The 111,914-nt window shown below is 71.8% G+C and carries 116 protein-coding genes (2 of these 116 running past the window's edge); 37 read left to right on the top strand and 79 right to left on the bottom strand.

What is annotated here, in order from left to right; all coding sequences use genetic code 11:
• On the bottom strand, nt 1–71 hold the start of the coding sequence (gene guaA, locus IE326_RS08190) for a glutamine-hydrolyzing GMP synthase (protein WP_150230854.1). 1,522 nt of this gene lie to the left of the window's left edge; 71 of the gene's 1,593 nt are visible here — the first part of the coding sequence; its start codon is at nt 69–71; the stop codon falls past the left edge of the window.
• A 346-nt stretch (nt 72–417) separates the two neighbouring features.
• Between guaA and IE326_RS08195 the strand changes: the two genes are divergently transcribed.
• On the top strand, nt 418–708 hold the full coding sequence (locus tag IE326_RS08195; protein ID WP_190041182.1) for a chorismate mutase: 291 nt from the start codon (nt 418–420) through the stop codon (nt 706–708).
• 768 nt (nt 709–1,476) lie between these two features.
• On the opposite strand, the gene IE326_RS08200 is transcribed toward IE326_RS08195, so the two are convergent.
• The 6 genes from IE326_RS08200 to IE326_RS08225 form a co-directional block, all read right to left on the bottom strand.
• On the bottom strand, nt 1,477–3,300 hold the full coding sequence (locus IE326_RS08200) for a GMC family oxidoreductase (RefSeq protein WP_150230851.1): 1,824 nt from the start codon (nt 3,298–3,300) through the stop codon (nt 1,477–1,479).
• Between the two features lie 67 nt (nt 3,301–3,367).
• Nucleotides 3,368–5,035 (bottom strand): succinic semialdehyde dehydrogenase, encoded by a 1,668-nt coding sequence (locus IE326_RS08205; protein ID WP_190041183.1) that lies wholly within the window; start codon nt 5,033–5,035, stop codon nt 3,368–3,370.
• Between the two features lie 278 nt (nt 5,036–5,313).
• Nucleotides 5,314–7,083, bottom strand: coding sequence for a serine/threonine-protein kinase (locus IE326_RS08210; protein WP_190041184.1), 1,770 nt, complete (start codon nt 7,081–7,083; stop codon nt 5,314–5,316).
• A gap of 157 nt (nt 7,084–7,240) precedes the next feature.
• Nucleotides 7,241–10,351 (bottom strand): serine/threonine kinase C-terminal domain-containing protein, encoded by a 3,111-nt coding sequence (locus tag IE326_RS08215; RefSeq protein WP_190041185.1) that lies wholly within the window; start codon nt 10,349–10,351, stop codon nt 7,241–7,243.
• Nucleotides 10,352–10,405: 54 nt separating this feature from the next.
• Entirely contained in the window at nt 10,406–12,745 is a 2,340-nt protein-coding gene (locus tag IE326_RS08220; protein ID WP_190041186.1) for a serine/threonine-protein kinase, read from the bottom strand.
• Nucleotides 12,746–12,941: 196 nt separating this feature from the next.
• Nucleotides 12,942–14,648, bottom strand: coding sequence for a glycerol-3-phosphate dehydrogenase/oxidase (locus tag IE326_RS08225; protein WP_150230840.1), 1,707 nt, complete (start codon nt 14,646–14,648; stop codon nt 12,942–12,944).
• Nucleotides 14,649–15,014: 366 nt separating this feature from the next.
• Here IE326_RS08225 and IE326_RS08230 point away from each other — a divergent pair, with 366 nt between their 5' ends.
• Nucleotides 15,015–16,271, top strand: coding sequence for a nucleotide sugar dehydrogenase (locus tag IE326_RS08230; RefSeq protein ID WP_150230838.1), 1,257 nt, complete (start codon nt 15,015–15,017; stop codon nt 16,269–16,271).
• A 101-nt stretch (nt 16,272–16,372) separates the two neighbouring features.
• Nucleotides 16,373–16,882 (top strand): hypothetical protein, encoded by a 510-nt coding sequence (locus IE326_RS08235; protein ID WP_150230836.1) that lies wholly within the window; start codon nt 16,373–16,375, stop codon nt 16,880–16,882.
• A 69-nt stretch (nt 16,883–16,951) separates the two neighbouring features.
• Here the strand turns inward: IE326_RS08235 and IE326_RS08240 are convergent, their stop codons facing one another.
• The 4 genes from IE326_RS08240 to IE326_RS08255 all read right to left on the bottom strand — a co-directional run bounded on the left by IE326_RS08240 (nt 16,952) and on the right by IE326_RS08255 (nt 21,284).
• A complete protein-coding gene (locus IE326_RS08240; protein ID WP_150230835.1) occupies nt 16,952–18,076 on the bottom strand; it encodes a GuaB3 family IMP dehydrogenase-related protein in 1,125 nt (374 codons plus the stop codon).
• Nucleotides 18,077–18,183: 107 nt separating this feature from the next.
• Nucleotides 18,184–19,686: an IMP dehydrogenase gene (gene guaB / locus IE326_RS08245; protein ID WP_150230833.1), complete on the bottom strand. Its 1,503-nt coding sequence runs from the start codon at nt 19,684–19,686 to the stop codon at nt 18,184–18,186.
• Between the two features lie 140 nt (nt 19,687–19,826).
• The gene (locus IE326_RS08250; RefSeq protein ID WP_030750140.1) at nt 19,827–20,429 is read right to left on the bottom strand and encodes a sigma-70 family RNA polymerase sigma factor; all 603 of its coding nucleotides are present in this window, start codon (nt 20,427–20,429) and stop codon (nt 19,827–19,829) included.
• 243 nt (nt 20,430–20,672) lie between these two features.
• Nucleotides 20,673–21,284, bottom strand: coding sequence for a response regulator transcription factor (locus tag IE326_RS08255; protein WP_003948568.1), 612 nt, complete (start codon nt 21,282–21,284; stop codon nt 20,673–20,675).
• 500 nt (nt 21,285–21,784) lie between these two features.
• Between IE326_RS08255 and IE326_RS08260 the strand changes: the two genes are divergently transcribed.
• Nucleotides 21,785–22,165, top strand: coding sequence for a WhiB family transcriptional regulator (locus tag IE326_RS08260; protein WP_150230831.1), 381 nt, complete (start codon nt 21,785–21,787; stop codon nt 22,163–22,165).
• Nucleotides 22,166–22,236: 71 nt separating this feature from the next.
• On the opposite strand, the gene IE326_RS08265 is transcribed toward IE326_RS08260, so the two are convergent.
• Nucleotides 22,237–23,136 (bottom strand): LysR family transcriptional regulator, encoded by a 900-nt coding sequence (locus IE326_RS08265; protein WP_150230829.1) that lies wholly within the window; start codon nt 23,134–23,136, stop codon nt 22,237–22,239.
• Nucleotides 23,137–23,226: 90 nt separating this feature from the next.
• Here IE326_RS08265 and IE326_RS08270 point away from each other — a divergent pair, with 90 nt between their 5' ends.
• The 3 genes from IE326_RS08270 (at nt 23,227) to IE326_RS08280 (ending at nt 25,355) form a co-directional block, all read left to right on the top strand.
• Nucleotides 23,227–23,913 (top strand): MOSC domain-containing protein, encoded by a 687-nt coding sequence (locus IE326_RS08270; RefSeq protein ID WP_150230827.1) that lies wholly within the window; start codon nt 23,227–23,229, stop codon nt 23,911–23,913.
• 53 nt (nt 23,914–23,966) lie between these two features.
• A complete protein-coding gene (locus tag IE326_RS08275; RefSeq protein WP_190041187.1) occupies nt 23,967–24,740 on the top strand; it encodes an SDR family NAD(P)-dependent oxidoreductase in 774 nt (257 codons plus the stop codon).
• Nucleotides 24,741–24,926: 186 nt separating this feature from the next.
• Complete coding sequence (locus tag IE326_RS08280) at nt 24,927–25,355, top strand: hypothetical protein (RefSeq protein WP_150230823.1); 429 nt, start codon at nt 24,927–24,929, stop codon at nt 25,353–25,355.
• 131 nt (nt 25,356–25,486) lie between these two features.
• Here the strand turns inward: IE326_RS08280 and IE326_RS08285 are convergent, their stop codons facing one another.
• The gene (locus IE326_RS08285; RefSeq protein WP_190041188.1) at nt 25,487–29,053 is read right to left on the bottom strand and encodes a hypothetical protein; all 3,567 of its coding nucleotides are present in this window, start codon (nt 29,051–29,053) and stop codon (nt 25,487–25,489) included.
• A 74-nt stretch (nt 29,054–29,127) separates the two neighbouring features.
• Between IE326_RS08285 and IE326_RS08290 the strand changes: the two genes are divergently transcribed.
• On the top strand, nt 29,128–29,826 hold the full coding sequence (locus IE326_RS08290) for an ester cyclase (RefSeq protein ID WP_150230819.1): 699 nt from the start codon (nt 29,128–29,130) through the stop codon (nt 29,824–29,826).
• Between the two features lie 102 nt (nt 29,827–29,928).
• Here IE326_RS08290 and groL read toward each other — a convergent pair whose 3' ends face one another.
• Together groL and groES are read right to left on the bottom strand one after the other, a co-directional pair.
• Nucleotides 29,929–31,557 carry a chaperonin GroEL gene (groL, locus tag IE326_RS08295; protein ID WP_150230817.1) on the bottom strand — a complete coding sequence of 543 codons (1,629 nt, stop codon included), beginning with the start codon at nt 31,555–31,557 and terminating at the stop codon, nt 29,929–29,931.
• A 109-nt stretch (nt 31,558–31,666) separates the two neighbouring features.
• On the bottom strand, nt 31,667–31,975 hold the full coding sequence (groES, locus tag IE326_RS08300; protein ID WP_004955293.1) for a co-chaperone GroES: 309 nt from the start codon (nt 31,973–31,975) through the stop codon (nt 31,667–31,669).
• A 281-nt stretch (nt 31,976–32,256) separates the two neighbouring features.
• Between groES and IE326_RS08305 the strand changes: the two genes are divergently transcribed.
• On the top strand, nt 32,257–32,781 hold the full coding sequence (locus IE326_RS08305; RefSeq protein ID WP_190041189.1) for a DUF6234 family protein: 525 nt from the start codon (nt 32,257–32,259) through the stop codon (nt 32,779–32,781).
• Here the strand turns inward: IE326_RS08305 and IE326_RS08310 are convergent.
• On the bottom strand, nt 32,772–33,695 hold the full coding sequence (locus tag IE326_RS08310) for a polysaccharide deacetylase family protein (protein ID WP_150230813.1): 924 nt from the start codon (nt 33,693–33,695) through the stop codon (nt 32,772–32,774). The two genes, IE326_RS08305 and IE326_RS08310, sit on opposite strands and share 10 nt — an antisense overlap.
• 126 nt (nt 33,696–33,821) lie before the next feature.
• Between IE326_RS08310 and IE326_RS08315 the strand changes: the two genes are divergently transcribed.
• Nucleotides 33,822–35,006: a THUMP-like domain-containing protein gene (locus IE326_RS08315; RefSeq protein ID WP_229915250.1), complete on the top strand. Its 1,185-nt coding sequence runs from the start codon at nt 33,822–33,824 to the stop codon at nt 35,004–35,006.
• Here IE326_RS08315 and IE326_RS08320 read toward each other — a convergent pair.
• From IE326_RS08320 to tsaB, 6 genes are all read right to left on the bottom strand, one after another.
• The gene (locus IE326_RS08320) at nt 34,942–35,607 is read right to left on the bottom strand and encodes a hypothetical protein (protein WP_150230809.1); all 666 of its coding nucleotides are present in this window, start codon (nt 35,605–35,607) and stop codon (nt 34,942–34,944) included. The two genes, IE326_RS08315 and IE326_RS08320, sit on opposite strands and share 65 nt — an antisense overlap.
• A gap of 81 nt (nt 35,608–35,688) precedes the next feature.
• Nucleotides 35,689–36,537 (bottom strand): polysaccharide deacetylase family protein, encoded by an 849-nt coding sequence (locus IE326_RS08325; RefSeq protein ID WP_229915251.1) that lies wholly within the window; start codon nt 36,535–36,537, stop codon nt 35,689–35,691.
• 68 nt (nt 36,538–36,605) lie between these two features.
• Complete coding sequence (locus tag IE326_RS08330) at nt 36,606–36,851, bottom strand: hypothetical protein (protein WP_190042185.1); 246 nt, start codon at nt 36,849–36,851, stop codon at nt 36,606–36,608.
• 11 nt (nt 36,852–36,862) lie between these two features.
• Nucleotides 36,863–37,972, bottom strand: coding sequence for a tRNA (adenosine(37)-N6)-threonylcarbamoyltransferase complex transferase subunit TsaD (gene tsaD / locus IE326_RS08335; RefSeq protein WP_190041191.1), 1,110 nt, complete (start codon nt 37,970–37,972; stop codon nt 36,863–36,865).
• A complete protein-coding gene (gene rimI / locus IE326_RS08340; RefSeq protein WP_030750192.1) occupies nt 37,972–38,433 on the bottom strand; it encodes a ribosomal protein S18-alanine N-acetyltransferase in 462 nt (153 codons plus the stop codon). The genes tsaD and rimI overlap by 1 nt, the downstream gene beginning before the upstream one ends.
• Before the next feature lie 38 nt (nt 38,434–38,471).
• Nucleotides 38,472–39,116: a tRNA (adenosine(37)-N6)-threonylcarbamoyltransferase complex dimerization subunit type 1 TsaB gene (gene tsaB, locus IE326_RS08345; RefSeq protein WP_150233035.1), complete on the bottom strand. Its 645-nt coding sequence runs from the start codon at nt 39,114–39,116 to the stop codon at nt 38,472–38,474.
• Nucleotides 39,117–39,276: 160 nt separating this feature from the next.
• Between tsaB and IE326_RS08350 the strand changes: the two genes are divergently transcribed.
• Nucleotides 39,277–39,831 carry a hypothetical protein gene (locus tag IE326_RS08350; protein WP_150230801.1) on the top strand — a complete coding sequence of 185 codons (555 nt, stop codon included), beginning with the start codon at nt 39,277–39,279 and terminating at the stop codon, nt 39,829–39,831.
• A 124-nt stretch (nt 39,832–39,955) separates the two neighbouring features.
• On the opposite strand, the gene IE326_RS08355 is transcribed toward IE326_RS08350, so the two are convergent.
• From IE326_RS08355 to glmS, 8 genes are all read right to left on the bottom strand, one after another.
• Nucleotides 39,956–40,126 (bottom strand): hypothetical protein, encoded by a 171-nt coding sequence (locus tag IE326_RS08355; protein ID WP_170313857.1) that lies wholly within the window; start codon nt 40,124–40,126, stop codon nt 39,956–39,958.
• A 110-nt stretch (nt 40,127–40,236) separates the two neighbouring features.
• Nucleotides 40,237–40,737, bottom strand: a complete 501-nt coding sequence (gene tsaE, locus IE326_RS08360; RefSeq protein WP_150230799.1) for a tRNA (adenosine(37)-N6)-threonylcarbamoyltransferase complex ATPase subunit type 1 TsaE — start codon at nt 40,735–40,737, stop codon at nt 40,237–40,239.
• 10 nt (nt 40,738–40,747) lie between these two features.
• Nucleotides 40,748–41,833 carry an alpha/beta fold hydrolase gene (locus tag IE326_RS08365; protein ID WP_190041192.1) on the bottom strand — a complete coding sequence of 362 codons (1,086 nt, stop codon included), beginning with the start codon at nt 41,831–41,833 and terminating at the stop codon, nt 40,748–40,750.
• Between the two features lie 6 nt (nt 41,834–41,839).
• Nucleotides 41,840–42,991 (bottom strand): alanine racemase, encoded by a 1,152-nt coding sequence (gene alr / locus IE326_RS08370; protein WP_190041193.1) that lies wholly within the window; start codon nt 42,989–42,991, stop codon nt 41,840–41,842.
• Nucleotides 42,992–43,012: 21 nt separating this feature from the next.
• Nucleotides 43,013–43,861 carry a L,D-transpeptidase family protein gene (locus IE326_RS08375; protein ID WP_308440304.1) on the bottom strand — a complete coding sequence of 283 codons (849 nt, stop codon included), beginning with the start codon at nt 43,859–43,861 and terminating at the stop codon, nt 43,013–43,015.
• A 90-nt stretch (nt 43,862–43,951) separates the two neighbouring features.
• Nucleotides 43,952–45,403: an NAD(P)H-hydrate dehydratase gene (locus IE326_RS08380; RefSeq protein WP_150230793.1), complete on the bottom strand. Its 1,452-nt coding sequence runs from the start codon at nt 45,401–45,403 to the stop codon at nt 43,952–43,954.
• A gap of 325 nt (nt 45,404–45,728) precedes the next feature.
• Complete coding sequence (locus tag IE326_RS08385) at nt 45,729–46,097, bottom strand: holo-ACP synthase (protein ID WP_150230792.1); 369 nt, start codon at nt 46,095–46,097, stop codon at nt 45,729–45,731.
• An 8-nt stretch (nt 46,098–46,105) separates the two neighbouring features.
• On the bottom strand, nt 46,106–47,953 hold the full coding sequence (gene glmS / locus IE326_RS08390; protein WP_150230790.1) for a glutamine--fructose-6-phosphate transaminase (isomerizing): 1,848 nt from the start codon (nt 47,951–47,953) through the stop codon (nt 46,106–46,108).
• Between the two features lie 130 nt (nt 47,954–48,083).
• Between glmS and coaA the strand changes: the two genes are divergently transcribed.
• Both coaA and IE326_RS08400 read left to right on the top strand, forming a co-directional pair.
• Complete coding sequence (coaA, locus tag IE326_RS08395) at nt 48,084–49,094, top strand: type I pantothenate kinase (RefSeq protein ID WP_030750217.1); 1,011 nt, start codon at nt 48,084–48,086, stop codon at nt 49,092–49,094.
• A gap of 30 nt (nt 49,095–49,124) precedes the next feature.
• A complete protein-coding gene (locus tag IE326_RS08400) occupies nt 49,125–50,075 on the top strand; it encodes a DUF389 domain-containing protein (RefSeq protein ID WP_150230788.1) in 951 nt (316 codons plus the stop codon).
• 73 nt (nt 50,076–50,148) lie between these two features.
• On the opposite strand, the gene glmM is transcribed toward IE326_RS08400, so the two are convergent.
• The 4 genes from glmM to IE326_RS08420 all read right to left on the bottom strand — a co-directional run bounded on the left by glmM (nt 50,149) and on the right by IE326_RS08420 (nt 53,266).
• Nucleotides 50,149–51,507: a phosphoglucosamine mutase gene (glmM, locus tag IE326_RS08405; protein WP_150230786.1), complete on the bottom strand. Its 1,359-nt coding sequence runs from the start codon at nt 51,505–51,507 to the stop codon at nt 50,149–50,151.
• 139 nt (nt 51,508–51,646) lie between these two features.
• A complete protein-coding gene (rpsI, locus tag IE326_RS08410; RefSeq protein WP_030750225.1) occupies nt 51,647–52,159 on the bottom strand; it encodes a 30S ribosomal protein S9 in 513 nt (170 codons plus the stop codon).
• Nucleotides 52,160–52,203: 44 nt separating this feature from the next.
• Complete coding sequence (rplM, locus tag IE326_RS08415) at nt 52,204–52,647, bottom strand: 50S ribosomal protein L13 (RefSeq protein ID WP_150230785.1); 444 nt, start codon at nt 52,645–52,647, stop codon at nt 52,204–52,206.
• 202 nt (nt 52,648–52,849) lie between these two features.
• Entirely contained in the window at nt 52,850–53,266 is a 417-nt protein-coding gene (locus tag IE326_RS08420) for a winged helix-turn-helix transcriptional regulator (RefSeq protein ID WP_150230783.1), read from the bottom strand.
• Between the two features lie 117 nt (nt 53,267–53,383).
• Here IE326_RS08420 and IE326_RS08425 point away from each other — a divergent pair, with 117 nt between their 5' ends.
• A complete protein-coding gene (locus IE326_RS08425; protein ID WP_190041194.1) occupies nt 53,384–54,322 on the top strand; it encodes an alcohol dehydrogenase catalytic domain-containing protein in 939 nt (312 codons plus the stop codon).
• A gap of 45 nt (nt 54,323–54,367) precedes the next feature.
• Here the strand turns inward: IE326_RS08425 and IE326_RS08430 are convergent, their stop codons facing one another.
• Nucleotides 54,368–55,990 (bottom strand): ABC-F family ATP-binding cassette domain-containing protein, encoded by a 1,623-nt coding sequence (locus IE326_RS08430; RefSeq protein ID WP_190041195.1) that lies wholly within the window; start codon nt 55,988–55,990, stop codon nt 54,368–54,370.
• A gap of 56 nt (nt 55,991–56,046) precedes the next feature.
• On the opposite strand from IE326_RS08430, the gene IE326_RS08435 reads away from it, so the two are divergent.
• Nucleotides 56,047–57,015 carry a hypothetical protein gene (locus tag IE326_RS08435; RefSeq protein ID WP_190041196.1) on the top strand — a complete coding sequence of 323 codons (969 nt, stop codon included), beginning with the start codon at nt 56,047–56,049 and terminating at the stop codon, nt 57,013–57,015.
• Between the two features lie 13 nt (nt 57,016–57,028).
• Here the strand turns inward: IE326_RS08435 and truA are convergent, their stop codons facing one another.
• From truA to gdhA, 34 genes are all read right to left on the bottom strand, one after another.
• The gene (truA, locus tag IE326_RS08440; protein ID WP_190041197.1) at nt 57,029–57,886 is read right to left on the bottom strand and encodes a tRNA pseudouridine(38-40) synthase TruA; all 858 of its coding nucleotides are present in this window, start codon (nt 57,884–57,886) and stop codon (nt 57,029–57,031) included.
• 83 nt (nt 57,887–57,969) lie between these two features.
• The gene (rplQ, locus tag IE326_RS08445; RefSeq protein WP_030759335.1) at nt 57,970–58,440 is read right to left on the bottom strand and encodes a 50S ribosomal protein L17; all 471 of its coding nucleotides are present in this window, start codon (nt 58,438–58,440) and stop codon (nt 57,970–57,972) included.
• Between the two features lie 169 nt (nt 58,441–58,609).
• Nucleotides 58,610–59,632: a DNA-directed RNA polymerase subunit alpha gene (locus IE326_RS08450; protein ID WP_030759338.1), complete on the bottom strand. Its 1,023-nt coding sequence runs from the start codon at nt 59,630–59,632 to the stop codon at nt 58,610–58,612.
• Nucleotides 59,633–59,752: 120 nt separating this feature from the next.
• Nucleotides 59,753–60,157, bottom strand: a complete 405-nt coding sequence (gene rpsK, locus IE326_RS08455; protein ID WP_006376016.1) for a 30S ribosomal protein S11 — start codon at nt 60,155–60,157, stop codon at nt 59,753–59,755.
• A 66-nt stretch (nt 60,158–60,223) separates the two neighbouring features.
• Nucleotides 60,224–60,604: a 30S ribosomal protein S13 gene (gene rpsM, locus IE326_RS08460; protein ID WP_030759345.1), complete on the bottom strand. Its 381-nt coding sequence runs from the start codon at nt 60,602–60,604 to the stop codon at nt 60,224–60,226.
• A gap of 191 nt (nt 60,605–60,795) precedes the next feature.
• Nucleotides 60,796–60,909: a 50S ribosomal protein L36 gene (gene rpmJ / locus IE326_RS08465; RefSeq protein ID WP_003956441.1), complete on the bottom strand. Its 114-nt coding sequence runs from the start codon at nt 60,907–60,909 to the stop codon at nt 60,796–60,798.
• Nucleotides 60,910–60,969: 60 nt separating this feature from the next.
• Nucleotides 60,970–61,191, bottom strand: a complete 222-nt coding sequence (gene infA / locus IE326_RS08470; protein ID WP_003956442.1) for a translation initiation factor IF-1 — start codon at nt 61,189–61,191, stop codon at nt 60,970–60,972.
• Between the two features lie 210 nt (nt 61,192–61,401).
• A complete protein-coding gene (map, locus tag IE326_RS08475; RefSeq protein WP_150230775.1) occupies nt 61,402–62,253 on the bottom strand; it encodes a type I methionyl aminopeptidase in 852 nt (283 codons plus the stop codon).
• 97 nt (nt 62,254–62,350) lie between these two features.
• On the bottom strand, nt 62,351–62,998 hold the full coding sequence (locus IE326_RS08480; protein ID WP_150230773.1) for an adenylate kinase: 648 nt from the start codon (nt 62,996–62,998) through the stop codon (nt 62,351–62,353).
• Nucleotides 62,998–64,317 (bottom strand): preprotein translocase subunit SecY, encoded by a 1,320-nt coding sequence (gene secY, locus IE326_RS08485; protein ID WP_030759355.1) that lies wholly within the window; start codon nt 64,315–64,317, stop codon nt 62,998–63,000. The genes IE326_RS08480 and secY overlap by 1 nt, the downstream gene beginning before the upstream one ends.
• A 216-nt stretch (nt 64,318–64,533) precedes the next feature.
• Nucleotides 64,534–64,989 (bottom strand): 50S ribosomal protein L15, encoded by a 456-nt coding sequence (gene rplO, locus IE326_RS08490; protein WP_030494264.1) that lies wholly within the window; start codon nt 64,987–64,989, stop codon nt 64,534–64,536.
• Nucleotides 64,990–64,991: 2 nt separating this feature from the next.
• A complete protein-coding gene (gene rpmD, locus IE326_RS08495) occupies nt 64,992–65,174 on the bottom strand; it encodes a 50S ribosomal protein L30 (RefSeq protein ID WP_005313525.1) in 183 nt (60 codons plus the stop codon).
• Entirely contained in the window at nt 65,174–65,779 is a 606-nt protein-coding gene (gene rpsE / locus IE326_RS08500; protein WP_030201551.1) for a 30S ribosomal protein S5, read from the bottom strand. The genes rpmD and rpsE overlap by 1 nt, the downstream gene beginning before the upstream one ends.
• A gap of 45 nt (nt 65,780–65,824) precedes the next feature.
• The gene (gene rplR / locus IE326_RS08505) at nt 65,825–66,208 is read right to left on the bottom strand and encodes a 50S ribosomal protein L18 (protein ID WP_030759358.1); all 384 of its coding nucleotides are present in this window, start codon (nt 66,206–66,208) and stop codon (nt 65,825–65,827) included.
• 3 nt (nt 66,209–66,211) lie between these two features.
• A complete protein-coding gene (gene rplF, locus IE326_RS08510) occupies nt 66,212–66,751 on the bottom strand; it encodes a 50S ribosomal protein L6 (protein ID WP_030759361.1) in 540 nt (179 codons plus the stop codon).
• Between the two features lie 20 nt (nt 66,752–66,771).
• Nucleotides 66,772–67,170: a 30S ribosomal protein S8 gene (rpsH, locus tag IE326_RS08515; protein ID WP_030759363.1), complete on the bottom strand. Its 399-nt coding sequence runs from the start codon at nt 67,168–67,170 to the stop codon at nt 66,772–66,774.
• A 223-nt stretch (nt 67,171–67,393) separates the two neighbouring features.
• Nucleotides 67,394–67,579, bottom strand: coding sequence for a type Z 30S ribosomal protein S14 (locus IE326_RS08520; protein ID WP_003956452.1), 186 nt, complete (start codon nt 67,577–67,579; stop codon nt 67,394–67,396).
• A 5-nt stretch (nt 67,580–67,584) separates the two neighbouring features.
• Entirely contained in the window at nt 67,585–68,142 is a 558-nt protein-coding gene (rplE, locus tag IE326_RS08525) for a 50S ribosomal protein L5 (protein ID WP_106979021.1), read from the bottom strand.
• Nucleotides 68,139–68,450: a 50S ribosomal protein L24 gene (rplX, locus tag IE326_RS08530; protein WP_030759367.1), complete on the bottom strand. Its 312-nt coding sequence runs from the start codon at nt 68,448–68,450 to the stop codon at nt 68,139–68,141. Before rplX ends, rplE begins: the two co-directional genes overlap by 4 nt.
• A 2-nt stretch (nt 68,451–68,452) precedes the next feature.
• Nucleotides 68,453–68,821 carry a 50S ribosomal protein L14 gene (gene rplN, locus IE326_RS08535; protein ID WP_003956455.1) on the bottom strand — a complete coding sequence of 123 codons (369 nt, stop codon included), beginning with the start codon at nt 68,819–68,821 and terminating at the stop codon, nt 68,453–68,455.
• A 133-nt stretch (nt 68,822–68,954) separates the two neighbouring features.
• The gene (gene rpsQ / locus IE326_RS08540; RefSeq protein WP_015035582.1) at nt 68,955–69,236 is read right to left on the bottom strand and encodes a 30S ribosomal protein S17; all 282 of its coding nucleotides are present in this window, start codon (nt 69,234–69,236) and stop codon (nt 68,955–68,957) included.
• The gene (gene rpmC, locus IE326_RS08545; RefSeq protein WP_030759371.1) at nt 69,236–69,460 is read right to left on the bottom strand and encodes a 50S ribosomal protein L29; all 225 of its coding nucleotides are present in this window, start codon (nt 69,458–69,460) and stop codon (nt 69,236–69,238) included. The genes rpsQ and rpmC overlap by 1 nt, the downstream gene beginning before the upstream one ends.
• Nucleotides 69,460–69,879, bottom strand: a complete 420-nt coding sequence (gene rplP, locus IE326_RS08550) for a 50S ribosomal protein L16 (protein ID WP_030494257.1) — start codon at nt 69,877–69,879, stop codon at nt 69,460–69,462. The genes rpmC and rplP overlap by 1 nt, the downstream gene beginning before the upstream one ends.
• 5 nt (nt 69,880–69,884) lie before the next feature.
• Nucleotides 69,885–70,715 (bottom strand): 30S ribosomal protein S3, encoded by an 831-nt coding sequence (rpsC, locus tag IE326_RS08555; protein WP_030759375.1) that lies wholly within the window; start codon nt 70,713–70,715, stop codon nt 69,885–69,887.
• Nucleotides 70,715–71,062: a 50S ribosomal protein L22 gene (gene rplV / locus IE326_RS08560; RefSeq protein WP_030359020.1), complete on the bottom strand. Its 348-nt coding sequence runs from the start codon at nt 71,060–71,062 to the stop codon at nt 70,715–70,717. Before rplV ends, rpsC begins: the two co-directional genes overlap by 1 nt.
• Nucleotides 71,063–71,106: 44 nt before the next feature.
• Nucleotides 71,107–71,388, bottom strand: coding sequence for a 30S ribosomal protein S19 (gene rpsS / locus IE326_RS08565; RefSeq protein ID WP_030759378.1), 282 nt, complete (start codon nt 71,386–71,388; stop codon nt 71,107–71,109).
• Nucleotides 71,389–71,400: 12 nt separating this feature from the next.
• Nucleotides 71,401–72,237, bottom strand: a complete 837-nt coding sequence (rplB, locus tag IE326_RS08570; protein WP_030494254.1) for a 50S ribosomal protein L2 — start codon at nt 72,235–72,237, stop codon at nt 71,401–71,403.
• Between the two features lie 39 nt (nt 72,238–72,276).
• Entirely contained in the window at nt 72,277–72,594 is a 318-nt protein-coding gene (gene rplW, locus IE326_RS08575; RefSeq protein ID WP_030759382.1) for a 50S ribosomal protein L23, read from the bottom strand.
• A complete protein-coding gene (gene rplD, locus IE326_RS08580; RefSeq protein WP_030759385.1) occupies nt 72,594–73,244 on the bottom strand; it encodes a 50S ribosomal protein L4 in 651 nt (216 codons plus the stop codon). Before rplD ends, rplW begins: the two co-directional genes overlap by 1 nt.
• Nucleotides 73,245–73,248: 4 nt before the next feature.
• A complete protein-coding gene (gene rplC, locus IE326_RS08585; RefSeq protein ID WP_030759388.1) occupies nt 73,249–73,893 on the bottom strand; it encodes a 50S ribosomal protein L3 in 645 nt (214 codons plus the stop codon).
• Between the two features lie 11 nt (nt 73,894–73,904).
• The gene (gene rpsJ / locus IE326_RS08590) at nt 73,905–74,213 is read right to left on the bottom strand and encodes a 30S ribosomal protein S10 (protein ID WP_003948644.1); all 309 of its coding nucleotides are present in this window, start codon (nt 74,211–74,213) and stop codon (nt 73,905–73,907) included.
• A gap of 428 nt (nt 74,214–74,641) precedes the next feature.
• The gene (locus IE326_RS08595; protein WP_190041198.1) at nt 74,642–75,883 is read right to left on the bottom strand and encodes an RNA polymerase sigma factor; all 1,242 of its coding nucleotides are present in this window, start codon (nt 75,881–75,883) and stop codon (nt 74,642–74,644) included.
• Nucleotides 75,880–76,242: a YciI family protein gene (locus IE326_RS08600; protein WP_150230770.1), complete on the bottom strand. Its 363-nt coding sequence runs from the start codon at nt 76,240–76,242 to the stop codon at nt 75,880–75,882. Before IE326_RS08600 ends, IE326_RS08595 begins: the two co-directional genes overlap by 4 nt.
• 138 nt (nt 76,243–76,380) lie before the next feature.
• Nucleotides 76,381–77,916: an NADP-specific glutamate dehydrogenase gene (gdhA, locus tag IE326_RS08605; protein ID WP_373310170.1), complete on the bottom strand. Its 1,536-nt coding sequence runs from the start codon at nt 77,914–77,916 to the stop codon at nt 76,381–76,383.
• A gap of 145 nt (nt 77,917–78,061) precedes the next feature.
• On the opposite strand from gdhA, the gene IE326_RS08610 reads away from it, so the two are divergent.
• Nucleotides 78,062–80,056 (top strand): PIG-L family deacetylase, encoded by a 1,995-nt coding sequence (locus IE326_RS08610; protein WP_229915252.1) that lies wholly within the window; start codon nt 78,062–78,064, stop codon nt 80,054–80,056.
• A gap of 142 nt (nt 80,057–80,198) precedes the next feature.
• Here IE326_RS08610 and tuf read toward each other — a convergent pair whose 3' ends face one another.
• The 5 genes from tuf to IE326_RS08635 all read right to left on the bottom strand — a co-directional run bounded on the left by tuf (nt 80,199) and on the right by IE326_RS08635 (nt 85,447).
• On the bottom strand, nt 80,199–81,392 hold the full coding sequence (gene tuf, locus IE326_RS08615; protein WP_190041200.1) for an elongation factor Tu: 1,194 nt from the start codon (nt 81,390–81,392) through the stop codon (nt 80,199–80,201).
• Nucleotides 81,393–81,550: 158 nt separating this feature from the next.
• A complete protein-coding gene (fusA, locus tag IE326_RS08620; protein WP_150230768.1) occupies nt 81,551–83,677 on the bottom strand; it encodes an elongation factor G in 2,127 nt (708 codons plus the stop codon).
• Nucleotides 83,678–83,716: 39 nt separating this feature from the next.
• A complete protein-coding gene (rpsG, locus tag IE326_RS08625; RefSeq protein ID WP_030494244.1) occupies nt 83,717–84,187 on the bottom strand; it encodes a 30S ribosomal protein S7 in 471 nt (156 codons plus the stop codon).
• A 2-nt stretch (nt 84,188–84,189) separates the two neighbouring features.
• Nucleotides 84,190–84,561: a 30S ribosomal protein S12 gene (gene rpsL / locus IE326_RS08630; RefSeq protein ID WP_003948652.1), complete on the bottom strand. Its 372-nt coding sequence runs from the start codon at nt 84,559–84,561 to the stop codon at nt 84,190–84,192.
• 436 nt (nt 84,562–84,997) lie between these two features.
• Nucleotides 84,998–85,447: a helix-turn-helix domain-containing protein gene (locus IE326_RS08635; RefSeq protein WP_150230766.1), complete on the bottom strand. Its 450-nt coding sequence runs from the start codon at nt 85,445–85,447 to the stop codon at nt 84,998–85,000.
• A gap of 245 nt (nt 85,448–85,692) precedes the next feature.
• On the opposite strand from IE326_RS08635, the gene IE326_RS08640 reads away from it, so the two are divergent.
• From IE326_RS08640 to IE326_RS08650, 3 genes are read left to right on the top strand one after another with little or no spacing between them, the layout of a single operon-like run.
• Complete coding sequence (locus IE326_RS08640; protein WP_190041201.1) at nt 85,693–86,088, top strand: WhiB family transcriptional regulator; 396 nt, start codon at nt 85,693–85,695, stop codon at nt 86,086–86,088.
• Entirely contained in the window at nt 86,081–86,815 is a 735-nt protein-coding gene (locus tag IE326_RS08645; RefSeq protein WP_150230762.1) for a hypothetical protein, read from the top strand. Before IE326_RS08640 ends, IE326_RS08645 begins: the two co-directional genes overlap by 8 nt.
• Complete coding sequence (locus tag IE326_RS08650) at nt 86,809–87,012, top strand: MerR family transcriptional regulator (protein WP_030759416.1); 204 nt, start codon at nt 86,809–86,811, stop codon at nt 87,010–87,012. Before IE326_RS08645 ends, IE326_RS08650 begins: the two co-directional genes overlap by 7 nt.
• Before the next feature lie 73 nt (nt 87,013–87,085).
• Here IE326_RS08650 and IE326_RS08655 read toward each other — a convergent pair whose 3' ends face one another.
• Nucleotides 87,086–87,919, bottom strand: coding sequence for an ATP-grasp domain-containing protein (locus tag IE326_RS08655; RefSeq protein ID WP_150230760.1), 834 nt, complete (start codon nt 87,917–87,919; stop codon nt 87,086–87,088).
• A 304-nt stretch (nt 87,920–88,223) separates the two neighbouring features.
• On the opposite strand from IE326_RS08655, the gene IE326_RS08660 reads away from it, so the two are divergent.
• The 4 genes from IE326_RS08660 (at nt 88,224) to IE326_RS08675 (ending at nt 90,234) form a co-directional block, all read left to right on the top strand.
• Complete coding sequence (locus tag IE326_RS08660; protein WP_150230758.1) at nt 88,224–88,631, top strand: hypothetical protein; 408 nt, start codon at nt 88,224–88,226, stop codon at nt 88,629–88,631.
• A 204-nt stretch (nt 88,632–88,835) separates the two neighbouring features.
• Nucleotides 88,836–89,441 carry a phage tail tube protein gene (locus IE326_RS08665; RefSeq protein WP_150230756.1) on the top strand — a complete coding sequence of 202 codons (606 nt, stop codon included), beginning with the start codon at nt 88,836–88,838 and terminating at the stop codon, nt 89,439–89,441.
• A gap of 89 nt (nt 89,442–89,530) precedes the next feature.
• Complete coding sequence (locus IE326_RS08670; RefSeq protein WP_150230755.1) at nt 89,531–89,821, top strand: hypothetical protein; 291 nt, start codon at nt 89,531–89,533, stop codon at nt 89,819–89,821.
• Nucleotides 89,822–89,970: 149 nt separating this feature from the next.
• Nucleotides 89,971–90,234: a hypothetical protein gene (locus IE326_RS08675; RefSeq protein WP_373310171.1), complete on the top strand. Its 264-nt coding sequence runs from the start codon at nt 89,971–89,973 to the stop codon at nt 90,232–90,234.
• 130 nt (nt 90,235–90,364) lie between these two features.
• On the opposite strand, the gene IE326_RS08680 is transcribed toward IE326_RS08675, so the two are convergent.
• Complete coding sequence (locus IE326_RS08680; protein ID WP_190041202.1) at nt 90,365–91,240, bottom strand: hypothetical protein; 876 nt, start codon at nt 91,238–91,240, stop codon at nt 90,365–90,367.
• Between the two features lie 297 nt (nt 91,241–91,537).
• On the opposite strand from IE326_RS08680, the gene IE326_RS08685 reads away from it, so the two are divergent.
• The 14 genes from IE326_RS08685 (at nt 91,538) to IE326_RS08750 (ending at nt 103,738) form a co-directional block, all read left to right on the top strand.
• On the top strand, nt 91,538–91,750 hold the full coding sequence (locus tag IE326_RS08685) for a hypothetical protein (RefSeq protein WP_150230751.1): 213 nt from the start codon (nt 91,538–91,540) through the stop codon (nt 91,748–91,750).
• A 92-nt stretch (nt 91,751–91,842) separates the two neighbouring features.
• A complete protein-coding gene (locus IE326_RS08690; RefSeq protein ID WP_190041203.1) occupies nt 91,843–92,853 on the top strand; it encodes a hypothetical protein in 1,011 nt (336 codons plus the stop codon).
• Between the two features lie 28 nt (nt 92,854–92,881).
• Nucleotides 92,882–94,084 (top strand): phage tail protein, encoded by a 1,203-nt coding sequence (locus IE326_RS08695; RefSeq protein ID WP_190041204.1) that lies wholly within the window; start codon nt 92,882–92,884, stop codon nt 94,082–94,084.
• Nucleotides 94,081–95,364, top strand: coding sequence for a phage tail family protein (locus IE326_RS08700; RefSeq protein WP_190041205.1), 1,284 nt, complete (start codon nt 94,081–94,083; stop codon nt 95,362–95,364). The genes IE326_RS08695 and IE326_RS08700 overlap by 4 nt, the downstream gene beginning before the upstream one ends.
• Nucleotides 95,365–95,397: 33 nt before the next feature.
• Nucleotides 95,398–96,321, top strand: coding sequence for a phage distal tail protein (locus tag IE326_RS08705; protein WP_150230743.1), 924 nt, complete (start codon nt 95,398–95,400; stop codon nt 96,319–96,321).
• Nucleotides 96,322–96,475: 154 nt separating this feature from the next.
• The gene (locus IE326_RS08710; RefSeq protein ID WP_190041206.1) at nt 96,476–97,669 is read left to right on the top strand and encodes a hypothetical protein; all 1,194 of its coding nucleotides are present in this window, start codon (nt 96,476–96,478) and stop codon (nt 97,667–97,669) included.
• Nucleotides 97,670–97,703: 34 nt separating this feature from the next.
• Entirely contained in the window at nt 97,704–98,891 is a 1,188-nt protein-coding gene (locus tag IE326_RS08715; protein ID WP_150230739.1) for a hypothetical protein, read from the top strand.
• Between the two features lie 39 nt (nt 98,892–98,930).
• Nucleotides 98,931–100,073: a hypothetical protein gene (locus IE326_RS08720; RefSeq protein ID WP_150230736.1), complete on the top strand. Its 1,143-nt coding sequence runs from the start codon at nt 98,931–98,933 to the stop codon at nt 100,071–100,073.
• A 10-nt stretch (nt 100,074–100,083) separates the two neighbouring features.
• Nucleotides 100,084–101,193 (top strand): hypothetical protein, encoded by a 1,110-nt coding sequence (locus tag IE326_RS08725; RefSeq protein WP_150230734.1) that lies wholly within the window; start codon nt 100,084–100,086, stop codon nt 101,191–101,193.
• Nucleotides 101,193–101,828, top strand: coding sequence for a hypothetical protein (locus tag IE326_RS08730; protein ID WP_150230732.1), 636 nt, complete (start codon nt 101,193–101,195; stop codon nt 101,826–101,828). Before IE326_RS08725 ends, IE326_RS08730 begins: the two co-directional genes overlap by 1 nt.
• 31 nt (nt 101,829–101,859) lie before the next feature.
• Nucleotides 101,860–102,258 (top strand): ATP-binding protein, encoded by a 399-nt coding sequence (locus IE326_RS08735; protein WP_170313856.1) that lies wholly within the window; start codon nt 101,860–101,862, stop codon nt 102,256–102,258.
• Nucleotides 102,259–102,335: 77 nt separating this feature from the next.
• Nucleotides 102,336–103,241, top strand: coding sequence for a peptidoglycan-binding protein (locus tag IE326_RS08740; RefSeq protein WP_190041207.1), 906 nt, complete (start codon nt 102,336–102,338; stop codon nt 103,239–103,241).
• Between the two features lie 13 nt (nt 103,242–103,254).
• Nucleotides 103,255–103,488, top strand: coding sequence for a hypothetical protein (locus IE326_RS08745; protein ID WP_190041208.1), 234 nt, complete (start codon nt 103,255–103,257; stop codon nt 103,486–103,488).
• Nucleotides 103,475–103,738: a hypothetical protein gene (locus IE326_RS08750; protein WP_150230724.1), complete on the top strand. Its 264-nt coding sequence runs from the start codon at nt 103,475–103,477 to the stop codon at nt 103,736–103,738. Before IE326_RS08745 ends, IE326_RS08750 begins: the two co-directional genes overlap by 14 nt.
• Before the next feature lie 62 nt (nt 103,739–103,800).
• On the opposite strand, the gene IE326_RS08755 is transcribed toward IE326_RS08750, so the two are convergent.
• The 3 genes from IE326_RS08755 to rplL form a co-directional block, all read right to left on the bottom strand.
• Nucleotides 103,801–107,700, bottom strand: a complete 3,900-nt coding sequence (locus IE326_RS08755) for a DNA-directed RNA polymerase subunit beta' (RefSeq protein WP_150230722.1) — start codon at nt 107,698–107,700, stop codon at nt 103,801–103,803.
• 98 nt (nt 107,701–107,798) lie between these two features.
• The gene (rpoB, locus tag IE326_RS08760) at nt 107,799–111,281 is read right to left on the bottom strand and encodes a DNA-directed RNA polymerase subunit beta (RefSeq protein ID WP_150230720.1); all 3,483 of its coding nucleotides are present in this window, start codon (nt 111,279–111,281) and stop codon (nt 107,799–107,801) included.
• Between the two features lie 545 nt (nt 111,282–111,826).
• Nucleotides 111,827–111,914, bottom strand: the end of a protein-coding gene (gene rplL / locus IE326_RS08765) for a 50S ribosomal protein L7/L12 (RefSeq protein WP_150230718.1). Its footprint extends 299 nt past the window's final position; the window shows 88 of its 387 coding nt (coding positions 300–387); its start codon lies beyond the right edge, outside the window — the gene reads right to left on this strand; the stop codon is at nt 111,827–111,829.

A 111,914-nucleotide genomic window follows, 5' to 3' on the forward strand; every position in this document is an offset into this window, starting at 1 on the left:
CCGAAGTCGACAACGAGGACTACGTCCGGGTTGGAGACGTCGGGCGCGGCAGCGGGAGTCGCTGATGACACTACGGCGGCCTTCCGGCGGTAGGGGGTTCCCCCGAAGGGGGGCTATTTGTCGATTCTACCGGCGTCGGCCGAACGCTTTTCGTCTCACCATCCGAACCGGGGTGGCCTTCGTCTCACCATCCGGGCCCGATTTGCCCCCGGCGGGAGCGCGGGGTCCATACTGGGCGCCATGCGCGAGCACTCGACCTTCCTCTTTACCTATGGCAACCGGCCCACCGGCTGCCATGGTCGTGCTGCTTGAGCAACTGACAAGCGACTTCCCAGGCGCCCCGGGCCGACAAGGCCCGGGGCGTCCTGCTTTCCCGGGCCGTGTCGGTCCGGGGCCTCCACACCACCAGGAGCCCCCGTGACGACCAAGACCCCCACCGAGCAGACCGGCGCCCGCACCGACGAGGCGGCCTCGCTGATCGGCGACGCCCGGACGCGGATCGACGCGCTCGACGACCGGATCATCGGCCTCATCCAGGAGCGGATGGCGGTCTCGGCGGTGATCCAGGAGGCCCGGATCTCCTCCGGCGGCCGGCGGGTGAACCTGGCCCGCGAGATGGAGGTGCTGGAGCACTACCGGAACGCGCTGGGCAAGCCGGGCACGGCCCTGGCCATGACGATGCTGGAGCTGTGCCGCGGCCGCGTCTGACCCGCCGGGCGGCGGGACCGCCGATGCGGGGGCGGACCCAGCGGGCGGCGGGACGATCACCCGGTGCGGCCCACCGACCGGCGGGGGCGGGCGCGCCCGGGTGGGTGCCCGCACCCGCGTTCGGGGCCGGTCTCACCCGTACGGCGCGTGACCGGGCCCCGCCGGGCTTCGTTGAGCGGGGTGTCCGTGCCAGCCAGGGGCGGGCCCGCAGAAAAACCACGCGTGGCTTCGCTGGAGCGTGTGACGCACTTCCGTGCGTCGTGGGACCTCGCTCCAGCGCACGTGACCGGACGGCAGGGGACAGCAGTCCGGTCACCCGGAAAGAGCGGTCGGCCCCGGGGACGCCCGGGGCCGTCCGCGATCGGCTCTCACCGGCCGCGGATCGCGCGGTCCGGCACCCCCACCCCCGTCCGCACCGTCCCCTCCGACTTCCCCTCCCCGACGCGGCGCACCCCCCGGCGCCGCTCCGCTCGGCACCGCCGCTGCCCTGACACCGGTGCCGACGCCAGGGCCCGTGCCGCGACCGGAATCGCGGCACGGGCCCTCCCCATACCCCACCGCCCCATGTGACGCGCGTCACATGAAGATCCGGGGCAACGCCTACAACCAAAGGCGGGGCCCGGCGGTCATCTATGCAGCAACACCGAAAAGCCGAAAGGGCGCTGCACTCGGAGGGGGGTGCAGCGCCCTTTCTGTGCGTCCGGATCCCCTGCGGCCGTACGCCCGGATCCCGTGGACCCGTGCGCCCGTTCCCGCGGGTCCGGTCCGCTACGGCTTCTTCTTCGGCGGGACCGCCGGGATGCCGAGGAAGGGCAGCCGGAGGGCGCCGAACGCCCCGGCCGGGACCGCCGGGGACTTCGGCTCGACCGCCGTCAGCCGCTCGTACGCCTCCCCCTGCCGGGGGCGCGGGTCCTCCTCGCCCTTGTTCGGCCAGAAGGACATCGCCCGCTCCGCCTGGGCGGTGATCGTCAGGGACGGGTTCACGCCCAGGTTGGCGGAGACCGCCGAGCCGTCCACGACCGAGATGCCGGGGTGGCCGTAGAGGCGGTGGTACGGGTCGATGACGCCGGACTCCGCGTCCGCGCCGATCGGGCAGCCGCCGAGGAAGTGCGCGGTCAGCGGGGTTCCCATCAGCTCGCCGATGTTCGACCCGGCGAAGCCGTTGATCTCCTCGGAGAGCAGGGTGGCGGCCCGGGTCGCCGCCTCGATCTGCGTCGGGTTCGGCGCCCCGTGCCCCTGGCGGGCGGTGAGCAGGCCCTTCCCGAGGCCGCCGGGCTTGCGGTAGGTGGTCAGCGAGTTGTCGAGGGACTGCATGACCAGGCCGATGATGGTCTTCTCGGACCAGCGCCGGTTGGAGAGCGAGCGGAGCGCGAGGAGCGGGTGCCGGGCCATGTTGAGGGCCCAGTTGCGCACCCGGTGGGCGCCGTAGGGCACCTGGAGGACGGTGAGGCCGCCCATCGAGTTGGAGCCCTTGCCGTAGCGGACCGGCTCGATGTGGGTGTTCTCGTCGGGGTGGACGGACGAGGTGATGGCGACGCCGCGGGTGAAGTCGGCCCTGTCCTTGCCGTGCTTGCGCCGGTAGCGGCGGTCGGTGGTCTGGGCGCCGACCAGGCCCTCGGAGTTGGTGCGGGTCAGCTCGCCGAGCCGGGCGGAGATCCGGGGCAGCAGCCCGGTGTCCTTCATCCGGTGGAGCAGGGTCTGGGTGCCGTACGTGCCGGCGGCGACGACCACCCGGCGGGCGGTGAAGGTGCGGCCCCGGCCCTTCTTCCGGTCGTCGGTGGGCAGGGTCTTGACCGCGAAGCCGCCGCGCGAGTCCTCGGTGAGGGCGACGACGGAGGTCATCGGGTGGACGACCGCGCCCGCCTTCTCCGCGAGGTAGAGGTAGTTCTCGTTGAGGGTGTTCTTGGCGCCGTGGCGGCAGCCGGTCATGCACTCGCCGCACTCGGTGCACGCCTTGCGGGAGGGGCCCGCGCCGCCGAAGAACGGGTCGGCGACCTCGCCGCCCGGCTTCGCCCTGGCCGTCCCGACCCCGTCCTCGCCGACGGCGTCCCGGCCGTCCCCGAAGAAGACGCCGACCGGCGCCATGTGGAAGGTGTCGCCGATGCCCATGGCCTGGGCGGCGGCCTTCAGGTGCACGTCGGAGGGGGTCATCGTCGGGTTCAGCCGGACGCCCAGCATCCGCTTCGCCTGGTCGTAGTACGGGGCGAGCTCGGCCCGCCAGTCGGTGATGTCCTTCCACTGCGGGTCGTCGAAGAACGGCGCCAGCGGCTCGTACAGCGTGTTCGCGTAGTTGAGGGAGCCGCCGCCGACGCCCGCGCCGGCGAGGACCATCACGTTGCCGAGCAGGTGGATGCGCTGGATGCCGTACAGGCCGAGCGTCGGGGCCCACAGGAAGTTCTTCAGGTCCCAGGAGTTCTTCGGCAGGGTCTCCCGGGTGAAGCGGCGGCCGGCCTCCAGGACGCCGACCCGGTAGCCCTTCTCGGTGAGGCGGAGGGCGGTGACCGAACCGCCGAAGCCGGAGCCGACCACGAGGACGTCGTAGTCGTACGCGTCGTCCTCGTCCTGATTTCGGGCAGGGGGTACCGCGGTCATGGCTCTCCTCGCAGAACCTCGTAAGGAAACTCGTAAGGGAACAGGGGCGGGGCGTGCGGGCGGCGCGTCAGCCCAGGCGGAGGACCTTCAGCGCCTTCAGGGACAGGCTCATCACGGCCGCGTACTTCTCGTCGTCCATCCCGAAGGACGGCGCGAGCGGCATCAGGCGCTGCTGGGCGACGGTCTGGGCCTCGGTGTACTTGAGGATGCCCTCGGAGCCGTGGCGGCGGCCGAGGCCGGAGTCCTTCATGCCGCCCATCGGGGCGCGGACGCTGCCGTACGCGGGCGCGTACCCCTCGTTGATGTTGACGGTGCCGGTGCGCAGCCGGGCGGCGACGGCGTGGCCGCGGCGCGCGTCGGTGGTCCAGACGGAGGAGTTGAGGCCGTACGGGGTGGCGTTGGCGCGGGCGACGACCTCGTCCTCGTCGGTGAAGCGGTAGACGGAGACGACCGGGCCGAAGGTCTCCTCGGCGCAGACGGTCATCGGGGCCTCGACGCCGTCGAGGATGGTCGGCTCGTAGAAGAGCGGGCCGATGTCGGGGCGGGCGACGCCGCCGGCGACCAGCCTGGCGCCCTTGGCGACGGCCTCCTCGACGTGCTTGGTGACGGTCTCCAGCTGGCGCTCGCCGACGAGGGAGCCCATGTCGGCGCCGTACGCGAGGGAGTTGCCGAGCCGCATGGCCTTGGTGCGGGCGGCGAAGCGCTCCAGGAAGGCGTCGGCGACCGACTCGTGCACGTAGAGGCGCTCGATGGAGATGCAGAGCTGTCCGGCGGAGGAGAAGCAGGCGCGGACGGCGCCGGCCGCCGCCTTCTCGATGTCGGCGTCCTCCAGGACCAGCATGGCGTTCTTGCCGCCGAGCTCCAGGCTGACGCCGACCAGACGGGCGGCGGCGCCCTGGGCGACCTCGCGGCCGGTGCGGGTGGAGCCGGTGAAGGAGACGTAGTCGGCGTGGCGGACGACCTCGGGGCCGACGACCGGGCCCTCGCCGAGCACGACCTGGAACACCTCGGCGGGCAGTCCGGCCTCGATAAGCAGGTCACGGGCCCAGAGCGCGGTGAGCGCGGTCTCGGTGTCGGGCTTCATGACGAGGGCGTTGCCCGCCACGAAGGCCGGCAGGGCGTCGCCGACGGAGAGTTCGAGGGGGTAGTTCCAGGGGGCGATCTGGCCAACGACCCCGCGCGGCTGGCGCAGCTCGGTGACCTTGGTGAGGGTCGGGACGACGCCGGTGTGCCGCTTGGGACGGAGGTACGAGGACGCCTTGCGGCCGTAGTGACGGGCGGCGACGGCGACCGCGAGGACCTCCTCGTGGGCGTGCAGCCGGGCCTTGCCGGTCTCCAGCTGGATGAGGTCGAGGACCTCGGACTGGCGGGCGAGGACCAGGTCGTGGAAGCGGAGCAGCACGGCGGCGCGGGCCCGGACGGGGGTGGCGGCCCAGGCGGCCTGGGCGGCGCGGGCGCGGTCGAAGGCCTCGGCGACGTCCTCGGGCGTGGCCTCCGGCAGGTCCGCCAGCTTCGCCCCGGTGAAGGGGGTGTGGTTGGCGGTGCGGCCCGAGCCGATGACGCCCCGGGTGAGCCGGGCGACCAGGTCGGGGGTCACGACGCCGGCGGCGGTCCGGGCGCCCACCGGGGCGGGGGCGACCGGGTTGGTCGCGCCGGCCGGGGCGGCGGGGCGGGCCGCCGGCGCGGCGTCGGCGGTGGGAACCGTGAGGGCGGCGGGGGCCTGCGAGTCCGTCATGACGCCGAGCGTAGGCGTCGTTCCGGTCTTTGGGTACCCGCCGGTAACGCGTTTTCACCCCCCGCACACATCGCGCCAGCGATCACTGGCACATAAGACCTGATCAGGGGCTTATACGTCGCGGAGGGCCGTCACGGAGATTTTTCCCGGAGCCGCCGGAGCGTATGCCGGGGCGGGTGCCGGGGCGCGCGCCTGCCCACGAGCCGGGTACGGGCGGGGGCGCGCCGGCCCACGGGCGGGGTACGGGCCGGGGCACCGCGCCGGGTCACGGGCCGGGGTCACGCGCCGGGCGCACGCCAGTGCTGGAGGACGATGTCGAACTGCTCGCGGGTCGTGTCCCAGCTCTCCTCCGGCGAGGCCATGTAGATCGCGTACTCGGTGCCGTTCGCGTCGAAGTACATCTGGTCGATGGCGTGCCGGGGGCCCGGGAAGTTCTGCTTCTCGGTCCAGGTGAACTCCCAGAGCCCGGCCTTGACCTGGTCGCGGTAGCTGTTCTGGTTCAGCCACACCCGTCGGTAGTCCATCCGCTTCTGGAGCGTCTTCTCCAGGTCCAGCAGGTGCAGGTACGGGTTCTCGAAGTCGGGGCTCTTGTCGATGCTGATGCGGAGGCGGTGGCGGCCGCCGTCCGGGGTGTAGTCGATGCTGGTGTCGCCGTCCGTCTGGCGCTTCCAGCCCTCCGGGACGATCAGGCTGAATCCCGCCGGGTCCTCGACGCGCCGCCAGCCCGCCGGGACGTCCTGCGCCACGCCCTTCTCCTTGCCGTCGGGGCCGGCGGTGCCGGCTTCGGTACCGGTACCGGTGACGGAGGTGGTGGGGGCCGGGCCGGGGCCGGACCCGCCGGGGCCCGCGTACTGCATCACCGCGAAGACGGCGCCGCCCGCGACGACCGCCCCGAGCACGGCGGTGAGCACGGCGGTCCGCCAGCGGCCCTTCCCGCCGGAGGAACCGTTCCCGGGGCCGCCGGGGGATCCGGAGCCGGGGACGAGCGTGGGCGGGGAGGAGGCCGGTCCCCCGGAGGGGTGGGAGGAACCGGAGGGGTACGGGGCGGCGGGCGTCCTTCCCGCCTCGGGCCACTGGGCCGTGGGCGGGTTCCCCGGGGCCGTCCGGGGCGGCGTCACGGCCTCCGGGACGCCCGCGCGGCCCCGCTCCAGCGCCTCCGTCGCCTCCCGGTCCATCCGCTGCGTCGGCACGTACGCCTGTGCCGTCTCCGGGCTGCGGCCCTCCATGGCGTCGAGCAGCATCCGCCCGACCTCGTCCGCGCGCGGACGCTGCCTCGGGTCCTTGCGGAGCAGCGCCACGATCACGGGGGCGAGCGGGCCCGCCTTCTCCGGGTAGGGGGGCTCCTCGCCGACGACGGCCTGCATGGTGCTGATCGGGGAGGTGCGGCGGAACGGCGAGGTGCCCTCGACCGCCGTGTACAGGGTGGCGCCGAGCGACCACAGGTCGGAGGCCGGGCCGGGGTCGCTCCCCTGCACCCGCTCGGGCGCCAGGTAGTCGATGGAGCCGACGAGTTCGCCGGTGCGGGTGATGGTCGAGTCGCCCTCGATCGCCGCGATGCCGAAGTCGGTGATGAGGACCCGTCCGTCGCGGGCGAGCAGAACGTTCCCCGGCTTCACGTCCCGGTGCAGCACCCCGGCGCTGTGGGCGGCCCGCAGCGCGCCGACGACGTGCAGGCCGACGCGGGCCGCCTCGTGCGGGGTGATCGTGCCGGACTCCTTGACGGCGTCCGCGAGCGAGGGACCGTCGACGAACTGCATGACGATCCAGGGCCGGTCGTCGTGTTCGAGGACGTCGTGGACGGTCACCACACCGGGGTGGGTGATCCGGGCGGCGGCCCGCGCCTCCTTCTGGGTGCGCGCGTGCAGCACCAGGCGGTCGGCCTCGGCGACGAACCGACCCGCCGTCAGCTCCTTCACCGCCACCACGCGGTGCAGGACCTCGTCGTGGGCCTTCCAGACCTTGCCCATGCCGCCGCGCCCGATGGACTCGCCGAGCCGGTACCGACCGGCGAGCAGCAGCCCCGATCCTGTGCTCTGAGAGTGTTCCACTTGCCCCCGCCCCGTTGCTTCCGGTGCCAGGTTACGGAGGAGGGGACGGCGGACGGAACCTCGGGGCCCGCAAAGGAACCGCACCGTGACCGCAAGGCCCCCCGGACGGCGTAGGGCGGACGGCCCGGAGGGGTCCCGCGCGGAGGAGGGAGGAGGATCAGCGGCCCGGGCGGAACCCCTTCACCGCCTCGCCGTAGACCTCCGAGACCTTGTCCCGGTCGCTCTCCGGTCCGATGACCTGGACGACGTAGTAGCGGCCGTCGTCGATCAGGGCGAGGTTGTGGACGAAGACCTCGCGGCCCGTGCTGTCGATCCAGGTGTACTGGCCCTCGGCGGTGGGCGTGCGCCCGATGTCCACCCGGCGCGCCTTCACCAACTGCGCCCAGCTGGACTGCCGGTAGGGCTCCAGCTCGCGCTCCTTCGAGCTCTGGTACTCCAGCGGGTCGGAGCCGTGGTCCCGGACGCTGTCCCGGCCGGGCACGACGATCAGCGTGAAGTCGCCGTCCGTGTAGCGGACTTGCCCCGCGTCGTTGACGGAGCTGCGGCGCCAGTCGCGCGGGACGCCGATCCGGAAGCCCTCCGGGTCCTCGCGCAGCGCGTAACCGGCGGCCAGGGCGGGGCCGGTGGCCGGCGGCGGCGGTGGGGTCGTGGTGCGCGGCGGCGGGGTGGTGGCGGGCTTCCCGGTGGTCGGCGCGGGGGCGGACGGGGTCCCGGCCGGGGGCGTGCCCGTGGCCGTGTCCCGGGCCCCGCCCGGGGTGGGCTCCGTGGCCGCCGGGGGCTTCTCCTCGCCCCGGGGCAGGGCGACGGCGGTGTACGCGAGGGCCCCGCCGAGCAGCAGGAGGACGACGAGCAGCGCCCGCCGGGCGCGGGAGCGCGGGGCGGCCGGGGCGCGCGGGGCCCGGCGCGGCGGCTCCGGCTCGGCGTCCTCGTGGCCGTACGGGTAACCCTCGTCCTGAGGCTCCTGCTCGTACCGGGGCCCGTACGCGTGCCGCTCCGGCTCGGGCCCGTACGCGTGGCCGTACGCGGGGCCGTCCTCGTGACCGTCCTCGTACAGGGCGAACGGCGGCGGGTCCTCGTGGACGGGCGGCGGTACGGGGGCGGGGGCGGCGGTACGGCCCCGGCGGGGCTCCTTGCCGCGCCGCTGCCGGTGCCGGCCCGCGGCGGCCGCGGCGCGGCGGCGGCGCACCAGCTCGCCCCGGCGGCGCAGGATCGGCAGCCGCTTCGCGTCGAACCTCGGCGGGGGCGCGGCCTCCAGGTCCATGTCCGGTTCCGGCGCGGACCGGACGAGCGACCGCAGCCAGCCGCGCAGCTCCTCGAAGTCCGGTCGCTCGGTGGGGTCCTGGCGCAGCAGGGACTCCACCACCGGGCGCAGCGGGCCGCACTCCTCGGCGAAGGCGGGCGGTTCGGCGCAGACCAGCTGCACCAGTTCGGCCGCGCTGTCCTCGGGGTAGGGGGCGTGGCCCTGGACGGCCCGGTAGAGCAGGGCGCCGAGCGCCCACAGGTCGGTGGCGGGACCGATGGGCGGGGCGAGCCGCCAGTTCTCGTGCACGGGCCCGGCCTGTTCGGGCGCCCAGCGCTCGGTGACGGCGCCGACGACCGCGATCCGGGTCTGCCGGGCCCGCTCGGCGGCGAGCCGGGTCTCCGGGCCCCGGTAGCGCTCCCCCTGCGGCCCCGGCTGCTCGGGGACGGCCGCTCCGGCGGACCGCTCCGGGACGGCGGCGGTGTACCCGGCGGGCAGCGCGGGGCGGCCGGAGCCGGGCAGCACGGGGCCTCCGCCGGCCGGGACCGGCGGCGAGGCGTCCCGGGAGGCGTGCGGGCCGTCGCTCCAGGTGCCCTTGAGCATCAGGCGTGGCGGGCCCGGGACGCCGTACGGCCCCTCGCCGCCGTCCTCGTCGTCGTCCCCGTCGTCCTCGTCGTCCGCCGTCCGCGCCCACCACTGCGGGGCGGGACCGGGCCGGGTGGCCTCCGGCAGCGCGGGGACGGGAGCGGGCTCCGGGCCCGGGTCGGGGGTGGGTCCGGGCAGGGACCCGGATCCGGGGAGGGGTTCGGGTTCGGGTGCGGGCTCCGCGGGGCGCTGGGCCGGGAGCGGGCCGGTGTCGCCGCGGCGCGCGGCGGCGGCGCGGGTGGCCGCGCGATAGGCGGCGATGGCGCCCGCCCGGGCCGCCCGCAGGTCCGCGCCGGGCGGCACCGCCGGGGCCTCCGGCGGGCTCGCGGGGCGCGGGACGGGCGTCGCGGTCCCGTAGGGGTCGACGCCGTACGGGACGGGCTCCGGCGGCTCGGGGGCGGCGGGAAGCGCGACGGTGCCCTCCGGGGCGGCGTCCTCCGGGGCGACGTGCACACCGGTGTCGTACACCTCCGGCTCGTACGCGGGAGGTTCGTACGCCGGCGTCTCGTACGCCGGCGTCTCGTACACCGGAGGCTCGTACACCGGAGGCTCGTAGGTCTCGGCGTCGTACGCCTCCACCTCCTCGTACGCCTCGTACTCCTCGTGCTCCTCGTGCTCCTCGTGCTCCCGGCGCTCCTCGTACTCCTCGTGCGCCTGGTGCTGCCGGTGCTCCTCGTGCTCGGCCTCGGCGTACCCGGTCCGCTCGTCCTCGGAGTCGTACTCCGCCCCGTACGGGTCCCCCGGCCCGTACCGCTCCTCCGGCTCGTGGTGCGGGGGCTGGGCGTCCGGGTCGGGGACGGGGGCGTATCCGCAGAGGGCCTCCTCGGCGGCGCCGGCGGCGAGGCCGGTGAGGAGGACGCGGCCGTCGTCGCAGACCAGGACCGTGTGGGCGGTGATGTTGCGGTGGACCCAGCCGTGGGCGTGGAGGACGCGCAGGGCGGTGAGGACGTCCGCGGCGATCTCGGCTGCGCGGAACGGGTTGAGCGGGCCCTCGGCGAGGAACGCGGAGAGCGGGCGGGCCGCCACGTGCTCGCTGACTATCCACAGCGAGCCGGCCTCCGCGAAGACGTCGAAGACCTGGTCGAGCAAGGGGTGGTCGGGTATCTGCGCGGCGGCCTGGGCCGCCTCCATCGCCCGGCGGACGACCGGCTCGGCCGGTCTGCGGGTGGCGCCGTCCCCGTACGCCCCGGCGGGCGCGGGGCCCTCGCCGAGGACCTCGGCGTCGACGACCTCGGGGAGCGGGACCTGACGGACCCGCACCTCCTGCCCGCTGTACGTGTCGAAGGCCCGGGTCTCGACGAGTTCGACGAGGTCGCCGCCGCCGGCGGGTGGCAGCGGAAGGCGGTAGCGCTCAGCGAGCACCCTTCCCGCGTACTCGTCCACCGCGCCTCCCCCCGCGCTCCGGTCGTCCCCCGCCCCTCACGATACGGGGGTCGGTCAGTCCTTGGGGCTGAACGTGGCGAACGCCGTCTCGCGCAGCGTCCTGCACTCGGCCCCGTTCCACTCCTCGGCCTTGCAGCTGACCATGATCGAGTAGCCGTGCTTCGCGTCCACCTTGAAGCCCCGGTTGAGGACGTGGACGCGCATGCCCTTCTGGTCCCGCTCGAACTCCCAGTCCGCGACGGTCGGGTAGCCCTTGTACGAGACGGCGTCGATGCCGATGTGCCTGTAGCCGCTGCTGCTCAGGCGGACACCGCCCATGGCGGCGAGCCAGGCGGCCTTGGCGTCGTCCTTGGGGCTTGCGTTGAAGTCGACCTGGACGCGCGGGAAGCCGCCGCTCTCGCTCCATATGGCGCCACCGCTGTAGCCGTCTATGGGCCGCATGGTGAAGCCGGTGGGCATGGCCATGGAGAAGTGGAAGCGGTCGTCGGTGACGAGGGAGTAGCCGGCGGGCAGCACGGGGCCGGTGCCGCCGCTCGGCGTGGTGCCGGGCGTGCCGCCGGTCTGGCCGGTGGAGGTGCCGGGGGTGCCGGTCGTCCCCCCGGTGCCGTTCGTACCGTTCGCGCCGGTCGAACCGTCGTCGCCCGTCGCGCCGTTGTCGCCGGGCTGGGTGCCGCCCTGCTCGGTGGGGTCGCCCGAGGAGCCGCCGGTGCCGCCGCCCGTGCCGGAGCCGCCGGTGCCGCCGGCGGTGGTCCCGGCCGAGGCGTTGGTGTCCCCGCCCTTGCCCTCGTCGCCCTTGTCGCCGCCGCTGAGGGAGACGGCGAGGATGGTGCCGAGCACGGCGAGGACGGCCACCGCGGCGATGATCACCAGGGTGCGCCGGGGGACGACGTCGGTGAGCGGGGCGCGGGCCGGGGCCTGCCGGGCGCCGCCCTGCGGGGGCACCGGCCGGGACGGCTCCTTGGCCTTCTCCTTGGCGCGGTCCTTGGGCCTCGCCTCGGCCTTGGCCGCCGCGGCGGCGTTCCGCACGGAGGCGAGGGCGCCCCGCATCCGCTCGGCGGCGGGCTCGGGGGCCTTCTCCTGGGCGGCGGCCGGGGCCGCCGGGTCCCGCTCGGGGCGGGTCGGCAGCGGGACGACCCTGGTCACCTCGGGGGACGGCTCCGGCGCGGCCTCGGGCGCGTCGAGCACCGCGCGCAGCAGCACCCGGGCGCGGGCGTCGTCGAGCCGCTGCGCCGGGTCCTTGGCGAGCAGCCCGTAGATCACCTGCTCCAGCTCCGGGCCCGCGTTCCTCGGCGGGTCGACGGGCTCGGTCATGACGGCGGTGAGGGTCGCGATGGCGGAGCCCTTGTCGTACGGCGGGCTGCCCTCGACCGCCGCGTACAGCAGGCCGCCGAGCGACCACAGGTCGGCGGCGGGGCCGGGCTTGTGGCCGCGGGCGCGCTCGGGCGAGATGTACGAGGGGGCGCCGACGAGCATGCCGGTGGAGGTGATGGACGGGTCGCCCTCCACCTGGGCGATGCCGAAGTCGGTGAGGACGACGCGGCCGTCGTCGGAGATGAGGACGTTCGACGGCTTCACGTCGCGGTGCAGGATGCCCTCGCGGTGCGCGGAGCGCAGCACGTCGAGGATGGCGAGGCCGACCTCGGCGGCGCGGCGCGGGGTGAGGACGCCGTCCTCGCGCACGGCGTCGGCGAGCGACTTGCCCTCGATGAGCTCCATGACGATCCAGGGGCGGTCGTCCTCGTCGACGACGTCGTAGACGGTCACGGCGCCGTTGTTGCGGATCTTGGCGATGGCCTTGGCCTCGCGCAGGGTCCGGGTGATCAGGCGGCGCTTCTCGTCCTCGTCGATGCTGCTGGGGAAGCGGAGCTCCTTGACGGCGACGGTGCGGCCCAGGGTCTCGTCGACGGCGCGCCAGACGGTGCCCATGCCGCCGCGGCCGAGGAGGGCGCCGAGCCGGTAGCGGCCGGCGAGGAGGCGGCCCTCGGTCTCGGCGGTGCGGGAGAAGTCGCCCTTGCGGAGCCGGTCGGCCGCGGGCCGCTGCCCGTCGCCGTCCCCGGCGCCGAAACCGGCCCGCCCGGTCGACGGCTCCGTCCCGGGCACCCGCCCGCCGGCGGCCTTCCGGTCCTGGGGCGCGGCGTCCCGGGGCGCTTCGTCCACGGGCTTCCGGTCCTGGGGCACGGCGTCCTGCGGCACGGCGTCCTGAACCGCCGTGACCTCGGGCTTCGCGTCCTGGGGCGCGCCGCCGTCCGTGGTCTCCGGGGCCGTGCCGGCCTCGTCCCGTGCCGCCTCGCGCGCGGGCGGCACCTTCCCCCGTCCGCCGTCGGTGGCGGCCCCCGCGGCGACGTCCCGCCGGGGGTCCTTCGCCGTGTCCCGCGACTGCTCCGACTCCGACATGCGTCCCCTCTGCGTTCCCTGATCTCCGCCGCGTCCCCGCACTCCGCACGCCGCGACAACCCGCCCTGGAAGAGACGCCATTGTCCCTCACCTCGCGGCGGGCGGCGTCCCCGGGTCCGTACTCCGGAATGACGACGCGCCACCGCGGCCCCCGGGTTCCCTCCCGCCCCGGACGTACCGTCAGACGGAACGCCCGTCAGATCGGGACGATGTCGGGCGCACCGAGCCTGGCCGCGTCCGCCGTCAGGTCGTCGGGCTGCCGCTGGGACTCGCGCTCCGCCTCGACCCGCTTCTCGTAGTGCTCGACCTCCTTCGCGATCTGCTCCTCGTCCCAGCCGAGGACCGGCGCCATCAGTTCGGCGCACTCGCGCGCGCTGCGGGTGCCGCGGTCGAAGGTCTCGATGGAGACTCTGGTGCGGCGGGTGAGGACGTCGTCGAGGTGGCGGGCGCCCTCGTGGGAGGCGGCGTAGACGATCTCGGCGCGGAGGTGGTCGTCGGCCGCGGCGAGCGGCTCGCCGAGCGAGGGGTCCTCGGCGATCAGCGCGAGCAGTTCCTCGGCGAGGGAGCCGTACCGGTCGAGCAGGTGCTCGACGCGGACGACGTGGAGGCCGGCGCGGGCGGCGATCCCCGCCCGCGCGTTCCACAGCGCCCGGTAGCCCTCGGCGCCGATCAGGGGGGTGTCCTCCGTGACGCAGGGGGCGACCCTCCGGTCGAGGCCGTGCACGGCCTCGTCGACGGCGTCCTTCGCCATCACCCGGTAGGTCGTGTACTTGCCGCCGGCGACGACGACCAGGCCGGGCACCGGGTGGGCGACGGTGTGCTCGCGGGACAGCTTGCTGGTGGCGTCGGACTCGCCGGCGAGCAGGGGGCGCAGGCCCGCGTAGACGCCTTCGACGTCGTCACGGGAAAGGGGGGTGGCGAGCACCGTGTTGACGTGCTCCAGCAGGTAGTCGATGTCGGCGCTGGAGGCGGCGGGGTGGGCCTTGTCGAGGTCCCAGTCGGTGTCGGTGGTGCCGATGATCCAGTGCCGTCCCCAGGGGATGACGAAGAGGACGGACTTCTCGGTGCGCAGGATGAGGCCGGTGGAGGAGTGGATCCGGTCCTTGGGGACGACGAGGTGGATGCCCTTGGAGGCGCGGACGTGGAACTGGCCGCGCTCGCCGATGAGGGCCTGGGTGTCGTCGGTCCACACCCCGGTGGCGTTGACGACCTGCCGGGCCCGGATGACGTGCTCGCCGCCGGTCTCGACGTCCTGGACGCGGACGCCGACGACCCGCTCGCCCTCGCGGAGGAAGCCGACGACCCGGGCGCGGTTGGCGGCCCTGGCGCCGTAGGAGACGGCGGTGCGGACGAGGGTGAGGACGAAGCGGGCGTCGTCCATCTGGGCGTCGTAGTACTGGAGGGCGCCGGTGAGGGCGTCCTTGCGCAGACAGGGGGCGACGCGGAGGGCGCCCTTGCGGCTGAGGTGGCGGTGGACGGGGAGGCCGCGGCCGTGGCCGGAGGAGACGGACATGGCGTCGTACAGGGCGACGCCGGAGCCCGCGTACACCCGCTCCCAGCCCCGGTGCCGGAGCGGGTAGAGGAAGGGCACGGGCTTGACCAGGTGGGGGGCGAGCCGCTCCAGGAGGAGTCCGCGCTCCTTGAGGGCCTCGCGGACCAGGGCGAAGTCGAGCATCTCCAGATAGCGCAGGCCGCCGTGGATGAGCTTGCTGGAGCGGCTGGAGGTGCCGGAGGCCCAGTCGCGGGCCTCCACGATGCCGGTGGAGAGCCCGCGCGTGACCGCGTCGAGGGCGGTGCCCGCGCCGACCACCCCGCCGCCGACGACGAGCACGTCCAGCTCGGTGGCGGCCATGGCGGCGAGCGCGTCGGCGCGCCCCGCGGGTCCCAGTGTCGCTGTCCTCACGGCTGTCGCCTCCCGTCGTCCGGTGTGCGTCCTTGCGTCCCTGCGTCCGTCCCTGCGTCCTCTTGTGCCCGTGCCCGTGCGAATCGTGCGGGTGCTCGCGTCCGTGCGGGTCGTACCCGTACCCGTGCCCCGTACGGCTCGTGCCCGTGCGGGCGAGGGCCGGGCCGCTTCGCGGTCCGGCTCGCCGTTTCGATTCTGGACCGGCCCGGCCGCTTCGGCCACCGCCCCCGCGCGGACCTGTGGATAACACTCGGCGACCTTCGATCATGCAATGCCGCATAACGGTCATATTTACTCCTAGTCTGACATTGCACTCTGTTGCGTCGGCAACGGACCACGGCTACCGGGAAGGACGGCCCACTCCTCATGCCCGCAGACCTCGCCGTCATCGGCCTCGGCCACCACGGCCTCCCCCTCGCCCAGGCCGCGACCGCCGCGGGCATCGCCACCGTCGGCTTCGACACCGACCCCCGCCCGGTCGCCGAACTCGCCGCCGGCCGCCCCCCGGTCGACGGCTCCCTCACCGCCTCCGAGATCCGCCGCATGCTCTCCGCCGGCTTCCGGGCCACCACCAGCCCCGTCGAACTGGGCCGCGTCCGCACCGCCGTCCTCTGCGCCCCCACCCCGCTCTCCCCCGACGGCACCCTCGACCTCACCGCCGTCACCGACGCCGCCCGCGCGCTGGCCGCCCGGCTGCGCCCGCACACCACCGTGCTCCTGGAGTCCCCCGTCCCGCCGGGGACCACCGAGGGCGTCCTCCGGGAGCTCCTGGAGGCCGGTTCGGGGCTGCGGGCCGGCCGCGACTTCCACCTCGCGTACTCCCCCGACCGCCTCGACCCCGGCCGGTTCGACCCCCACAGCCGGCTGTCCGGCCTCGCCGGCACCCCGAAGGTCATCGGCGGCCTCACGTCCGCGTGCACCGAGTCCGCCGCCGCCTTCTACGGCCGCTTCACCGACAAGGTGGTCCGCGCGCGGGGCCCCCGCGAGGCCGAGACGGTCAAGCTCCTGGAGACCAACTTCCGGCACGTCAACATCGCCCTGGTCAACGAGATGGCGGTGCTCTGCCACGAGCTCGGCGTCGACCTCTGGGACGTCATCCGCTGCGCCGAGACCAAGCCCTTCGGCTTCCACGCCTTCCGCCCCGGTCCCGGCGTCGGCGGCCACGGCTTCCCCGTCGAGCGCCTGGGCGCCCACCGCCCGCTCCGCCTGGTCGAGCTCGCGGGCCAGGTCAACCAGCGGATGCCGCAGTACGTCGTGCAGCGCGCCGCCACCCTCCTCAACGAGCACGGCAAGTCCGCGCGCGGCGCCCGGATCCTGCTGCTCGGCATCACGTACAAGCCCGACCTCGCCGACCGCGAGGGCGCCCCCGCCGACGAGATCGCCCACCGGCTCATGGACCTCGGCGCGGCCGTCAGCTTCCACGACCCGCACGTCCCCGACTGGCGGGTGCGGGACCTGCCCGTCCCCCGGGCGGACTCCCTCTACGAGGCCGCCGCCCACGCCGACCTGACGATCCTGCTCCAGCACCACCGCGTCTACGACCTCCAGGGCCTCGCGGTGAAGGCCCAGCTCCTCCTCGACACCCGGGGCGCCACCCCCGCGGGGACCGCGCACCGCCTGTAGGCCGCCCCCGCATAACGGGTGGGTCACTGTCGGAGCGGACTGCTACTCTCCGGCCCTCTCGACCGCACACCCGTGCGGCCACACCGTGGGGGGACCACACCATGAGCCAGCCCGTACCGCCGCCCGGCAACCCCTTCGCCCAGGGCGCGCCCCAGCAGCCCGACGGCCAGAACCCGTTCGGCGCCTACCCGCCGGCGCCCGCGCCCCGCCAGAACAACCTGGTCCTCGGCATCGTCGCGGCCGTCGTCGCCGCGCTGGTCACGGCCGGCGTCTACGGCGCGATCATGGGCGGCGTCGAGGTCGAGATCGGCTGGGCCGCCGTCGGCGTCGGCTTCGCGGTCGGCTTCGCCGCGGGCAAGGTCGGCGGCAGCAACCCGGTGCTGCCGGTCATCAGCGCGGTCCTCGCCCTCGGCGCCGTCTACCTCGGCCAGCTCGTCGGCATCGCGGTCTTCTTCACCAAGGAGTTCGACGCCTCCTTCGCCGACGTCTTCTTCAAGCAGTTCGGCATGCTGGTGGACCTGTGGAGCGAGACCAAGGAGCCGATGACGTTCCTCTTCCTCGCGCTCGGCCCCGTCGCGGCCTTCTCCGGCGCCAAGAAGGCCGGCCAGTAGTCGGTACGCGTACGCGTGGGGCCCCGCACCGGTCGGTGCGGGGCCCCACGCGTCCGTACGGGAGGCGCGTCAGCGGCGGTGCTGCGAGTCCGCGACGGTGACCTCGACGCGCTGGAACTCCTTGAGCTCGCTGTAGCCCGTGGTGGCCATCGCGCGGCGCAGGGCGCCGAAGAAGTTCATCGAGCCGTCCGGGGTGTGCGACGGACCGGTGAGGATCTCCTCGGTGGTGCCGACGATGCCCAGGTCGACCAGCTTGCCGCGCGGCACGTCCTCGTGGACGGCCTCCATGCCCCAGTGGTGGCCCTTGCCGGGCGCGTCGGTGCCGCGCGCCAGCGGGGAGCCGATCATCACGGCGTCCGCGCCGCAGGCGATGGCCTTCGGCAGGTCGCCGGACCAGCCCACGCCGCCGTCGGCGATGACGTGCACGTACCGGCCGCCGGACTCGTCCATGTAGTCGCGGCGGGCCGCGGCGACGTCGGCGACGGCGGTCGCCATCGGGACCTGGATGCCCAGGACGTTGCGGGTGGTGTGCGCGGCGCCGCCGCCGAAGCCGACCAGGACGCCCGCGGCGCCGGTCCGCATCAGGTGCAGGGCGGCGGTGTACGTGGCGCAGCCGCCGACGATGACCGGGACGTCCAGCTCGTAGATGAACTGCTTCAGGTTCAGCGGCTCGGCGGCGCCGGAGACGTGCTCGGCGGAGACCGTGGTGCCGCGGATGACGAAGATGTCCACGCCCGCGTCGACGACGGCCTTGGAGAACTGCGCGGTGCGCTGCGGGGAGAGCGCGGCGGCGGTGACGACGCCGGAGTCGCGCACCTCCTTGATGCGCTGCCCGATCAGCTCCTCCTTGATCGGGGCCGCGTAGATCTCCTGGAGGCGGCGGGTCGCGGTGGCCTCGTCCAGCTCGGCGATCTCGTCGAGCAGCGGCTGCGGGTCCTCGTAGCGGGTCCACAGTCCTTCGAGGTTGAGGACGCCGAGGCCGCCGAGCTCGCCGATGCGGATGGCGGTCTGCGGGGAGACGACCGAGTCCATGGGGGCGGCCAGGAAGGGCAGCTCGAAGCGGTAGGCGTCAATCTGCCAGGCGATCGAGACCTCCTTCGGGTCCCGGGTGCGCCGGCTCGGTACGACGGCGATGTCGTCGAACGCGTACGCCCTGCGGCCGCGCTTGCCGCGCCCGATCTCGATCTCAGTCACGATGTGTGGCCTTTCCCTCTATGTCTGCGCCTACCAGTATCCCCGACACACGCGCGGGGGGCGGCTCCGGCCACATGCCGGAACCGCCCCCTCACGCGCGCGGCGGACTACTTCCTGCTGTAGTTCGGCGCCTCGACCGTCATCTGGATGTCGTGCGGGTGGCTCTCCTTGAGGCCCGCCGAGGTGATCCGGACGAAGCGGCCCTTGGACTCCATCTCCTCGATGGTGGCGGCGCCCACGTAGCCCATGGTCTGGCGGAGGCCGCCGACGAGCTGGTGGACGACGGAGGAGAGCGGACCGCGGTACGGCACCTGGCCCTCGATGCCCTCGGGCACGAGCTTGTCGTCGGAGGTGACGTCGGCCTGGAAGTAACGGTCCTTCGAGTAGGACCGGCCCTGGCCGCGGGACTGCATGGCGCCGAGCGAGCCCATGCCGCGGTACGACTTGAACTGCTTGCCGTTGATGAAGAGCAGCTCGCCGGGGGACTCCTCGCAGCCCGCGAGGAGGCTGCCGAGCATCACCGTGTCGGCGCCGGCGGCGAGCGCCTTGCCGATGTCGCCGGAGTACTGGAGGCCGCCGTCGCCGATCAGCGGGACGCCCGCGGCGCGGGCGGCGAGGCCCGCCTCGTAGATGGCGGTGACCTGCGGGACGCCGATGCCGGCGACGACGCGGGTGGTGCAGATGGAGCCGGGGCCGACGCCGACCTTGATGCCGTCGACACCGGCGTCGATCATCGCCTGCGCGCCGTCGCGGGTGGCGACGTTGCCGCCGATCACGTCGACGTTCACGCTGGACTTGATCTTCGCCATCCAGCTCAGGGCGTTGCTGTTGTGGCCGTGCGAGGTGTCGACGATGAGGAAGTCGACGCCGACGGCGGCGAGCGCCTGGGCCCGCTCCAGGGCCTCGGGGCTGGCGCCGACGGCGGCACCGACGAGCAGGCGGCCCTCGGAGTCCTTGGCGGCGTTCGGGTACTTCTCCGCCTTGACGAAGTCCTTGACGGTGATGAGGCCCTTGAGCACGCCCTCGTCGTCGACGAGCGGCAGCTTCTCGATCTTGTGGCGGCGCAGCAGCTCCATGGCGTCGACGCCGGAGATGCCGACCTTGCCGGTGACCAGCGGCATCGGCGTCATGACCTCGCGGACCTGACGGCTGCGGTCGGTCTCGAAGGCCATGTCGCGGTTGGTCACGATGCCGAGGAGCTTGCCGTCGGGGGCGGTGACCGGGACGCCGCTGATGCGGAACTTGGCACAGAGGGCGTCGGCCTCGGCGAGGGTCGCCTCCGGGTGGACCGTGATCGGGTCGGTCACCATGCCGGACTCGGAACGCTTGACGAGGTCCACCTGGTTGACCTGGTCCTCGACGGACAGGTTCCGGTGGAGCACGCCGACGCCGCCCAGGCGGGCCATGGCGATCGCCATGCGGGACTCGGTCACCTTGTCCATCGCCGCGGAGAGCAGCGGGATGTTGACCCGGACGTTACGAGAGATGCGGGACGAGGTGTCGACCGCGTTGGGGAGTACCTCGGAGGCTCCCGGCAGCAGCAGCACGTCGTCGTAGGTCAGCCCGAGTGTCGCGAATTTTTCGGGCACTCCGTCGACGTTGGCAGTCATGACACCTTCCCAAATGGCCTTGATCGGTGCGGGATGTCCATGCTAACGGCCTGAAGCGGTGTCTCATTCCACGATCAAGATCAGCGGCGAGCTTTGGACCTTCGTACGTATACGAAAGGGCCGCACGAGTGGTGCGGCTCTTACTGCTCGGCCAGGGCCCGCAGCCGGCTGAGGGCGCGGTGCTGGGCGACCCGGACGGCGCCCGGGGACATGCCGAGCATCTGGCCGGTCTCCTCGGCGGTCAGCCCGACGGCCACCCTGAGGACGAGGAGTTCGCGCTGGTTCTCAGGGAGGTTGGCGAGGAGCTTCTTGGCCCATTCGGCGTCGTCGCTGAGGAGGGCGCGCTCCTCGGGGCCGAGGGAGTCGTCGGGCCGCTCGGGCATCTCGTCGGAGGGGACGGCGGTGGAACCGGGGTGGCGCATGGCGGCCCGCTGGAGGTCGGCGACCTTGTGTCCGGCGATGGCGAAGACGAAGGCCTCGAAGGGGCGGCCGGTGTCCTTGTAGCGCGGCAGGGCCATGAGGACGGCGACGCAGACCTCCTGCGCGAGGTCCTCGACGAAGTGGCGGGCGTCGCCGGGCAGCCGGTTCAGCCGGGTGCGGCAGTAGCGCAGCGCGAGGGGGTGGACGCGCGCCAGCAGGTCGTGGGTGGCCTGCGCGTCCCCTTCGACGGCGCGGTGGACGAGCGCACCGATCTCCCCCTGCCCGGCAGGCATGGGTGAGCCCATGGTCTCGTCGTCGCGCATCGCTCCATGGTGCCTTGACGCCTTTCCGTCCGTGGCACCGTGTCCGTAGTTGTGCACCGAAGCGTTATGAGCAGGTGCGCCGGGATTCATCTCTGGCGCCCTCCCCTTCCGCTCGATCGACTCGTCCCCGAGGAACTCCACACCTCAAGGATGCGGCATCGGGCGGGGAAGTGACACAGGCCCGCCCCGTCCGCCCCTCGGCGGACGGGGGTGCGGACGGGGAGACGACCGGGGTCCGGCAGGTCAGCGGACCAGTCCCCAGCGGAATCCGAGCGCGACGGCGTGCGCCCGGTCCGAGGCACCGAGCTTCTTGAAGAGGCGGCGGGCGTGGGTCTTGACGGTGTCCTCGGAAAGGAAGAGCTCCCGGCCGATCTCCGCGTTGGACCGGCCGTGGCTCATGCCTTCGAGCACCTGGATCTCGCGCGCGGTGAGGGTGGGCGCGGCGCCCATCTCGGCCGAACGGAGCCGGCGCGGGGCGAGCCGCCAGGTCGGGTCGGCGAGGGCCTGGGTGACCGTGGCCCGCAGCTCGGCGCGCGAGGCATCCTTGTGCAGGTAGCCGCGGGCGCCCGCGGCGACGGCGAGCGCGACGCCGTCGAGGTCCTCGGCGACCGTGAGCATGATGATCCGGGCGCCGGGGTCCGCGGAAAGGAGCCGGCGGACGGTTTCCACACCGCCGAGGCCGGGCATGCGCACGTCCATCAGGATGAGGTCCGAGCGGTCCGCGCCCCAGCGGCGGAGGACTTCCTCGCCGTTGGCCGCGGTGGTCACGCGCTCGACGCCGGGCACGGTCGCCACCGCACGGCGCAGCGCCTCTCGGGCGAGCGGGGAGTCGTCGCAGACGAGGACGGACGTCATGACTGACCTCCGCGGCTCTCGCAGCTGTAGCGCGTCACCTTGAGCCTCCAGGGCTGTACGTATCGTCACCTGTGCGGTTGACGCTCCCGGACACCTGCCCGATCGCTTGTTCATTCAACCGCCTCGCACTCTCAACGATGGTCACTCGAAAGAGTTACGGGTCGGACGAGGCCTTCGGCACTCCTTGTGAGGGGCCGTGCACGGAGAAGAGCGTCGCAGGTCACTTGTCCACCGTCAGAACCTATGCCCCATTTAGCGGGTTTTCTTCCCTTTTCGTGGTGTCTGTGGCTAGATTCGCAATGAGTCATATTTACATCTACATCGACAGCAGCCGGACACACCGGACCTTTTCCGAACCCGTCCAGGACCCGACCAGGACCCGCTCGGGAACCACCCACGACGCACCCAGGAGCCACCGGGATCCGAGGAGTCCCGGCCAGAGAGCCGACACCCGTCCACCCACCAACCCGTCTCGACACGGTTTCAAGGGGACTAGCGCAATGGCAGATTTCTCCCGCCTTCCCGGACCCAACGCCGATCTGTGGGACTGGCAACTGCTCGCGGCCTGCCGCGGCGTCGACAGCTCCCTGTTCTTCCACCCCGAGGGAGAGCGCGGCGCGGCACGGAGTGCGCGCGAGAACTCGGCGAAAGAGGTCTGCATGCGGTGCCCGGTCCGCGCGGAGTGCGCGGCCCACGCACTCGCCGTACGGGAGCCCTACGGCGTGTGGGGCGGCCTCACCGAGGACGAACGCGAAGAACTCATGGGACGCGCGCGCAACCGCCTGATCGCGGCGGCGCCGGCGACGGCGGTCGCCGGGCGCGCGGCACCGTCGGCGGCCACGGCCGCGACGGCCGGTCGACCGATCATGGGACGTGCATGAAGGAACGTTTCCTCCTGGACTGACGCCCCGAACCGACAGCCGCGCCGCGCGCGTGGCGGCCCGAGGACGCCCTACGCGCGCGCGGCCGCGCGGGTCAGTTCGTCGAGGGTGGCCGCGACGGCGGGGACCTGGGCCAGGTCCGGCAGGGTCAGGGCCACGATCTCGCGCTCCACGGCCGGTTCCACGGTGACGGTCCGCGCGCCCTTGGGGCGTACGGACTCGATGGCCAGTTCCGGGAGGACGGCCACGCCCAGACCCGCGCCGACCAGGCCCACCACCGCGGGGTAGTCGTCGGTGGCGAAGTCGATGCGGGGGGCGAAGCCGGCCTCCTCGCAGACGTCGACCAGCTGGCGGCGGCAGCGGGGGCAGCCCGCGATCCAGGAGTCCTCCGCCAGTTCGGCGATGCCCACCGAGCCCGCGCCGGCCAGCGGATGGCCCTCGGGGACCAGGCCCACCAGCCGGTCGGTGAGGAGCGGGCGGACCACCAGGTCGTCCCATTCGCCGGGCGTCTGGCCCCTCCCGTACCGGAAGGCGAGGGCGATGTCGCAGTCGCCCTCGCGGAGCATCTCGACGGAGCGCGGCGGTTCGGCCTCGACGAGGGAGACCCGGGTGCCGGGGTGGGCGGCGCGCAGGGCGGCGAGCGCGGTGGGGACGAGGGTGGAGCTGCCGCTGGGGAAGGAGACGAGGCGGACACGGCCCGCCCGCAGCCCGGCGATGGCGGCGACCTCCTCCTCGGCGGCGGTGAGCCCGGCGAGGATGCCGGCGGCGTGCCGGACGAGGACCTCGCCGGCCTGGGTGAGGCGCATCTCGCGGCCGGTGCGGATGAGCAGCGGGGTGCCCGCGGAGCCCTCCAGGGCCTTCATCTGCTGGCTGACGGCGGGCTGGGTGCAGCCGAGTTCGCGGGCCGCGGCGGAGAAGGAGCCGGTGGCGGCGACGGCGCGCAGGACGCGGAGGTGGCGGGCCTCGATCATGGTTCGAGCATAAGCGACTCTTGGATCCGTAAGCGAATATTCGATCAAATCTTTGAGGCTGGGAGGGAGTGTCCCCTTTACGCTGCCCCCATGACCTTGCTGAGTGTGAACGCGGGCCGGGCGAAGAGCGTCGGCTACACCGACTCCGCCTCGGGGAAGACGGGCATCGACAAGCGCCCCGTCGACGGGCCCGTCCGGATCGGGGTCCCGGGGCCGCCCGGCGTCGGGGCGAGCGGCGTCGCCGGGGACGAGGTGTGCGACCTCCGCTTCCACGGGGGCGCCGACCGCGCGGTGTACGCCTTCGCGCGCGAGGACCTGGACCGCTGGGAGGAGGAGCTGGGCCGCCCGCTGCCGAACGGCTCCTTCGGGGAGAACCTGACGCTGAGCGGCCTGGACGTGAACGGCGCGCTGATCGGCGAGCGCTGGCGGATCGGCGGGGACGTGGTCCTGGAGGTCACCGGCGGCCGGATCCCCTGCCGCACCTTCCAGGGCCACCTGGAGGAGCAGGGGTTCGACGCCAGGGGCTGGGTGCGGCGGTTCACGCGGACCGAGGCCGGTCCCGGCGCGCTGCTGCGGGTGATCGAGCCGGGCGAGGTGCGGGCCGGGGACCCGGTCGAGGTGGTGCACCGGCCGGACCACGGCGTCACCGTCGCCTTCCTGCACCGGGCCGCGACCACCGAGCGCGGGCGGCTGGCGGAGACGCTGGTGGCCGCCGAGTGGATGGAGTCCGGACTGCTGGCGCTCGCTCGTCAGTACGCGGACAAGTACAGCGGCTGAACCCCGGCCGTACGGGGGCCCGGGGGCGCGCTCCCGGGCACTACGGTTCCGGTATGACCACTGCACTGATCACGGGAGCCACCGCCGGCATCGGGGCCGCCTTCGCGCGCAGGCTGGCGGCCGACGGCCACGACGTCGTCCTCGTGGCGCGGGACCTGAAGCGCCTGCGGGAGCAGGCCACCGAGCTGCACGACCGGCACGGGGTGGAGGCCGAGGTGCTCGCCGCGGACCTCTCCGCCGAGGAGGGGATCGCGGCGGTCGAGGCCCGGCTGTCCGACCCCCGGCGCCCGGTCGACCTGCTGGTGAACAACGCGGGCTTCGGCAACAAGGGCCGGTTCCTCGACGTGTCGATGGCCGACGAGCTGAAGATGCTGACGGTGCACTGCGAGGCGGTGCTCCGGCTGACCTCGGCCGCGGCCGCCGCGATGCGGGAGCGCGGCCGGGGCGGGGTGGTGAACGTCGCCTCGGTGGCCGCCTTCGTGCCGCGCGGCACCTACGGCGCCTCGAAGGCGTGGGTCGTGCAGTTCACCCAGGGCGCGGCCCGGGACCTCGCGGGCAGCGGGGTGCGGCTCATGGCGCTCTGCCCGGGCTTCGTCCGCACCGAGTTCCACGAGCGGGCCGGGATGGGCACGGACAACATCCCGGGCTGGATGTGGCTCGACGCGGACAAGCTGGTGACGGCGGCCCTGGCCGACCTGGCGCGCGGCAGGACCCTGTCGGTCCCGGACCCCCGCTACAAGGCCCTGATGGGCGTGGTGAAGCTGGCGCCGCGCGCCCTGCTGGGCGGGGTGTCGTCGAAGGCGGGCCGGAAGTACGGCCCCCAGTAGGCCCGGGAGCACAGCCCCCGGTGGGTCCGGAAGTACGGCCCCGGCAGGCCCGGGAGCACGCCCCCGGCAGGTGCCCGTGGGGGCGTGCCCGGAGGGGCGTACCCAGGGCCGGACGGGGCGGTACTCAGGGAGGGTTGAGTACGCCGCGCCCTGTCCGGGCGCGGCCGGATGCCCGATTCTCGGGGCATGGACCGCATCTTCCGCCGCAAGGCCTCCCTCTCCGCCGCCGGCCTGCTGACGGCCCTGGTCGCGATCGCCGCCTGGGCCGCCTGGATGGGCTGGGACCAGGAGCGCGACGTGCACCCCGACGGCTCGGAGACGGGCCCGTACGAGACCTGGCAGGGCGTCGGGCTCGTGCTGACCCTGCTGCTGCCGGTGGCGTGGACGGCGGTGCGGGGGCACGGCCGGGCCGGTGCGGTCGGCACCTCGGCGGGGCTCACGATCGCCGCGTTCTACGACTGGTCGGACGACGCCAGCGGCCTCTACGCGGTCGGCACCTTCATGCTCGCGGCCGGTTCCCTCGCCGCGACCATGGCCGTCCAGGCGCTGGTCACCGCGTGGTCGGACCGCCGGGCGCTGCGTCGACGCGCGCGGAGGCACCGTCCCACCAGCTGACGTGCGAAAACGGGGTCCGGACGAGGCGGACGCGGAGTTCGGCATGGCCAGTCCCGCCGCCGGCGTTCTGGAAGAAGCCGACTACGAGTCCGAGGAGTCGCCCAGGGATTCCTCACCGATGCGAACCGGGTTCACGCCCGGTTCGTGGCCTTGGCCGTGCACCACTCGAAGACGAAGGGAGCAGCGGCGGGTTCGAGGTACAGGACATCGTCGAGAAGATCCTCAAGGCTGTGCCTGCGCAAAAGCCGCGCGAGAAGCACTCGCCCGTCAGAGGGACTGACGACCCGGACCAGCCTGCCGAGCCCGAACGGCATCCTGTCGGCGTCTTCCGCATCGGCGAGCAGCCCCTTCGCCTGTATCTCGGCAGTCGCCCGGTCGCGTTCCCCGGCCTCCGCGAGGGCAAGAACCATCGTGATCCTCACAAGGAGGGTGCCGGCATCGTCCGGGAGGGACCGGAGGAAAGCACGTGCACGGTCGTACTCGTCCTCTGCCACAAGGGCGCGGACTGTCTCTGTAAGGAGTACGGAGGCGGCCCAGTCGGACGTGTTCTTCGTCCTGGAGACGACGTCCGCGAGCAAGGCATCTCCCGCGTCCCACTCGCCGAGTGCGAAAAAAGCGCGGAGCACCCCCGGGATGCTCATGAAGGCGTAGGGCGTCTGTTCGTAGTGGGACAGTCCTTCGTCCAGACAGACACGGGCCAGCTCCTCCTCACCTGCCTTCGTGTGGGCTACCGCGATTGCGGTCCAGGCATCGACGCGGCCATGCGCCGTGGTGACCCGGCGCGCGTACGGCTCCGCTGATGCTGCATCCCCGTGCTCAGCCACGCCCTTGGCCAGTATTTCCCACAGGCCCTCCCCCGCCTGAGCTTCCAGGGCTGCCGCGAGTGCCTCCGCCTGCGTGAACAACCCTTCGCCGCAGAGGTGCTGCATCGACTGCAGCACCGCCCTGTAAGTCGCTGGACCGCCTCCGAGTCGGCGTATCAGCGTGTGGGCGCGGTCGAACTCCCCCAGCCGAACCAGGGTTTCGATCGTCGAAGCCGCATGGATCTGCCAGCCAATCGAATCGTTTTCGCCCTCGTCGGAAGCCCTCGCGAGCCCACCCCGGCCCTCGAAACCGCGCAGCAGATCACGGGCCAGGTCGTCGAACCCTCCCTTCGCCAGGGAAAGAGCGGTATGGAAGAAGTCAAGGTGTCCGGCACAGGATTCAGACCTGGCCTGACGTTCCGCATCTGCCACGACTTCCGCCGCGACAGCGGCGGCCTCAGGTGATCCAGCGCCGTCAGAGCATGCCGTCACCACACCTCGTACCAGGGCGAACCTGCCATTGCCCAAAGGGACGTCAGGCGCGATCCCACGCGCTCGGCTCAGATCACCGGAGCGTGCCAGTGCTTCGACGACGACACCCAGTGGCTCCCGCGACAGCGTCGGATACGGGGCCTGCGCACGCGCGAGGGCCTCCGCCCGATCGAAGTCGCCGGCTTCTGCCAATGCCTCCACCACGGCGCGAAGGGCCCGGTCCCTTCCCGCCGGTTCATCGAGGGAGCGGGCCAGCTCCACGGCGGTGCTTAGGCCGTCCGCTTCATCGGCCGCAGAGCGCACGGCACGACCGGCCACGACCTCACACAGGGCGGACGCCCGGGCCCCCGGGTCCTGGATCGACTCCGCGAGCGCCTGAGCCCGGTCCACCTGCCCCGCCGCCATCAGGGCCGCGACCACGTCGCACACGGCCCAGTCACGTGATTCGGGCTCGTCGAACCGCTCGGCGGCCGTCATGGCCCGCCCGTGTTCGCCTGCCTTCGCCAGCGCCTCGACCACACCGGGGAGAACGGGCGACGCGCAGAGCGCCGCCTCCATCCGGTCCAGGATCCCAGCCGCCCTTTTGTCACCGGCCCGCAGGAGAGCCGATGCGATGTGGGCCAACGGCAGCGCCTCTTCCCCGGGCCCCGCCTCTCCCGCAAGCCGAAGGGCCTCGTCGACGTCGCCCCGCTCGGCATGTCCCACGGCTGCTGTGGCCAGCAGGAGCACCCGGGCCACTATGTCCTCTTCGGTGCGGTAGAGGGCATGATCGCGCTCTCCGGACGCTCTCCACGCCCGGGACACCTCGCACAGCAGTTCCGCCCGCAGCCACGGGGCCTCCACCAGTCGAGCGCACTCGACTGCCTTGTCGTGAAAGCCGACATGGATCCACCCACGACTGACAGCTTGCAGGGCCCAATCCCGCTCGGATCCGAACGTGTCGTCAGCCTGCTCCGCAGCTTCCTGCGCGGCGCTCAACAACGCACCGGCGTCGGACCGGCGGCCGACGCGATGGAGTTCCTTCGCGACATCTACAAGCGCCAGCGCCCGCCATTCGTCAAGGACGATGCTGCGGGCGAGTCCTTCCGCCCGGTCGTACCGGCCCAGCTTCGCCCATGCCCATGGCAATGTCGGCGGAATGTTGTCACTCGTATTCACGAGCTCCTCGCGAGCGACCACGAGTCGCAGGAAGTCGAGGAAGTCCGGCACGCCCCCGTCGATAAGGGCGGCCTCCGTCGCCTCGATCTCCGTCAGGGCCGCCCGGTCCCCACCCGTCACGGCGAGGAGCCGGTCATGCCGCGCGGCGTCGAGCGCGCAGCGCCGCATCCGCCCCAGGTCTCCCGTGTCCCTCAGCAGGGAGAACCAGCCGCGCAGAAGGTACGCGGGAGTCTCCTCCGGCCAGTGCCGGGAGCCCCATCGCTCCGCCCACACATGCACAACGTCCCGGTATCGGGCCACGCCCCGCGGCCCGATCATCTCCACCGCCAGGCTCTGGAGCTCCTCGTGCGCGAGAAGGTACACCTCACCGACCCGCACGAACGTTCTACCAGTACGCGTACGCAGAAGGTCCCTGACTTGGTACTGCCCCTCCCCTGTCAGCTCCGCCAGGTCGTCCGCCGTGAGGCCACCACCCGCCGCCGTGAGCAGGCCGAGCAGGTCGCGCGGGAGGCCCCCCGCCATCAGGAGGCCCTTGAGTTCGCGCTCGGCTTCGGAGCGGATCGCACGAGCGGCCGAGGACGGAGCGAGGACCCGTACGATTCCAGGGTCCTGGAGCGGGTGATCCTCGGGGACGTCCGGCGGAAGGGGCGGGTTGAGGCGGCCGGAGACCACGACGGGGATGTCGTATGGGAGAAGTGCCGCGATCGAGTGGGCTTCAGATCCTGTCGTCACCCCCCGGTCCTCGTCGAGGCCATCGACGAGAAGGACGAGCCGTTCGCCGCGTTCGGAACAAACCTGAGCGGCCAGGGAGTACAAGTCCAGCAGGTGGGCTTCCCTGGTCGCAGGGGTGAGCATCGCCGGCAGTGCCTGGCCGGCCAGTTCCGCGAGCTGTTCGAGGACGACGTCGACGTAGGCTTCGGCGTCGCTCTGGAAGGACCAGCGGGCGGTGACGAAGAAGGGGACGACGCGCACGCCCTGGGGCGGGTGGAGGGCGAACCACGCCATCAGTGCCGTCTTTCCGGCCCATGCGTCGGCCCGCCACCACGCGTAACCTCGCCCTGCGAGACAGAAGGCGGCGAGTTCCGCCAACTCTTTCTCTCTGTCGACAAGTTGGGATGGCGCATTGATGAGGACCCGCTTGCGGTAGGCCGAGCGGACCGGTGGCCACGCGGCGGCTCCCACCACGTTGTTGTCGCCGATCACCACGTTCCCGGCACTGTTGTCGACGCTGATTCCCCGTTCCACGCCCCCATGCTGCCAGGACACCCCGATCGGCCGGACCTAAAATGGAAGGGCCCGAACCGGGCCAGGAGGCGGCCATGACCTTCGTACAGATCATCGATTGCAGGACGAGTCGGGTCGAGGAGCTGAACCGGCTCATGGACCGGTGGGTCGAGGAGACCCGGGGGAAACGGACCGCGACCCACAGCATCGTCGGGACCGACCGGTCCGACGCCTCGCACGTCGTGGAGATCGTCGAGTTCCCCTCGTACGACGTGGCCATGCGGAACTCGCAGCTGCCGGAGACCGACCGGATCTTCCGGGAGATGGTCGCCCTCTGCGACGAGATGCCGACCTTCACCGACCTGGACGTGGTCCGGGACGAGGCGCTGTACAAGGCGAACGCGCGCCAGTTGTTCGAGCGCTTCGCGGACGGTTCGGACCTGGCGCTGCTCGACGCGCTGCTCGCCGAGGGCTACCACGACCACGATCCGACGAACCCGCAGGACGCCATCGGACTGGACGCGGTCCGGCGCGAGGTGGAGGAGTGGCGCAGGGGCTTCGACTTCGGCTTCGCCGTCGACGACCAGCTCGCGGACGGCGACCGCGTGTGCACCCGGTGGACCTGGCGGGGCTCCCACGTCGGGGACTTCATGGGGCTCCAGCCGACGGGGATGGAGGTCACCATGACGGGGACCACCGTTCACCGCTTCCGCGACGACGGGAAGATCGTCGAGGGCTGGTGGCAGTACGACCTGCTCGGACTGATGAACCAGCTCGGCGCGGTCGAGCCCTGACGGCCCCGACGGCCCTGGCCGTCGGGGCCGTCTCGGGAGAGAACACCGAGGCCCGGTGTCCCCGCGCGGGGACACCGGGCCTCGGTGGTTCGGTCGGTGGCCTCAGTGGGAGTGGCCGTGACCGTGGCCGTGACCGTGGTCCGCCGGCTCCTCCTCCTTCTTCTCCACCACGAGGGTCTCGGTGGTGAGGAGCAGGGAGGCGATGGAGGCGGCGTTCTCCAGGGCGGAGCGGGTGACCTTCACCGGGTCGATGACGCCGGCCTTGACCAGGTCGCCGTACTCGCCGGTGGCGGCGTTGAAGCCCTGGCCCTTGTCGAGCTCGGCGACCTTGGAGGTGATGACGTAACCCTCCAGGCCGGCGTTCTCGGCGATCCAGCGGAGCGGCTCGACGGCGGCGCGGCGGACGACCGCCACACCGGTGGCCTCGTCGCCGGTCTTGTCGAGGTTGCCCTCCAGGACCTTGACGGCGTGGACGAGCGCGGAGCCACCACCGGAGACGATGCCCTCCTCGACCGCGGCGCGGGTCGCGGAGATGGCGTCCTCCAGACGGTGCTTCTTCTCCTTCAGCTCCACCTCGGTGGCGGCGCCGACCTTGATCACGCACACGCCGCCGGCGAGCTTCGCGAGGCGCTCCTGGAGCTTCTCGCGGTCCCAGTCGGAGTCCGTGGTCTCGATCTCGGCCTTGATCTGGGCGACGCGGCCCGCGACGTCGGCGGAGTCGCCGCCGCCGTCGACGATGGTCGTGTCGTCCTTGGTGACGGTCACGCGGCGGGCGGTGCCCAGCACGTCCAGACCGGCCTGGTCGAGCTTGAGGCCGACCTCCTCGGCGATGACGGTGGCACCGGTGAGGGTGGCCATGTCCTGGAGCATCGCCTTGCGGCGGTCACCGAAGCCGGGCGCCTTGACGGCGACGGCGTTGAAGGTGCCGCGGATCTTGTTGACGACGAGGGTGGAGAGCGCCTCGCCCTCGACGTCCTCGGCGATGATCAGCAGCGGCTTGGAGCCACCGGCCTGGATGACCTTCTCCAGGAGGGGCAGGAGGTCCTGGATGGAGGAGATCTTGCCCTGGTTGATCAGGATGTACGGGTCGTCGAGGACGGCCTCCATGCGCTCCTGGTCGGAGACCATGTACGGCGAGAGGTAGCCCTTGTCGAAGGCCATGCCCTCGGTGAACTCCAGCTCCAGGCCGAAGGTGTTGGACTCCTCGACGGTGATGACGCCGTCCTTGCCGACCTTGTCCATCGCCTCGGCGATGAGCTCGCCGACCTGCTGGTCCTGCGCGGAGAGCGCGGCGACGGCGGCGATGTCGGACTTGTCGTCGATCGGGCGCGCGGTGGCGAGGAGCTCCTCGGAGACGGCCTTGACGGCGGCGTCGATGCCCTTCTTCAGGGCGGCCGGGGAGGCACCGGCGGCGACGTTGCGCAGACCCTCGCGGACGAGCGCCTGGGCGAGGACGGTGGCGGTGGTGGTGCCGTCACCCGCGATGTCGTTGGTCTTGGTCGCCACCTCCTTCACGAGCTGGGCGCCGAGGTTCTCGTACGGGTCCTCGATCTCGACCTCGCGGGCGATCGTGACACCGTCGTTGGTGATGGTGGGGGCGCCGAACTTCTTGTCGATGACGACGTTGCGACCCTTGGGGCCGATCGTCACCTTCACCGTGTCGGCCAGCTTGTTGACGCCGCGCTCAAGGGCGCGACGGGCGTCCTCGTCGAACTTCAGGATCTTCGCCATGGGAGCGATTCAGCCCTCTCGGAAATCGTGTGGGAAAACAAACCGCGCCCCGGACGCCCGTGGAATCAGGGGGTCAGGGGCGCGGTTCAAAGCAGGTACTGCTCGTCTCTTACTTCTCGATGATCGCGAGCACGTCGCGGGCCGAGAGGACGAGGTACTCGTCGCCGTTGTACTTCACCTCGGTGCCGCCGTACTTGCTGTAGAGCACGACGTCGCCGACCTTGACGTCGAGCGGCAGGCGCTCGCCGTTCTCGAAGCGGCCCGGGCCCACGGCGAGGACGGCACCCTCCTGGGGCTTCTCCTTCGCGGTGTCCGGGATGACCAGGCCGGAGGCCGTGGTCTGCTCGGCGTCGAGCGGCTGGACCACGATGCGGTCCTCAAGCGGCTTGATGGCAACCTTGGAGCTGGCGGTCGTCACGATCCGACCTCCCCCTTCGGAGATCTCGCGGGGTTAACTGTCTGGGGTCGCGACCAGCGGGATCCGTCGTCGCGGGTGCCGGACCTGCCCGTCGCTGTGTTGGCACTCTCCAGTGGGGAGTGCCAGGGCCGAGACTATGACCGCGATTAGCACTCGGTCAAGCGGAGTGCCAATTCCTCACCCCGTGGCGGCTTCCGGAGGGCACGCCGGCGCCCCGTTTCGGTCTCGATCCGGGGAACGCGCGAGCGGATCCAGGGGTTCCGTACGAAGGTGCGGGGGTGATGTCCTCCAGGCCCCGCCGGGTGCGCCCGGCCCTCGACGTCTCCTTCGCCGTGGTGGTGCTGGTGGCGGACGCCCTCTGCACGCTGATGACCATGGTCCTGGCGGCCCTGCGGAACATGGGGGCCGCCGACCCCCGGCACCCCCGGCCCGCGCCGGTCGACTGGGTGCCGGTCTGGTGGTTCGCGGGGCTCGCCGCGGTCGTGGCGGTGACCGGCTGGGCCCTGCGGAGCCACGGCTGGCGCGCGGCGGGCGGGACCCAGCTGTGCGCGGCGGGGCTGCTCGCCGCGCTGGTGGCGTTCCTCGTCCTCCGCCAGGGGACGCACCTGGGGGACGCGCCGGGGACGGTCCTAGGGAACGCGTCCCTCCGCCCTCACCGGTCCGCCGTCGGCGTCGTGGTCGCCGACGCGTTCGACGGCCTTGCGGCCGAGGCGTTCCAGCGGGTCGACGGCGGAGGCGCAGCCGGTGAGGCCGAGGAGCAGGGCGGCGGCGAGGAGCACGCCCCCCACGGACCGGCTCATACGTAGTCCTCCAGCCTGGCGACCGCGTAGCCCTTGGCCGTGATGACGTTCATCGCCCGGCGGATCATGTCGGGCATGCTGCCCTTCCAGTCCTCCTCGCCGCGGAAGTGGGTCAGGACGATGTCGCCGGGGTGCAGGTCCCGGTCCCACTCGCGCCACTCCATGTGGTCGGGGAAGGCCTCGGACGCCCAGAGCGGGACGGCTTTGACGCCGCAGGACTTGGCGGCGCGCAGGGTGTCCTCGTTGTAGTTGCCGTACGGCGGCCGGAAGAGCTCGGGGCGCTTGCCGTACTTCTTCTCGATGACGTCCTGCATGCCGCAGATCTCGCGCTTCTGCTGCGCGTAGGAGAGGCCGGGCAAGTACTTGTGGTGGAGGGTGTGGTTGTGGAGGGAGACCCCCTCCGGCCGCGACCTCTGCATCTTCGCGAAGTAGCCGTAGTCGTCGCCGATCACGTAGTCGCTGAGGAAGGCGCTGTAGGGGATGTCCAGTTCGGACATCATCCGGAGCAGCGCGGGGTCCTTCTCGGCGCCGTCGTCGATCGTCAGGAAGACGACCTTCTCCTTGGTGGGGACGGTGGTGAAGACGGGCGGGAGGCCCTCGCCGTCGGTCTCGAAGCCCTTCCGGGTGGTGATCCTCGGCTTGGTCCTCGGCGGGGCGGGGGCTTCGAGGGGGGTGAGCCTGAGGCCCCACTTCTTCGCGGCGGCGGCCCGGACGGCCCGCCGCTTCGCCAGCGCGGCCTTCTTCTCGCGGGCGAGCTGGGCGGCGGTCTTCGCGGGGGCCTGCCCGCCGGCGGCGGGGGCGGGGGCGCCCGGGGAACCGGCGGAGCCGGAGCCGGAGTCGCCCGAGCAGGCCGCGGTGGAGGCGAGCGCGGCGACGAGGAGCGCGGCACCCAGGACACGACGGGAGCGGCCTTTTGCCATCGTTTCTTCCTTTTGTCGTACGACCGGTATGGCGCCGCATCCTGTCAGCGCGACCCGCCCGCCCGGCCGCGACACCGCCGTACCGGCCCCACCGTCCCCCGCCCGGCCCACAGGGACAATGGAACGGTGACCGACCTCGCCTCCTTCGCCGCCCTGCTCTCCCCCGAGGGCCAGACGCTCCTCGCCGCCCTGCGCGACCACGACCCCGCCCAGGAGCTGGCGATCGCCTCCCGGCTGCGCCGCGACCACCCCGCCGAGCTGGTCTCGGCGGCCCTCGGGCAGGCCCGGCTGCGGCAGCGCGCGGTGGCGAAGTTCGGCGCCGAGGACGCGTACCGCATGTACTTCACGCCGAACGGCGTCGAGCAGTCCACCCGCGCCTCCGTCGGCGCCCACCGCGCGGCCCGGTTCAAGGCCCTCGGCGTCGGCAGCGTCGCCGACCTGTGCTCGGGCGTCGGCGGCGACGCGCTCGCGCTCGCCCGCGCCGGGATCTCCGTCCTGGCCGTCGACCGCGACCCGCTCACCGCCGAGGTCGCCCGCGCCAACGCCGCCGCGCTGGGCCTCTCGGACCTGGTCGAGGTCCGCTGCGCCGACGTCACCGAGATCGACACCAGCCCGTACGACGCCGTCTTCGTGGACCCGGCGCGGCGCGGCGGCCGGGGCAGGATCTTCGACCCGGAGGCGTACTCCCCGCCGCTCTCCTGGGCGGTGGAGACCGCGCGCGGGGCGCCGCGCGCGGCCCTGAAGATCGCCCCAGGCATCCCGCACGAGACCGTGCCCGAGGAGGCCGAGGCCGAGTGGATCTCGGACGGCGGGGACGTGAAGGAGGCGGTCCTCTGGTTCGGCACGGAGCCGGGCGCGCGCCGCGCGACGCTGCTGCCGTCCGGGGCGGCCCTCACCGGCCGGGGCCTGCCCGACCCGGCGGTCCGCCCGGTGGGCCGCTACCTGTACGAGCCGGACGGCGCCGTCATCCGCGCCCATCTGGTCGCCGAGGTCGCCGAGGAGCTGGACGGCGGCCTGGTCGACGCGACGATCGCCTACGTCACCTCCGACGTCCTGACCCACGTCCCGTACGCCTCGGCCTACGAGATCACCGACGAACTCCCCTTCAACCTGAAGAAGTTGAAGGCCCTGCTGCGCGAGCGGGAGGTCGGCGTGCTGACCGTGAAGAAGCGCGGCTCGGCCGTCGAACCCGAGGAGATCCGGCGGAAGGTGAAGCCCAAGGGCCCCCACTCGGCGACGGTGCTGCTCACCCGTGTCGCGGGGGCCCCGACGATGCTGATCGGCCGGCCCGTCCGGCCGGAGCCGTCCTGATCGCCCTCCGGTAATGCCCGACGGCCTTGGACAGCCCGATCAGGCCGTTGATCCAGAAGATCAGGGCGACGCCCATGCCGTACGCGACGGGGCCGCGGCCGTCCGCCGGGTCCGCCCCGGCGGGCACGGCGAAGCCCAGCCACAGCCCGAGCCCGCACAGGACGGCGGAGACCACCATCCACAGGGCGCTCGGGACGGGCCGGCGCAGCCGCGCGTCCGCCGCCCGGTCCCGGTCCAACGCCGCCCAGGCGGCGAGCCGTTCGCGCGCCAGCCGGTCCTGTCGCACCCCGCGTACGGCCAGCCAGAGGCCCGGCACCATCACCCCGGCGCCGAGGACCGAGACGACCAGCCCGACGAAGAAGGTGATCGGGTCGAGGATCGCGCCGGTGCCGAGGCCGACGAGCGTCACGCCCACCATGCCCCAGCCGAGCTGGAGCAGCAGCACCGTGCCGGCGAACAGCGCGAACCGGCCGCCGCCGAGCAGCCGTCGCCCCAGTGCGTCGAGCGCCCGCGCCCGGTCGGCGAGCAGCGCCTCCCGGTCGGGCCAGCTCCGGATCTCGGCGGGCGGGGGCGGCGGGGGCAGGGGTGCGCGCGGGGACATGGCCAGAACCCTAGGCCGTGGCCTCCCGGCCCCCCGCGCGGGCCCTCGGAGCCGTACCGGACCCCTCTGGGCACGGCCCCGTCAGACGTAGTCCTCCAGACGGGCCACCGTGAAGCCCTGTTCCTGGATCTTCCGGAGCATCGTCGCCGTCATCTCGGTCATCGTGCGGCCCTTGAGCTCGCCGGGGCCGCGGAAGTGGGCGAGGACGATGTCGCCGGGGTGGAGCTTCCGGTCGCCGCGCTGGTACTGCATGTTCTTGATCTGCATGGACTCGCGCCAGAGCACGATCGCGTCGACGCCGCACGTGCCGGCCGCCGCGCGGGTGGCCTCGTTCCAGTTGCCGAAGGGCGGCCGGAAGAGGCGGGGGGCGGTGCCGTAACGCTTCTTCAGACGCTCCTGCTGGCCGCAGATCTCGCGGCGCTGGGCCTCCTGCGGGAGGGTGCGCAGGTTCGGGTGGGTGAGGGTGTGGTTGGCGACGCCGTGGCCCTGGGCGACGAGCGGGTCGAAGTAGCCGTAGTTCCCGCTGATCACCGAGTCGGTGAGGAACATCGTGAAGGGGACGCCGAGTTCGTCCATCATCCGCACGAACCCGGGGTCCTTCTCGGCCCCGTCGTCGATCGTGAGGAAGACGACCTTCTCCCGGGTGGGGATGTCGCTGATCACCGGCACGGGCCCGCCCGGCGCCCGCTTCACCGGCTTGACGGCGGGCGGGGCGGGCGGCGCGGCCAGGGGCTCCAGCCCCCACTTGCGGTACGCGGCGGTCCGGGCCGCCCCGGGGGCGGGGGCCGGTTCCGGCGGGGCGGCCCGCCGCTCCGTGGCGGGGGCCGCCGGGGGCGTCGCCGGGGCCGGCGGCGGGGTCGCGGCCGTGCAGCCCGTCATCAGGAGCGTCACCGCGGTCAGCGCCGCCCACATCACGATCTGCTTCTTCACGGGCTGTGGGATGCCCGATCAGATCGAAAGGTTGCCCGATCGGCGAACTCTTTCGCCTGTTCGACCGATCACTCGACCGCTTCGAAGCGCCAGCGGTGCACCGGACGGGTGATCAGTCCGGCGTCCGGCTCCGGCAGCTCGGGCAGCTCGGCGCCGAGCTCCTCCGCGTCCCACCAGGTGAGGACGAGGACCCGGTCCTGGGGTGCGCGGAAGACCTCCCGGCGCAGCGGCTCGCGGGCCAGCTCCCGGGCCCTGGCCCGGGCCCACTCCAGGAGCTCGGGGCCCCGGTCCTGCACGGCCCGGGCCTCCCACATCAGCGTGACCCTCACGAGTACAGGTTCTCCTTGCTGACCTCGTGCACGTGGTCGTGGTCGTGGGAGTGCCCGTGGGCGCCGGGGACGTGCGGGTCGGTCACCGGCAGCGAGGAGTCCGCCGACAGCTCCAGGTCGGAGGGGGTGCGGTTGCGGGCGACCATCTCGGCGCCGAGCGCGGCGACCATGGCGCCGTTGTCGGTGCACAGGCCCGGCCGGGGCACCCGGAGCCGGATCCCGGCCCGCTCGCAGCGCTCCTGGGCGAGCGCCCGCAGCCGCGAGTTCGCGGCGACGCCGCCGCCGATCATCAGGTGGTCGACGCCCTCGTCCTTGCAGGCCCGGACGGCCTTGCGGGTGAGGACGTCGACGACGGCCTCCTGGAAGGAGGCGGCCACGTCCCGGACCGGCACCTCCTCGCCGGCCGCCCGCTTGGCCTCGATCCAGCGGGCCACGGCGGTCTTGAGGCCGGAGAAGGAGAAGTCGTACGCGGGGTCCTTGGCGCCGCTCAGGCCGCGCGGGAACGCGATGGCGGCCGGGTCGCCCTCCCTGGCGAGCCGGTCGATGACCGGCCCGCCGGGGAAGCCCAGGTCGAGGACGCGGGCGATCTTGTCGAAGGCCTCGCCGGCCGCGTCGTCGATGGTCGCGCCCATGGGGCGGACGTCGGAGGTGATGTCGGAGGACAGCAGCAGCGAGGAGTGCCCGCCGGAGACCAGGAGCGCCATCGTCGGCTCGGGCAGCCGGCCATGCTCCAGCTGGTCCACGCAGATGTGCGAGGCCAGGTGGTTGACGCCGTACAGCGGCTTGCCGAGGGCGTAGGCGTACGCCTTGGCGGCCGAGACACCGACGAGGAGCGCGCCCGCGAGGCCGGGGCCCGCGGTGACCGCGATGCCGTCGAGGTCCTTCGGGGAGATCCCCGCGGTCCTCAGGGCCCGCTCGATCGTCGGGACCATCGCCTCCAGGTGGGCCCGGGAGGCGATCTCGGGCACGACGCCGCCGAAGCGGGCGTGGGTGTCGACGCTGGAGGCCACGGCGTCGGCGAGGAGGGTGGTCCCGTGGACGATGCCGACGCCGGTCTCGTCGCAGGAGGTCTCGATGCCGAGCACCAGCGGTTCGTCAGCAGCCATCAGATCTCAGTCCCAGTTCCTTGAACGATAAGTCGCATCACGAGCGCGTCGACGTTGCCCGGCTGGTAGTAGCCGCGCCGGAAGCCGATGGGCTCGAAGCCGAAGCGCTCGTACAGCTTCTGCGCCCGGGTGTTGTCCACGCGCACTTCGAGCAGGACCTCGTCGCACTCGAAGGCGGTGGCGTGCTGGAGCAGGTCGGTGAGGAGCCGGGCGCCGAGCCCGGTGCCCCACTGCGCGCGGGAGACGGCGATGGTCTGCACGTCGCCGAGCCCGCCGGCGGCCGCCAGGCCCGCGTAGCCGGCCAGCTCCCCGGAGGGGGCCTCGGCGACGACGTACCGGCGGGTGGCGCGGGGGCCGCGCGCGTGCGCCAGCTCCGACCAGAACATCCCCTCGGACCAGGCGTCCTCGGGGAAGAGGTCCGCCTCCAGGGCGAGCACCTCCGGCAGGTCCCACCAGCGCATCTCGCGCAGGACGGCCTCGCCGGTCACGGCCTGGCCGCTCACTTGGGGGTGACCACCTTGTAGTTCTTCGGCACCTGCGCGTCGGGCCGCCGCAGGTACATCGGGGCGGGGTCGAGGAAGCCGTCCCCGCCGGCCGCCAGCCGCTCGGCGGCGAGCGCGGCGAGCGCCCCGGCCGACTGGTGCTCGGGGCCGCGGGCGTCGGGGAAGGAGTCCGGGTAGAGCAGGGCGCCCGCGCCGACCACCGGCAGTCCGGCGAGCCGCTCGGCGACGTCGGCGGGCCGGTCGACGGAGGCGTCCGTCACCCGGGTCCTGGCGTCGTCGTAGCGCGCCCAGTAGACCTCCTTGCGGCGCGCGTCGGTGGCGACGGCGAAGGGCCCGTCGATCCCGGCGGCGTACGCGAGGCCGTCGAGGGTGCACAGGCCGTGCACCGGCACCCCGCCGAGGGCGGAGGAGAAGGCGGCGGCGGTGACGAGGCCGACCCGCAGGCCGGTGTAGGGCCCCGGGCCGACGCCGACCACGATCCCGGTCACCGCGTCGAGCGCGGTGCCGGCCTCCTTGAGGACCCGGTCGACGGCGGGGAGCAGGAGCTCCCCGTGGCGGCGGGCGTCGACGCGGGTCGACTCGGCGACGACGGCCGTGCCGTCGTGGAGGGCGACGGTGACGGCGGGGGTGGCGGTATCCATGGCGAGCAACAGCACGCGAACAGCCTACGGCGCCACGGGAGGGCGATGCGGCGCGCGGCCGTTCGGGAGCCCGGCTGCTACCGTCAGGCGCGATGGCTCGTCAGGCACGGCACGTACGTACGAAGAGGTGGAGACGGTGGCAAGGAGCAGCTCGGGATTCGTGGCCGGGCTCACGGCGGCGGCCGTAGCCGCGGTCGCCTTCCTCGCCTACCAGGCGTCGGCGAGCGTGCCGGCGGACCTCGCGGAGCGGCCCGCGGCGACCGGGACGGCCGCGCCCTCGGCGTCGGCGTCGGCGGGCACCGGGACGGGCGCGAAGAAGCCCGCGAAGGACCCGCTGGCGGTGCCGGCGGCGTCGGGCACGGGCGAGCGCGTGGTGTACGGGCTGAAGGACCGCCGGGTGTGGCTGGTGGACGGGAGGAACAAGGCCGTCCGCACCTTCACGGTGATGCCGAGCTCGGTGAGCCCGGAGCCGGGGGCGTACGCGGTGACGTCCCGGTCGAACTCGGTGCGCGGCTCCGACGGCGTGCAGATCGAGCACGTGGTCCGCTTCGCGACGGTGGAGGACGTGACGGTCGGCTTCAGCGCGGCGGTGGACGGCTCGATGCCGTCGCCCGACCCGGCGCGGCGGACCGGCGGCATCCGGATGAAGCGGGCGGACGGCGACGCGATGTGGACCTTCGCGTCGATCGGCGCGAAGATCGTCGTCGTCTCCTGAGCCCGTCCGGGCCGGGGATTCCCCCGCGCCCGGTCCTGCCCGCGCCCGTGCCCGAGTGCCGCGCGGGCCTGCCCGTGCCCGGGGCCCGCCGTTTCGGAAGGCCCCGGCGCTTCCCCCGTACGGGCTACGCCGCTTCGTCCCTGAGGTCCTCCTCCGGCTCCTCCCCGGCGGGCGCGAGGTCGCGCCGCGGCGGGGTGGAGACGGCACTGGCCGCGGCGCAGGAGGCCAGCAGCTCGCTCATCGAGACGTGCTCCTCGGTGCGGTCGCCGTCACGCTCCGGCATCTGCGTCGCCATCCATGCCTCCCGTGGGTTAGGTACACCTAACCAGCTCGTGCCTCCATGTCACCACGCGGCGGAGCGGCGGCGCAACATTTTCCCGACATGCTGTCGGAACGTACGGGGGTTCACAGCAGTTCCAGGTCCTCCCCGGCCCAGCGGTCCCCGACGCCGCGCAGCACGACGGTGCGGCGGTCGTCGTCCGTGTCGCCGGTGACGCGGTGGATGAGCAGGTGGAGCCGGTCGTCGGTCAGTTCCTCGACCTTGCCGTCGCCCCACTCCACGACCACCACGGACTCGGGCAGCGAGACGTCGAGGTCGAGGTCCTCCATCTCGTCGAGGCCGCCGCCGAGCCGGTAGGCGTCGACGTGCACCAGGGCCGGGCCGCCGGTGAGGGAGGGGTGGACGCGGGCGATGACGAAGGTCGGCGAGGTGACCGCGCCGCGCACGCCCAGGCCCTCGCCGAGGCCGCGGGTCAGCGTGGTCTTCCCGGCGCCGAGCTCGCCGGTGAGCATGACGAGGTCGCCGGGGCGGAGGATCTTCGCGAGCCGGCGGCCGAGCTCCTGCATCTGTTCGGGGGAGTCGACGGAGAGGGTGGCGCCGGAGACGGGCGGGTGCGCTGCTTCCATGCCCGCCAACCTATCCGTTGTCCGGACCCTCCCCGGCCCTGGCCAGCAGGGCGGTGAGGGCCCCGGTGACGGCGTCGGGGCGTTCGAGCATCACCAGGTGGCCGGTGCCGGGCACGAGGAGCAGTTCGGCGCCGGGCAGTTCGGCGGCGATGGCCTCGGTGTGCGAGGCGGGGGTGACGAGGTCCAGGTCGCCGGCGAGGGCCAGCGTGGGCAGGCCGCGGAGGGCGCCGAGGGCGGGCAGCCCGTCGTGGGCGGCGAAGGCCGGGTAGAAGGCGGCGACCACGTCGACCGGGACGGACTCGATCATCCGCTCGGCGAAGCGGACGACGGCCGGGTCCACGTCCGGCGACGCGAAGGAGTACTTCTTCACCAGCCCGGCGAAGAGGTCGGCGGTGGCACGGCGGCCCCTCTCGACCAGCGCGGCCTGGGAGCCGAGGGCCCGCAGCACGCCGGGCAGGACCCTGCGGACGGCCTGGACGCCGGCGGGCGGCAGCCCGTACGAGACCTCCTCCAGGCGGCCCGCGGAGGTGCCGACGAAGGCGACGGCGGCGACCCGGTCCCGGACGAGCTCCGGGTACCGCCCGGCGAGCGCCATGACCGTCATCCCGCCCATGGAGTGCCCGACGAGGACGAGCGGCCCCTCGGGCGCGGCGGCGTCGACGACGGCCTTCAGGTCGCGGCCGAGGCGGTCGATGGTGACCGGCTCCTCCGGGCCCCGCTCGGACCGGCCGTGGCCTCGCTGGTCCCAGAAGACCGTCCTGACCCGGCCGCGCAGGGCGGCCCGCTGGTAGTGCCAGGAGTCCTGGCTCAGGCAGAAGCCGTGGGAGAAGACGACGGTGACCGGCGAGCCGGGCACCTCGTCGGTCTCGTACGCGAGGACCGTGCCGTCGTCGGCGAGCGCGCGGCCCGGGGTGCCGCGCAGGGTGCCGTACGGGCCGGTGGAGTCCAGGGCGAGCCGGGCCTTCTGGCGGACCGAGCGGCCCACCGTGAGCCGTTCGAGCGCCACGCCCGCCGCGGCGCCCGCGGCGAGCACGCCTATCGCGGCGCCCGCGATCCCCGCGCGCCTCAGGGCCCCGCCCCCGCCCGTCTCCCCCACGGCCGGCTACTCCCCCACGTACACGCGCGGCACGCGCGCGCCGATCCGGGTGACGATCTCGTACGCGATGGTGTCGGCGGCCACCGCCCAGTCCTCGGCCGTGGGCTCGCCGCGCTCGCCCGAGCCGAAGAGGACGGCCTCGGTGCCGGGCTCGGGCCGGTCGCCGCCGAGGTCGACCACGAACTGGTCCATGGCGACCCGGCCGGCGACCGTGCGGACCTTGCCGTCGACGAGGACCGGGCCGCGGCCGGAGGCGTGCCGGGGGACGCCGTCGGCGTAGCCCACCGGGATCAAGCCGAGGGTGGTCTCGCCGCGGGTGACGTAGTGGTGGCCGTAGGAGACGCCGTGGCCGGGCGGGACCTCCTTGACCAGGGCGACGCTCGCCTTCAGCGACATGACGGGGCGCAGGCCCAGTTCGGCCGAGGTGCCGAGTTCGGGGGCGGGCGAGACGCCGTACATCGCGATGCCCGGGCGGACCAGGTCGAAGTGGCTCTCGGGCAGGGTGAGGGTGGCCGGCGAGTTGGCGATGTGCCGGACCTCGGGCTCGATCCCGGCCTTCTCGGCGTGGTCGAGCATCGCGCGGAAGACGTCGAGCTGGGCGGCGATCGAGGGGTGTCCCGGTTCGTCCGCGCAGGCGAAGTGGGACCAGAGGCCGGTGACCTTGACCAGGCCCTCCTTCTCGGCCTCCAGGGCGGCGGCGACCAGGGCCGGCCAGTCGGCGGGCTGGCAGCCGTTGCGGCCGAGGCCGGTGTCGGCCTTGAGCTGGATGCGGGCCGTGCCTCCGGTGCGGCGGGCGGCGGCGGTGACCTCGTCGAGGGCCCAGCGGCCGCTCACCGCCATGTCGAGCCCGGCCTCGATGCCGGCGTCCCACGGGTCGCCGGGGGTCCACAGCCAGCACATGACGGGGACGTCGGTGATCCCGGCGGCGCGCAGGGCCAGCGCCTCGTGCGGGGTGGCGGTGCCGAGCCAGTCGGCGCCCGCGTCGAGGGCGGCGCGGGCGCAGCGCTCGGCGCCGTGGCCGTACGCGTCGGCCTTGACCACGGCCATGATGCGGACGTGGGGGGCGACCCGGGCGCGCAGCGCGCGGACGTTGGCGCGCAGCGCTCCGAGGTCGATCTCGGCGCGGGCTCGGCGGGGCGGCGGCGGTGTCTCAGTCATCGCGCCCAGTCTCTCAGGTGGTCACAGCCCCGGCCGCTTGCCCCAGATGTAGACCCGGTCACCCTTGCGGAGGACGGACCAGAGCTTCTCGGCGTTCTTGTAGGTGAGGTTCACGCAGCCGCGGCTGCCGGTGGGGGTGGCGATGGCCCCGTAGACGGCGTGGAAGGCCTGGCCGCCGTCGAAGAACTGGGAGAACGGCATGGGCGTGTCGTAGATGGTGGACCAGTGGTCCTTGTGGCGCCAGTAGACGGTGTGCCAGCCGGTGCGGGTGCGGTAGCCGGCGCGGCCGCTGCGGATGTTGACCACGGGGTACGTGAGCTTCCGGCCCTTCTGCACCCACATCAGCTCGCGGTTCAGGTCGACGCAGGCGACCGGGTGGGAGCGGACGGGGCACTTCCCCGCGGCGTCGGGGTTCTTCCGCGCGGCGAGGAGTTCGAGGCGGCCCCAGGTGACGGGTCCGGCGTAGCCGTTGGCGGGCTTGATCTTCTGCCGGACCTGGAAGGCGCGGATGGCCTTGCAGTCGGAGGCGGACTGCTTCCCGTCGACCGCGAGCTTCAGGAGCCGCTCGACCTGCCGCTGGTAGAGGCCCTTCTGGGCGGTGCAGGCGGCCTTGGCGGCGTTGCGCGGGAGGTACTCGACGAGTTCGTCGACCTCCTCCTCCGGTTCGGGGACGGGCACCTCCCCGTCGGGCTGCGTCGGGGGCAGCACCTGGTCGGGGGTGTCCATGGGGTACTCGGGGTGCCCGGCGCCGGCGATGCCGGGGACGAGGACGTCGGGCGCGGGCTCCTCGGCGGGGGCGGGGGCGGCGCCCGCCGCCAGGAAGGCCGCGGCGAGCAGGGGCGGCAGGATGCGGTCTCTCCATCTGGTCACCGGTCCATCCGAACCCGCCCCCGCGGGGCCCGGCGCGCGCTGGCCCCCGCCCGGAGCAACGGCGTTGCGCCGACCGGGGGCGTGGGGGGTTCAGGGCTCGCGGACGTCCTGCCAGGCGGCGCGCAGCGCGTCGGCGACCTCGGTGGCGGTGATCGGCCCGCTGCCCGCGGCGGCCCGGCGGGCGGCGAGGCCGTGCAGGTACGCGGCGCAGGAGGCGGCGTCGAGGGGGGCGAGCCCGGCGGCGAGGAGGGAGCCGGCCAGTCCGGAGAGGACGTCGCCGGAGCCCGCGGTGGCGAGCCAGGGGGTGCCGGTCGGGTTGACCCGCACCGGGCCGGTGCCCCCGGGGCCGCAGACGAGGGTGGTGGAGCCCTTGAGGAGGACGGTGGCGCCGTAGCGGCCGGCGAGTTCGCGGACGGCGGCGAGCCGCCGGGCCTCCACGTCCTCCCGGGCGGTGCCGAGGAGGGCCGCCGCCTCGCCGGCGTGCGGGGTGAGCAGGGTGGGCGCGGACCGGCCGCGCACGGCCTCCGGGGTGACGTGGCGCAGGCCGTCGGCGTCGACGAGGACGGGCACGTCGGCGGCGAGGACCTCGGTGACCGCGACCCGTGCGCCGGGGCCGTCGCCGAGGCCGGGGCCGACCGCCCACGCCTGGACGCGGCCGGCCTTCTCCGGGGGTCCGGGGTGCACCAGGGTCTCCGGGTGGGCCGCGATGACCGCCTCGCGGGCGGGGCCCGTGTACCGGACGGCTCCGGCGCCTCCGCGCAGGGCGCCCGCGACGGCGAGGACGGCGGCGCCGGGGTAGCGCTCGGAGCCGGCGACGATGCCGAGGACCCCCCGCCGGTACTTGTCGCTCTCCGCGCCCGGCGCGGGCAGCAGCCGGGCCACGTCCTGGTGCTGGAGGGCTTCGAGTCCGGGCACCGGGGGCAGCTGCGGGCCGATGCCGATGTCGACGAGCCGCAGGGCGCCCGCGTACTCCCTGGCGGGGTCGACGAGCAGGCCGGGCTTGTACGTGCCGAAGGTGACGGTGACGTCGGCGCGCAGTGCCTCGCCGGTGACTTCGCCGGTGTCGGCGTCGACGCCGCTGGGCAGGTCGACGGCGACCACGACCGCGTCGGAGCCGCGCGCGGCGCGGGCGACGGGGACGGCCTCGGGGCGCAGTCCGCCGCGTCCGCCGATGCCGGTGATCCCGTCGAGGACGAGGTCGGCGGCGGCCAGCGCCTCGTACGGGTCCTCGGTGACGTGTCCGCCGGCCGCCCGGAGGGCGGCGAGCCCGGCGCCGTGGGCGCGGGCGCCGAGCAGCACGGCGGTGACCCCGGCGCCGCGCCGGGCGAGCCGGGCCCCGGCGTGGAGGGCGTCGCCGCCGTTGTCGCCGCTGCCGACGAGGAGGACGACCCGGGAGCCGTACACCCGCCCCTTGCCGAGCAGCGAGCAGCAGACGGCGGCGAGCCCGGCGGCGGCCCGCAGCATCAGCGCGCCTTCGGGCAGCCGGGCCATCAGCGCGGCCTCGGCGGCCCGGACGGTCTCCACGGAGTGAGCGGTACGCATGGGGAGCAGTCTGCCCCAGGAAGGGGTGGCCCGCCCGGAGGAACGGAGGAGGAGCGGACGCGTGCGCGGCTCACCCTTCCCCCATCAATAAACTTAGGATAGGCTTACCTAAGAAACTCGCGCGGCACACGTCTCACGCCGGCCCTGGCGGCCGCGCGGTCACGAGGACGGGGCCCGGTACCGCCTCCCCGCGGCCGGGCCCCGTCCTCGTCCCCGTACGACGTCCCCGGACGCCGGACGCCGTTCCCGCGCGCCGGACCCCGTACCCCTACGACGTGCCCACGGCCGGGCCCCGTACCCGCACGGCGTCCCCGTTCCCCGGCCCTCACCCCTCCGCGATCACCACCGCCGAGGCCACCCCCGCGTCGTGGCTCAGCGACAGGTGCCAGCTCCTCACGCCCAGCTCGGCCGCGCGCGCCGCCACCGTGCCGCGCACCCGCAGCCGGGGCTGCCCGGTGGACTCCGCGTACACCTCGGCGTCCGTCCAGTGCAGGTTCCCCGGCGCGCCCAGCGCCTTCGCCAGGGCCTCCTTGGCGGCGAAGCGCGCCGCCAGGGAGGCCGCGCCCCGGCGCTCCCCGCTCGGCAGCAACAGCTCCTCCCGCACGAAGAGCCGCTCCAGGAGCGCGGGCGTCCGCTCCAGCGACGCGGCGAACCGGTCGATCTCCGCCACGTCGATCCCCACCCCGATGATCATCTGCTTCCTCACTCCACCGTCACGGACTTGGCCAGGTTGCGCGGCTGGTCCACCTCGTTGCCCCGCGCGGTGGCCAGCTCGCAGGCGAAGACCTGGAGCGGCACCGTCGCCACCAGCGGCTGGAGCAGCGTGGGCGTGGCCGGGACGCGGACCAGGTGGTCGGCGAAGGGCACGACGGCCTCGTCGCCCTCCTCCGCGATCACGATCGTGCGGGCGCCGCGGGCCCGGATCTCCTGGATGTTGGAGACGATCTTGTCGTGGAGGACCGAGCGCCCCTTGGGCGAGGGCACCACGACGACGACCGGCAGGTCCTCCTCGATCAGCGCGATCGGCCCGTGCTTCAGCTCGCCCGCCGCGAAGCCCTCGGCGTGCATGTAGGCGAGCTCCTTCAGCTTGAGGGCGCCTTCGAGGGCGACCGGGTAGCCGACGTGACGCCCCAGGAAGAGGATCGTGTCCTTGTGCGCGAGGGACCGGGCCAGCGCCCTGACCGGCTCCATCGTCTCCAGGACCCGCTCCACCTCCTCCCCGATCCGGGCCAGCTCGCGGACCACCGCGCGGATCTCGTCGCCCCACTTGGTGCCCCGCACCTGCCCCAGGTAGAGGGCGAGGAGGTAGCAGGCGACGAGCTGGGTGAGGAACGCCTTCGTGGAGGCCACCGCGACCTCCGGACCGGCGTGCGTGTACAGCACGGCGTCGGACTCGCGCGGGATCGTCGACCCGTTGGTGTTGCAGACCGCGAGGACCTTGGCGCCCTGCTCGCGGGCGTGCCGCAGCGCCATCAGGGTGTCCATGGTCTCGCCGGACTGCGAGATCGCGATCACCAGCGTCCGCTGCCCCAGGATCGGGTCCCGGTAGCGGAACTCGCTGGCCAGCTCGACCTCGCACGGGATCCGGGTCCAGTGCTCGATGGCGTACTTGGCGATCATCCCGGCGTGGAAGGCGGTGCCGCAGGCCACGATGACGACCTTGTCGGCCTCGCGGAGCACCGCGTCCGGGATCCGCACCTCGTCCAGGGTGAGCCGCCCCGAGCCGTCGATCCGGCCGAGGAGCGTGTCGGCGACCGCCTTCGGCTGCTCGGCGATCTCCTTCAGCATGAAGTGGTCGTAACCGCCCTTCTCGGCGGCGGAGGCGTCCCAGTCGACGTGGAAGGCCCGGACGTCGGCGGGCGCGCCCTCGAAGTCGGTCACGGCGACGCCGTCCCGGCTCAGCTCGACCACCTGGTCCTGGCCCAGCTCGATCGCGGACCGGGTGTGGGCGATGAAGGCGGAGACGTCGGAGGCGAGGAAGTTCTCGCCCTCGCCGACGCCGACGACGAGCGGCGAGTTCCGGCGGGCGCCGACGACCACGTCCGGCTGGTCGGCGTGCACGGCGACCAGGGTGAACGCCCCGTCGAGCCGCCGGCACACCAGCCGCATCGCCTCCGCGAGGTCGCCCGCGGAGGAGAACTCCTCCGCCAGCAGATGGGCGACGACCTCGGTGTCGGTCTCCGACAGCAGGTCGTGGCCGCGCTCGGCCAGCTCCTCGCGGAGGGCGGCGAAGTTCTCGATGATCCCGTTGTGCACCACCGCGACACGCCCGGCGTTGTCGAGGTGCGGATGGGCGTTGGCGTCGGTGGGACCGCCGTGGGTGGCCCACCGGGTGTGCCCGATGCCGACGGAGCCGCCGGGCAGCGGCCGGTCGACGAGTTCCTTCTCCAGGTTGACGAGCTTGCCCGCCCTCTTCGCGGCGGCGAGCCCGCCGTCCGCGAGCACGGCGACCCCGGCCGAGTCGTACCCGCGGTACTCCAGCCGCTTCAGCCCCGCGACCACCACATCAAGCGCCGACTGCCCGCCGACGTACCCCACGATTCCGCACATGACGGCAGCCTACGGCCGGACACCGCCCCCGTCCCGGACCCCGCACGGGAGTCGGGCAGACGCCGTCAACCGTGCGGCACGTGACCCACCCCACGACCCACGGCACCCGGCGACCCGGGACAATGTCCCTGTGATCACCTCGCCGCCACGAAGCGCCCACGGCAACGGAGCCGGGAACGGAGGGGCCTCCCGCAGGTCCTCCGAGCCGACCCCGTACGTCGACCTCACCCGCGCGGAGTGGAGCGCCCTGCGCGACAAGACCCCGCTCCCGCTCACCGCCGACGAGGTCGAGCGCCTCCAGGGCCTCGGAGACGTCATCGACCTCGAAGAGGTCCGGGACATCTACCTGCCGCTCTCCCGGCTGCTCAACCTGTACGTGCAGGCCACCAGCGGTCTGCGCGGCGCCCTCAACACCTTCCTCGGCGAGAGCGGCGAGCAGCGCGGCACCCCCTTCGTCATAGGGGTCGCCGGCTCCGTCGCGGTCGGCAAGTCGACCGTGGCCCGCCTCCTCCAGGCGCTCCTCGCCCGCTGGCCCGAGCACCCGCGCGTCGAGCGGATCACCACCGACGGCTTCCTCTACCCGATGGAGGAGCTGAAGGCGCGCGGCCTGATGTCCCGGAAGGGCTTCCCCGAGTCGTACGACCGGCGGGCCCTCACCCGCTTCGTCGCCGACGTCAAGGCGGGCAAGGAGGAGGTCACCGCCCCGGTCTACTCGCACCTCATCTACGACCGGGTGCCCGGCGAGCAGCTCGTCGTGCGCCGCCCCGACATCCTCATCGTCGAGGGGCTGAACGTCCTCCAGCCGGCACTGCCCGGCAAGGACGGCAGGACCCGGGTGGGCCTCGCCGACTACTTCGACTTCTCGGTGTACGTCGACGCCCGCCCCGAGGACATCGAGGGCTGGTACCTCAACCGCTTCCGGAAGCTGCGCGAGACCGCCTTCCAGGACCCGTCCTCGTACTTCCGGCGCTGGACGCAGGTCTCCGAGGAGGAGGCCCTGGACTACGCCCGCACGATGTGGCGGACCGTCAACAAGGTCAACCTGCTGGAGAACGTGGCGCCGACCCGCGGCCGGGCCACCCTCGTCGTCCGCAAGGGCCCCGACCACAAGGTGCAGCGCCTGAGCCTCCGCAAGCTCTGAATCCGGCGCCCGCCTCCGTAAGCTCGGGGCATGCTGCATCTTCGGATGATCGTGCCCCCGGACCGCACGGAGGCGGTGACCGGCCTCATCGGCTCGACGGTCGGCACCACCCACGTGGTGGTGCTGCCCGGCGCGGCCCTGGACCCGGCCGGCGACGTCGTGATGTGCGACGTCGCCCGCGAGGCCGGGGACGAACTCCTCCACGGGCTGCGGGCCCTGAAACTCGATCAGGACGGCTCGATCGCCGTCGAGAACATCGACCTGTCGATGTCGGAGCGGGCCGACGCCGCCGAGGAGGACGCTCCCGGCGAGGGCGCCGACGCGGTGCTCTGGGAGCAGCTGGCGACCGCCACGCACGAGGAGTCGACGCTCTCCTTCACCTACCTCGCCTTCATGCTCCTGGCGACGATGATCGCGGCCTGCGGCGTGGTCCTCGACAACGCGATCCTGATCGTGGGCGCGATGGCGGTCGGCCCCGAGTTCGGCCCGCTCGCCGGGGTGTGCACGGCGATCGTGAAGCGGGCGCCGCGGCTCGCGGTCCGCTCGCTGCTCGCGCTGCTCGTCGGCTTCCTGGCGGCGATCCTGGCCACCACCCTGTTCAGCCTGCTCATGGACCGGATGGGGCTGTTCAGCGTGGAGATGCTGGACGGGGAACGCCCCCAGACCTCCTTCATCTGGCAGCCGGACCCCTTCTCCTTCGTGGTGGCGGTCCTCGCCGGCGCGGCCGGCACCCTGTCGCTGACCTCCTCGAAGGCGGGCGCCCTGGTGGGCGTGGCGATCTCGGTGACGACGGTCCCGGCGGCGGCCAACGCCGCGGTGGCCCTCGGCTACGGCGAGGTCGGCCAGACCCTCGGCTCGGTCCAGCAGCTCCTGCTGAACCTCCTCGGCATCATCCTGTCCGGCACCCTGACGCTCCTCGTCCAGAAGTGGCTGTGGCGGACCCAGCGCGGGAAGCTGAAGCGCCGGCTGCGCAGGGGCTGACCCGGGCCCCGGTACGGGAAGGGCCCCGCCGCACCGGAGTGCGCGGGGCCCTTCCCGTACCGCTCGAAGGGCTCTAGCCCAGCGCGGACTTCACCACGTCGGCGAGGCGCTGCGCGACCGAGCGGGCCTGCTCGATGTCGGCGGCCTCGACCATGACGCGGACCAGCGGCTCGGTGCCGGAGGAGCGGAGCAGCACGCGGCCGGTGGTGCCCAGCTCGCGCTCGGCGTCGACGACGGCGGCGGCCAGCTCGGCGGAGGTGGTCACGCGGGACTTGTCGACGTCCTTCACGTTGATGAGGATCTGCGGCAGCCGCTCCATGACGGCGGCCAGCTCCGCGAGGGACTTGCCGGTGGCGGCGACCCGGGCGGCCAGCATGAGGCCGGTGAGGGTGCCGTCGCCGGTGGTGGCGTGGTCGAGCACGATGACGTGCCCGGACTGCTCGCCGCCGAGGGCGTAGCCGTGCTCCTTCATGGACTCCAGGACGTAGCGGTCGCCGACCGCCGTCTGGACGAGGGTGAGGCCCTCGCGCTCCATGGCGAGCTTGAAGCCCAGGTTCGACATGACGGTGGCGACGACGGTGTCGCCGCGCAGGGTGCCGGCCTCGCGCATGGCGAGGGAGAGCACGGCGAGGATCTGGTCGCCGTCCACCTCCGCGCCGGTGTGGTCGACGGCGAGGCAGCGGTCGGCGTCGCCGTCGTGGGCGATGCCGAGGTCGGCGCCGTGCTCGACGACGGCGGCCTTCAGGAGCTCCAGGTGGGTGGAGCCGCAGCCGTCGTTGATGTTGAGGCCGTCGGGAGCGGCGCCGATGGTGACGACCTGGGCGCCGGCGCGGGTGAACGCCTCCGGGGAGACGCGGGCGGCGGCGCCGTGGGCCTCGTCGAGGACGATCTTCAGGCCGTCGAGGCGGTTGGGGAGCACGCCGAGGAGGTGGGAGACGTACGTCTCGAAGCCCTCGGTGTAGTCGCGGACGCGGCCGACGCCGGCGCCGGTCGGGCGGTCCCAGGGAGCGCCGGTGCGGTGCTCCTCGTAGACGCCCTCGATCTTGTCCTCCAGGTCGTCGGCCAGCTTGTGGCCGCCGCGGGCGAAGAACTTGATGCCGTTGTCGGGCATGGCGTTGTGGCTGGCGGAGAGCATCACGCCGAGGTCGGCGCCGAGGACGCCGGTGAGGTGGGCGACGGCCGGGGTGGGCAGCACGCCGACCCGCAGGACGTCGACGCCTGCGCTGGCGAGGCCGGCGACGACGGCCGCCTCCAGGAACTCTCCCGACGCCCGCGGGTCCCGCCCGACCACGGCGGTCGGCCGATGGCCCTCGAAGGTCCCCGCCTCGGCGAGCACGTGCGCCGCCGCGACCGACAGGCCGAGCGCGAGCTCCGCCGTCAGGTCCGCGTTGGCAACGCCGCGTACGCCGTCGGTGCCGAAGAGTCGTCCCACAGCTGTCCTCCGAAAATGCGTGCCCAAGGATGAAAGAAGCCCGGTGAAAGGGGCCGGGTGAAAAAGGTTAAGAAAAAACGTACGCCCCGACGGCACGCGCAGTGCGCCGGGGCGTACGTACAAGCAGTGCGGCAGGCGATTAACGCTTGCTGTACTGCGGAGCCTTGCGGGCCTTCTTGAGACCGGCCTTCTTCCGCTCGACCGCGCGGTCGTCACGGGAGAGGAAGCCGGCCTTCTTCAGCGCCGGGCGGTTGTTCTCGACGTCGGCCTCGTTCAGGGCACGGGCCACGCCGAGGCGGAGGGCGCCGGCCTGGCCGGAGACACCGCCACCCGCGATGCGGGCGATGACGTCGTAGCGGTTGTCGAGCTCGAGCACCTTGAAGGGCTCGTTGACTTCCTGCTGGTGGACCTTGTTCGGGAAGTAGTCCTCGAGCGTACGCCCGTTGATCTTCCACTTGCCGGTGCCCGGGACGATCCGGACGCGGGCGATGGCGTTCTTGCGACGGCCCAGGCCGGCGGCCGGCTGCGGGTCGCCGAAGCGGGACGCGAGGGACTCGGAGGTGTAGTCACCCTCGACGATCTCGGTCTCGGTGGTGTACTCCTCGACGCCCTCGAACTCGTCGACGGGGGTCTCGGGGGTGGTCTCGGCCACGATGCTCCTCAGATTTCTTTCGTTCTTAGGGGGTGTGGCCGGAACTACTGCGCGACCTGGGTGATCTCGAACGGGACCGGCTGCTGGGCAGCGTGCGGGTGGTTCTCGCCCGCGTAGACCTTCAGCTTCGAGAGCATCTGACGGCCCAGGGTGTTCTTGGGGATCATGCCCTTGATGGCCTTCTCGACGGCCTTCTCGGGGTTCTTGTCCAGCAGCTCGTCGTAACGGACGGAGCGCAGACCACCCGGGAAGCCGGAGTGACGGTAGGCCAGCTTCTGGGACTTCTTGTTGCCGGACAGGTGGACCTTGTCGGCGTTGATGATGATGACGAAGTCGCCCATGTCCATGTGGGGGGCGTAGACCGGCTTGTGCTTGCCTCGGAGGAGGTTCGCGGCCGTGGTCGCCAGACGGCCCAGGACGATGTCCTGCGCGTCGATGATGTGCCACTGGCGAGTGACATCGCCGGGCTTGGGGCTGTACGTACGCACTTCGTAGCCTTCGCTTCTTCAGTGGATGGAGTCCAGACACACCTGAAGCGATCATGCAGCTGGGGCCTGCACTGCCGGGACCTGCCCGTATGCGAGCCACTGGTAACTGCTCCAGGGAACCTGCGTAGCGGCCCTTCGCGTGAGAACGACGAAGCCAATACGCATAACAAAGCAGAAGCGTACCCGCGCGCCCCTCGGCGGGTCAAAACGCCTCCCGGCTCCCTGCCTGCCCGTCGTACGCCTCCCGTGCCGCCGCCACCTCCCCCATGTGATCGTCCGCCCACGCCTTCACCGCCGCCACCACCGGCAGCAGGGACTCCCCCAGCGGCGTCAGCGCGTAGTCGACGCGGACCGGGACCGACGGGGTCACCGCGCGGGAGACCAGACCGTCCCGCTCCAGGGAACGGAGGGTCCGGGTGAGCATCTTCTGGCTGACGCCGGCGACCTTGCGGCTCAGTTCGCCGTAGCGGCGGGGGCCGTCCGCGAGGGCGTTCAGGACGAGGGTGACCCACTTGTCGGAGATGCGGTCGAGGAGCCGGCGCGCGGGGCACTCGGCGAGGTACGCGTCGTAGGCGCGGCGGGCCTCCTCGCGGCGCTCGGCGGCGGTGCGGGTGGGCACGGGGCACGCTCCTTCCGGTGCGGTACGCACTCGTGGGTACCTACTTCCCGACGGAGAGTAGTCCTCCCTAGCGTCGTGGGAGAACCGTCCCGTACGCCCCTCACGGAAGGCCCGCCCATGCGCGCGCTCGTCTTCGACTCCTTCGGCGGCCCCGAGGTCCTGCGGATCGCCGAGGTCCCCGTCCCCGCCGCCGGACCCGGGCAGGTCCGCGTCCGGGTCGAGGCCGCCACCGTCCACCCGGTGGACCTCGCCACCCGCTCCGGCGCGCTCGCCGCGGCCGGGGTGATGGCCGGCGGGGCCCGCACCGGGCTGGGCTGGGACGTCGCCGGGGTGGTCGAGGAGACCGGGCCCGGCGTCACCTCGGTCCGTCCCGGCGACCGGGTCATCGGCATGAACGACCGGCTCGACGTGCCCCTCGGCACCCACGCCGAGCAGGTCGTCCTGGACGCCCACGCGGTGGTGCCGGCCCCCGCCGGGCTCGCCCCGGCCGCCGCCGCGACCCTCCCGCTGGCCGGGCTCACCGCCCTCCAGGCCCTGGACGCGCTGGCCCTCCCCGGCGGGGAGACGCTGCTGGTCACGGGCGCGGCGGGCGCGGTCGGCGGGTACGCGGTGCAGCTCGCCGCCGCGCGCGGCCTGCGGGTGGTGGCGACGGCCCGCGCCGCCGACGAGCCGCTGGTACGGGAGCTGGGCGCCGCCCACGTCGTCCCCGCGGGCCCCGGCCGGCTCGGCGGGGCGGTCCGCTCCCTGGTCCCCGGCGGCGTGGCGGGCGCGCTCGACGCCGCCGTCCTGGGCGCGGCGGCCCTGGACGCGGTCCGCACGGGCGGCGCCTTCGCCGCGCTCGTCGCGGGCGGAGCCCCGTACCCCCTGCGCGGCATCCGCGTCGCCCAGGTCTGGGTCCGCGCGGACCCGGCCGGCCTGACCCGCCTGGCGCGGCTCGCCGAGACGGGCGTCCTCACCCCCCGCGTCGCGGACGCCCTCCCCCTGGCGGACGCCGCGAAGGCCCACCACCGCCTGTCCGAAGGCGGCCTCAGGGGCCGTCTGGTCCTGCTCCCGTGACGGACGAGCCCTGCCGGACCCGTCCGCCCCGCCGGCAGCCCGGGGTCAGCGCGCCCGCTCGACCCGCCGCTCGTCCCACACCGGCTCCGTCGACTCGCGGACGACGCCGTCCGAGCCGAAGACCAGGTAGCGGTCGAAGCTCTTGGCGAACCAGCGGTCGTGGGTGACGGCGAGGACCGTGCCCTCGTAGGCCTCCAGGCCGTCCTGGAGGGCCTCGGCGGACTCCAGGTCCAGGTTGTCGGTGGGCTCGTCCAGGAGCAGGGCCGTGGTGCCGGCCAGCTCCATGAGGAGGATCTGGAAGCGGGCCTGCTGGCCGCCGGAGAGCTTGTCGAAGGGCTGGTCGCCCTGCCGCTCCAGCTCGTAGCGGCGCAGCATCGACATCGCCCCGCCCCGGTCCTTGGCGTGCTCGGTCCACAGGATGTCGACGAGCGGGCGCCCGGTGAGCTCGGGGTGGGCGTGGGTCTGGGCGAAGTGCCCGGGGACGACCCGCGCACCCAGCTTCCACGTGCCCGTGTGCGCCACCGACGGGTCACCCGCGAGGAGGCGCAGGAAGTGCGACTTGCCGGAGCCGTTCGAGCCGAGGACGCCGACCCGCTCCCCGTAGAAGATCTCCAGGGAGAAGGGCTTCATCAGGCCGGTCAGTTCGAGGTTCTCGCAGGTCACGGCACGCACACCGGTGCGGCCGCCGCGCAGCCGCATCCGGATGTCCTGCTCGCGCGGCGGCTCCGGCGGCGGGCCGGCCTCCTCGAACTTCCGCAGCCGGGTCTGCGCGGCGGCGTACCGGGACGCCATCTCGTGGCTGACCGCGGCCGCCTGGCGCAGGTTGACGACGAGCTTCTTCAGCTGCGCGTGCTTCTCCTCCCAGCGCCGCTTCAGCTCCTCGAAGCGGGCGAACCGCTCCCGCCGCGCCTCGTGGAAGGTGTCGAAGCCGCTGCCGTGCACCCACACGTCGGAGCCGGCCGCGCCGGGCTCCACCGCGATGATCTTCTGCGCGGACCGGGAGAGCAGCTCCCGGTCGTGGGAGATGAAGAGCACGGTCTTGCGGGTCTCCCGCAGCCGCTCCTCCAGCCACCGCTTGCCGGGCACGTCCAGGTAGTTGTCCGGCTCGTCGAGGAGCAGCACCTCGTCGGTGCCGCGCAGCAGCGACTCCAGGACGAGCCGCTTCTGCTCGCCGCCGGAGAGCGTCCGCACCTGGCGGAACTGCGCCTTGTCGTACGGCATGCCGAGCGCGGCCGTGGTGCAGATGTCCCACAGCGTCTCCGCCTCGTAGCCCTGCACCTCCGCCCAGTCGGCGAGGGCCTGCGCGTACTTCATCTGCGCGGCCTCGTCGTCGACGGTCATGATCAGGTGCTCGGCCTCGTCGACGGCCTTCGCGGCGTCCCGGATCCGCGGGTGCGCCACGGAGACCAGCAGGTCGCGGACGGTCGACTCGTCCCGTACGGAGCCGATGAACTGCGGCATCACGCCGAGCCCGCCGCTGACGGTGACGGAGCCGCCGTGCGGCTGGAGGTCTCCCGCGATGATCCGCAGGAGGGTGGTCTTGCCGGCGCCGTTGGCCCCGACGAGCGCGACGACGGCGCCCTCTCCCACCCGGAAGGAGGCGTCCCCGAGGAGGACCCTCCCGTCGGGAAGGTAGTACTCCAGATGCGCGGCCTCGACGTGTCCCATGGGATGCATTGTCACCGCCCGCGTCCCCTTCTCCCAAGCGGTTTAGGATGCGCGGCATGAGCTTTGGGGGACCGCAGTGGCCGCAGGAGCCGCAGCAGCAGGGGCAGCAGGGGTACGGATATCCGCCGCAGCCGGGGCCGTACGGGCAGCAGCCGGGTCCGGGGGCGTACGGGCAGCAGCATCCGGGCCACGGGCAGCAGCAGTGGCCGCAGCCCCGGGGCGGCGACGGCACCCCTGACTGGGGCGCCCTCGCGGACGCCTCCGCCGCGGGCGACCGCCGCAGGCGCAGGCTGCTCGTCGTGGGCGGGATCGTCGCCACGGTCCTCGTGGGCGCGCTCGTCGCGACCGCCGTCGTGGCGACGAACAAGAAGAACGACGAGGCGAAGACCGGCGGCCCGACCCCGACCGGCGCCGTCACCACCACGTCCTCGCCCACCCCGGCGCCGACCTTCTCCTCCGTGGCCCCGCCGCCCCCGCCGGACCCGAAGGACTACATCACCGATCCGAAGAAGGACAAGGCGCCGCTGACCGCCGAGGGCCTCTTCCCGGGCAGGAAGCTCACCATGTACGGCCGCCCGTACAAGAAGGGCGCGACCTCCTCCACCACGAACTGCGCCTCGGTCACCCAGGGCGGGCTCGGGTCGGTGCTCCAGAAGAACGGCTGCCAGAAGCTGGTGCGCGCCACCTACGTCAGGGACGGCGTGGCGGTCACCGTCGGCGTCGCCGTCTTCCCCTCGGAGAAGGCCGCCCTGGCCGCGAAGAAGCAGGCCAGCGGCGGCGTCGCGCCCCTCGCGGGCGCGGGCGTGGGGAACTTCTGCCACGCGACGGTCTGCCTGCGCCGCTCCAACTCGGTCGGCCGCTACGCCTACTTCACCCAGGCCGGCTTCACGAACGGCACCAAGGTCACCCAGAAGGACACCCCGGTCTTCCGGGCCAGCGACGACCTCGGCACCTTCGCCTTCAACCAGATCTACGCCCGCGGCAAGAGCCAGGCGAAGGCCGCCGCCTCGGCCCCGCCGCAGTGAGCCGGGGCGGGGCTCAGCAGCAGCCGGCCGCGCCCGGCAGGGTGCGCTTGTTGCGGGCCTCGCGGCTGCGGGCGGCCAGCTGGTCGTCGGCCGGGTAGCCGACCTCTTCGAGGGTGAGGCCGTGCGGGCGCACGACGTGCACGGCGGAGTCCCGGACCCCGGCGGCCAGCACCTTCCCCGGCCAGTCGACCGGGCGGTGCCCGTCACCGACGAAGAGGAGGGCGCCGACCAGCGAGCGGACCATGTTGTGGCAGAAGGCGTCGGCCTTGACCGTGGCCTCCATGATCCCGTCGGGCCGCCGCTCCCAGCGCAGCTCCTGGAGAGTGCGGATGGTGGTCGCGCCCTCCCGCTTCTTGCAGTACGCGGCGAAGTCGTGCTCGCCGACCAGCGCGGCGGCGGCCTCGTTCATGGCGTCCACGTCGAGGGTCCAGTCGTGCCACAGCACGTGTCCGCGCAGCAGCGGGTCGACACCGCCGGGGTGGTCGGTGACCCGGTACGCGTACCGCCGCCAGACCGCCGAGAAACGGGCGTTGAAGCCCGCGGGGGCCTCGGTGAGGCTCCACACCCGCACGTCGTGCGGGAGGCGTCCGGCGAGCCGCCGCAGCAGCTTCTCGCGGTGCTCCTCCCACAGCTCCCCGGGCAGGTCCACGTGGGCGACCTGCCCGCGCGCGTGCACGCCGGCGTCGGTCCGGCCGGCGACGGTCAGCTCGAACGTCTCCGGGGACCGCGTCACGGTCTTCAGGGCGTCCTCGATCTCGCCCTGCACGGTCCGCTGCCCGCGGGCCTGCTTGGCCCAGCCGGAGAAGTCCCGGCCGTCGTAGGAAAGGTCCAGCCGTACCCGTACGAACCCGGGCTGCACGTCGTCGCTCACGCGGAAATCCTCTCAGACGCACGGGAACGGGCCCGCACCCCAGGGGGTACGGGCCCGTTCCGTGAGAAACGTCGGAAGAACGCTTACGCGTCCTTCGCCTCGTCCTCGGTCGCCTCGGCGGCGGGGGCCTCGTCGGCCTCCTTGACGGCGCGCTTGGTGGCGGCCTCGGCCTCGGCGACGGTCGCCTTCTTGGCGATCTCGCCCTCGACCAGCTCGATCACGGCCATCGGGGCGTTGTCGCCACGACGGTTGCCGATCTTGGTGATGCGGGTGTAGCCACCCGGACGCTCCGAGTAGCGCGGGGCGATCTCGGTGAAGAGGGTGTGGACGATGCCCTTGTCGGTGATCGTCTGCAGCACCAGGCGACGGTTGTGGATGTCGCCCTTCTTCGCCTTGGTGATCAGGCGCTCGGCGACGGGACGCAGACGACGGGCCTTGGCCTCGGTCGTCGTGATGCGGCCGTGCTCGAACAGCGACTTCGCCAGGTTGGCGAGCAGCAGCTTCTCGTGAGCGGCGGAACCGCCGAGGCGGGCACCCTTCGCGGGACGCGGCATGGTGTTTCTCCTTGTGATCTGCACCGGCCGTGTGAGGTACCGGTGTCAGTATCCGAGCAGGCGGTTACCTGTCGGAGACCGGGGCTTGCGCTCCGGGAAGGGGCGCGGGGAACTGCGCGGTCAGGCACAGCGCTCCCGCGCCCGGGTACGGACCGTGAGGCCCGAGTTCTCAGTACTGCTCGGTCTCGACGAAGCCCGCGTCCGCGTCGTCGTCGGCGCCGAAGGCGTCGGCCGCGGCGGTCGGGTCGAATCCGGGCGGGCTGTCCTTGAGCGCCAGGCCCATGCCGGCCAGCTTCGCCTTGACCTCGTCGATCGACTTCGCACCGAAGTTGCGGATGTCGAGCAGGTCGGCCTCGGAGCGGGCGACGAGCTCACCCACGGAGTGGATGCCCTCGCGCTTGAGGCAGTTGTACGACCGAACGGTGAGCTCCAGCTCCTCGATCGGCAGCGCCAGGTCGGCGGCCAGGGCGGCGTCCGTCGGGGACGGGCCCATGTCGATGCCCTCGGCGTCGATGTTCAGCTCGCGGGCGAGACCGAACAGCTCGACCAGGGTCTTGCCGGCGGACGCCATGGCGTCGCGCGGGCGCATGGCCTGCTTGGTCTCGACGTCGACGATGAGCTTGTCGAAGTCGGTGCGCTGCTCGACTCGGGTCGCCTCGACCTTGTAGGTGACCTTCAGCACGGGGCTGTAGATGGAGTCGACCGGGATGCGGCCGATCTCCTGGCCCACCTGCTTGTTCTGGACGGCGGAGACGTAGCCGCGACCGCGCTCGACGGTCAGCTCCATCTCCAGCTTGCCCTTGGCGTTCAGGGTCGCCAGGACGAGGTCGGGGTTGTGCACCTCGACGCCGGCCGGGGGCGCGATGTCGGCGGCGGTGACCAGACCCGGGCCCTGCTTGCGCAGGTACATCACGACGGGCTCGTCGTGCTCCGAGGAGACGACCAGCTGCTTGATGTTGAGGATGAGGTCGGTGACGTCCTCCTTGACGCCCGGCACGGTGGTGAACTCGTGCAGGACGCCGTCGACGCGGATGCTCGTGACGGCGGCACCCGGGATCGAGGAGAGGAGGGTACGGCGGAGGCTGTTGCCGAGGGTGTAACCGAAGCCCGGCTCCAGCGGCTCGATCACGAACCGGGAGCGGAACTCGTCGACGACCTCTTCGGTCAGCGACGGACGCTGAGCGATAAGCATGTGTGTTCCTTCAGTCGTGGACGCCCACTATTTGACGTCCTCGGTGTACTGCAAGGGTACGGGCGGCGCGCCTCGAAAGAGGCACACCGCCCGAAAAGCCCAGGTCAAGCAGGCGACGCGTCAGACGCGGCGGCGCTTGGGGGGACGGCAGCCGTTGTGCGGCGTGGGGGTGACGTCCTGGATCGAGCCGACCTCGAGGCCGGTGGCCTGGAGGGAGCGGATCGCGGTCTCACGGCCGGAGCCGGGACCCTTGACGAAGACGTCGACCTTGCGCATGCCGTGCTCCTGCGCGCGGCGGGCGGCCGACTCGGCGGCCATCTGCGCGGCGAAGGGGGTGGACTTGCGCGAGCCCTTGAAGCCGACGTGGCCGGCGGAGGCCCAGGAGATCACGTTGCCCGCGGGGTCCGTGATCGAGACGATCGTGTTGTTGAACGTGCTCTTGATGTGCGCGTGGCCGTGAGCGACGTTCTTCTTTTCCTTGCGGCGCACCTTCTTGGCAGCGCCCTGACGACCCTTGGGGGGCATCTCTTACTCCTACGGGAGGTGGTCGGTCCTACAGCGAAGACCGCTTGGTCAAGCGTCCGCTGAGGACTACTTCTTGCCCGGCTTCTTCTTGCCGGCGATGGCGCGACGCGGGCCCTTGCGGGTACGGGCGTTCGTGCTGGTGCGCTGGCCGCGGACGGGCAGGCCACGACGGTGGCGCAGACCCTGGTAGCAACCGATCTCGACCTTGCGGCGGATGTCGGCGGCGATCTCGCGGCGGAGGTCACCCTCGGTCTGGAGGTTGGCGTCCACGTACTCGCGGATCTTGACGAGGTCTTCCTCGGCAAGGTCGCGGACACGGGTGGACGGGTCCACGCCGGTCGCGGCGAGGATCTCCTCGGACCGGGTGCGCCCGATGCCGAAGACGTAGGTGAGTGCGACCACCACGCGCTTCTCGCGCGGGATGTCAACACCGGAAACGCGTGCCATTCAATGGCTCCTGTGTTCTCGGGGGTCTGCTGCAGAACCGTTCCCGGCTGCCGTATGAGGTACAGGTCGGGTCCCCGGCCCCCGCCGGAGGTGCCGTCAACCGCGCGAGGGCGGTCGGACGGGCTCTGCGTATGTACGTGTTGCTATGCGTCGCGCGAAGAACTGCGAAGTTGCAGGTCGGTCGGCGTGCGTCAGCCCTGGCGCTGCTTGTGGCGCAGGTTGTCGCAGATGACCATGACCCGGCCGTGACGGCGGATCACCTTGCACTTGTCGCAGATCTTCTTGACGCTCGGCTTGACCTTCATGGGATGTGAGGTTCTCCGGGTCAGTGCCACCACCCGCGGGAAGGCGGGTGCGGGCAAGATCTACTTGTAGCGGTAGACGATCCGGCCACGCGTCAGGTCGTACGGAGAGAGCTCCACGACGACCCGGTCGTCCGGGAGGATACGGATGTAGTGCATCCGCATCTTGCCGGAGATGTGCGCGAGGACCTTGTGACCGTTCTGGAGCTCCACCTTGAACATGGCGTTCGGGAGGGACTCGATCACGGTGCCCTCGATCTCGATGGCACCTTGCTTCTTGGCCACGCTTCGCCTTTCGAATCGGCTACCTTGATCGACTCTCACTCCCCGGTGCAGACACACGGGTACACGAGAGCCGACGCATCAGTCTACGTCAGGCCCCTGGAAAAGACGAATCCGGGGAATCTGCCCCACGAAGAAGATCCTTACGCCAGGGAGGCCGATCCCGCGGGCGCGTGCCCCCGCGCCGGCGGGGCCGGCCCCCGGACACGTGCCCTACGCCAGCGGGTCCGGGGCCGCCGTCACGCCCAGTTCGGCCAGCTTCGCCCTGCCGCCGTCGACGGCGGTGAGGACGAGGGGACCCTCCTCGGTGAGGGCGACGCTGTGCTCCCAGTGGGAGGACCAGGTGCCGTCGGTGGAGACGACCGTCCAGTCGTCCTCCAGGACCTCCGTGTGCGGGGTGCCGAGGGAGACCATGGGCTCGATGGCGAGGCAGAAGCCCGGGACGAGCTTGGGGCCCTTGCCGCGCTTGCGGGAGACGTAGTTCAGCAGGTGCGGGTCCATGTGCATCTCGGTGCCGATGCCGTGGCCGCCGTAGTCCTCGACGATGCCGTACTTGCCGAGGCTGTGCTCGCCGACGGCCGGCCGCGGCTGGCGCTTGATGTACGTCTCGATCGCCTTCGAGATGTCGACCAGGCGCGCGCCCACCCGCATCGCGGCGATGCCGGCCCACATCGACCCCTCGGTCACCCGGGAGAGCTCCAGCAGCTCCGGGGCGTGACCGGTGCCGACGAAGGCGGTGTACGCGGCGTCGCCGTGCCAGCCGTCGACGATCGCGCCGCAGTCGATGGAGATGATGTCGCCGTCCTTGAGGACGGTCTTGTCGTCGGGGATGCCGTGGACGACGACCTCGTTGACGGAGGTGCAGATCGTCGCGGGGAACCCGCCGTACCCGAGGAAGTTCGACTTCGCCCCGTGGTCGGCGATCACCTTGCGGGCGACCTCGTCGAGGTCCCGGGTGGTGGCGCCGGGCACGGCGGCCTCGCGGGTCGCCGCGTGGATGGCGGCGACGACCAGCCCCGCCTCGCGCATCTTCGCGATCTGCTCGGGGGTCTTGATCTGCACCATCGTGACGGGGGCCTTTCCTTGCGCGTACGGGGACGGAACAACGATACGGCCGCGGCGCCCCCGGGGGGCACCGCGGCCGTACCGCGTGAGCGTGTGGTTACTTCTTCAGCGCGTCCATCGCACGCGCCGTGACCTCGTCCACCTTGCCGAGCGCGGAGATCGTCACGACCAGGTTCTGCGCCCGGTAGTAGTCGATGATCGGCTCGGTCTGCGTGTGGTAGACCTCCAGGCGGGTGCGGACGGTCTCCTCGGAGTCGTCCGCGCGCTGGTAGAGCTCGCCGCCGCAGACGTCGCAGACGCCCTCGGTCTTGGGGGCGTTGTACTCCACGTGGAAGACGTGCGCGGAGTCGTTGCGGCAGATGCGGCGGCCCGCGATCCGCTTCACGACCTCGTCCTCGGGGACCTCCAGGTCCAGGACCGCGTCCAGCTGCATGTCGTCCTTCTTCAGGACGGCATCCAGGGCCTCGGCCTGGGCCACGTTGCGCGGGAACCCGTCGAGCAGGAAGCCGTTGGCGGCGTCGTCCTGCTTCATGCGGTCCTGGGCCATCCCGATGGTCACCTCGTCCGGGACGAGCTCGCCCCGGTCCATGTAACCCTTGGCTTCCACGCCCAGCGCCGTGCCCTGCGAGATGTTGGCACGGAACAGGTCACCCGTGGAGATGTGCGGGATGTCCAGGTTCTTGGCAAGGAACGCGGCCTGCGTTCCCTTGCCGGCCCCGGGCGGTCCGACGAGGACGATTCGCATCAGCGGAGGAACCCTTCGTAATTGCGCTGCTGGAGCTGGCTCTCGATCTGCTTCACGGTCTCCAGCCCGACACCCACGATGATGAGGATGCTCGTCCCACCGAAGGGGAAGTTGGCATTGGCACCGCCGAAGCCTGCCAACGCCATCGTCGGCACAAGAGCGATCAGACCCAAGTACAGCGAGCCCGGCCAAGTGATCCGGTTGAGCACGTAGCTCAGGTACTCGGCAGTAGGTCGACCAGCCCGGATACCCGGGATGAAGCCACCATACTTCTTCATGTTGTCGGCGACTTCCTCGGGGTTGAACGAGATCGCCACGTAGAAGAAGGCGAAGAACACGATCAGGAGGAAGTAGGCGGCGATGTAGTACGGGTGGTCACCCTTGACGAAGTGGGCTTCGATCCAGGTCTTCCAGCCGGCCGTCGAGTTCGAGAACTGCGCGATGAGGGCCGGGATGTAGAGCAGCGACGAGGCGAAGATGACGGGAATCACACCCGCCTGGTTCACCTTGAGCGGGATGTACGTGGACGTTCCGCCGTAGGAACGGCGGCCGATCATCCGCTTCGCGTACTGCACCGGGATGCGGCGCTGGGCCTGCTCGACGAAGACGACGAGGGCGACCATCACGAAGCCGATGAGGATGACGGTGCCGAACTCGATCCAGCCCTGGGCGAGCTTGCCGCTCTCCTTAATGGCCCACAGGGCGCCCGGGAAGCCGGCGGCGATCGAGATGAACATCAGGATCGACATGCCGTTGCCGATGCCGCGGTCGGTGATGAGCTCACCGAGCCACATGACGATGGCGGTGCCCGCGGTCATGGTGATGACCATGGTGGCGATGGTGAAGATCGAGGGGTCGGGGACGACCTGGTTCGCGACGGAGCAGCCGCTGAAGAGCGCGCCGCTCTTGGCGGTGGCCACCAGGCCCGTGCCCTGGAGGATCGCCAGCGCGATCGTCAGGTACCGGGTGTACTGCGTGATCTTCGCGGTGCCGGCCTGCCCCTCCTTCTTGAGGGCTTCCAGACGCGGGATCACGACGGTGAGCAGCTGCAGGATGATGCTCGCCGTGATGTACGGCATGATGCCGAGCGCGAAGATGGTGATCTGCAGCAGTGCGCCGCCACTGAACATGTTCACCAGGCCGAACAGGCTGTTGTTGCCCTCGCTCGCCTGGTCCACACACATCTGGACGGCCTCGTAGCTGACGCCGGGGACGGGGATGTGGGCCCCGAGGCGGTACAGCACGACGATCGCCAGCGTGAAGAGCAGCTTCTTGCGCAGGTCGGGCGTCTTGAACGCCCGGGCGAAGCCGGTGAGCACGGTGCCTCCTGCGACCCCCGCGCTATGCGTCAGAGGTGACGGTCTTGAGATTCGATAAGGACTGATTGGATCGGTCCCGGCCCGCGCGGTCTATACCGCATGAGCATGGACGGTGCACGCCACCTTACCGGCGACCATGCCCCCCTAGGAACGACCAACCGGGGATGCCCCTTTTGGGAGGCATCCCCGGTCGGATGTTCAGGCCATCGAGTCGTCTCAGACGAGCTCGGTGACGGTGCCGCCGGCGGCGGCGATCTTCTCCTTGGCGGAGCCGGAGACGGCGTCGACCGTCACCTGCAGCGCCACGGAGACCTCGCCGGTGCCGAGCACCTTGACGAGCTGGTTCTTACGAACCGCACCCTTGGCGACCAGGTCGGCCACCGTGACCTCGCCACCCTGCGGGTAGAGCGCGGCCAGCTTGTCCAGGTTCACGACCTGGTACTCGGTGCGGAACGGGTTCTTGAAGCCCTTGAGCTTCGGGAGGCGCATGTGGAGGGGCATCTGGCCACCCTCGAAGCGCTCCGGAACCTGGTAGCGGGCCTTGGTGCCCTTGGTACCACGACCGGCCGTCTTACCCTTCGACGCCTCACCGCGACCCACACGGGTCTTCGCGGTCTTGGCGCCCGGGGCGGGACGGAGGTTGTGGATCTTGAGCGGGTTGTTCTCCGCCATGATCAGTCGACCTCCTCAACCGTCACGAGGTGGCGGACGGTGTGCACCATGCCGCGGAACTCGGGGCGGTCCTCCTTGACGACCACGTCGTTCAGGCGCTTGAGCCCGAGCGAACGCAGCGTGTCGCGGTGGTTCTGCTTGCTGCCGATGTACGACTTCGTCTGCGTGATCTTGAGGCGAGCCATTACGCACCCGCTCCCGCACGCGCACGAAGCAGAGCCGCGGGGGCGACGTCCTCGAGCGGCAGACCACGGCGAGCCGCGATCTCCTCGGGACGCTGCAGGCCCTTCAGGGCCTCCACGGTCGCGTGCACGATGTTGATCGCGTTGTCGGAGCCGAGCGACTTCGACAGGATGTCGTGAACGCCGGCGCACTCGAGAACGGCGCGCACCGGGCCACCGGCGATGACACCGGTACCGGGGGAAGCCGGCTTGAGCAGGACGACGCCCGCAGCCTTCTCGCCCTGGATCGGGTGGGGGATGGTGCCCTGGATGCGGGGGACCTTGAAGAAGTGCTTCTTGGCCTCCTCAACACCCTTGGCGATGGCGGCCGGCACCTCCTTGGCCTTGCCGTAACCGACACCCACGGTGCCGTCACCGTCACCCACCACGACGAGCGCGGTGAAGCTGAAGCGACGACCACCCTTGACAACCTTGGCGACGCGGTTGATCGCGACTACGCGCTCAACGTACGCGGTCTTCTCGGCGGCGGCAGCGCCACCGTCGCGGCCCTTCCGGTCCCGCCGCTCGCCGCCACCGGCACCGCTGCCGCGGCGCTGGGGTCCAGCCATTGGATTACCTCTCTCTGTTACGTCCGTTAGTCCCGGAACCGGGGCTTAGAACTTCAGCCCGGCTTCGCGGGCGGCGTCAGCCAGAGCGGCAATGCGCCCGGCGTACCTGTTGCCACCACGGTCGAACACGACGGCCTCGACACCGGCGGCCTTGGCGCGCTCGGCGACCAGGGCGCCGACCTGCTGGGCCTGCGAGGACTTGGAGCCCTCGCCACCGCGGATCGAAGCGTCCAGGTGGGACGCCGACGCGACGGTGTGACCCTTGAGGTCGTCGATGACCTGCGCGGTGATACCGCGGTTCGAGCGCGTCACGACGAGGCGCGGACGCTCCGCCGTACCCGACACGTTCTTGCGGATGCGCAGGTGACGACGCGCCTTAGCAGCGCGCTTGTAAGCGTCGCCCTTGGCGATCTTGACACCGTATGCCATGGCTTACTTACCAGCCTTTCCGACCTTGCGGCGGATGACCTCGCCGGCGTACTTGACGCCCTTGGCCTTGTACGGGTCGGGCTTCCGCAGCTTGCGGATGTTCGCCGCGACCTCGCCGACCTTCTGCTTGTCGATGCCCTCGACCGAGAACTTGGTCGGGGACTCGACCTTGAACGAGATGCCCTCGGGGGCCTCGATCAGGATCGGGTGGCTGTAGCCGAGCTGGAACTCCAGACCGGAGCCCTTCGCGGCCACGCGGTAACCGACACCGCTGATCTCGAGCGCCTTGACGTACCCCTGGGTCACACCGGTGATCATGTTGGCCACCAGCGTGCGGGACAGGCCGTGGAGGGCCTTGTTCTGACGCTCGTCGTTCGGACGGGTGACGTTCAGAACGCCGTCCTCGCCCTTAACGATCTCGATCGGCGCGGCGACGGTGTGCGTCAGCGAGCCCTTCGAGCCCTTGACGGTGACCGTGCGGCCCTCGATGGTGACGTCCACGCCGGCGGGAACCGTGATGGGGAGCTTGCCGATTCGCGACATTGCTATTCCTCCGTTCCCGACTACCAGACGTAGGCGAGGACTTCCCCACCCACGCCCTTCTTCTGCGCCTGCTGGCCGGTCAGGAGACCGTGGGACGTGGAGATGATCGCCACGCCCAGGCCGCCGAGGACCTTCGGCAGGTTGGTGGACTTCGCGTAAACCCGGAGGCCCGGCTTCGAGATCCGCTTGATGCCCGCGATGGAGCGCTCACGGTTCGGACCGAACTTGAGGTCGACGACGAGGTTCTTGCCGACCTCGGCGTCCTCGACCTTCCAGCCGGTGATGAAGCCCTCCTGCTGGAGGATTTCCGCGATGTGCGACTTGATCTTGCTGTGCGGCATCGTCACGGTGTCGTGGTACGCCGAGTTCGCGTTACGCAGACGCGTGAGCATGTCTGCGATCGGATCAGTCATGGTCATGAATTGGCCTTCGGCCTCTCTCGCCGGGGTTTCCTGGTGCACCATCCCTCTCCCCGATCCGAGACGGGGCGGGTGCGGTGCGGTGGACCTACGGCGTAGTAAGTCGTAAGGGCGGCGGACGCCCAACCCCACTAGCCTAAGCCATGCGGGGAGGGGAGTCCGCCATCCCAATGCTTACCGAGAGACTCCGGTCATTCACCAACGCCCAAGGGGCGAAGGGGAATTACCAGGAGCTCTTGGTCACGCCCGGCAGCTCGCCACGGTGAGCCATCTCACGAAGGCACACGCGGCAGAGGCCGAACTTGCGGTACACGGAGTGGGGGCGGCCGCAGCGCTGGCAGCGCGTGTACGCACGCACACCGAACTTGGGCTTGCGGGCAGCCTTCGCGATGAGAGCCTTCTTCGCCATCTCGCTTACGCCTCCTTGAACGGGAAGCCGAGGTGACGGAGAAGCGCACGGCCCTCGTCGTCGTTGGTCGCCGTGGTGACCACGGTGATGTCCATACCCCGGGTGCGGTCGATCTTGTCCTGGTCGATCTCGTGGAACATGACCTGCTCCGTGAGACCGAAGGTGTAGTTGCCGCGGCCGTCGAACTGCTTCGGGGACAGGCCGCGGAAGTCGCGGATGCGCGGCAGCGCGAGCGACAGGGTGCGGTCCAGGAACTCCCACATGCGGTCGCCACGGAGCGTGACGTGGGCACCGATCGGCTGGCCCTCGCGCAGCTTGAACTGCGCGATGGACTTGCGGGCCTTGGTGACGGCCGGCTTCTGACCGGTGATCGTGGTGAGGTCGCGGATCGCGCCCTCGATCAGCTTCGAGTCACGGGCGGCGTCGCCGACACCCATGTTGACCACGATCTTCACGAGGCCGGGGATCTGCATGACGTTCTCGTACTTGAACTCGTCACGCAGCTTGCCCGCGATCTCCTCGCGGTACTTCGTCTTGAGACGCGGAGTGGTGGTAGCCATCAGATGTCCTCACCCGTCCGCTTGGCAACGCGGATCTTGTTGCCCTCGTCGTCGAAGCGGAAACCGACACGCGTGACGACCTTCTTGCCGTCCTTCTCCACGACCAGCTGGACGTTGGAGACGTGGACCGGAGCCTCGGTGGTCACGATGCCGCCGGCCTGGTTCGGGCCGGCCTTCGTGTGCTTCTTGACCCGGTTGACACCCTCGACGAGGACGCGGGACTCGGCGGGGTAGGCCGCGATGACCTTGCCCTGCTTGCCCTTGTCCTTGCCGGTGATGACCTGGACCAGGTCGCCCTTCTTGATCTTCATGCTTACAGCACCTCCGGCGCGAGCGAGATGATCTTCATGAACTTCTTCTCGCGCAGCTCACGGCCGACCGGGCCGAAGATACGGGTGCCACGAGGGTCGCCGTCGTTCTTGAGAATGACAGCGGCGTTCTCGTCGAAGCGGATGTACGAGCCGTCCTGGCGGCGGCGCTCCTTGACGGTGCGAACGATGACCGCCTTGACGACGTCACCCTTCTTCACGTTGCCACCGGGGATCGCGTCCTTGACGGTGGCGACGATGACGTCACCGATGCCCGCGTAGCGGCGACCCGAGCCACCGAGAACACGGATGCAAAGGATCTCCTTGGCACCAGTGTTGTCGGCGACGCGAAGTCGCGACTCCTGCTGGATCACGTCTATCTCCTGATTGTCTGCCGGTTCCCGGCGGGGACCGCTGGTCGATCAACGGCCCCCGCCGAGCCTGGCGGAACTGACCTGAGGGATACCCCTCAGGCTGAACTTATGGATTTCCCGTGAGGGAAATTCCTTACTTGGCCTTCTCGAGGATCTCGATGACGCGCCAGTGCTTCGTCGCCGACAGCTTCCGGGTCTCCATCAGGAGGACGCGGTCGCCGATGCCGGCGGCGTTCTGCTCGTCGTGAGCCTTGAGCTTGTTCGTACGGCGGATGACCTTGCCGTACAGCGCGTGCTTGACGCGGTCCTCGACGGCGACGACGACGGTCTTGTCCATCTTGTCGCTGACGACCAGGCCCTCGCGGACCTTGCGAGCGTTGCGCTCGGTCTTCTCAGTCACGTTGCTCTCGCTCATCAGGCGTTCTCCACCGTCTCAATACCGAGCTCACGCTCGCGCATGAGGGTGTAGATCCGGGCGATGTCCTTACGGACCGCCTTCAGACGGCCGTGGTTCTCGAGCTGGCCCGTCGCCGCCTGGAAGCGGAGGTTGAACAGCTCTTCCTTGGCCTCGCGGAGCTTGGCGACAAGCTCCTCGTTGCCCAGCTCGCGCAGCTCGGACGCCTTGGTACCGGCCGACATCACAGCTCACCTGCCTCGCGCTTAACGATCTTGCACTTCATCGGCAGCTTGTGAGCCGCACGAGTCAGAGCCTCACGCGCGATCTTCTCGTTCGGGTAGGACAGCTCGAACATCACCCGACCGGGCTTGACGTTCGCGATCCACCACTCCGGCGAACCCTTACCGGAACCCATGCGGGTCTCGGCAGGCTTCTTCGTGAGCGGGCGGTCCGGGTAGATGTTGATCCAGACCTTGCCGCCACGCTTGATGTGGCGGGTCATCGCGATACGCGCGGCCTCGATCTGGCGGTTGGTCACGTAGGCCGGGGTGAGGGCCTGAATGCCGTACTCGCCGAACGCAACCTGCGTGCCACCCTTGGACATGCCATTGCGCTTCGGGTGGTGCTGCTTGCGGTGCTTGACCCTACGGGGGATCAGCATTTCGGTCAGGCCTCCGTTCCGGTGCTCTCAGCAGCCGGAGCGGCGGCGGCCTCGGCCTTGGGGGCCTCGGCAGCGGGAGCCTGCTGCGGCTTGCGACCGCGACCGCCACGCTCGCCACCGCGGCCACCGCGGCCGGCCGGGCGGTCAGCACCGCCACGGGCCGGGCGGTTGCCGGCGCGGGCGGCGGCGTTCTCGGCGCGGACCTCGGCGATGTTCTTGACGTCGCCCTTGTAGATCCAGACCTTCACGCCGATGCGGCCGAAGGTCGTCTTGGCCTCGAAGAAGCCGTACTCGACGTTCGCGCGGAGCGTGTGCAGCGGCACACGGCCCTCGCGGTAGAACTCCGAGCGGGACATCTCGGCGCCGCCGAGACGGCCACCACACTGGATCTTGATGCCCTTGGCGCCGGCCTTCATGGCGGACTGCATGCTCTTGCGCATGGCCCGACGGAAGGAGACGCGGGAGGAGAGCTGCTCGGCGACGGCCTGGGCCACGAGCTGAGCGTCGACCTCGGGGTTCTTGACCTCGAGGATGTTCAGCTGGACCTGCTTGCCGGTCAGCTTCTCCAGCTGGCCGCGGATCTTGTCGGCCTCGGCGCCACGGCGACCGATGACAATGCCCGGACGAGCGGTGTGGATGTCCACGCGGACGCGGTCGCGGGTGCGCTCGATCTCGACCTTCGAGATGCCGGCGCGCTCCATGCCGGACGTCAGCATCCGACGGATGGCGACGTCTTCCTTGACGTAGTCCTTGTACAGCTTGTCGGCGTACCAGCGGGACTTGAAGTCCGTGGTGATGCCGAGCCGGAACCCATGCGGGTTAACCTTCTGGCCCATTACCGGGTTCCTTCCTTGCTGCTGACGACCACGGTGATGTGGCTGGTCCGCTTGCGGATCCGGTAGGCACGGCCCTGGGCACGCGGACGGAACCGCTTCAGGGTCGGACCCTCGTCGACGAACGCCTCGCTGATGAACAGCGAAGAGGCGTCCGTGTGGTCGTAGTTGTGCGCGGCGTTGGCGATGGCGCTGTCGAGCACCTTGCCGACCGGCACGGAGGCTGCCTGCGGGGCGAATCGCAGAACAGCCTGAGCCTCCGTGGCATCCATGCCACGGATCAGGTCCACCACGCGGCGGGCCTTCATGGGCGTGACGCGGATGTACCGCGCCTGGGCCCTGGCTTCCATGGTTGTCCCTCTCAGTTACTTACGTGTCTGAATGCGATCCGCTGCTAGCGGCGCTTCGACTTCCGGTCTTCCTTGACGTGACCCCGGAAGGTGCGCGTCGGCGAGAACTCGCCGAGCTTGTGCCCGACCATCGACTCGGTCACGAACACCGGGACGTGGGTCTTGCCGTTGTGCACCGCGATCGTGTGCCCGAGCATCGCCGGGATGATCATGGAGCGACGGGACCAGGTCTTGATGACGTTCTTGGTACCGGCCTCGTTCTGAGCGTCCACCTTCTTGATGAGGTGGCCGTCGACGAAGGGTCCCTTCTTGAGACTGCGCGGCATCTAAACCCGCTCCTAGCGCTTCTTGTTCGTCTTGCGGCGGCGGACGATGTACTTGTTCGAAGCCTTCTTCGGCGAACGAGTACGACCCTCCTTCTGACCCCACGGGGAGACCGGGTGGCGACCACCGGAGGTCTTGCCCTCACCACCACCGTGCGGGTGGTCAACCGGGTTCATCGCCACACCGCGAACGGTCGGGCGGACGCCCAGCCAGCGCTTGCGGCCGGCCTTGCCCCAGTTGATGTTCGACTGCTCGGCGTTGCCGACCTCGCCGATGGTGGCGCGGCAGCGGGCGTCGACCAGACGGATCTCGCCGGACGGCATGCGGAGGTGGGCCATCGTGCCCTCCTTCGCCAGCAGCTGCACGGAGGCACCCGCGGAGCGGGCGAACTTGGCGCCACCGCCGGGACGGAGCTCGATCGCGTGGATCGTGGTACCGACCGGGATGTTGCGGAGGGCCAGGTTGTTGCCGGGCTTGATGTCCGCGCCCGGGCCGTTCTCGACGCGGTCACCCTGCGTCAGACCCTTGGGAGCGATGATGTAGCGCTTCTCGCCGTCCGCGTAGTGGAGCAGCGCGATGCGCGCGGTGCGGTTGGGGTCGTACTCGATGTGAGCGACCTTGGCCGGCACGCCGTCCTTGTCGTGGCGACGGAAGTCGATCACGCGGTAGGCACGCTTGTGGCCACCGCCCTGGTGACGGACGGTCACACGACCGGTGTTGTTACGGCCGCCCTTGCTGTGCAGGGGGCGGACCAGCGACTTCTCCGGCGTGGACCGCGTGATCTCGACGAAGTCGGCTACGGAGGAGCCACGACGGCCCGGCGTAGTCGGCTTGTACTTGCGGATACCCATTTCTCAGTCCTCGTCCGATATCGGACGACTCGACCGCCGTCAGGCGGTCGGGCCGCCGAAGATGTCGATTCGGTTGCCCTCAGCAAGGGTCACGATGGCGCGCTTGGTGTTGGCGCGCTTGCCGAAACCGGTGCGGGTGCGCTTGCGCTTGCCCTGGCGGTTGATCGTGTTGACCCCGGTGACCTTGACCGAGAAGACCGCCTCGACGGCCTGCTTGATCTGGGTCTTGTTGGAGCCGGGCGCGACGATGAACGTGTACTTGTTCTCGTCGAGCAGGGCGTAGCTCTTCTCGGAGACGACCGGCTTGACGAGGACGTCGCGCGGGTCCGTGAAGGTCTTGCTGGTGATCTCGGCCATCAGGCTTCGTTCCCCTCGTTGTCGTCGGCCTTGGGGCCAGACACGAAGGACTCGAGGGCGGCCTGGGTGAAGACCACGTCGTCGGATCGCATCACGTCGTACGTGTTCAGCTGGCCCGGCTCCAGGATGTGCACCTGGGGCAGGTTGCGGGCGGACAGCCACGCGGCCTCGTCGGCGCGCTCGACGACCAGGAGCAGGTTCTTGCGCTCCGAGATCTTGCCGAACAGCGTCTTGGCGGCCTTGGTGGAGATGCCACCCTCGACCACGCCGGAGACGACGTGGATGCGGGAGTGGTTGGCCCGGTCGGAGAGGGCACCACGCAGGGCGGCGACCTTCATCTTCTTGGGGGTCCGCTGCGAGTAGTCACGCGGCACGGGACCGTGCACGACGCCACCACCGGCGAACTGCGGGGCGCGGGTCGAACCCTGACGGGCGCGGCCGGTGCCCTTCTGGCGGTAAGGCTTCTTGCCACCACCACGGACCTCGCCACGCGTCTTGGTCTTGTGCGTGCCCTGGCGGGCAGCGGCCAGCTGCGCGACGACGACCTGGTGGATCAGCGGGACGCTGATCTTGGCTTCGAAGATCTCGGCCGGGAGCTCGACGGTCCCGGTCTTGTCGCCGGAGGGCGACAGAATGTCAATGGTGCTCATATCCTCAGGCCCCCTTGGCCGCGGTGCGGACCAGGACGAGGCCGCCGTTCGGACCAGGAACCGCGCCCTTGATGAGCAGCAGGCCCTTCTCCGCGTCAACGGCGTGAACGGTCAGGTTCTGGGTGGTCACGCGCTCGTTGCCCATGCGGCCGGCCATGCGCATGCCCTTGAAGACGCGGCCCGGGGTGGCGCAGCCACCGATCGAACCGGGCTTGCGGTGCACGCGGTGGGCACCGTGGGACGCCTTGCCACCACGGAAGTTGTGGCGCTTCATGACACCGGCGAAGCCCTTGCCCTTGCTCTTGCCGGTCACGTCGACCTTGATGCCCGCCTCGAAGACCTCGGCGGTGATCTCCTGGCCGAGGGTGTACTCGCTGGCGTCAGCGGTACGGATCTCGACGAGGTGGCGGCGCGGGGTGACGTCGGCCTTGGCGAAGTGGCCCTTGAGGGGCTTGTTCACCTTGCGCGGGTCGATCTCGCCGAAGGCGATCTGGACCGACTCGTAACCGTCGATGTCGTTCGTACGCACCTGGGTGACGACATTCGGGCCGGCCTTGACGACGGTCACCGGGACGACCCGGTTGTTCTCGTCCCAGACCTGCGTCATGCCGAGCTTCTCGCCCAGGATGCCCTTGATGTTCTTAGCCATCTCGCGCGCCCTCAGAGCTTGATCTCGATGTCGACACCGGCCGGCAGGTCGAGACGCATGAGCGAGTCGACGGTCTTCGGCGTGGGGTCGAGGATGTCGATGAGGCGCTTGTGCGTGCGCATCTCGAAGTGCTCGCGCGAGTCCTTGTACTTGTGCGGCGACTTGATGACGCAGTACACGTTCTTCTCAGTGGGCAGCGGCACCGGGCCCGCGACCGACGCACCAGTGCGGGTCACCGTCTCGACGATCTTCTTCGCCGAGGAGTCGATGACCTCGTGGTCGTAGGCCTTGAGCCGGATGCGGATCTTCTGTCCCGCCATGGCTACTCCGTAGTCCTGTCTTGTCGTTAAACGCTCTGGAGCTCGGCGGATCCACGTCCTCCTCCGACCCACGCGGTCGGGCGTGTCGCACTCCCTCTACGAAGAACTCCCGAAGGATTTCCCAACCAAGGGGGTGCGGGCCGAGGACCGCGGGACGGGGGTGAACACCCACCGGGCGCCTGGTCGGCACCCCGCTGGCACTTCCCGGAAGATTCCCGTACGTCCGCTCCTGAGAAGGGGCGACGAGTACTGTGGGACTCGCTTCCGGTCCTCCCGACGGGAGGCGTGCAGCATCGGTACTCAACCGAGCAACCCCGTTAGTCTGCCATACCGCCCCTCCGGGCCGCCAATCGGGGTCGAAGACTGTACCCCACGTCACGTACGGGCACACGCAGGGGGCGCACGGGCGCCCCGGCGCGCCCGCCCGCTCAGGACAGCCGGCGGGCCCGTTCCGTCAGGTGGCGCCGCTCCGGGGCACTGGTCGCCCGGCGGGCCGCCTCCCGGTAGGCGTCGGCGGCCGCGGCGAGGTCGCCGGCCAGCTCCAGCAGGTGGGCCCGGGTCGCCGGGAGCCGGTGGTGGCGGGCCAGGTGCCTGTCCGCCGCCAGGGTGTCGAGCAGCGCGAGCCCCGCCTCCGGGCCGTGCGTCATCGCGACGGCGACCGCCCGGTTCAGGGTGACCATCGGGTTCGGCGCCGCGTGCTCCAGGAGTTCGTACAGGGCGAGGATCTGCGGCCAGTCGGTCGCCTCCGCCGACTCCGCCTCGTCGTGGACGGCCGCGATCGCCGCCTGGAGCTGGTACGGGCCGACCCTGCCGCGCGGCAGGGTGCGGCTGATCAGCTCGACGCCCTCCGCGACCAGCGCGGCGTCCCAGCGGCTCCGGTCCTGCTCGGCGAGCGGGACGAGCTCCCCGTGCGGGCCCGTGCGGGCCGGGCGGCGGGCGTCGGTGAGCAGCATCAGGGCGAGCAGCCCGGCCGTCTCGGTGTCGTCGGGGACCAGCCGGCGCAGCATCCGGGCGAGCCGGATCGCCTCCCCGGACAGTTCGGGGGCGGTGAGGTCCTCGCCGGCGCTGGCCGTGTAGCCCTCGTTGAAGACCAGGTAGAGCACGTGCCGGACCTCGGCGAGGCGGGGCGCCCGGTCCTCGTCCCCGGGCAGCGCCGCCGAGAGCCCGCGGTCCCGGATCGTCTGCTTGGCGCGGCTGATCCGCTGCGCCATGGTCGGCTCGGGCACCAGGAACGCGGCGGCGATCTGCGCGGTGGTGAGGCCGCCGACGGCGCGCAGGGTGAGCGCGATCCGGCTGGGCGGCGACAGGTCGGGGTGGCAGCAGAGGAAGAGCAGGGCCAGCGAGTCGTCCCGGTCGGCGTCCGGGGGCGCGTCGGCGGGGTGCGCGAGGAGCGCGGAGTCCGGGGTGGCGAGCAGGAGGGCGTCCTCGCGGCGGCGGCGCGCGGCCTCGCCGCGCACCTGGTCGACGTACCGCCGCCGGGCGACGGTGAGCAGCCAGCCGTGGGGATTGTCCGGGACCCCCTGCTCGGGCCACTGCCGGGCGGCGGCGATCAGCGCCTCCTGGACGGCGTCCTCGGCGAGGTCGAAGTCGCCGTGGCGGCGGACCAGCGCGCCGAGGACCCGCGGCGCGTGCTCGCGCAGCAGGTCCTCGACTCCGTGCGAGCCGGTCACACGTCCGCCGCGGACTCGTGCAGGACCGGCCACAGCTCCACCGGGTCCACGTCCGCGAAGGGCATGTCCGCGGCGATGGCCTGGGCCCGCTCCGGGGACTCGCAGTCCAGCAGGTAGAAGCTGGCCAGGTACTCCTTGGTCTCCAGGTAGGGCCCGTCGGTGACGGCCGGGGCGCCGCCCTCGCGGCGCACCAGCTGGGCGGCGGCGGCGTCGGCGAGCCCGTAGGCGCCGAGCAGTTCGCCGGTCTCGCGGTACTTCCGGTTGAACGCCTCCTGGCGGGCGATCGCCTCGGGCCAGGCGTCGGCCGGGAAGGAGTCCCACTTGGCCTGGTTGCCGTAGATCATCGCGACGTACTTCATCTCGGGTGTCCTCCCCTGTGCCGCGCGCCCCTCCGGCGCGCTGTCACCCTACGGTCGGAGCCGCCGCGGCGATCTCTACACGGCCCGGAAAGATCTTCGGAAAAAAATCTTTCCGGGCCGTGCCGGGGGCGTGCGGGGTCAGATCACGCCCTGCGCGAGCATCGCGTCGGCGACCCGCTCGAAGCCCGCGATGTTGGCGCCGGTGACGTAGTCGCCGGGGGCGCCGTACCGCTCGGCGGTCTCGTGGCAGGTGCGGTGGATGTCGGCCATGATCCCGGCCAGCTCCTCCTCGACCCGGGCCGGGGTCCAGGAGGTGCGGGAGTGGTTCTGGGCCATCTCCAGGGCGCTGACGGCGACGCCGCCCGCGTTGGCGGCCTTGCCGGGGCCGAAGGCGACGCCGGCCCGCTGGAGGAGGTGGACGGCCTCGGCGGTGGTGGGCATGTTGGCGCCCTCGGCGACGGCCTTCACGCCGTTGCGGATCAGCGCGGCGGCGTCCTGTTCGCCCAGCTCGTTCTGGGTCGCGGACGGCAGGGCGACGTCGGCGGGGACCTCCCAGACCCGGCCGCCGGGCACGAAGCGGGCGGAGGCGCCGCGCCGCTCGGCGTAGTCGGCGACCCGGCCGCGCTCGACCTCCTTGATCTGCTTGAGCAGGTCGAGGTCGATGCCCTTGTCGTCGTAGACGTAGCCGCTGGAGTCGGAGCAGGTCAGCGGGTTGGCGCCGAGGGCGAGGAGCTTCTCGATCGTATACAGGGCGACGTTGCCGGAGCCGGAGACGACGGCGCTCTGGCCCTCCAGGTCCTCGCCGCGCTCGCGGAGCATCGCGGCGGCGAAGAGGACGCTGCCGTAGCCGGTGGCCTCCGGGCGGATGGCGGAGCCGCCCCAGCCCCGGCCCTTGCCGGTGAGGACGCCGGCCTCCCAGCGGTTGGTGATGCGGCGGTACTGGCCGAAGAGGTAGCCGATCTCCCGGCCGCCGACGCCGATGTCGCCCGCGGGGACGTCGGTGTGCTCGCCGAGGTGGCGGTACAGCTCGGTCATGAACGACTGGCAGAAGCGCATGACTTCGGCGTCGGAGCGGCCGTGCGGGTCGAAGTCGCTGCCGCCCTTGCCGCCGCCGATGCCGAGGCCGGTGAGGGCGTTCTTGAAGATCTGCTCGAAGCCGAGGAACTTGACGATGCCGAGGTTCACCGAGGGGTGGAAGCGCAGGCCGCCCTTGTAGGGGCCCAGGGCGCTGTTGAACTCGACGCGGTAGCCGCGGTTGACGTGCGTGCGGCCCCGGTCGTCCTGCCACGGGACGCGGAAGATGATCTGCCGCTCGGGCTCGACGAGCCGCTCCAGGAGGCCGGGCTCGGCGTACTCGGGGCGGGCGGCGAGGACGGGCGCGAGGGTGTCGAGGACCTCGTGGACGGCCTGGTGGAACTCGGGCTGGGCCGGGTTGCGGTGCTCGATCTCGACGCGCAGGGCGTCGAGGGCGGACCGGGCGGCGGTGGTCTCGGCGATGGGCTGGGACGGCACGGAGTACCCCCTTCTGGCGCGGCTGCGCGCACCAGGGAAGCGGTGCGGAGCTCGGCGCCGTTGCCGAGCGTTGACGGGCGGCGTCCTCGCGCGCCCCCGCACCTGTGGGACCGCCGCAGACCCCACTGTTACATCCAGGTGAATGCACGCACCAGTAAGCATTCGGCTCCGTCCGGCATGCGAGACGGCACGGATCCCCGTGGCGGCCTCCGCCGCGGGCCTCCGGTGGCGTTCCCCGCCCGGGGCAACCCCGGCCCCCCGGCGCCCGTCTAGCCAGGGACCGACCCCGGGGGAAGGGCCACCAGCCGTGCACCGACCGCGCACACCGTCCCGCCGCACGCTCCTGGCCGCCGCCCTGGCGGCCCTGGCGGCCGCGGGCTCCGCCGGCTGCTCCGTGCCGGACGTCCGCCGCGCCTCCCCCGCCGCCGATCCGGCGCCGGGCAAGCCGCTCGCCGCCGGGGAGCCGGGCCGGGCGCTGCTGCTCCAGGTCGTCGCCCACCCCGACGACGACCTGTACTTCATGAACCCGGACGCGCAGCGGCTGCTCGCCGCCGGGGTGCCGCTGGTCTGCGTCTACGTCACGGCCGGCGAGCACACCGGCGTCAACCGGGTCGCCGGCATGCCCGCGGCCCCGCCGGACCGGGCCGCCTACTCCGCCGCCCGCCGCCAGGGCCTGCGGCAGAGCTACGCGGAGGCGCTCGGCCTGCCGCTCTTCACCCCGTGGCGGCGCTCCGCCCTGGCCGTGGGCGGCGGACGGAGCGCCGAGCTGGCGGTCCTGGCGCACGGCGGGCGCCGGGTCGAGCTGGTCTTCCTCGACGTGCCGATGCACACCCCGCGCCACTACATGGCGCTGCCCGCGCTGTGGGAGGACCGGGGGCTGGAGCTGCCCGCGCACCGCTCGGCGGGGTCGCCGGCGGACCGCTCGGGACCGTACGACCACGAGGGCCTGGTCGAGGCCCTGACCGGGCTGCTGCGCCGCTACCGGCCGACGGTGGTGCACACCCTGGACCCGGACCCGGACGTGCAGCCGGGCGACGACGCGACCCGCCGCCGGGACTCCGAGCAACCGGGCCTCTCGGACCACGGGGACCACACGGCGGCGGCCTGTTTCGCCTGGGCGGCGCTGGTCCGCTGGGTGGCCGAGGAGGTGCGGGGCGGGGCGCCGGTGCCGCTCTTCGCGGCGACCGCCTTCCGCGGCTACTACAACCGGCACTGGCCGAAGAACCTGCCGCCCGGGGTGCTGGCGGAGAAGGCGGCCCGGCTCGTCCCGTACGGCGGCGACCCGTCCTGGGCGTGCGGGAACCCCTCGGGCTGCGGCGACTACGGCGTGGGCGGGGGGCGGCCGCTGGCCAGCCGCAAGGGCTGGGTCCGCTCCACCCACCGGCGCTGGCCGGGCGCGGGCCCGCGGCTCGCCGAGGAGCCGGACGGGCGGCTCGCGGCGTACGGGGTGGCGGGGCTGCGCGCGGTGCGGTGGCGAGAGACGGCCCCGGGCGCGTGGGGGCCGCCGGAGGACCTGGGCGGCGGCCCGCTGTCGCCCGCGCTGGGCTCGGCGGTGCTGCCGGACGGCCGGGTGCTGCTCGTGGGGGTGCGTCTCGCGGCCCTGGAGGGGCGCGGGGGCCCCAACCGGCGGGAGGTGGTCCTCCTGGAGCAGCGCTCCCCCGGCGGGCCGTTCCTGGCCTGGCGGGGGCTCGGGACCCCGGAGCCGGGGGCGGACCGCAGCCGGCGGCTGGGCTCGCCGGTGGCGCTCGCGCTGCCGGACGGCCGGGTCCGGGTGCTGGTGCGCGGCGCCGGGCGGGTGCCGGCCGAGCGGGTGCGGGCGGCGGACGGCACCTGGGGGCCGTGGCGGATGCTGCCGGGGGACGCGGTGGTGCAGGACGGTCTCGCCGTCTCGCTGGACGCGGCGGGCCGGACCCACGTGTACGCGGCGGGACGGGAGTCCGTACGGCACTGGGTGGACGGCCGGGAGGCGCCGGGGCCGCTGCCGCTGTCGGGTTCGGCGGTGGCGAGCGCGGCCGGGGAGCTGTACTTCCGGCCGCCGGCCTCGGCGCGGCTGCTCGGCCCGGGGGGCGCCGACGCGGGCCTGGACGGCTCCGGGGAGGTGCTGGCGGCACACTCGGCGGCGCTGGGCACGGTGCTGCTGGGGACGGACGAGCGGGGCCGGGCGGTGGTCCGGGCCGGCGGGAGGACGCGCACCCGCGCGGCGGGACCGCCGGCGGTGGCCGCCGGGCTGCACCTGGGCGGGCGCGGGGTGACGGTGGTGGGCCTCGGCCCGGACGGCCGGCCCTGGTCCTGGCGGCCCTGAGCCCGTCCCGTACCCGGGGCCCGTCCCGTACGGCCCCGGGAGGCGGGGGCCGCCCGGGGAACGCGAGAAGGCCCCGCACCTTCCGGTGCGGGGCCTTCCCTCACTGCTAGCAGCTCGTACGAGCTACCAGGTCAGTCCAAGATCAGGCAGTGATCTTGACGACCTGGCCGGCGCCGACGGTCCGGCCACCCTCACGGATGGCGAACTTGAGGCCCTCCTCCATGGCGACGGGCTGGATCAGCTCGACGGACATGGAGGTGTTGTCGCCCGGCATGACCATCTCGGTGCCCTCGGGGAGGGTCACGACGCCGGTCACGTCCGTGGTACGGAAGTAGAACTGCGGGCGGTAGTTGTTGAAGAACGGGGTGTGACGGCCACCCTCGTCCTTCGACAGGATGTAGGCCTGGGCCTCGAACTTGGTGTGCGGCGTGACCGAACCCGGCTTGATGATGACCTGGCCGCGCTCGACGTCCTCGCGCTTGATGCCACGGAGGAGCAGACCGACGTTCTCACCGGCCTGGCCCTCGTCGAGCAGCTTGCGGAACATCTCGATGCCGGTGACCGTGGTGGTGGTCTTCTCGGTCTTGATGCCGATGATGTCGACGGTCTCGTTGACCTTGAGGACACCACGCTCGATGCGACCGGTGACGACGGTGCCACGACCGGTGATCGTGAAGACGTCCTCGATCGGCATCAGGAACGGCTTGTCGACGTCGCGCTCGGGCTGCGGGATGGACTCGTCCACGGCCTTCATCAGGTCGAGGAGCTTGGCACCCCACTCGGCGTCGCCCTCGAGGGCCTTGAGCGCGGAGACGCGGACGACCGGAAGGTCGTCGCCCGGGAACTCGTACTCGGAGAGGAGCTCACGGACCTCGAGCTCGACGAGCTCCAGGATCTCCTCGTCGTCCACCATGTCGGCCTTGTTCAGGGCGACGACGATGTACGGAACGCCGACCTGGCGGGCCAGGAGCACGTGCTCCTTGGTCTGCGGCATCGGGCCGTCGGTGGCGGCGACCACGAGGATGGCGCCGTCCATCTGCGCGGCACCCGTGATCATGTTCTTGATGTAGTCCGCGTGACCGGGGCAGTCGACGTGGGCGTAGTGACGCGACTCGGTCTGGTACTCGACGTGCGCGATCGAGATCGTGATACCGCGCTGGCGCTCCTCGGGAGCCTTGTCGATCTGGTCGAAGGCCGAGGCCTCGTTCAGGTCCGGGTACGCGTCGTGCAGCACCTTGGTAATGGCGGCCGTGAGGGTCGTCTTACCGTGGTCGATGTGACCGATGGTGCCGATGTTGACGTGCGGCTTAGTCCGCTCGAACTTCGCCTTCGCCACTGGGGTCCTCCTGGAGTGGTTCTGAACGCCTTGCTTCATCGGCGCCAGGTGATCTTTGCTGGGGTGCCGTCCGGCGGGGGGTGTCCTCGCGGGACGGCCCCCCACCGGTCGGTGTCAAGCCTAAAGCGTGTACACGCGGTGCGTTGAACGCGGTGGTGTTACTCGCCCTTGGCCTTCGCGATGATCTCCTCGGCGACGTTCCGCGGAACCTCGGCGTAGGAGTCGAACTGCATCGAGTAGCTTGCGCGACCCGAGGTCTTGCTGCGGAGGTCGCCGACGTAGCCGAACATCTCCGACAGGGGCACGAGGCCCTTCACGATGCGGGCACCGTGACGCTCCTCCATGGCCTGGATCTGGCCACGGCGGGAGTTGATGTCGCCGATGACCTCGCCCATGTAGTCCTCGGGCGTGGTGACCTCGACGGCCATCATCGGCTCGAGGAGCACGGGGGAGGCCTTGCGCGCGGCCTCCTTGAAGGCCTGCGAACCGGCGATCTTGAACGCGAGCTCGGAGGAGTCGACCTCGTGGTAGGCACCGTCGAGAAGAATGACGCGGACGCCCGTCATCTCGTAGCCGGCCAGGATGCCGAACTGCATGGCCTCCTGCGCACCGGCGTCGACCGAAGGGATGTACTCCTTCGGGATGCGGCCACCGGTGACCTTGTTCACGAACTCGTACGACGCCTCGCCGCCCTCGATGGGCTCGATCGCGATCTGCACCTTGGCGAACTGACCGGTACCACCGGTCTGCTTCTTGTGGGTGTAGTCCACGCGCTCGACGGCCTTGCGGATCGTCTCGCGGTACGCGACCTGCGGCTTGCCGACGTTCGCCTCAACCTTGAACTCGCGACGCATGCGGTCGACGAGGATGTCGAGGTGGAGCTCGCCCATGCCACCGATGATGGTCTGGCCGGTCTCCTCGTCCGAGTGGACCTGGAAGGAGGGGTCCTCCTCCGCGAGACGCTGGATGGCGACACCCAGCTTCTCCTGGTCACCCTTGGACTTGGGCTCGATCGCGACCTGGATGACCGGCGCCGGGAAGTCCATGGACTCCAGGATGACCGGGTTCTTCTCGTCGCACAGCGTCTCACCGGTGGTGGTCTGCTTCAGGCCCATGACGGCGACGATGTCGCCGGCGCCCACCGAGTCGATCTCCTCACGCTTGTTCGCGTGCATGCGGTAGATCTTGCCGATGCGCTCCTTCTTGCCCTTGACGGAGTTCAGCACCGCGGTGCCGGCCTCCAGGCGACCGGAGTAGATCCGGACGAAGGTGAGCTTGCCGAGGTGCGGGTCGCTCGCGATCTTGAACGCGAGGGCCGACAGCGGCTCGTCGTCGGACGGCTTGCGCTTGACGACCAGCTCGGCGTCCTTGACGTCGTGGCCCTCGATGGCCTCGACGTCGAGGGGCGACGGCAGGTAGCGGACGACGGCGTCGAGCAGGGGCTGGACGCCCTTGTTCTTGAACGCGGTGCCACAGAACACCGGGGTGACCGTGGTGTCGCCGCCCTTGCCGGACGCGATGGTGATGCGACGGATCGCGGTGTAGAGCTGCTCCTCGGTGGGCTCGTTGCCCTCGAGGAAGAGCTCCATGAGCTCCTCGTCGTTCTCGGCGACGGCCTCGACGAGCTTGGCGCGGTACTCCTCCGCCAGCTCCTGCTTGTCGGCCGGGATGTCGACGACGTCGTACATCTCGCCCTTGGTGGCCTCGGCGGACCAGACGAGGGCCTTCATCTTCACGAGGTCGATGACGCCCTCGAAGTCGGCCTCGGCACCGATCGGGAGCTGCATGACGATCGGGGTCGCACCGAGGCGGCTCACGATCATGTCGACGCAGCGGAAGAAGTCGGCACCCGTGCGGTCGAGCTTGTTGACGAAGCAGATGCGCGGAACGCCGTAGCGGTCCGCCTGACGCCAGACGGTCTCGGACTGGGGCTCGACGCCGGCCACACCGTCGAACACGGTCACGGCACCGTCGAGCACGCGCAGGGAACGCTCCACCTCGACGGTGAAGTCGACGTGACCCGGCGTGTCGATGATGTTGATCGTGTGGTCGACGTTCTCGAGCGGCCAGTGGCAGGTGGTGGCAGCGGACGTGATCGTGATGCCACGCTCCTGCTCCTGCTCCATCCAGTCCATCGTGGCAGCGCCGTCGTGGACCTCACCGATCTTGTACGAAACGCCGGTGTAGAACAGGATCCGCTCGGTGGTGGTCGTCTTGCCCGCGTCGATGTGGGCCATGATGCCGATGTTGCGCACCTTGGCCAGGTCAAGCGAAGTGGTAGCCATAAGGCTTCAGTCTTCTCTCGGTCTCGATGGGGGTTGCGACTACCAGCGGTAGTGCGCGAAGGCCTTGTTGGACTCGGCCATCTTGTGCGTGTCCTCACGCTTCTTGACCGAAGCGCCCAGGCCGTTCGAGGCGTCCAGGAGCTCGTTCATGAGGCGCTCGGTCATGGTCTTCTCACGGCGGGCGCGGGAGTAACCGACGAGCCAGCGCAGCGCGAGGGTGGAGGCACGACCGGGCTTGACCTCGATCGGCACCTGGTAGGTGGCGCCACCGACACGGCGGGACTTGACCTCGAGAGCCGGCTTGACGTTCTCGAGGGCGCGCTTCAGCGTGACGACCGGGTCAGCACCGGTCTTCTCGCGCAGGCCCTCCATGGCGCCGTAGACGATGCGCTCAGCGGTGGAGCGCTTGCCGTCGAGCAGGATCTTGTTGATCAGCGACGTGACAAGAGGAGAACCGTAGACCGGGTCGATGATGACCGGGCGCTTCGGGGCGGGGCCCTTACGAGGCATTCTTACTTCTCCTTCTTGGCGCCGTAGCGGCTGCGGGCCTGCTTGCGGTTCTTGACACCCTGGGTGTCGAGGGAGCCGCGGATGATCTTGTAACGAACACCAGGCAGGTCCTTCACACGGCCACCGCGCACGAGCACGATGGAGTGCTCCTGCAGGTTGTGTCCCTCACCCGGGATGTAGGCCGTGACCTCGATGCCGCTGGTCAGACGCACACGCGCGACCTTACGGAGGGCCGAGTTCGGCTTCTTCGGGGTGGTCGTGAACACACGCGTGCAGACGCCACGGCGCTGGGGCGAACCCTCGAGAGCGGGCGTCTTGTTCTTCTCGACCTTGTCCTGCCGGCCCTTCCGGACCAGCTGCTGGATCGTAGGCACTACTTCTCCGGTTTCTGTGTGCCGTAAGTACTACTAACCTGGAACATTCACCGACCCACGCGGTCGGGAGTGTCGGATCCGGTGGACCTCCCGCAGAGCGCGGAAGGGGCTCGGATCACGGTGGCCGGTCTCGGACTCACCGTGCGGTTGTGGACACGCACAGGAGCCCAGGCACACCCCAGGCACAAGGCATGAGCGTACCTATCGCACGGACTGCGGTCAAAAGAAATGGAACCCGCCCCCCTTACCGTGAAGATCGTCCGGGCTCCGCTCCCCCGGACTCCGCGCCGGGACGCGGCCCCGCGCACGCCCCCGTCCCGGCGGGCGCCGGGGCGGGGGCCGCGCCGGGGACGCCGCGCGACCGCCGGTGCGGCGAGGGCGACTCGGGCGGATCCGGCCCGTGCGGCGGCCCCGGGCGGGGCCGCGGCCGGGCCGGTCAGTCGCGGGCGCTGCGGCGGGGCTCCGGGCGGGAGTCACCGGCCTCGGGGGCGGCGTCGGGCTCCAGGAACTGGCTGACGACCTTGACGAAGACGCCCATGCGCTCGTCGGGGACGCCCAGCCAGCGGGCGAAGTCCTCCATGGTCGGCTGCCAGTCGGACGGCGGGAGGAGGTCGGCCGCGAGGGGCAGCTCCTCCGGGGTGACCCGGCCGGAGCGGATCAGCATGTCCCGGACGGAGACCCCGAGGAGCGGGGCGATGCGGCGCATGGTCTCCAGGTCGGGCATGCTCTGCCGCTGGAGCAGGCGGGTCACCGCGGCCCGGTGGACCCCGGCCTCGTCGGCGATCCGGGACTTGCCGCCGCCGCGCGGGCTGTCGATGTCGTACCCGCGCCGTCTCATCAGGTTTTCGACCCAGCCGGCGAACTCGTCGAGCCCTTGAGTGTTCATGCGCTACCGCTCCCTCATCTCCCCCACCCTCCGGGCCCCTCACTCTAGCGTGCTTGCGCGCACGGAATTACGTGCTTTCGGGCGCGCAATCGTGTCGAATCGGTAAAGGGTCCTCCACGATGTTAGTTGCGAGCTCGCACGCAACATGTAAGGCTGCTGGCGCCGCACTCGCCGGCCTCCCGCACGCCGGGTCCCTTCGGGGTCCCCGGGCGTTCCGGCGGCCCCGGACCGTGGAGAGAACCGTCTTGTCCCAGCCCGACCCCACCCCCTGGCAGGCCGCCGCCGCGTGCGCCGGCCTCTCCCCGTCCGTCGTCTTCGCCCGCCGCGAGCGGCAGGCCGCCCCCGCCCTGCGGGCCTGCGCCTCCTGCCCCGTCCGCCGCGAGTGCGCGGAGGCCGTCGCCCCCGCCGAGAGCTGGTTCGACGGCGTCTGCGCGGGGCTCCTCTGGCGCAACGGACGCCCCGTACGGCCCCGTTCGTCCGACGCGTCCCGGGCATCCCGTACGTCCGCCGGGCCCCGCACGCCCCGTGTGCCCGACGCTCCCCGCCCCTCCCCCGCCGACCCCTTCGACGCGCGGGCCGTCGCCGCGCAGCTCGACGCCGTGCTCGCCGGGGCCGGGACCCGTGGGGGCGGCCGTGACTGAGCCGTCGTCCGCCGCCGAGGCCGTCCTGCGGGACGTCGCACTCTGGGCCGCCGCCCTCGCCCGCCAGTTCCCCGAGCTCGCCGAGGAGCTGGCGCCCGCCCGCCGCTCCCCCTCGGGCGCCGCGCCCGCCGTCCCGCACCCGGCCGCCGGCGAACTCCTCCGCCAGGAGCGGCGCGAGGCGCTCCTCCTGGAGCAGCGGCACGGACTCGCCGTCCCCGGGCACGGCGCCGCCCCGATCCGCCTGCACGTCTCGGACTGCATCCGGGACGTCACGGACGGCGTGGTCGAGCTGGAGGAGGCCGTCCGGGCCCGGCTCGGCCTGTCCCGGCCGCCCCGCGCCGGGGTCGTCGAGCGGCTCCGCCGGATCGTCGGGCTGCTCGGCGCCGTCGCGGCGCACCCGGACCTCGCCCGGCACGTGCGGGACGAGGTCCGGCGGATGGCCCGGCGGTGCGCCCGCACGCTGGGCGCGGCGGAGTCCGTGGTGCGGGTGGCCGGGCGCTGCCCCTGGTGCGACTCGGTCTCCCTGCGGGCCTTCCCGGACCGCCGGGCGGTGCTGTGCGTCAACCCGGCCTGCGTGTGCGTGGATCCGCTGTGCGGCTGCCAGGACGACCCGGCCTACCGGCACCTGTGGCGGGAGGCGGAGTGGCAGGAGCTGGCCGACGCCTCCGGGGCCCGTACGGAGGAGATCGCGGCGGCGATGGACGAGACGGAGGAGACCGCGTGCTGAGCTCGCCCCACCTGCCGGCCCTGATCCCGGGGCCGCTGGCAGCCGAGGAGGCGGGCGTGGCGCCCGCGACCATCCGCAAGTGGGTCCAGCTGGGCCACCTGCGGGCCGCGGGCAGGGCGGGCCGGGCGCAGCTCTTCCGCCTGGAGGACGTCTTCGCGGCGGAGCGGGCGGCCCGCCGACGGCCGCGCACCGCCTGACCCGCACCGCCTGACCCGCACCACCCCGTTCCGCGCAGCGCCCCCGTGTCCCGATGGACGCGGGGGCGCTTCGTCATGCCTTCAGGAAGTCGTGCAGCGAGCGGGTCAGCTCCCCGGCGAAGCGGGCGCGGCCCGGCTCGTCGAGGCGGTCGAGGGAGAGGTACGGGTTGAGGTCCTCCAGTTCGACGAGGAGGAGGCCGCCGTCGGGGGCCCGGCAGGCGTCGACGCGCTGGACGCCGTGGCGCAGGGTGTTCCAGGCGACGAAGCCGCGCGCGAAGTCGAGGTCGCCGGCGGTGGGTTCGTACGGCACCAGTTCCCAGCGGCGCGCGGGGTCGGGGGCGTACAGCGCGTACTGGAAGCGGTCGTCGACGAAGTAGAAGGAGACCTCGTACCGGAAGTCGATGCGGGGCTGGACGAGGATCTCCCCGTCCTCGTACGGGAGTCCGGCGAGCTCCCCGTACGGGACGAAGCGCAGACCTATGGAGTCGGCGCCGGCCTTGGGCTTGACCGCGTACGCGTCGGCGGCGGGGAGCCTGCCGAGGTCCTCGGCGCGGTCGGCGGTGGGGATGACGGGGTGGCCGGCGGCGGTGAGGTCGAGGAGGTACTGCTTGCCGGCCATGTCGCCGCGGCCGTGGAGCGGGTTGTAGACGCGGGTGCCGAGGGCGGCGGCGCGCTCGCGGAAGCGGTCGTGCGCCTCCCGGTGGTGGAGGACCGGGCCGCTGTTGCGGACGACGACGGCGTCGAAGGCGTCCATGAGGGCGGCGGCGTCGCCGGGGTGGCAGAGGGCGAGGTCGAAGGAGGCGCGGAGGCGGGCGGTGAGGTCGATGTCCTCGTCGCAGTAGCGGCGTCCGCGGGCCGGGTAGGCGAGGTCGGTGACGTAGAGCAGGCGGGGGCGGTCGGCGGACACGGGCGGCTCCTCGGGGTCGGGGGAGGGCCAACCTATCGGCCGGTGCCGGTGGGGCGATAGGCATCACCGCAGGTCAGGGGCGTACCGATGGCGCCGGGGGAGGGGCGGGGCGGATCGGCCGCCGTTTTAGTTGCGTGCGCGCACGCTCTCTGTCACAGTTGGTGCAGCGGCGGAGCTGTGCCCGCGAGACGGGCCGCGGCTCCGCCGTTCGCCGTCCGGGCGCGGCTCCGCGCCCCTCCCCCTCCCGCCGGAGCCCCCGGACGGCGCCCCTCCCTCCCACCGCCCCTCCCCGAGGAGAACCGTCATGACCACTCCCCCGAGTGCGTTCCCGGACGTCGAGAAGCTGGTCGTCGACGTCCTCAAGGCCGACCCGGCGCTGGCCGGGGCGGTGATCGCCGTCCAGGCGCCCGCCGGGTTCGACGGCACGCAGAACGCGGTCCTGGTCAACCGCCGCGGCGGCGCCTGGATCGGCGACCTGCACGTCGACATGCCGCTGATCGAGTTCGAGGTGTACGGGCCGACGAAGAACGCGGCCCACGTCCTCGCCAACGGCGCCCGGCGGGCCCTGCTCGCCACCCTCGGCAAGCAGCTCGGCGCGCACACCGTCCACGACGTGGAGGAGCAGGACGGGCCGCGCTGGCTGCCCGACTACCTCTACCGGGGCGCCAACCGCTACCTCTGCGTGCTGCGCCTCTCCCTGACCGTCTTCTGACGGCCCCGGCCGCCCCCGGCGGCCCCCCGCCGCGCGAGGACGGCTCCGGCCGTCCACCAGCGGCCCCCGCCGTCGCGAGAACGGCCCCGGCCGCCCCCGGCGGCCCCCACAGACCAGGCCCCGTCGTCCGGCGGGGCCTTTGCCGTGCCCGGACCTTCCCTTCGCCGGGCGCGGCGCCCTCACCCACCCAAGGAGAAACCCACCATGGCAGGAAACAACTCCGCCGAGATCCGCGTCGCCGGCTCCGGCAAGCTCTTCGTCGCCGACGCCGGCGCCACCCTCCCGGCCTTCGGCACCGACCCGGCCACCGACTGGGCCGCCGCGACCTGGACGAACCTCGGCTACACGACCGGCGACGGCGTCACCTTCTCCAAGAAGGACAAGCTGGAGCCGATCGACACCTGGCAGTCGGTCTCCCCGGTGCACTTCATCTACTCCAGCCGCGACCTCTCGCTGAAGTTCTCCCTGCTCCAGTTCAACGAGGACACGCTGCCGTTCTTCATGGGCGGCGGCGAGGTCAAGGCGGAGGCGACCCCGGCCACCGACACGTACAAGTACGAGATCGCCGAGCGCCCGTACGCGGACGCCCGCGCCCTCGGCCTGGAGTTCACCGACGTCAAGGTCGGCGGCACCGCGGTCACGTACCGCTTCATCATCCCGCGCGGTCAGGTCACCGCCTCCGACGACATCAAGCTGGCCCGCAAGGCGGCGTCCACCCTGGGCATCACCTTCACCGCGATGTCGAACGGCGACGGCAAGCCGCTGGCGACCTTCCTCATGAAGGACAGCCAGTACGGCGCCACCGCCTGATCCGGCCCCACCCGGGGCGGGACGGCGCACCGCCGTCCCGCCCCGCCCCCTCCCCTCCTCACCCCTCCCGACAAGGAGTACGCATCACCATGGCCCGTTTCGACGTCAACGCCGCCCGCGCCCAGCGCCAGGAGGCCCACGGCCGCAAGTGGTCCTTCGAGCTGGACGGCGAGACCTACACCCTTCCGACCGAGCTGAGCCGCGCCACCGCGAAGGGGCTGCGCGGGCTCGACGACAACGACGTGGACGGTCTGCTCGAACTCCTGATGGGCGAGGAGCAGTTCACCCGCTTCGAGGAGCACGACGTCACCATGCAGGACATCGCCGCCATCCTGGAGGCCTACGGCAAGGAGACCGGGCTCGGCCTGGGGGAAGACTGAGCCTCGTCGAGTTCGTCGACGAACACGCCGAGGCCCTCGAAGCGGACTTCATCCGCTACTACGGGGTCGACCTCCTCGACTGGCACCGCGGCGAGCTCTCCAGCCGGCGGGTCCTCGCGCTGCTGAAGCACCTGCCGCGGGACAGCGCCGTGCAGCGCGAGCTGCACGGCGAGACGGCCGAGTGGTCGATCACCGACCATCTGCTGGCGGCGACGGTGGACCACCTGGCCGTCGCCAACTGGATGTTCCAGTGCGTGAACGCCGGCGAGGACGGCGACCAGCCCGACTTCCCGAAGCCCGTGCCCCGGCCGGGCGTGACGGACGAGGAGGAGAAGGGCGAGGGGGACGCGGCCGCCCCCGCCGGGGAGACCCCCGCGATCTCCCCCGGACAGCTCGCCCAGTTCTTCGGCTGACCGGCCGGACCGGCCGGACAGGTCGGGCAGGTCGGTCCGGTCGGGCAGGTCGGGCAGGTCGGCCCGGTCCGGCCGTCGGGCGCTCCCGTGCCGCGGCGTCCCTCCCCGAGCCTCCCCGGGTCCGTTCCCGTCAGGGAGCGGACTCCGGAGGTGCTTCCTGCGGGCGCTCGGCGGCCAGGTCCTCCTCCAGGGCCTTCGCCCGCTCGGAGAGGCGCCGGCCCCGGCCCGGCCGCCGCTCCTCGCCGGGCGCGTCCGGGTCCCGGCGCTCGCCGGGCGGGGACTGCTGGCCGGGCACGTGGGCGAGCGGCGGGACGATCGGACGGCCGCCCTTGCCGCGGACGACCTTCCGCACCGGGCGCGGGTTCCGCCGGCCGCGGCTCTCCTGGGCCGTGACCGGGAAGTCGGGCTCGGTCTCCGGCGCGGGCTCCTTGCCGTGCTCGGGCTCGGGCTCGGAGCCGTACGGACCCGGCTCCGTCCCGTACGGGCCGGGCTCGGAGCCGTACGGGACGGAGCCGGGTCCGTACCTCCCCGGGTCCGGTTCCGGATCCCGCTCCGGCTCGCGCGCGGGACGCTGTTCGAACAGTTCGCGCTCCCGGCGGACCCGCTCCTCCGCCTCGACCACGGAGGCCGGCGGTTCGAGGAGACGGGCGAAGGGGAGCGCGATGACGCGGGCGCCGTCCTGCGGGCCGCCGTCCGTCCGGCGCGGCGGGCGGCGGACGCCCCGCGCGTCGTTCTGCCCCTGGGCGTACGCGTCGGCGACGCGGCGCTCGTACTCCCTCCGGATGCGCGGGAGTTCGTCGGCGACGGCCTCGGCCCAGCCGGAGGTGAAGGCGCTGGTCTCCCGGCGGTCGACCTCGGCCCGGGGGACGAGCAGGAGCTCCTCGGGGGCGTAGCCGTGGACGTGGACGAGCTCGGAGAGCCGAGCGAAGAGGTGGGGCAGGTCGGGGTGGACGGCGAGCCAGTCGACCCCCCGCTCCCGCCGGTTCGCTCCCGGCTCCGTGTCCATGCGTCAGTGCTGCCTTCCAGCCCCCTGGGGTCCCCGCGCGCCCCTCGCGCCCCGTGCCTCCCGGAGCGGTCAGGTCCGGAGAGCGTCCTCCAGGTTACCCGGTTCGTTTTTCCTTCCGACCACCGCCAACTCGTTCGGCTACCTGACGAGAAGACGCGCCGTCAGACCTTTCACGCTCGACAAACCGAGAACAGATGTTCCACACTCTGTTCGCACAACAGTTCGAAAATGTGGTGCCCCCGCTCCCCCGCGGCGCCGCCACGCACGCACGGGCAAGCAACCGGAAGGCAGGCGTCCATGACCGAGAAGGCCGAGGCACCCCTCTCGTACACCCCGCTCCAGGACCGCCTCCGCCAGCTCCTCGACGGACCCGCCGCCCTCGACAAGAGAGCGCTGCTCGGCACCCTGTGCGCCGAGGTCTCCCGCCGCGAGACCCGCGCGTACGCGGCCGGCTGGAACGACGCCCTCGCGGCGCTGTCGCACGGCCCCCGCCGGGAGAACGGCGCCTAGCCACGGCGTGCCGCCCCACGAACGAGCCCCTGCCGGGACACGGCAGGGGCTTTTCGGCGCTTGGCCCCCGACGGGCCGGAAGCGGAGCAGACATGACGACGAAGGACAAGGAACAGGAGATCCTCGACAAGATCTCCGAACTGAAGGCCGCGCTCATCGAGAGCCGGCCCGACCCGAAGAGCACGAAGAAGGACCCGAAGCCCGACCTGCCCTCCCTCCTCAAGCACCACCTCATCAACGTGGACCAGAAGGTCGCCACGCAGGACTTCATCACGAAGCACTTCGCCGAGGCCCTCAAACAGATCAAGGACATCCACACCGAGGCCACCAAGAACCAGTGGACGGAGTTCGCGGAGGCCACCCCCATCGCCGGCGGCTTCGTCGCGGCGCTGGAGAAGTTCTTCGAGAACAGGGAAGACCCGGCCGTGAAGTGGGAGCGGTGGCTCTACGCGGCCCTCGCGGGCGCCGCCATCGTCGTCCTGCTGCCCTTCTTCAAGGGCCTGGCCGTCAACCTGTCGCGAACCGCGCAGACCTTCCGTCCCGGCGGCGACAACAGCCCCGAGGCGCGCGCCGGACGACGGATCATGACCAGGAACCCCGACGGCGGCTGGATGCGCGAGACGCTCGGCGCCGTCAACCAGCGCGAGGCCCGGGTCTGGGCCGGCGGCACCAGCCTCGCCGACCTCGTGGGCAACCCGGCGAACGCCCAGAACGCCGAAACGCTGACCAGGGCACTCGAAGGCCTCAACCCCCAGGTGGAGATCTTCAACCGGCACGCCCCCTCGTTCCTGGACTCGTTCAAGCGGCTCCCGCGCGAGAGCAAGGCCACGAAGGCGGCGAACGCCGTCGGCACGATGCGCGAGGCCGTCAAGCAGGTCAACGTCCGGAAGCTGGTGAAGCTCGCCGAGGGCCTCGAAAGGCTCAACACCGCCCTGGGCGAGTTCCACCCCACGAAGCTGCCCAAGGAGGGCGACATCGCGGGCACGGCCACGGCGATGAACAACCTCGCCAGTGAGACCGGGACCCTGCGGACGAAGTTCCAGGAGCTCCAGGGCACCATCCGCTCCCTCGACCAGCAGATCGGCACGGCCACCGGCGGCTGATCCCCCCACCCACGAAAGGAGGCAAACCATGTCCCTCGTCAGTTCCCTCAAGAAGTCGTCCGACTCCCTGCGCGCCCTCAAGACCCAGGCGTCCGGTGCCGGCGGCGCGGTCAGGAAGGTCGGCAGCGCCGGGCAGTCCGCGTCCGGGCAGCTCAGGACGCTGCGTACGAACGCCCAGGGCGCCGGCACCCAGCTGAAGAACCTCAAGACCGCGTCCGACCAGGCCGAACGCGCCATGAAGAAGGCCGGCGACACCGCCCAGTCCGCCGGCGGCAAGCTCGGCAGGTACGAATCGGGCGCGGGCAAGGCCGCCAAGGGCCAGGACCGGCTCAACAAGTCCATGAAGGGCAACTTCCTGGTCCGGCTGCTCGAACTCTTCATGCCGCTCATCGAGGCCGTCGTCGACATGGCGCTGCGGTCGAAGACGATGCAGACGGTCCTGAAGAAGGCGTTCGGCGCGGTCAAGAGCGTCATCAGCTCCGTCATGAAGGCCGTCGGGCCGATCATGAAGAAGGCCGGCTCGCTGATCAAGACGGTCTGGAACGGCATCAAGAAGGCGATCTCCACCGTCGTCAAGGCCGTCGCCACCGTCATCAAGACCTACGTGAAGATCTGGAAGACGGTCATCACCACGGTCATGAAGGCGATCAAGACCGTCATCAGCACGGTCTGGAACGGCATCAAGCGGGTCATCACCCCGGTCGTCAACTGGATCAAGAGCGCGATCCCCAGGGCGTTCAGCGCGGTCAAGGACAAGATGTCCTCGATCTGGAACGGCCTCAAGTCCATCGCGTCCCGCGCCTTCGACGGCATCAAGAACGGCGTGAAGGGCCCGATCAACTCCGTCATCGGACTGATCAACCGGATGATCGGCGCCCTCAACCGGGTCAAGGTCTCCGTGCCCGGCTGGGTCCCCGTCGTCGGCGGCAAGACCTTCGGCGTCTCCATCCCCACCATCCCGATGCTCGCCACCGGCGGTGTCGTGATGCCCCGCAGCGGCGGCGTCCCCGCCATCCTCGCCGAGGCCGGCGAGGCCGAGGCCGTCCTGCCGCTCTCCAAGCTCGACCGGCTCCTCGCCCTCACCGCCCGCCGCGCCCGCCAGGCCCAGGGCCAGGCCGCCGGCGGCGGCGGACTCCACATCGAGCACTACCACGCGGCCCGCGGCAGCGACCCGCAGACCACCGCCGACGCGCTCATGTACCTGGTGAAGGCGCGGGGAGCCCGCGCATGAGCGCCGCGGTCGTCGCGATGCCCCGCTTCCGCCCGCTCGCCTCCCCCCTGCGCGGCCTGCGCACGGCCGCCACCGGGGCGGACGGCCCGCTCCGGAAGCTCACCCAGGACGTCCGCCGCGCGGCGGGCGACCTCACCGGCCTCGCCGCGTCCCTCCGCACCGCCGGCACCTCCGTCCGCGCCCTCGGACAGCAGGCCGCCGCCCCCCGCGCCGCCCTCGACAAGCTCCGCCGCTCCCCCGCCGCCACCCGCCTCAAGCGGGTCGCCGACGCCTCCCGCAGGGCCCGCACCGCCGCCGGCCGGATCGGCACCGGCGCCGGCGCGGTCCTGGGCCTCCTGCTGCCGCTGCTCCCCGTCGCCGACGTCATCACCGGCCTGATGGGCACCTTCGGCACCGTCATGACCGTCGCCTCGGTCGCCATGACCGGCGTCAACGTCGCCATGCGGGCCAACCCGCTCGGCTTCCTCGTCGGCCTGATCGTCCCCGTCGCCGCGTACCTCGTCGAACTGGCCGTCAGCTCCGAGACCGGGCAGCGGATCATCCGGCAGGCCCTCCAGCAGGCCCTCAAGGGCTTCCAGGCCGTCTGGAACTTCCTCAGCCCCTTCATGAAGGCGCTCGGCAAGGCCCTCGGGACCTACGCCAAGGCGTACCTGACCGTCTTCAGGACCGCCCTCAAGGTCGTGGGCGCGGCCATCGGCGGGATCTCCCGGATCGGCTCCGCCGTCCGCTCCGCGAGCAACGCCCTGCGGTCCGTCGCCTCCCGCACCATCGGCGGGATCAAGAGCGCGGTCCAGCCCGTGGTCCGCTGGATCACCGACAAGGTCCCCGGCTTCTTCCGCACCGCGAAGGACGCCGTCTCCAAGGCCCTGCGCGGCATCGGGGAGCTGGTCGAGGGCGGCCTCAGCGCCGTCCTCGGCGTGGTCAAGGGGCCCGTCAACGGCCTCATCGCCTTCGCCAACTGGATCATCGACGGCCTCAACGAGCTGAGCTTCGAGATCCCGCTCACCGGCAAGAAGTTCGGCGTCTCGCTCGACAAGATCCCGATGCTCGCCGAGGGCGGCATCGTCGCGCCCCCCGAGGCCGGCGAGTACCGCATCGACGCGCTCGGCGAGCTGGAGCACCGGCGCGTCCCCGCCCTCACCGAGGCGCCCCGGCCGCCCCACCGGATCCGCGACTTCCACGAGGAGCCCGGCGCCGGCCCCCGGTCGACCGCCGAGGACCTGCTCTTCCTGCTGGCCGCCCACGCCGACGGCGGCGCCGGACAGCCGGTCCTGACCTGACGAACCACCCACCCGAAGTGAGGTGACGGCCGCATGGCCGAGACCACGATCCCGTACGCCGGAAACTCCTCCACCGCCGACCTCGCGCCCGGCTCCCTCATCACCCAGGACGGGCAGATGCAGTGGGCCGGGCTCCTCATCGGCCCCGGCACCCCCTTCGCCGTCGACAAGTCCGGCCTGACCGGCTGGGAGGACCTGCCCGAGTACGACTCCTCCGACGCCGACCGCCCGACCTCGCACGGCGCCTGGCCCGGCTCCCGCTACGCCAAGCCCCGCAAGACCGGCGGCACCATCGTCCTGATGCCCGAGCACGGCGGCGCCCCCGCCGCGCTCCGGGCGCTGCGGCAGGCCCTGGCCCTCCTCGACGAGGAGCGCTGGCTCGCCGTCCGGCTGCACGGCGAGACCCTCGCCGTGCGCGCCCGGATCGCCCAGCGGGTCGTCCCCGCCGACCAGGGCTTCGCCACCCAGGGCAGCTCCCGCATGTCCGTGCAGTGGCTCGCCGCCGACCCGCGCCGGTACGCGGTCAACGAGCAGCTCGTCGCCACCACCCCGCCGCAGCCGGAGTCGGGCCTCACCTGGCCGCTGAACTGGCCGCTGAACTGGGGCGAGGCCAAGTCCACCGGCGACGCCACCGCCGAGAACACCGGCTCCGCCGCCACCCATCCGGTGATCGTCTTCCGCGGCCCCTGCTCGATGCCGTGCGTCACCGAGCGGGTCAGCCGGCGGCGGCTGCGGTACGCGATCGACCTGGCCGCCGGCGACGAGCTCACCGTCGACACCCGCGCGGGCACGGTGATGCTCAACAAGTCCGCCTCCCGGCTGCACACGGCGATGGCCGACTCCACCCCGGAGGAGCTGTTCGTGCTGGAGCCCGGCCGCAGCGACCTGTCCTTCCGGCCCGAGAACGGCACCGAGCAGGCCCTCATGACCGTCCGCTGGCGCAGCGCCGAGTGGTGACGGCCCGCTGACCCCCGCCGGGCGGCACCCGCGCGGGTGCCGCCCGCCGCGCCGTGCGGCCCCGCCCCGCGGTCGCACGGCGCGGCCCCGCGGCCGTACCGCGCGGCCCCCACGGCCGTTCCGCGCCGCCCCTCCCCTACCCCGAGGTGATCCCATGACCGTACGAGCCGCCTGGCTCCAGTCCTCCGGGCAGACCCGCGAGGAAACCCGACTCACCCTCGCCGCCCTCCTCACCCCCAGCGGCCAGAGCGCCGGGGAGACCCCGCTCCGCTCCCGGCCCGGCGTCCTGCCCGGCGGTCTCGTCCTCACCGGCAGCGCCCCCATGCAGGCCACCGTCGGCACCGGCCGCGCGATCGTCCAGGGCAAGGACACCGCCCAGGGGGCGTACCTCGTCGCCGTCACCGCGCCGGAGATCCTGCCCATCGAGGACGGCGACCCGCAGTACGACCGGATCGACCTGATCGAACTGGCCGTCGTCGACGACGCCTACGACCGCACCGGCACCACCGAGGCCGTCGTCCGCGTGGTCAAGGGCCTGGCGGACGCCTCCCCCGCGGTCCCGGCGAGCGGCCCCGGCAGCGTCCTCCCGCTGTACACGGTCAAGGTCCCCAAGGGGACCTCGGCCGGCACCGGCGGCATCGCCTGGGACAAGGGCGCCGTCACCACCCAGCACTGGCCGGTGGTCGCCCTCGGCGGGATCATGCCGGCCAGCGGCTACAAGGGCGCCTACCCGGGCCAGTACCGGGACACCTCCGGGCTGCTCCAGCGCTGGGACGGCACCACCTGGGTCTCGTACCCGAAGGCGATCGGCGGGATCGCGCCGGGCAGCACGGCGGACGGCGCCTACACCGGCCAGTACCGGGACGCCGGCGGCGGCCTCCAGCGCTGGGACGGCACCGCCTGGCAGTACGTCGAGGGCGCCTCCACCGTGCTGTTCGGGGCCACCCAGTGGACGACCGCCCAGCAGCAGACGCTCGCGGCCAACACCTGGACCCCGATCAGCCTGCCCACCGTCGAGGCCGACGACGCCAAGGCGTGGAACGGCCTCACCTACACCGTCCCGCGCACCGGCTGGTGGCGGCTCAACGGCCACGTCACCTACGCCAACGACGGCCAGACCGGCATGCGCGGCGCCCGGATCACCGTCAACGGCACCAACCAGCCCCGGATGACCTGGCTCGCGCCCGCGGGCAACGGCGCCGTCTGCGTCGGCGGCAGCGCCCTCATCCGGCTGGTCACCGGCGACATGCTCCAGCTCTCCGGCTACCACACCCACACCGCCGCCGTCCGCACCCTCGGCGGCTCCGGCTACGGCTGCACGCTCGCGGCCCAGTGGATCCGTTCCTGACCCCCACCGCCCCGACCCCCGACAGGAGAACCCCGTGAACCTGCGCAGCAGCTGGACCGCAGAGACCGGCCAGACCCGCGAGGACACCCGCCTCACCCAGACCGGCGTCACCACCCTCGCCAACCCCGTCCAGGTCCGCTCCGGCATCCTGCCCGGCTCCTACGACGGCCGGTACCGGCGCGCCGCCTTCTGGACCTTCGGCTCCGCCCCGATGACGGCGACCGTCTCCGAGGGCCGGGCCGTCATCCAGGGCGACATCTCCCAGGGCGCCTACCCGGTCACCCTGCCGAACTCCGAGACCCTCACCTTCGCCCCCGGCAACGCCCAGTACGGCCGCGTCGACCTGATCGTCCTGCGGATCCACGACGGCCTGTACGACGACAGCCAGCGGTACGAGGCCAGGCTGGAGATCCTCCAGGGCACCCCCGACCCCGCCCCGCAGGCCCCGCCCGTCCCGGAGCGCTGCCTCCCGCTCTACGAGGTGCTCGTCCCCGCCGGGGCCGGCGCCGGCAACGGCGGCATCCCGTGGGCCACCTCGCTCACCGACCTGCGCACCCCGGTCGTCAGCCTCGGCGGCATCCTCCCGGTCGAGGGCCAGGTCCACCCGGGCGCCTACCCGGGCCAGTACCAGGACGCCGGCGACGCCCTCCAGCGCTGGGACGGCGGGGCCTGGGTGGCGTACCCCTCGGCGACCGGCGGCATCGTCCCGGCCTCCGCGGGCAACCTGCCCGCCAGCTACACCGGCCAGTACCGGGACTCCCCCACCGGCGTGCTCCAGCGGTGGAACGGCACCGCCTGGGTCCCGGCCGTGCCCGGCCCGTACTTCGTCGACAACGGCGACCAGGGCGAGACGACCTCCAGCAGCTACGTCTCGACGCTCGTCGGTCGCACCACCAACCCGCTCCGGGTCTCCTTCGTCGCCCCGCCGTCGAAGGCGGTCGCCGTCGGCTTCGGCAGCCGCATGCGGTCCCGCGACGACGCCTACGCGTACATGGCGCTCGAACTCGCCCAGGGCACCACCGTCATCAGCGGCCCCGACGACGAGTACGGGCTCTACACCGCCAGCACCACCACGACCTCGGTCTCCGCCATGCGCCGCTTCTCCAACCTGACGCCGGGCGCGACCTACACGCTGACCGCCTACTTCCGGGTCGTCCCCACCAACCCGGTCGTCAAGGCCGTCTTCGACAACACCTACATCAAGGTCGACCCGCTGCCCTAGCCCCGCCCGCGCCACCCGCCCACCGAGAGGAGAACCCCCATGGCCATCCGCCCCGGCTGGCTGCTCCCCAGCGGCCAGACCCGACAGACGACCCGCCTCACCGCCCTCGGGGCCGGCATCCCGGTCGACCCGCTCGTCACCCGCTCCGGCATCCTGCCCGGCTCCGCCGAGGGCAAGCACCGGGTCGGCGGCCTGTCCCTGACCGGCAGCGGCCCGATGACGGCGACCGTCCACGCCGGACGGGCCCTCGTCCAGGGACGGCCCGAACAGGGCGCGTACCCCGTCGTCCTCGACGGCGACACCGTCCTCACCTTCGGCGACGGAGACCCGCTGAACCCGCGGATCGACCTCGTCGTCCTGCGCGTGTACGACGACGACTTCGACGGCCTCACCCGCCACGAGGCCGTCCTGGAGGTCCTCGCCGGCCGGCCCGAGGCAGCCCCGGCCGCCCCGGCCGTCCCGCCCGCCTCGCTCCCGCTCTTCACCGTCCGGGTCAAGGCCGGCACCTCGGCCGGCAGCGGCGGCATCGCCTGGACCGGCGGCGACCTCACCGACCTGCGCACCACGGTCACCAACGTCGGCGGCATCCTGCCCGTCTACAACAACGCCGGGGTGCCCGGCTCCTACCCCGGCCAGTACCAGGACAACGACGTCGCCCACCACCTCCAGCGCTGGAGCGGCACCGGCTGGGTCGCGTACCCCAAGGAGATCGGCGGCGTCGCCCCCCAGGGCGCGCTCACCGTCGGCGGCTACACCGGCCAGTACCGCGAGCACAACGGCGTGCTCCAGCGGTGGAACGGCACCGCCTGGACGGCCTACCAGCCGCCCGTCGAGACCGAGTCCCTCACCGCGGGCGCGGTCGCCCTCACCGGCTGGAGCGTCGTCTCCTACGACGCCCGCCGCACCCGCGGCGGCCTGTGCACCACGCAGGTCACCGTCACCCGCACCGGCGCCCAGATCGACGCCAACAGCGCCGGGAACATCAACGACGAGCCGCTGTGCACCCTGCCCAGCGGCTGGCGCCCCTCGATGTCCGTGGACGCGGTCGCCTCCGACGGCTACGCCGACGGCTCCGCGTGGCTCTCCACCAGCGGCCAGGTCACCCTGCGCACCTGGGCCTCCAACGGCGCGCTCGTCGCGGGCCGCAACATCCGCGTCAGCGCCACCTACATCCTTCCGTGAGGTCCGCCCCATGAGTCTCGACACCCCTTACCGGGCCGTCTTCTGCGACCTGGTGACCGACCAGACCCTCGACATCCTGCCGCTGCGGGACGTCTCCTTCGAGGACTACATCGGACGGGCCGGCTCGCTCTCCGGCACCGTGCCCGTCCCCGACCGCGCCATGGCCGAGCGCGCCCACAAGATCAAGCCCGGCCGGACCACCGTCTACCTGGAGCGCGGCGGCTTCCTGTGGTGGGGCGGCATCGTCTGGACCACCAACCTCCAGGGCAGCGACCGGGGCGTGGTGACCCTCGGCATCCAGGCGTCCACCTTCGACTCGTACGCCGCCCGGCGCCGCATCCGCACCGACGCGCTCAAGTTCAGCGAGGTCGAGCAGTTCCAGATCGTCCGCCGCATCTGGGAGGAGCTCGGCCCCGGCCTCGGCGCCAGCGCGATCGACCCCGGCGACGACGTGCCCTCGGCGCCGGTGCCGCGGACCGTCTCCTGGCGGATGGGCGACGAGACCGTCTACCAGGAGGCGCTCGACCAGCTGAGCGCGTACGAGGACGGGGTCGAGTACCAGGTCCTCGTCTACCACGACTCCGGCGACGGGCGCCGCGTGCGCCGCCGCCGGCTCCGCCTCGGCTCGCCCCGGATCCGCACCGGCGCCACGGACATGGTCTTCGACCGCCCCGGCAGCATCCTCAGCTACTCCCTCCCGGACGACGCCACCCGCGGCGGCACCACCTCGCTCGCCCGCGGCGCCTCCACCAACGCCAACGCCGCCGCCGAGTCCCGGCCGACCCTGTCGGAGGAGATCCCCGCCAGGGACCTGCCCGACCGCTGGCCGCAGCTGGACCTGTCCACGGACTACAACGACGTCAGCGACAAGCGCACGCTCGACACGCTCGCCGCGGCCGTCCTGAAGGAGGCGCAGGGCTCGGTGCTGATCCCCGAGATCAGCGTCCGGCTCTCCGAGGTCGTCCCCTCGGCGCTCCTCGGCCGCACCGCCCGCATCCGGATCACCGACGAATGGCATCCGACGGGCCTCGACGCCCGCTACCGGATCGTCGGCGTGAAGGTCCGGCCGGCCGAGCGGGGCCGCCCCGACACCGCCGAACTCGCCCTGGAGGAAGCCTGATGGCCCTGCTGCCCGAGAACATCGTCGACCGGCTGCTCCAGATGGAACGCCGGCTGAACGCGCTGTCCACGGCGGTCAACACCCGTCCGCCGCTGACCGAGATCACCAACGGCTCGCTCGCCCTGAAGCGGCAGGCCCGGCCGGAGGACCCGGTCACCCTCGTCGCCCAGTTCTCCACCACCGGCCCGGGCGGCTCCAAGCCCGTGCTGCGGGTCAACGACGCGTACGGCCACGAGATCGTCTCCGACGACGTCATCACCGGCGGCCTCGCCCGGCCCTGGCTGCCGATGCTGCCGCCGCAGAACATGGCCACCGCGAGCTGGCCGGCGACCACCTCCACCGCCTGGACGACCGTCGCCCAGTCGCAGAACCCGCTCTGGCAGCCCAAGCTGCGGCTGCGGCTGCTGACCCGGGTCTCCTCCGGGGCCGCCGGCCAGGTCCGGGTCCTGGTCGGCGGCGTGCCGTTCGGCCCGGCCGTCGCAGCGGGCGGGGTCTTCGACCACACCGCCGCCGTCACCACCGACATGCAGACCGACTTCGGCAAGGACCTCACCGTGGAGGTCCAGGCCCTCGTCACCAGCGCCTCCGGCACGGTCTACGCCCAGACCGTGCTGATGCACGGCCGCCAGACCTGACCCCCGCCCTCCCCCGGAAGAGGAGCCCCGCATGACCCCCGACCCCACCCAGCCCTGGGGCGTCGCCATCGACTACGCCGGCCGCGCCGCCCTCACCGAGGACGGCCACACCGTCGAACTGCGGCTGTACGACAGCACCCTCGGCGGCCCCCTGGTGCCCGACCCGATGACCGGCGAGTACCCGGCGGTGTACGTGAGCGCCCAGGTCGCCGAGAGCGGCGAGGGCGGCGCCCAGCTCCGCGGCCACGGCCTCGCCCTGGTCCAGCCCGCGGGCGGCCGCCCCGCCGTGCCCGACCCGGCGGCCGTCGTCCGGGCCGTCACCGCCGCGCTCGCCGACTTCGAGACCCGCCGGGCCTCCTTCGCCGCGCTCTGCGCCGCCTGGGCCCCCGCCCCGCCCGCCCCCGAGCCGGAGCCGGAGCCCGCCCCTTAGGCCCGCCCCGTCCCGTGTCCCGTCCCGCCCCGCGCCGCCGACGGCCGGGGTCTTCGCATGTCTGGAGGAGAACAGAGTTGGCCACTCCCCTGTCCGCGGACCGGTTCCTCGCCGCGCTCCGCGCCGAAGGCGTCACCGTCGTCGAGCACCCCGGCTGGCGCGGCCACCACCGCAACCACGCCGGTGCCTGGGGCCCCGTCGCCGGCGTCATGATCCACCACACCGTCTCCAGCGGCACCGCGTCCTCCGTCGCCCTGTGCTTCGACGGCTACGACGGCCTGCCAGGCCCGCTCTGCCACGGCGTGATCGCCAAGGACGGCACCGTCCACCTCGTCTCCGACGGCCGCGCCAACCACGCCGACGGCGGCGACCCGTCCGTCCTGCGGGCCGTCGTCACCGAGGCGTACGGCGACCGGCCGCCGGCCCCGCGCGAGCACCAGGGCAGCCCCGGCGCCGTCGACGGCAACTCCCGCTTCTACGGCTTCGAGTGCGTCAACCTCGGCGACGGCGCCGACCCCTGGCCGGCCGCCCAGCTCGACGCGATCGAACGGGTCTCCGCCGCCCTCTGCCGCGCCCACGGGTGGGGCGCCCGGTCCGTCATCGGCCACCGGGAGTGGTCCGACTGGAAGAGCGACCCGCGGGGCTTCGGCATGCCCGGGATGCGCGACCGGGTGCAGAAGCGGCTCGGCGCCGCCCCCGCCGGGAAGCCCCCGGCCGCCCGGCCCGCCCCGAAGCTCCACCCCTTCCCCGGCACCTCGTTCTTCCGGGGCGCCCCCAGCTCACCGGTGATCACCGCGATGGGCCGCCGGCTGACGGCCGAGGGCTGCGGCCGCTACCAGGTGGGCCCGGGGCCCCGCTGGTCCGAGGCCGACCGCCGGTCGTACGCCGCCTGGCAGCAGAAGCTCGGCTTCCGCGGCGCCGACGCCGACGGCTGGCCCGGCGCCGCCTCCTGGAACGCGCTGAAGGTCCCGTACACCCCGTAAGGAGTCATGACCCATGTCCGAAGCCGCGAAGCGCACGGCCCGCACCGTGCTGCAGACCGCCGTCGCCCTCGCCCTGGTCCTGCCGGCGCTCGTCGACGCCTCCGGCATCCCCGCCACCCTGCCCCGGGTCGCCGGCGCGCTCGCCGTCGCGGGCGCCCTCACCCGGGCCATGGCGGTCCCCGCCGTACAGCTCCTGCTGCCCTCGTGGCTGCGGACGGACCCGGGCGGCGCCGATGACCGAGGCTGACCCGAACGACCCGGTGGCGGTGGCGCTCGAACTGGAACGGCTCCGCGGCACCCTCGAAGCCGGCTTCGCCCGCGTCGACGGCTCGCTCGCCCTGCTCGTCCAGCGCAGCGACCAGACCGACAAGCAGCTCGCCGACCACGAGGCCCGCCTCGACGACCTGGAACGGTCCCGCTGGCCGCTCGCCTCGATCGCGGCGATGACCGCGGGCGCGGGCGTGCTCGTCGCGCTCTGGGAGCTCGCCTCCCGGTGAAACCCCGAAGGGCGGCCACCCCGTGCGCAACGGGGTGACCGCCCTTCGGTCGAGCGACTCGCCTACTGGTTGTACGGACCGTAGTCGTAGTCCTCCAGCGGAACGGCCTGGCCGGAGCCGGTGCCGAACGGCGAGTAGTCGAGGTCGTCGTAGCCGACGGACGAGTACATCGCCGCCTTGGCCTCCTCGGTCGGCTCCACCCGGATGTTGCGGTAGCGGGACAGACCCGTACCGGCCGGGATGAGCTTACCGATGATGACGTTCTCCTTGAGGCCGATGAGGCTGTCGGACTTGGCGTTGATCGCCGCGTCCGTCAGGACTCGGGTCGTCTCCTGGAAGGAGGCGGCCGACAGCCAGGACTCCGTCGCGAGCGAGGCCTTGGTGATACCCATCAGCTGCGGACGGCCGGAGGCGGGGTGACCGCCCTCGGTGACCACGCGACGGTTCTCCTGCTCGAACTTCGAGCGCTCGACCAGCTCGCCCGGGAGGAGCTCCGCGTCGCCGGACTCGATGATCGTCACGCGGCGCAGCATCTGCCGGATGATGATCTCGATGTGCTTGTCGTGGATCGACACGCCCTGCGAGTTGTAGACCTTCTGGACTTCGCCGACCAGGTGGACCTGGACCGCGCGCTGACCGAGGATCCGGAGCACGTCGTGCGGGTTGGTGGCACCCACGGTGAGCTTCTGGCCCACCTCGACGTGGTCGCCCTCGCCCACGAGCAGACGGGCACGCTTCGAGATCGGGAAGGCCGTCTCGTCGGTGCCGTCGTCCGGGGTGACGACGATCTTCTTGGTCTTCTCGGTCTCCTCGATGCGGACGCGACCGGCCGCCTCGGAGATCGGGGCGACACCCTTGGGCTGACGCGCCTCGAAGAGCTCGACGACACGCGGCAGACCCTGGGTGATGTCGTCACCGGCCACACCACCGGTGTGGAAGGTACGCATCGTCAGCTGGGTACCGGGCTCACCGATGGACTGGGCGGCGATGATGCCGACCGCCTCACCGATGTCGACCAGCTTGCCGGTGGCCAGCGAGCGGCCGTAGCAGAAGGCACAGGTGCCGACGGCGGACTCACAGGTCAGGACCGAGCGGGTCTTGACCTCCTCGACGCCCGCGTTGACCAGGGCGTCGATGAGCACGTCGCCCAGGTCGACGTTGGCCGGCGCGATGACCTTGCCGTCGACGACGACGTCCTCGGCGAGCATCCGCGCGTACACGGAGGTCTCGACGTCGTCCGTCTTCCGCAGGACACCGGACTCGTCCTTGGCCGCGATCCGCAGCTTCAGACCGCGCTCGGTGCCGCAGTCCTCCTCGCGGATGATGACGTCCTGCGAGACGTCCACCAGACGACGGGTCAGGTAACCCGAGTCGGCGGTACGCAGGGCGGTGTCGGCGAGACCCTTACGGGCACCGTGCGTCGAGATGAAGTACTCGAGGACGGTGAGGCCCTCGCGGAACGACGCCTTGATGGGACGCGGGATCGTCTCGTTCTTGGCGTTGGACACCAGACCACGCATACCGGCGATCTGACGCATCTGCATCATGTTTCCTCGGGCGCCCGAGTCCACCATCATGAAGATCGGGTTCGTCCGCGGGAAGTTCGCGTTCATCGCCTCGGCGACCTCGTTGGTCGCCTTGGTCCAGATCGCGATGAGCTCCTGAGTGCGCTCTTCCTTCGTGATGAGACCGCGCTCGTACTGCTTCTGGACCTTCTCGTCCTGCTCCTCGTAGCCCTTGACGATGGCCTTCTTGGCCTCGGGCACGACGACGTCGGAGATGGCCACGGTGACGCCCGAACGGGTCGCCCAGTGGAAGCCGGCCGCCTTCAGGTTGTCGAGCGTCGCCGCCACGATGACCTTGGGGTAGCGCTCCGCCAGGTCGTTGACGATCTCGGAGAGCTGCTTCTTGCCCACCGAGTAGTCGACGAACGGGTAGTCCTCGGGCAGCAGCTCGTTGAAGAGCGCACGGCCCAGCGTCGTCTTCAGACGGAAGCTGTCACCCTGCTGCCACTCCGGCTCGCCCTCCTCGGCGACCGGGGGGACCCAGCCGCGCGGCGGGACGGTGCCGATCGGGAAGCGGATGTCGATCTCCGACTGGAGCGCGAGCTCCCCGGCGTCGAACGCCATGATCGCCTCGGCCGTGGAGCCGAACGCGCGGCCCTCGCCCTTGGTGTCACGCAGCTCGCCGTCGGTGGTGAGGAAGAACAGACCGAGGACCATGTCCTGGGTCGGCATCGTCACCGGGCGGCCGTCGGCCGGCTTGAGGATGTTGTTCGAGGACAGCATCAGGATGCGGGCCTCGGCCTGCGCCTCCGCGGAGAGCGGCAGGTGGACGGCCATCTGGTCACCGTCGAAGTCCGCGTTGAACGCGGTGCAGACGAGCGGGTGGATCTGGATGGCCTTGCCCTCGACCAGCTGCGGCTCGAAGGCCTGGATGCCGAGGCGGTGCAGCGTGGGCGCACGGTTCAGCAGGACCGGGTGCTCGGCGATGACCTCTTCGAGGACGTCGTACACGACCGTGCGGCCGCGCTCGACCATCCGCTTGGCGCTCTTGATGTTCTGCGCGTGGTTCAGGTCGACCAGGCGCTTCATCACGAACGGCTTGAAGAGCTCCAGCGCCATGGCCTTCGGCAGACCGCACTGGTGCAGCTTGAGCTGCGGGCCGACGACGATGACGGAACGCGCCGAGTAGTCGACACGCTTGCCGAGCAGGTTCTGACGGAAACGACCCTGCTTGCCCTTGAGCATGTCGCTCAGGGACTTCAGCGGGCGGTTGCCGGGGCCCGTGACCGGGCGACCGCGACGGCCGTTGTCGAACAGCGCGTCGACGGCCTCCTGGAGCATGCGCTTCTCGTTGTTCACGATGATCTCGGGAGCACCGAGGTCGAGAAGGCGCTTCAGGCGGTTGTTGCGGTTGATCACGCGGCGGTACAGGTCGTTCAGGTCGGAGGTCGCGAAGCGGCCACCGTCGAGCTGCACCATCGGACGGAGGTCCGGCGGGATGACCGGCACGCAGTCGAGAACCATGCCCTTGGGGCTGTTCGCGGTCTGCAGGAACGCGGAGACGACCTTGAGGCGCTTGAGCGCACGGGTCTTCTTCTGGCCCTTGCCGGTGCGGATGATCTCGCGGAGCTTCTCGGCCTCCTCCTCGAGGTCGAAGGACTCCAGGCGCTTCTGCAGCGCCGCGGCACCCATCGAGCCGTCGAAGTACGTGCCGAAGCGGTCGCGCAGCTCGCGGTAGAGGAGCTCGTCGCCCTCCAGGTCCTGGACCTTGAGGTTCTTGAAGCGGGACCAGACCTCGTCCAGACGGTCGATCTCGCGCTGCGCGCGGTCGCGCAGCTGCTTCATCTCGCGCTCGGCACCCTCGCGCACCTTGCGGCGCACGTCGGCCTTGGCGCCCTCGGCCTCCAGCTCGGCCAGGTCGGACTCGAGCTTCTTGGCGCGGTTCTCCAGGTCGGAGTCGCGGCGCTGCTCGATCTGCTGGCGCTCGACGGAGACGTGGGCCTCCAGCGACGGGAGGTCGCGGGTGCGGCGCTCGTCGTCGACGAAGGTGATCATGTACGCCGCGAAGTAGATGACCTTCTCGAGGTCCTTCGGGGCGAGGTCGAGCAGGTACCCGAGGCGCGACGGGACGCCCTTGAAGTACCAGATGTGGGTGACGGGAGCGGCCAGCTCGATGTGGCCCATCCGCTCGCGGCGCACCTTGGCGCGGGTGACCTCGACGCCACACCGCTCACAGATGATGCCCTTGAAGCGGACGCGCTTGTACTTGCCGCAGTAGCACTCCCAGTCCCGGGTCGGACCGAAGATCTTCTCGCAGAAGAGTCCGTCCTTCTCGGGCTTGAGCGTGCGGTAGTTGATGGTCTCCGGCTTCTTGACCTCGCCGTGGCTCCACTGACGGATGTCGTCAGCGGTGGCCAGACCGATCCGGAGCTCGTCGAAGAAGTTGACGTCGAGCACTATGCGTCAATCCCTCTCAGGGTTGTAAGGCTGTGGGGTCTGATACGGGGGTCCTGGGGCCGGCGGGCCTTGATCGCTCAAGGCCCGCCGGACTCCCGTCAGACCTCTTCGACGCTGCTCGGCTCGCGCCGGGACAGGTCGATGCCGAGCTCCTCCGCTGCGCGGAAGACGTCCTCGTCGGTGTCGCGCATCTCGATGGACATGCCGTCCGAGGACAGCACCTCCACGTTGAGGCACAGGGACTGCATCTCCTTGATGAGCACCTTGAAGGACTCGGGGATGCCGGGCTCAGGGATGTTCTCGCCCTTGACGATGGCCTCGTAGACCTTCACGCGGCCGGTCACGTCGTCGGACTTGATCGTCAGCAGCTCCTGGAGGGCGTACGCGGCGCCGTAAGCCTCCAGCGCCCACACCTCCATCTCACCGAAGCGCTGGCCACCGAACTGGGCCTTACCACCCAGCGGCTGCTGGGTGATCATCGAGTACGGGCCGGTCGACCGGGCGTGCAGCTTGTCGTCGACCAGGTGGTGGAGCTTGAGGATGTACATGTACCCGACGGAGATCGGGTCCGGGAACGGCTCGCCGGAGCGGCCGTCGAACAGCCTCGCCTTGCCGGTCGGGAGCACCATGCGCTCGCCGTCGCGGTTCGGGATGGTGTGCTGGAGCAGGCCGGCCAGCTCGTCCTCGCGGGCACCGTCGAAGACCGGGGTGGCGACGTTGGTGCCGGGGGCGACCTGGTCGGCGCCGATGGCCTGGAGGCGCTGCGCCCACTCGTCCGCGAGGCCGGAGACGTCCCAGCCGCGGCTGGCGAGCCAGCCGAGGTGGATCTCCAGGACCTGTCCCGGGTTCATTCGGGACGGGACACCCAGCGGGTTGAGGATGATGTCGACCGGGGTGCCGTCCTCGAGGAAGGGCATGTCCTCGATCGGGAGGATCTTGGAGATGACACCCTTGTTGCCGTGGCGGCCGGCGAGCTTGTCACCGTCGGTGATCTTGCGCTTCTGGGCGACGTAGACGCGGACCAGCTGGTTCACGCCCGGGGGAAGCTCGTCGCCCTCCTCGCGGTCGAAGACGCGGACACCGATGATCTTGCCGGTCTCGCCGTGCGGGACCTTCAGCGAGGTGTCGCGGACCTCACGGGCCTTCTCGCCGAAGATCGCGCGGAGCAGGCGCTCCTCGGGGGTCAGCTCGGTCTCGCCCTTGGGCGTGACCTTGCCGACGAGGATGTCGCCGGCGACGACCTCGGCACCGATGCGGATGATGCCGCGCTCGTCGAGGTCCGCGAGGACCTCCTCGGAGACGTTCGGGATGTCCCGGGTGATCTCCTCGGGGCCGAGCTTGGTGTCACGGGCGTCGACCTCGTGCTCCTCGATGTGGATCGAGGAGAGGACGTCGTCCTGCACGAGGCGCTGCGACAGGATGATCGCGTCCTCGTAGTTGTGGCCCTCCCACGGCATGAACGCCACGAGCAGGTTCTTGCCGAGCGCCATCTCGCCGTCTTCGGTGGCGGGGCCGTCGGCGAGGACCTGGCCCTCGATCACGTGGTCGCCCTCGGAGACGACGACCTTCTGGTTGACCGAGGTGCCCTGGTTCGAGCGGGAGAACTTGTGCAGGCGGTACGTGTTGTACGTGCCGTCGTCGTTGGCGACCGTGACGTAGTCGGCCGACAGCTCCTGGACGACACCGGCCTTGTCGGCCTTGAGGACGTCACCGGCGTCGGTGGCACAGCGGTACTCCATGCCGGTGCCGACGAGCGGGGCCTCCGCCTTGATGAGCGGGACGGCCTGGCGCATCATGTTCGCGCCCATGAGGGCGCGGTTGGCGTCGTCGTGCTCGAGGAAGGGGATCATGGCGGTCGCGACCGACACCATCTGGCGCGGCGAGACGTCCATGTAGTCCACGTCCGCCGGCTCGACGTAGTCGACCTCGCCGCCACGCTTGCGGACGAGGACGCGCGGCTCGGTGAACTGCATGTCGTCGTTGAGCGCGGCGTTGGCCTGCGCGATGACGAAGCGGTCCTCCTCGTCGGCGGTGACGTAGTCGACCTCGTCGGTGACCCGGCCGTCGACGACCTTGCGGTACGGCGTCTCGATGAAGCCGAACGCGTTGACGCGGCCGTACGAGGCGAGCGAACCGATCAGACCGATGTTCGGGCCTTCGGGGGTCTCGATCGGGCACATGCGTCCGTAGTGGGACGGGTGCACGTCTCGGACCTCGAAGCCGGCCCGCTCACGGGAGAGACCACCGGGGCCCAGCGCGGACAGACGACGCTTGTGCGTCAGACCCGAGAGCGGGTTGTTCTGGTCCATGAACTGGGACAGCTGGCTGGTGCCGAAGAACTCCTTGATGGAGGCGACGACCGGCCGGATGTTGATCAGGGTCTGGGGCGTGATCGCCTCGACGTCCTGGGTGGTCATGCGCTCGCGGACGACGCGCTCCATACGAGCCAGACCCGTGCGGACCTGGTTCTGGATGAGCTCGCCGACGTTGCGCAGACGACGGTTGCCGAAGTGGTCGATGTCGTCGGTCTCGACGACGATCTCGTTGCCGTTCTCGCCGATCGTCTCGGTCTCGCCCGCGTGGAGCTTCACGAGGTACTTGATCGTGGCGATGATGTCGTCGGTGGTGAGCACACCGGCGTCCAGCGGCTCGTCGGCGCCGAGCTTCTTGTTCACCTTGTAGCGGCCGACCTTCGCGAGGTCGTAGCGCTTCGGGTTGAAGTAGAGGTTCTCGAGCAGCGTCTGAGCGGCCTCGCGGGTCGGCGGCTCGCCCGGACGGAGCTTGCGGTAGATGTCGAGCAGCGCGTCGTCCTGGCCCTGGGTGTGGTCCTTCTCCAGGGTGGCGCGCATGGACTCGTACTCGCCGAACTCCTGGAGGATCTGCTCGGTGGTCCAGCCGAGGGCCTTGAGGAGGACGGTGACGGACTGCTTGCGCTTGCGGTCGATGCGGACACCGACGAGGTCGCGCTTGTCGATCTCCATCTCCAGCCAGGCACCCCGGGACGGGATGATCTTGGCGGAGAAGATGTCCTTGTCGGACGTCTTGTCGATGGAGGAGTCGAAGTAGACGCCCGGCGAGCGGACGAGCTGCGAGACGACGACACGCTCGGTGCCGTTGATGACGAAGGTGCCCTTGTTCGTCATGAGCGGGAAGTCGCCCATGAAGACCGTCTGGGACTTGATCTCGCCGGTCTCGTTGTTGGTGAACTCGGCGGTGACGAAGAGCGGGGCGCCGTACGTGAAGTCACGGTCCTTGCACTCGTCGATGGAGTTCTTCGGGGGCTCGAAGCGGTGGTCGCGGAAGGTCAGCGACATCGACCCGGAGAAGTCCTCGATCGGGGAGATCTCCTCGAAGATCTCCTCCAGACCCGACTTCGTGGGGACGTCCTGTCCCGACTCGAGGGCGGCCTCGACGCGAGCCTTCCAGGCGGCGTTGCCGAGCAGCCAGTCGAAGCTCTCGGTCTGGAGCGCGAGGAGGTTCGGAACCTCGAGGGGCTCCTTGATCTTTGCAAAGGAGATGCGCAGCGGGGCGGTGCTGGCGCCGTTGTTCGTGTTGTTCGAGGCGTTGCGCGAGGCGGCCAAGAGGGGGTCCTTCCGAGGGCTCGGACTCACTACGCGCGTACCGGTCCCCAGCAACGCTTCACGGCAGACGTTTCCTGAAGTGGCCAAAAGACCAGGTCAGATAGGGTCGGTCCACGAAGCTGATGCGAAGGTATGCCCCTGGTGACGGGCAGGGGGCAGCTAACAGGCAGCGCAAAGGGACAGTGTAGCCACTTGGCCCACTGATGTCCAGGGCGACTTCTTCGCGACCCTCGTTGCTCTCAACTCCGCGGTACTCGCGCCGTGCGGCGCACCTCGATACTGCCCGTTCGGCCATCGATCCATGCCTCGGAAACGGATCGATATGACGGCCGTCCTGAGAATTGCGCGCGGCGTGCCGTTCGTCAAGGCCCCCGCCTGCGAGCGGCGCACGGCGAAGATCACCATACTCCGCTTCCGGAGGCCGGGGGGACCGCCGCCACGCGGGTCCCGAGCACGCCGAAAGGCGACCACCCAGATGGATGATCGCCTTTCGGTGCCTCCGCGTTACACGGGGGCGAGAGTCAGCTCAGCGAGCCGAAACGGCCTTACTTGACCGTGACGGAGGCGCCGGCGGCCTTGAGGGACTCGGCAGCCTTCTCGGCGGCCTCCTTCGCGACCTTCTCGAGGACCGGC

This window comes from Streptomyces filamentosus (genome assembly GCF_014654895.1).
Taxonomy (GTDB): Bacteria; Actinomycetota; Actinomycetes; order Streptomycetales; family Streptomycetaceae; genus Streptomyces; species Streptomyces filamentosus.

Coding starts and splice junctions, on each gene's coding strand:
- IE326_RS08600 (WP_150230770.1), bottom strand. CDS start 76,242: ATGAAGTACGTCGCGATGATCTACGGCAACCAGGCCAAGTGGGACTCC.
- IE326_RS08330 (WP_190042185.1), bottom strand. CDS start 36,851: ATGTGGGAGGCCCGGGCCGTGCAGGACCGGGGCCCCGAGCTCCTGGAG.
- IE326_RS08695 (WP_190041204.1), top strand. CDS start 92,882: ATGTCCCTCGTCAGTTCCCTCAAGAAGTCGTCCGACTCCCTGCGCGCC.
- IE326_RS08310 (WP_150230813.1), bottom strand. CDS start 33,695: ATGGCAAAAGGCCGCTCCCGTCGTGTCCTGGGTGCCGCGCTCCTCGTC.
- tsaB (WP_150233035.1), bottom strand. CDS start 39,116: ATGGATACCGCCACCCCCGCCGTCACCGTCGCCCTCCACGACGGCACG.
- IE326_RS08680 (WP_190041202.1), bottom strand. CDS start 91,240: ATGGACACGGAGCCGGGAGCGAACCGGCGGGAGCGGGGGGTCGACTGG.
- IE326_RS08280 (WP_150230823.1), top strand. CDS start 24,927: ATGGACCGCATCTTCCGCCGCAAGGCCTCCCTCTCCGCCGCCGGCCTG.
- IE326_RS08320 (WP_150230809.1), bottom strand. CDS start 35,607: ATGTCCCCGCGCGCACCCCTGCCCCCGCCGCCCCCGCCCGCCGAGATC.
- tsaD (WP_190041191.1), bottom strand. CDS start 37,972: ATGGCTGCTGACGAACCGCTGGTGCTCGGCATCGAGACCTCCTGCGAC.
- rpsJ (WP_003948644.1), bottom strand. CDS start 74,213: ATGGCGGGACAGAAGATCCGCATCCGGCTCAAGGCCTACGACCACGAG.
- rpsG (WP_030494244.1), bottom strand. CDS start 84,187: ATGCCTCGTAAGGGCCCCGCCCCGAAGCGCCCGGTCATCATCGACCCG.
- IE326_RS08290 (WP_150230819.1), top strand. CDS start 29,128: ATGACCTTCGTACAGATCATCGATTGCAGGACGAGTCGGGTCGAGGAG.
- rplF (WP_030759361.1), bottom strand. CDS start 66,751: ATGTCGCGAATCGGCAAGCTCCCCATCACGGTTCCCGCCGGCGTGGAC.
- IE326_RS08380 (WP_150230793.1), bottom strand. CDS start 45,403: ATGCGTACCGCTCACTCCGTGGAGACCGTCCGGGCCGCCGAGGCCGCG.
- IE326_RS08730 (WP_150230732.1), top strand. CDS start 101,193: ATGGCCCTGCTGCCCGAGAACATCGTCGACCGGCTGCTCCAGATGGAA.
- IE326_RS08385 (WP_150230792.1), bottom strand. CDS start 46,097: ATGATCATCGGGGTGGGGATCGACGTGGCGGAGATCGACCGGTTCGCC.
- IE326_RS08200 (WP_150230851.1), bottom strand. CDS start 3,300: ATGACCGCGGTACCCCCTGCCCGAAATCAGGACGAGGACGACGCGTAC.
- IE326_RS08255 (WP_003948568.1), bottom strand. CDS start 21,284: ATGACGTCCGTCCTCGTCTGCGACGACTCCCCGCTCGCCCGAGAGGCG.
- IE326_RS08220 (WP_190041186.1), bottom strand. CDS start 12,745: ATGTCGGAGTCGGAGCAGTCGCGGGACACGGCGAAGGACCCCCGGCGG.
- rpsE (WP_030201551.1), bottom strand. CDS start 65,779: ATGGCTGGACCCCAGCGCCGCGGCAGCGGTGCCGGTGGCGGCGAGCGG.
- IE326_RS08635 (WP_150230766.1), bottom strand. CDS start 85,447: ATGAACACTCAAGGGCTCGACGAGTTCGCCGGCTGGGTCGAAAACCTG.
- gdhA (WP_373310170.1), bottom strand. CDS start 77,916: ATGCTTACTGGTGCGTGCATTCACCTGGATGTAACAGTGGGGTCTGCG.
- IE326_RS08520 (WP_003956452.1), bottom strand. CDS start 67,579: ATGGCGAAGAAGGCTCTCATCGCGAAGGCTGCCCGCAAGCCCAAGTTC.
- groL (WP_150230817.1), bottom strand. CDS start 31,557: ATGGCGAAGATCCTGAAGTTCGACGAGGACGCCCGTCGCGCCCTTGAG.
- rpmJ (WP_003956441.1), bottom strand. CDS start 60,909: ATGAAGGTCAAGCCGAGCGTCAAGAAGATCTGCGACAAGTGCAAGGTG.
- rplO (WP_030494264.1), bottom strand. CDS start 64,989: ATGGCGGAGAACAACCCGCTCAAGATCCACAACCTCCGTCCCGCCCCG.
- rplP (WP_030494257.1), bottom strand. CDS start 69,879: ATGCTGATCCCCCGTAGGGTCAAGCACCGCAAGCAGCACCACCCGAAG.
- rplW (WP_030759382.1), bottom strand. CDS start 72,594: ATGGCCGAGATCACCAGCAAGACCTTCACGGACCCGCGCGACGTCCTC.
- rpsH (WP_030759363.1), bottom strand. CDS start 67,170: ATGACCATGACTGATCCGATCGCAGACATGCTCACGCGTCTGCGTAAC.
- rimI (WP_030750192.1), bottom strand. CDS start 38,433: ATGCGCTGGTGGGACCTGCCGGAGGTGCTCGCCCTGGAGGCGGACCTC.
- IE326_RS08725 (WP_150230734.1), top strand. CDS start 100,084: ATGAGTCTCGACACCCCTTACCGGGCCGTCTTCTGCGACCTGGTGACC.
- fusA (WP_150230768.1), bottom strand. CDS start 83,677: ATGGCTACCACTTCGCTTGACCTGGCCAAGGTGCGCAACATCGGCATC.
- guaB (WP_150230833.1), bottom strand. CDS start 19,686: ATGACTGCCAACGTCGACGGAGTGCCCGAAAAATTCGCGACACTCGGG.
- IE326_RS08250 (WP_030750140.1), bottom strand. CDS start 20,429: ATGCGCGACGACGAGACCATGGGCTCACCCATGCCTGCCGGGCAGGGG.
- rpsS (WP_030759378.1), bottom strand. CDS start 71,388: ATGCCGCGCAGTCTCAAGAAGGGACCCTTCGTCGACGGCCACCTCATC.
- rpmC (WP_030759371.1), bottom strand. CDS start 69,460: ATGTCGGCCGGTACCAAGGCGTCCGAGCTGCGCGAGCTGGGCAACGAG.
- IE326_RS08750 (WP_150230724.1), top strand. CDS start 103,475: ATGACCGAGGCTGACCCGAACGACCCGGTGGCGGTGGCGCTCGAACTG.
- rplV (WP_030359020.1), bottom strand. CDS start 71,062: ATGGAAGCCAGGGCCCAGGCGCGGTACATCCGCGTCACGCCCATGAAG.
- IE326_RS08720 (WP_150230736.1), top strand. CDS start 98,931: ATGGCCATCCGCCCCGGCTGGCTGCTCCCCAGCGGCCAGACCCGACAG.
- IE326_RS08305 (WP_190041189.1), top strand. CDS start 32,257: ATGTCCTCCAGGCCCCGCCGGGTGCGCCCGGCCCTCGACGTCTCCTTC.
- IE326_RS08665 (WP_150230756.1), top strand. CDS start 88,836: ATGGCAGGAAACAACTCCGCCGAGATCCGCGTCGCCGGCTCCGGCAAG.
- rplQ (WP_030759335.1), bottom strand. CDS start 58,440: ATGCCGCGTCCCGCGAAGGGTGCCCGCCTCGGCGGTTCCGCCGCTCAC.
- IE326_RS08235 (WP_150230836.1), top strand. CDS start 16,373: ATGAGCCAGCCCGTACCGCCGCCCGGCAACCCCTTCGCCCAGGGCGCG.
- IE326_RS08265 (WP_150230829.1), bottom strand. CDS start 23,136: ATGATCGAGGCCCGCCACCTCCGCGTCCTGCGCGCCGTCGCCGCCACC.
- IE326_RS08230 (WP_150230838.1), top strand. CDS start 15,015: ATGCCCGCAGACCTCGCCGTCATCGGCCTCGGCCACCACGGCCTCCCC.
- rplX (WP_030759367.1), bottom strand. CDS start 68,450: ATGAAGATCAAGAAGGGCGACCTGGTCCAGGTCATCACCGGCAAGGAC.
- glmS (WP_150230790.1), bottom strand. CDS start 47,953: ATGTGCGGAATCGTGGGGTACGTCGGCGGGCAGTCGGCGCTTGATGTG.
- alr (WP_190041193.1), bottom strand. CDS start 42,991: ATGACTGAGACACCGCCGCCGCCCCGCCGAGCCCGCGCCGAGATCGAC.
- IE326_RS08270 (WP_150230827.1), top strand. CDS start 23,227: ATGACCTTGCTGAGTGTGAACGCGGGCCGGGCGAAGAGCGTCGGCTAC.
- IE326_RS08685 (WP_150230751.1), top strand. CDS start 91,538: ATGACCGAGAAGGCCGAGGCACCCCTCTCGTACACCCCGCTCCAGGAC.
- rplC (WP_030759388.1), bottom strand. CDS start 73,893: ATGGCTAAGAACATCAAGGGCATCCTGGGCGAGAAGCTCGGCATGACG.
- IE326_RS08660 (WP_150230758.1), top strand. CDS start 88,224: ATGACCACTCCCCCGAGTGCGTTCCCGGACGTCGAGAAGCTGGTCGTC.
- IE326_RS08435 (WP_190041196.1), top strand. CDS start 56,047: ATGAGCTTTGGGGGACCGCAGTGGCCGCAGGAGCCGCAGCAGCAGGGG.
- IE326_RS08205 (WP_190041183.1), bottom strand. CDS start 5,035: ATGACGGACTCGCAGGCCCCCGCCGCCCTCACGGTTCCCACCGCCGAC.
- IE326_RS08690 (WP_190041203.1), top strand. CDS start 91,843: ATGACGACGAAGGACAAGGAACAGGAGATCCTCGACAAGATCTCCGAA.
- IE326_RS08745 (WP_190041208.1), top strand. CDS start 103,255: ATGTCCGAAGCCGCGAAGCGCACGGCCCGCACCGTGCTGCAGACCGCC.
- IE326_RS08400 (WP_150230788.1), top strand. CDS start 49,125: ATGCTGCATCTTCGGATGATCGTGCCCCCGGACCGCACGGAGGCGGTG.
- rplD (WP_030759385.1), bottom strand. CDS start 73,244: ATGAGCACCATTGACATTCTGTCGCCCTCCGGCGACAAGACCGGGACC.
- IE326_RS08355 (WP_170313857.1), bottom strand. CDS start 40,126: ATGGCGACGCAGATGCCGGAGCGTGACGGCGACCGCACCGAGGAGCAC.
- IE326_RS08430 (WP_190041195.1), bottom strand. CDS start 55,990: ATGGGACACGTCGAGGCCGCGCATCTGGAGTACTACCTTCCCGACGGG.
- rpmD (WP_005313525.1), bottom strand. CDS start 65,174: ATGGCTCGCCTCAAGATCACGCAGACGAAGTCGTACATCGGCAGCAAG.
- IE326_RS08705 (WP_150230743.1), top strand. CDS start 95,398: ATGGCCGAGACCACGATCCCGTACGCCGGAAACTCCTCCACCGCCGAC.
- rpsM (WP_030759345.1), bottom strand. CDS start 60,604: ATGGCACGCGTTTCCGGTGTTGACATCCCGCGCGAGAAGCGCGTGGTG.
- IE326_RS08450 (WP_030759338.1), bottom strand. CDS start 59,632: ATGCTTATCGCTCAGCGTCCGTCGCTGACCGAAGAGGTCGTCGACGAG.
- rpsK (WP_006376016.1), bottom strand. CDS start 60,157: ATGCCCCCCAAGGGTCGTCAGGGCGCTGCCAAGAAGGTGCGCCGCAAG.
- IE326_RS08425 (WP_190041194.1), top strand. CDS start 53,384: ATGCGCGCGCTCGTCTTCGACTCCTTCGGCGGCCCCGAGGTCCTGCGG.
- IE326_RS08260 (WP_150230831.1), top strand. CDS start 21,785: ATGGCAGATTTCTCCCGCCTTCCCGGACCCAACGCCGATCTGTGGGAC.
- tsaE (WP_150230799.1), bottom strand. CDS start 40,737: ATGGAAGCAGCGCACCCGCCCGTCTCCGGCGCCACCCTCTCCGTCGAC.
- map (WP_150230775.1), bottom strand. CDS start 62,253: ATGGTGCAGATCAAGACCCCCGAGCAGATCGCGAAGATGCGCGAGGCG.
- rplB (WP_030494254.1), bottom strand. CDS start 72,237: ATGGGTATCCGCAAGTACAAGCCGACTACGCCGGGCCGTCGTGGCTCC.
- rpsQ (WP_015035582.1), bottom strand. CDS start 69,236: ATGAGCGAGAGCAACGTGACTGAGAAGACCGAGCGCAACGCTCGCAAG.
- IE326_RS08710 (WP_190041206.1), top strand. CDS start 96,476: ATGACCGTACGAGCCGCCTGGCTCCAGTCCTCCGGGCAGACCCGCGAG.
- IE326_RS08670 (WP_150230755.1), top strand. CDS start 89,531: ATGGCCCGTTTCGACGTCAACGCCGCCCGCGCCCAGCGCCAGGAGGCC.
- IE326_RS08480 (WP_150230773.1), bottom strand. CDS start 62,998: ATGCGAATCGTCCTCGTCGGACCGCCCGGGGCCGGCAAGGGAACGCAG.
- IE326_RS08700 (WP_190041205.1), top strand. CDS start 94,081: ATGAGCGCCGCGGTCGTCGCGATGCCCCGCTTCCGCCCGCTCGCCTCC.
- rplR (WP_030759358.1), bottom strand. CDS start 66,208: ATGGCATACGGTGTCAAGATCGCCAAGGGCGACGCTTACAAGCGCGCT.
- IE326_RS08275 (WP_190041187.1), top strand. CDS start 23,967: ATGACCACTGCACTGATCACGGGAGCCACCGCCGGCATCGGGGCCGCC.
- IE326_RS08735 (WP_170313856.1), top strand. CDS start 101,860: ATGACCCCCGACCCCACCCAGCCCTGGGGCGTCGCCATCGACTACGCC.
- rpsC (WP_030759375.1), bottom strand. CDS start 70,715: ATGGGCCAGAAGGTTAACCCGCATGGGTTCCGGCTCGGCATCACCACG.